The sequence below is a fragment of the Andreprevotia chitinilytica DSM 18519 genome (genome assembly GCF_000711875.1).
Lineage (GTDB): Bacteria > Pseudomonadota > Gammaproteobacteria > Burkholderiales > Chitinibacteraceae > Andreprevotia > Andreprevotia chitinilytica.
Genome location: NZ_JONM01000002.1, coordinates 4,769 through 117,398, shown reverse-complemented (window position 1 = coordinate 117,398; position 112,630 = coordinate 4,769). Strand labels below are relative to the sequence as shown.

Genomic DNA, 112,630 nt, shown 5'->3' with positions numbered 1-112,630 from the left:
ATTGCGCCACACCATTGGCATCGGGCTTGAGCATGGCGTGCAGGGTGTCGCCCTCACCGGGAATGAATGGGCGTGGCGGCTCCGTTGTGTCCGACGGAATGCCGGAGAACGACAGCACGGACGAAACCTGCTGCGTCAGTTGGTATTCGAGCGCCATATAGTCGCCCTGCATCAAGGAGCGCGGATCGACCGGCCGCAGTGGCAGCAACACCATCCGCCCGTGTGAGAGGGTGTATTCGTGCCTCCAGACAATGCCATTGAGCAACAGCAGCGTGACCAGCGCGGCCACGATAAAAGCGGGTTTGCGCCAATTCATGCTGCAGCCCTCCGATGCATCTCGTGATGCATCCCCCACCAGACCAGCAGCAACACGCCGCCACTCCCCATCAACAACAGCCCCTTGTAGAGCAGCGGCCACGTGAGGCTGTAATAGAACATGCCAAAGCCAGCGAGCGCGGTGGCAATGCCCAGCCCGGTCAGATAACCACGGCCTTCCGACAAGCCGATCCACAGCACCAGCGCAGCGGTCGCCAACACCGGCGACACCACGCACACCGGCAACAGCACCACCAGCGGCCAGACCCGCGCACCCAGACCGGGGTTGCGGCGCAAGGTATCGAACACGGCCCCGACCAAGGGCAGCAGATCGATCAGCCGGTAGGCGAACCAACCCACCGTCGGCTCGAACCAATCCGCATGCGAGATTGACGCGCCAAAATCACCCATCAAACGGGATGTCTGCCACAGTTGCACGCCCAACCAGAACCACAACAGCGCGTGGCGCAGCGGTTGAAAAACGGCAGGCCCAAGACGGCCGAGCAGGTTTTGCGGTCGCGTCCACAGCCACCACAGCGCCAGCGAAAACAGCAGATTGCGAAACACGCTCAGCTGGATCAACCACGGTGCCGGCTCATCCCCATCGAGCCACCAGTGCCGCCCCACCCAGGGCGTGAGCCAATACCACAGCACCCACAGCAGGGTGCCGGCCGCAATGAAGCGCAGCAGCTGGTGACCAGAGATGCAGAACAGGATCAGCGCCAGCGCAAAGGTCGGCATCTGCCATGCCTCCGGCTTGATCCCGACGCCGATCAGCACCGCACCGGCAATCGCCACCGGCACCGCCATCTGCGGCAGGAAGAACGATTGCCTGTTCAAACGCATGACGGCCGTTGCACCGGCGATCAGTACCATGCCGCACGCCACCCACGCGTTCTCGCTCCGGCTGGAGAACACCGATACGACAATCGCCGCGATCAGTAAGGCAGCAGCGATCCAGGCGGCAATGGTCTGCAGGATCATCACCGCCACGGGCATGGTCTGACTCTCGTCCGGCGGCACGGCATCAGCGGCCAGCGCACCGCTTTCCCGCAAACTGCCAATCACGGCGTTCCAATTCCGGGGGATGTTTGTGATCGGGCTCATGGTGCGACCTCCACAACGGCGGCTTTTGCGGCCGGGGCTTGCCATTGCCGATGCCGGTCATGCACGAACCAGCCAATCCCCCCCAAACCGCCCACCGCCAGAATCGCCACCGGGAACAGCAAAGCGCTACTATTCCCCCGGCCCAGGATGCCGGACAGCACGGCAGCCCAGACTGAAAACAGCGGCAGCGCCAGCAGGAACAGATCCCGCCGCCACAGCGAAAACCAGATCGCGGCGACCAGGCTGGCCAGCCATACGCACAGGATCAGCGCATCGGAACCCGGCGTGCGCTCGCCGTAGGCACGCGCATGCTCGCCAGCTGCGATCAGGCAAGCCGGAATGGTCAGCAGCACGCCAACGCCGAATCCCAACAAGCGCGGCAAGATGCGCTCCGACCAATGCGCTTGCGCCGCCCGCTTCCACTCGACCGCCGCCAGCGCGGCCAGCCAGAAAACGATCAAGGGCAGATTGGTATCCTCGAACGGGCTGAACGCCGAAATCGGTGCGCGCCACGGCGCATGGGGCAGCCACAGCTGCAAGCCCACCGAAACAATCACGATCCACAAACCCCACAGCGGCACGAAATGGGCGATCAAGGCCCACGGCAGCGCCAGCGCGGCCCAGACGGCAAACAGCTGCCAGACATCCGCCCCGGTCTGGTACGCCTGCCCGATCACCGCCAGCCAGATGCCGGACATCGTGCCGACGGCAAACAGCGCCCAGCGCTTGGCGAACCCTTGCGGCTTGGCGAGGTAAGCCCACGCCAGCAGCGCCAACCAACCGGCCTCGGCCACACCGACGCGAGCCAGCCGCGGCCATGCCAGCCAGTTCGAGGCAAACAACATCAGCGTGCCGGCCAGCAGGCAGAGCACACCGCCCACCAGCAGCAAGCGTTCAGCCAATATCCGCCAACGGCCGGCATCGGGGGCCAAGCCCAGATCGAGCAAGGCTTGCCGGTAGCCGGCGTCGTTCAGCTCGCCGCTATCGCGCCAATGATCAAGCACACTGCGTGGGTTCATGATGGGGTCCATCTGACAAGAAACCGACACACCTTAAGGTAAGTCACATGTTTCTGTCATTTTTTGTCAATGTGGCCGGTTCTCGCCGGCGACTGAAAATAGCGCCTTCCCCACCCACCCTGCTGCCGGTAAAATCCGCAGCCCACAACGCAACAAAGCCCCGCCGCCATGCTCTGGTTCCGCAATCTCCAGCTTTACCGCCTCGCCCCCGATCACACCCTCACCGAAAAAACCATTGCCGACGCACTCGCCAAGCGGCCGTGGATGCCCTGCGGCACGCACGATCTGAACTCGCAAGGCTGGGTGCCGCCCACCCGTTTCGCGCCGGACCTGATGACCTGGGCCCGCGATGAGATGGTGCTGGTCACGCTCAAGACCGAGGAAAAAATCCTGCCGGGCGCGGTGATCAAGGAAGAAGCCGAAGAACGCATCGGCAAGATCGAAGCTGAAGAAAACCGCCGCGTCGGCCGCAAAGAGGCCAAGGACATCCGCGAGCGCGTGACCGAGGAGCTGATCCCCAAGGCCTTCACCAAGAGCCGCAGCCAGCGTGCACTGATCGACCTGAAAGCCGGCCTGATCCTGGTTGAGAGCGCCAGCGCCGCCAAGGCAGAGCAACTGCTGTCGCTGCTGCGCGAAACCATCGGCAGCCTGCCCACCCGCCTGATCCAGACCCAAACCACGCCGCAAACCGCGATGACACTGTGGCTGGAAAACCCGGAAGCCACCGACTTCGATCTCGGCCAGGATGCCGAGCTGCGCGAGCCGGGCGATGGCGGCGCGGTAGCACGCCTGACCCGCCAGACGCTGGATACGCCAGAAGTGAAGCAGCATCTGGAAACCGGCAAGCTCGTCGCCAAGCTGGCGCTGTCGTGGCAAGACAAGATGGCGTTCCAGCTGACCGAGAAGCTGGAAATCAAACGGCTGACGATGCTGGATGTATTGCAGGACGAGCTGAAGAACGCCGATGCCGGCGATCAGCAAGGGCTGTTCGAATCGAGCTTTGCGCTCACGGTTGGGGAATTACGCCAGTTTGTGCCGGCGTTGATTGAGGCCTTGGGCAGCGAGATGGCTGCCTGAAAATCCATCAATTGCTGCGAAATGGCTGCCTGACTCCGTAGCCCGGACGGCTTCGCCGGCCGGGAACTCCACGGAAATGACTCCCGACAGGGCGTCACTTGATGCGACGCAACCCCGGCCGGCAAGCCGTCCGGGCTACAGCGGCGGCATCAAACACTTGTAGGAGCGAGCTTGCTCGCGATTGCATCGTGTCATTCACCGTCGCCATCGCGAGCAAGCTCGCTCCTACAGGATTCGCGGCATTTTGTGAGTTGGCGAAGCACAGAAAAAGCCCGGTGGGCGGTATTTCACCGCCAAACCGGGCTTTTTTCATGCGGAAAATCCGCTAGCGTCGACTGGATCGCTACTTGATCGTCAGCCGGTGAATCGGCGTAGCGGTCACGCGTTTCGGCAGTTCCAGTTCAAGCACGCCATCTTCGAACTTCGCTTTCGCGCTCGCATCGTCGACATCGTTCGCCAACTGGAACGTGCGCGAAATCCGGCCGTATTGGCGTTCGCGGAGCAGGACGCGATCACCTTCACGCTCTTCCTTGAAACGACGCATCTCCGCCGAGATCGAGATATTGCTGCCATCGATCTCGACATCGATGTCTTCTTTTTTCACGCCGGGGAGACCAGCGTGGATGACATAGTTCTTGTCATCCTCGGATACGTCGATCTTGAACTGCGTGCTGCCTAGCTCGACCGGGCGCAGGAAAAACCCGCGCAGCAAGTCGTCAGCGCTGCGGAACGGCTCATCGAGCCAGTTCTGGATGTTTTTGGTTGCAAGACGGGTCATGGCACACCTCCGTCGTCGGGTCTATGAATTGCCGGTCGTACCGGCCGACACCTGACGCCTTTTTTGCTCACCCCTTCCCCATTCATTTACTTCAACAGCGACAGCGCCAGCTGCGGGTTCGAATTCGCCTGAGTCAACGATGCCAAGCCAGCCTGGCTCCTGATCTGCTGCAAGATATTCTGCGACGTCGCCGCCGCGTAATCGGTATCTGCAATCCGGCTGCGGGCGGCGGAAAGATTGGTCGAACTCGTCGCCAGATTCGACGCCGCTGCGCTGAAACGCGAAATCGTCGCGCCATAGGTGCCGCGCAAACCCGTGACCGTGGTCAGATCGGTATCGAGATTGCCCAGACTGGTCGATGCGGCGGCGGGCGATGACAAGTCGACCGAGCTGGTCGAATACAAGCCGCCATTGGCTGGTGAGGCTTGCAGATTGCTCGGCCCAACCGAGATCGTCTCGTTCGCGTTCGGCCCGGCCTGGAAGGTCTGCGCTGCACCGCCCTGCAGCAAGGGCTGGCCGTTGAACTGCGCGTTTTTCACGATGTCCTGGTTCGACTGCGACAACGCATCGGCCTGTGCCTGAATGGCAGCGCGGTCGCTGGCGTTCAGCGTGCCGTTGCCGGCAGCCACCGCCAGCGTGCGGATGTCCTGCGTGTTGGATTGAATCTGGTTCAGCGCGCCATCCGCCGTCTGGGCGAGCGACACCCCGTCATTGAGATTGCGGATACCTTGATCGCTGCCCGTGATCTGGGACGACAGCGCGGCGGCAATCGCCACGCCGGCTGCGTCTACCGCTGCGCTCGTCAGCCGATTCCCGCTGGAGAGTTGCGCCAGCGTCGTCTCGCGATCTTTCTGTGTTTTGTTCAGTTGATTCTGACCAAAGAGCGATGGCGTATTGGTATTGATCGAGAGCGACATGGCGGGCACCTGCACAGGTAAATATCGGGATAGACATCACAAGCGGGTCTGAAGACTTCGACCTCAACGCCCAAACCAAGTTTGGCGCATGTGTTCATTCTGCCGCCAAGCGGTAGTACGCTGTCATGATCGCCGTCACACTTGCCGACGAACGTCGTTCGTCGCAGCTGAACTCACCATGCCGCTTTGCTGCATATATTGATTGGACCAAGCATGATTCGCTGTCGGCAACGCGCGGATGCAACGCAAGCCAGATGCATTCGGCGTATCCCTCTTCACGTAAAAGCATCAACGACATGCTTCTAAGACATCGACTTTGCAAGCGCTTTTGCGACTATCTGCCAACCGTGATGTTCGTGGCCTGTAGCGGGCTGGCCGCTGCCCTGCCGCAAGGGGAGGCGAGCTGCAAGCGGGTGGTGATTTCCGGCGATCCGGAATACCCGCCACTGTCCTGGTTCGATGGCAAAGGGCTGCACGGCGCCAGTCTCAACATTGTAACCGCCGCGCTGGATCGCATTCATCTGCCGTATGAAATCCGCTACCAGGGTCCGTTTCTGCGTGTGTTGAGTGCGGCCAAATCCGGTGCGGTCGACATCGTTTCGGAACTCAAGAACACCCCCGAACGCAATGCGTTCCTGGCCTTTCCGAAGACACCGATCTTCGTCAACCCGATTGCCGTATTCATCCATCGGGATCAAAAACTGGCCTACAAGAACTGGCGCGACCTGATCGGCTTGCACGGCGGCATTACGCTCGGCAACAAGTTCGGTGGCGGCTTCGATGAATTCCTCACCAGCCAGCTCATGGTCGAGCCCGCCCCCAAGATCGAGATGAGTTTTGCCAAGCTGGCACTCAAGCGGATCGATTATTTCGTCACCGGCTATTACCCCGGCTTGTCTTACCTGATCGAAACGCATCAGGAAAACAACTTCGTCGCGCTGCAACCCTTCGTGACCGCGACCGACAACTACCCTGGCTGGTCCAAGGCCAGCCCGTGCCTCAACCGCCTGCCGGAGTTCGACGCCGCGCTGGCAGAGCTGGTCCGCTCCGGCAAGACCCGGCAGATTCTGGATGAGAGCCTTGGTCTGCTGCGACAGTATCCGGTGCAGTCGACGGCAGAGCGGAGCGGGATCTGAGAGGCCAGTTTGTAGGATGGGTTGAGCCATCGGCGATACCCATCGCACTACGGCTACGGGTGCACGGCATGGGTATCGCCGATGGCTCAACCCATCCTACAAATCCCCTTAAGCGGCCACTGTTTCCGCCGTCCGCGCCGAATTCTCATTCGCCGCACTCGGGTTGCGTACCACCTTGCTGCGCGTCTGGCTACGACGACCATCGACGGCGACCGGTACGGTGCCATCGACCGTCACACGGCGCACCACGCGATGCGCGTCGCCATAATCGTCCACGGCGTAATGCTGGGTCGCACGGTTATCCCACACCGCCACATCGCCCGGCTGCCAGCGCCAGCGCACTGTGTTTTCCAGCCGGGTCACATGGTTCTGCAGCAGGTTGAACAGATGCTGACCATCGCCGGTGGGCAAGCCCACGATGCGCTTGACGAAATGCCCCAGCAGCAAGTTGCGCTCGCCGGTTTCCGGGTGCACGTGCACCACCGGATGCTCGGTTTCGTACACCGTGGAGGTGAACACTTCGTGGTAACGCTTGAGGGCTTCTTGCGAGGCTTCCGGCTTGCGCGAAGCGTAGTCGTATTCGTTGGAATGCACTGCCCAAAGCTTGTCGGCCAGCTCGCGCAGCTCCGGCGAGAGGTCGTTATAAGCCGCGCTGGTATTGGCCCAGACGGTATCGCCGCCGGCTTCCGGAATCGTTACCGCTCGCAGGATCGAGGCTTGCGGATAGGCATCGACGAAGGTCACGTCGGTATGCCAGCTGTTGGCGCGGCCACCGTACTGCGAATCCAGCTCCAGCACGTATTGGCTGCCTTCCTTGAGGTGCGCGGTCGGATGCGGCACGGCTTTTTCGCCGAACAGCGTCACCAGGGTTTCTTGCGTGGCATCGTCCAGATGGGTCTGGCCGCGGAAGAACACCACTTTGTATTTGAGCCAGGCGGCTCGGATCACCGCACGCACCGATTCCGGCAGATCAGCCGCCAGTGGAATACCACGGATTTCCGCACCGATGCGGCCGGCCACCGGATGAATCGAGATGCCTTCGGGCAGATTGCTCAGGATGTTTGCAGTCATGCTGTTGCTCCTTGCGGGGTTCGATGAGTCGGAGCCGGCTGATACCGGCGCGCAATCACATAGAAGCAAGTCGCATGCCAAAGCAGTTTTTAAGCACTATTGGCGATAAATGGGGTTTGGCGTGGCGATGGCTGGTGGTTTTTGTGCTGGGTGGGCAGCAGGGTGTTGAGAATGCAGCGCAGGTGCTTTGCCCTAAACGCCATTCGCAGATCGGTCGGCAATCATTTGCGCAATGAAGAGGGCCGCGTAGTTGTTCCCCCCTTCGCGGAAGGGGGGAACAGAACAGAGCCGCTAGACTAAGCGCCCCATCACTTGCACACCCCAAGATCCTTCCACGGCCCGTACAAGCCGGACTGGCTCGGGATATCGCCCTTGGTCCACCACTTGGACTGGTAGTTATGCCCGCTGTACGAGACGTTCAGCCCGGCCGTCGCATAGGGCGCGGCGGCATCCCACGCGGCGTAGCAGCTGCCAGCTGGCGTTGCGGTCGGCGCGGGGGTCGGGGTTGGCGTTGCTACCGGGGCCGGCGTTGGCGTGGCGGTCGGTTTCGGTGTCGGAACCGGTGTCGGAACCGGTGTCGGCGCTGGGGTGGGTGTCGCGGTCGGCTTGGGCGTCGGCGTCGTGGTTGGTGCTGGCGTCGGCGTAGCCGTTGGCTTCGGAGTCGGTACCGGCGTGGCCGTTGGAGCCGGGGTCGGTGCAGGAGTTGGCGTTGCCGAAGTGCTACCGCCAATCAGCCAGACCTTACCGCTGCCCGCGGCACCGGAGTTGGTAGCCGGATCGTCGCCCTTGGTCCACCACTGCGCGGTGTAGGTGATGCCGTTTTCGGTGGCGCAATTGCCGGCGTTGTAGGTGGCGGTGGCACTCCAGGCTTGGCAGCTGCTTGGGCTTGGTGTCGGTGCGGGGGCCGGCGTCGGTAGCGGTGCACTGCTGCCGTTGCCGTTGTTCAGGCCGAGCGCCTTGATGCGGCCAAACAGCCAGCCATTGTCATCCAGCGCCGACGACAGACCGGCGACCGAAGTGGTCGAACCGCCGCCCCACAGCACCGAGAACACGTTGGCAGCTTTCAGATCGGCCATATGGCCGGACTGCCAGCACTGCGGCTGCGTGGCCGGGCATTGCAGGTAGCTCTTCACCGTAGTGGCGGTGGATTGATAGATGTTGCTGGTCGGCATGGCGGTATTGCCGATATACCCCTGCAGCGACGACAGATAGATATCGTCGGTCGAGTTGCCGAGGAAGTAATCCGGCTCGGTCGAACCGTGGTTGCCGCGCGTATCGATATCGCCCGTCACCTGCAAATGGCCGCCCGGAATCTGCCACAGCATCACCGGGATATTGCCGAAGGCGTTGGAGATGCCCTTCACGTAATTCACATACACGCCCAGATCGGCGGCGTTGTAGAGGTAACCATTGTTGACGCCCGCGCCGGCCATGCCGGCATCGAAGACATCGCGCTCCCATTTATCGAAAGCGATGAAATCCGGGTTGAGCGCGGTATTGCTGTTGCCGTAGACGTTCATCGCCTTCAGGAAGGCCGCCTCAGACTGCACGTGTGTTGCGACCTGGGTCGCGTCCTTGTTGGCGGCGACGTGAATCCAGCCGTGGCCGGTCGTATCGCCCGCCCAGACGTTGTCTTGCCAGCCGAACGGCACGCTCGGGGCGTATTGGCGCACCAGCCAGTTGATCGAGCGCACATAGTCCGGAATGCCGGTGCCAGTGGCTTTCAGATCAGCCGGAATGATGGCGGGATCAAGACCGAGTTGCGCGAAGGCCTGGCTGAGGCCATCACCGACCGGCACGGGCAAGGTCAGCGGCACCGGGCAGTAGTATTGCTGGCACTGCTTGTGCAACTCGCCCAGGAAATCGGGATTGAGCAGCAGGGTGGCCGGTACCGGGTGCTTGGCATCCTTGTAGCCTTCCAGTTGCTTCAACAGGCTGATCAGGTTGATGTAGTGGGTTTTCAGGTAGGTGGTGCCGGCATCGTTGGTCAGATCCATCTTCAACGCGTCGTCGCCATCGCTGCCATCCACCGAATAGAACACCACCGTCAGCATCAGGTTGGCGTTCATATTGGTTTCGATAGCGCGCACTTCTTGCATGATCTGGTCGATCTTGCTGTCGCGCAGGATGAGGGTGTGACGATCGCCAGCGCCATCCAGCCCGGCATAGGTAAACACGGCATCGACCGGGCGCTGTTGCAGCGTGGTGGCTTCGCTGCCGCCGTTGATCACGCCCCCCATGGAAATCTTGCTGCCGGACCAGCCCGGCACGGCCGGCATGGCGGTGGCGTTACAGGTGATGACGCCGGTCAGAAACGCCAGACGCACCCATTCAGACATCTTCTTCTTGCGCATTGCTTGCTCCCTCAATTCATTGATCGATTCCACGTGGCACGCCAATCTGCGCCCGTGCATCGCCTTCTCGGTTTGAATGATTTTTTATTTTGTGTCCGCAAGGACCCGTCGCGCCTGCTTGACGGTGTTTGAGAACTGCAGCGGCCGGTTTATCACCAAACAATTACATTCAACGTAATGGCTTGTTTCGATTCGAATTATTGTCCCGGCATACCGCGCTGAATGTTGCCACAGCCTGGGTTGGCCCGCGGAGAATCCGTCTGCCAGACGCGGTGTGCTGTTGCATTAACGCCGATTCAAAGCCTGATAAAATCCAACGTATCCATTTCAAGGCCAGCGTATAGCGCTGGCCTTCTCCATTCCGTCGCCATTCCGGGGTTTGCCATGCTCAGTTACCGCCACGCCTTTCACGCCGGCAACCACGCCGATGTGCTCAAGCACTTCCTGCTGGTCGAGCTGCTGTCCTACCTCAACCTGAAAGACAAACCGTATTGGTATATCGATAGCCACGCCGGCGCGGGCGCCTACAGCCTGACCGAGGGCTATGCCACCAAGAACGCCGAGTTCGAGACCGGCATCGCCCGCCTGTGGCGGCGTAGCGATCTACCACCGGTGCTGAACCGCTACATGGATGTTGTGCGCTCGTTCAATGTCGACGGCCAGTTGCGCCACTACCCCGGCTCGCCGCTCGTGGCCCAGCTCTGTATGCGGGCGGACGACCGTTTGCGCCTGTTCGAGCTGCACCCGAGCGACAGCGAATTGCTGCTGGATAACGTGGAAGACTTCCGCAAACAGGTCGTGGTGCAGGTGGGCGATGGCTTCGCTGGGCTCAAGTCCGTACTGCCCCCCGCCCCCCGCCGCGCGCTGACCCTGATCGACCCGCCCTTTGAAGACAAACGCGATTACCGCCGCGTGATCGATGCGCTGGAAGACAGCCTGCGCCGCTTCGCCCCCGGCACCTACGCCGTGTGGTATCCCTGTCTGCAACGGCACGAAAGCAACGAGCTGCCGGAGCAATTGAAGCATCTGCCGGCCAAGAGCTGGCTGCGGGTGGAATTGCACGTGCAGACGCCATCCCGCGAGGGCTTCGGCATGCACGGCAGCGGCATGTTCATCCTCAACCCGCCGTATACCTTGCACGACACGCTGCAAGGTGTGCTGCCCTATCTGGTGAAGCATCTGGGTGTGGATGACGGCGCGCGTTTCGTGCTGGAGCAGCAGGCGGCGTAGTCAAAAGCACTGCACGACGGGAGAACCAAAGTGCTTTTGTCCCCGCCCCCACAAATGGGCGAGGGGACACAGCATCGACTCGATCAGGCAACGCTTGCGGCGCGATGCTCAGGCCACCGCGTAGACACGCACCTCTGGCGCACTCTGCAGCAGCGGCTTCAGGGCGGTGACGACGTCCCGATTGAACAGCTCGCTGCCGAGGTAGGTCTTGGCGTTTTCGACCGAATCGAAACCGTGCAGCACTTGTACGTCTTCGTCCCTGATCAACAGGTCTTTGGATCGGGCCCCTTTTGTCTGCGCCAGGAACGCCTCTTTGAAGCGGGTATAGACCGCAGCAGCTGCCGGACGGTCATTGGCCGCGACATTCAAACTGATTTGCAAATAGACCATCGAGATTCTCCAGATAAGGTGAGCTGCATGATTGGCGCCAGCAGGTTGCTGGCGTGCATGAACGTTATGCGCCTTCTGACTTATCCGGAAATTGTCTTTTCGCATGCGATTCATTCACCGATGTTATAAATCGGAAATGAATCTGAACCAGCTACGTTTTGCCAATGCGGTTGCGGCCACCGGATCGTTCACGGCCGCCGCCGCGCAGTGCTGCGTGACCCAGCCCACGCTATCAAACGGCATCGGCCAACTTGAAGACGAATTAGGCCAACGCTTGTTTGTGCGAACGACGCGCAAGGTCGGGTTGACGCCTTTCGGCGCCCACATCCTTCCTTATATCGCGGCGGTACTCAGCGCGCAGGCCACCTTGCTGCTCCAGACCCAAACGTTCCTGAAGCCGCACAAGCGCTTGATCCGCATCGGCACATCCCCGCTGATCAACGCGAACTTGCTCGGGCTGATGCTTGAGCCATTCCGCCAACAAAACCCCGGTGTTGACGTGGTGCTGCGCGAAATGAACATGACCGACCTCTACCGGATGCTCGACGAAGGTCTTCTTGATTTTGTATTTGGCGTCGCGGACGTCCACAAAGGGTCGTGGATTTCCACCCATCTGTACGAAGAACCATTGCTCTTCATTCCACGCGGGGCGATCTGGCCGAACCGGCCACGCGCACAGACAGTGCAACTCAAAGACATCGCGGACGAGACCTTTGTCATGGTCCCCGATGCCTGCGGGCTTGCCCGTGCCACCCGCGCGCTGTTTCGCAGCGAGCGCCGCACGCTCCACGAATACTCTGGCGAAGCCATGAGTTATCAGGTGTTGGCGCAGTGGGCAAAGCTGGGGATCGGCGCCGCGATACTGCCGCAGTCGAAGCTGCCTTCAGACGGGAGCCCGGCGTTTCCCGTCTGCGGCAAGTCGGGGCAGGCAGAGATGCTCGGGTTTGCAGCGAGCTGGTCGCGCACAGGCCTGCAAGCGCCACACCTGCATGACTTTGCCGACCATCTTTGCAAAGTCGTGCCAGCCATTGTTGGCGGACTGGAGCCAGGTTCAACGCAATAACGCGGGTGCCCCGGCCGGGGATTGTGGCATTGCGGCCCCGGCCGGCAAGCCGTCCGGGCTACATGAGCATCCCCTGTAGGAGCGAGCTTGCTCGCGATGGCGACATTTCAAACATCGCTATCGCGAGCAAGCTCGCTCCTGCAAGGTTCACAGGACGCCGCCACCTCACCCCTCACCCCTCACCAATAATTTCCCCCGCTGCACCCCCTCGCCAAATCCTGCTCCCCTACGTCAAAAGTACATTTTTGTGACGTTGTAGATTCCATTGTCCTAACGCGGCCGATCGCTTCATCAGGCCAGACGGGGCCCGGCAACGGTCGGCGCGCAAGCACCCCGCCCACCGGCCGGCAACGACAAGAACCAGTGGAACCAAGGAGTCATGCATGCAACGCACCCACCTATCCCTGATCGCATCCGCGCTCCTTTCGGCCGGGCTGGCCGGCTGTGGCGGTAGTTCAGACAGCACCCCGACCACGACCACCGTCGCCGTGGTCGATGCCGATACGGTCGCAGACCAGAACGCCGCCGCCCTGCTCTCGCAGATGACGCTCGATGAAAAAATACAGCTCGTGCACGGCGCGGGCTTCGGGTCTTCGCCCATCGGCGGCGCGGGCTTCGTCGCCGGCATACCGCGGCTGGGCATTCCGGACATCATCAGCGCGGATTCATCCGGCGGCGTGAATGTCGACAAGACCGGCGCGACCTCATTGCCCTCGCCGCTCGCGCTAGCGGCCAGCTGGGATACCAGCCTCGCCAACCAGTACGGCGCGCTGATCGGCAAGGAGCTGCGCACGCTGGGCTTTACCGAAGGCTTGGGTGGCGGGGTGAATCTGGCGCGTGAGCCGCGCAACGGCCGCACGTTTGAATACCTGGGCGAAGACCCGCTGCTGGCCGGCAACATGATTACGCAGCGGATCATCGGCACGCAGGCACAAAACGTCATCGCCACCATCAAGCACTTCGCCGTCAACGATCAGGAAACCAACCGCTTCACCTCGAACGCCATCGTGGATGAGCGGACGCTGCGGGAGCTGTCGCTGCTACCGTTCGAAATCGGCGTGAAGAACGGCGCGCCGGGCAACGTCATGTGCTCGTACAACCTCGTCAACGGCGTCAAGGCATGCCAGAACAGCTATCTGCTGACGGATACGCTGAAGAACGAGTGGGGCTTCAAAGGTGTGGTGCAGTCGGACTGGTTCATGGCGGTTACCGATACTGTGCCTGCCGCGATTGCCGGGCTGGATGAAGAACAACCCGGCTCGCTCGATGATTCAGTGCCGGGCTTCGGCGGCCTGAAAAGTCACTTCAACCAATCGCTGAAAGCGGCGATCCAGAGCGGCCAGGTGCCGCAAAGCCGGCTGGACGACATGGTGCTGCGCAAACTGCGCACGCTCTACAAGCTCGGCATCATGGCCTCGCCGCCCAAGGCCGGCGGCACCATCGACCGCACCGCTGGCAATGCGCTGGCGCAGCAAGTCGCCGAGCAATCCATGGTGCTGCTCAAGAATGCTGCCCCGGCGGGCACCAGCACCACGGCGCTACCGCTGAACGCAGCCAGCATCAAATCCATCGCGGTCATCGGCGGCCATGCCGATGTGGCCGTGCTGGCGGGCGGCGGCTCGGGCGGATCACCCGCGCAGGATGGCAACCCGGTCACTTGTCTGGATACCTCAATCCTGGTCGAAGGCATCTTCTCGGCCTGCGCCACCTGGTATAAGTCGTCGCCATTGGCCGCCATTCAGGCTAAAGCCCCGAATGCCACCGTGACTTATCTGGATGGCACCGACGCCACTGCCGCCGCGACTGCCGCCGCCACCGCGGACGTCACCATCGTCTTCGCCACCCAATGGGAAAGCGAAGGCATGGACCTCGCCAGCCTGAGCCTGCCGAACCACACCACCGACCCATCCAACCAGGCCTACGACCAAGACGCCTTGATCAGTGCCGTGGCCGCCAAAGCCAAACGCACCGTCGTGGTATTGGAAACCGGCACCGCCGTGACCATGCCGTGGCTCGCCAACGTGCATGCGGTACTGGAATCCTGGTATCCCGGCATTCAGGGCGGGCCGGCGATTGCCAACCTGCTGTTCGGCACGGTCAACCCGTCCGGCAAGCTGCCCTTGAGCTTCCCGGTTGCGGATAGCGATCTACCGCAAAAAACCATCGCCCCGACCGACGTCAACGTGGTCTACAACGAGGGCCTGATGATGGGCTACCGCTGGTACGACGCACACCAGATCGCCCCGCTGTTCCCGTTCGGGCACGGCCTGTCGTACACCACCTTCGCCTACTCCGGCATGAGCAGCGCGACGGATGCAGCGGGCAACGTGACCGTCTCGTTCACCCTCACCAACAACGGCAGCCGCGCCGGGGCGGAAGTGGCGCAGGTCTACGCGCAACTGCCATCCGGCATCGGCGAGCCGCCGAAGCGCCTGGTCGGCTGGCAAAAGGTGCAACTCGCCGCGGGCCAGAGCACCAAGGTTTCGGTGACTGTCCCGCCGCAGCAATTGGCGATCTGGAACATCAACAAGCATCAGTGGAAAGTACCGGCCGGGAGTTACACCTTCTACGCAGGCGGCTCATCGCGCGATGCGAATGCGGTGTCCAGCGGCAGCACGATTGCCGGGCAGGTGATTGCCAGGAAGCTTTGAGCTGGGTTGGATGATTGGTTGAGAAGGACAAACGGCAGGGAACCCTGCCGTTTGTTTTTTGGGGTCAGGTGACACAATGGATACTTTATCTAGTGTTAATTGCATAAACATTAGATAAAATATGTCATTACCTAATGAAAATTCATTATCTACGCGAGGTAACCAGCATGGGCACGCACACTATCGACACCGCCATGGCGAAATGCATGGTTGAAGCCGCCGCGATCGGTGGCGCGTCGATCATCGGCCAGCCCGGTGGCTGGTCCGTGATGTTGAAAATCGGCACGCAGGAAACACCGCTTGGCGCTCAGCGTACCGACAAGCCGCGCCTGTGGCGCAGTCTGGATCGTTGCGTTGAATACCTGAGAAACGAGCTGCACATCGCCCGCTTTGAGTTGCTGGACGCGACCAATTACAGCGCCGTTGCCTTGATCGGCAAGTCTCGCGAGGACGCCTCTGAACGGCTACGCCAAGCCCACGAAGCGGCCGCGCACGATAAATGGTTTCGCGCCCAAGTCGAGCAGGGCATCCGTGAGGCCGACGATCCGAACGCAGAATGGATCTCGAATGAGGACGCGAACGCGAGCTGGGCCGCCAAGCGCGCCAAGCTGGCCAAACGCACTGAAGGCGGCGCGGTTTGATGCGGGTGGTCTGGCTGCGCCGGGCGATCAATGACCGCGATGCGCAGCTGGATTACATCGCCAATGACAACGCCAAAGCCGCTATCGAGCAGGGCGACCGCATTGCCGATCAGATTGGTTTGCTGGCGCAACACCCGGAAATGGGGCGGGCGGGTCGGAAGCAAGGCACGCGCGAGCTGGTCATCAACCGCACCCCTTTTATCCTGGTCTACCGGCTCAAGGGTGACCGCATCGAACTGCTGCGCTTACTACACGGCGCGCAGCAATGGCCGTCACTGACAACGGAAAAAGAGATTCCCCATGACCGGACTTGAGGAATGAGTAAAACAAACGGCAAGGAAACCCGCCGTTTGTTTGGCATCTGCGGATTTAAAGGCTGTAAGTACTCACAATTCGTTTCATGTTGTCCGAAATTTCCTCCAGCCGTCCCGCCAGCGACGCGGCCTGCGTCGAGGCACTGCTATTCGCTTCCGCCATCTGCGCCACTTTCTCCACCTGCTGCGCAATGGTGGTGGTCGCCATGCCTTGCTCGCGAATCGCGACGGAGATTTCGTTGGCGACTTGTACGCTCTGGCCGGATGCCGCATGAATATCCGTCATCGACTGTTGGGCAGTGCTCGCGCCCGTCACCCCCTGCTCGACCTGCGCCACCGCATCGGCCATCCGCCGCACGGCATTGCCGGAGACGGCTTGAATCGCCCCAATGATGGTGCCGATTTCCACCGTGGCCGAGGCCGTCCGTTCAGCCAGCTTGCGCACTTCATCCGCCACCACCGCGAAGCCCCGGCCGGTTTCGCCGGCACGAGCGGCTTCGATGGCAGCGTTGAGGGCGAGCAGGTTGGTTTGATCGGCGACGTCCTTGATCACGTGCACCACTGACGCTATCTCTTTGCTCTTGATATCGAGCTGGCCGATCTCGCTGGCGACGGTTTCCACCGCTGCGGCAATGGCGTGGATGTCGCTGCTGGTCTGGCCGATCACCTGCTGGCCGTTTTCGGCTTTTTGCCCGACCGAGCCGGACAGCTGACTGGCTTCCCCGGCGCGTTCTGCCACGTGGTTGATGCTGACGGTGATCTGCTCCACCGAAGCCGCCATGTGGGACGACGACTCGCTCTGGGCAGTGGAGCTACGCGCCACTTGTTGCGAAGCGCCCAGCAACTCGGAGGAGGTCTGGGCGACATCCAGCGCCCCCTCGCGCAACGAGCGCAGGTTGGACTGTATGGTGCCGATCAGCTGGTTGAACGCCTGCAAGGTCTGGGCGATTTCGTCGTTGCCGGAGACGGTAGCGCGGCGGGTGAAGTCCAGCGTGGATTCGACACCGGCGATGGTTTCCTGGGCATTGCGCAGGCCGCCGCTGATCTTGCGGTAGGTGAGCACGCCCAGCGTGATGACCACCAGCAACGTCGCCAGCGAGATGCTGACCGCCAGCATGACCGCGTTCTTGCGGGTGGCTTGGGCATCCTGATCACCCTGGTTGCCGAGGTCGATGTTGTACTGGATGTGCGCCGTCAGCGCCTCCTTCAACTTGCCGGCGGCCGCAGAACCCGGCCCCACCAACTGTTCCCGCGCTTCCTCCACATGGTTGTCCCGCAGCAAGGCCATTGCTTTCTCGCGTGGCTGATCGTGTTCGTGCAAGGCCGCCCAGTCTGCGGCCAGCAGGGCGCGGTCCTTGTCGTTGGCGAGGTCATTCTTCTCATAGGTTTTCAATGCTTCTTCCAGCTTGGCCCGGCCGGCAAGGATCAATTCTTCTACCTTGGCCCGCTTGACCGGATCAACCATGCCGGCCATTCGATAAAGTTGCGTGCTGACGTCGCCAAAGGCCCCCCTGGCGGAATCCAGATCCTTGAGGCTCGGCACGGTGTTCACGGTGCTGAAATTGGCCGCCGTATAGACCTTACCCATCTGATAAATGCCTAGGCCGGCCACCAGCAACAACCCCAGTACGGCCACGGACAGGAGCAGTACCAATCGTTTAGCAATTGTCATGACCTCATTTCCTCTCGACGTGACACCTGCTTGCATACAGCGATCTCTTTACCCGGCAAGCAAATTCACTATGGACCCGCGACAAAGGGACGGGCGAGCGTTTTCAAACCTTACGTCGGCTCAACGGCGACCAGCAGCTTGGGCGGATTGAACGAGGATTGAATGAAATAAAGCCCACCCATTTCACCGTTCGCATGTTGGGCATCGCTACGCCATCGGGTTTGACGGGAGAAGGCCAGCGCTTGCAAAAGGGCTGGCCTTTTTGCTGACAACGCGCTGGTTCACGCCAAGGGGGACAAACTACACTGATCAATCATGCAGTCGAATCATGTAGTCGCCAGTTCACGGAAAGGAACATGACGCAACCCGATGCAGCCACGCTCGCTCGCCACCAGCGCATTCGCATGCGTCGGTTCTCGATGGCAGTGGCGACCTATGCCGTTTTTCTGGTGATCCTGCTGGCCTTCGTGCGGATGGGCCTGGGTGAATTTGAATGGGAGCGCTGGATCTGGCTGCTGGCGAGCTGCGCCTTGATGAATTTCGGGTTCTGGATCGCATTCAAAACCGGCTTCAATTTACGCTTCGCCGATCCCTCGCTCACCTCACAGCAAATCGTCGCGAGCGCCTGGTGGGGGCTGACCCTGGTTGATGCACTGCCCGAACAATATCGGCCGCTCCCGCTCATGTTCTTTCTGGGAGGGTTCACGTTTGGCATCCTCCAACTCGACACCCGCCAATTCCTGAAAGTCGTCGCCTTGCTCATGCTCGGCTACGCGGTGCTGCTGATCTACGAAATGCTCAGCGCGCGAGCGGACTTCAATGTCGGTTATGAGCTATTCCTGTTTACGGTCTATGGTCTGCTGCTCGTCTGGTTCTCGCTCTTTGGCGGCTTCATCAGCAAGCTGAAACGCGAACTCTCCAACCGCAAGAAGGCATTGGAAGCCGCCAATGAACAGATCAAGCGTTTGGCGATCACGGATGAGCTGACCCAGTTATCCAACCGCCGGTATGCGATGGAGGCGCTAACTCGCATGACCGCATTGGCCACGCGTTACCGCTTGCCGTTATCGGTGGCGATCATCGACATCGATCACTTCAAATTGATCAACGACCGGTTCGGTCATGCCGCAGGCGATACCGTGCTGCGCGAGTTCTCTCACTGGTTGCGCGAGAGTCTGCGCGAGTCCGACGAAATCCTGCCGGCATCCCCGTGTATGGTGCCGAGCGAGCCCGAAATCCCGCTGGTCGCACGCATTGGCGGCGAGGAATTCGTGATCCTGCTCCCCGGCACGACGGCGGCAGACGCCGGCCGTTGCCTGGAGCGCTTGCGCAGCCGCTCAACGCTGTCGGTGGAATCGGAACCCGTCAGATTCTCCGCCGGAGTGACGAGCTATCAGGCCGGGGAAACGGGCGAAACCCTGCTCGCCCGCGCCGACCGCGCGCTCTACGATGCCAAGCACGCCGGCCGCGACCAGATACGGGTGGTCGAGGTGGCCGGCGAACAAGCGAGCCATCCCTAGCCACGTTGCTGCCCCACCAAGCTAACGGCACAGACAGCAACAAAGGCGGCGCATGGCATGCAGAAACGCTGGCAAATCGCGCATATCGTGGGTGTAACCGGATCTACCTATACTGCCGAAAAGGCCGACATTTCACGGCTGCGAACGACTTGGCGGGTGCGCAGGATTGATTCACGCCTGTTCACCAGCGGGAGGAATCCGGATCAAACTGCCCATCCCATTCGTGCTGGCCATGCTCATTGGCGTTGCGCCCGCCCAAGCGGCGCAGCATGTCGTGCTTTATGGCGACGATAACTATGCGCCGTATTCCTATGTCGAAAACGGCCAGTTCAAGGGCATCGACGTTGATTTCCTGCAACAGGCAGCCGCGTTGTTAAAGCCTGGGTATGAAGTCGAGTTGCGCCCGCTCCCCTGGAAACGCGGCTTGGCCAGCTTGGCGAATGGCAGCATTTTTGGCCTGTTTCCACCCGGTTTGAAACCGGAACGGACCTGGGTGTCGCCTTACTCGGTGCCGCTTTATCGCGAGACCGATGTGCTGTTCTGCAACAAAGAAGTGATGAAGCGCAAACGCACGCGTTTCCCTGAGGATTTTGTTGGCGTGGTGATTGGCATCAACTCGGGCTTTCTATTATCCGCACGGCTCATGGATGCGGCGCGGGCGGGCAAAGTAAAGCTCGAAGAAACCAAAGGCAATGAATCCAACCTCAAGAAACTCGCGCTCAAGCATATCGACTGTTATGCCAGCGACCGCGGCGCGGCTTATTACACCGCCGCCAAATTGCGTACCGACCCAGAGGCTGCAAAACTGAAATTGAAGCTGATCGAGGCGGTGGAACTTTCCGGCGAAGAGACCTACATCGGTTACAGCATCAACAACAATCCGCCGTATAAAAACGACTTCGTCAAAAAGATGAATGCCGCCATCGAACAGCTCAAGCGCAATGGCAACATGAAAGCCATTGTGACGTCGTATTACAAATAGCCCCTCCCCAGCTACCGCAATTGCGCCCGGTAATGCGAAGGCGAAATGCCCCATTGCTCACGGAAGAAACGCGAGAGCGAGCTTTGCGAAATGAAGCCGACCTGATCGCTGATTTCGCGCACGGGCAAATCGGTTTCGGCCAGCATGCGCCGGGCCTCTTCGCCCCGCACCCGCATCAGCAGGGATTGGAAGGTACAGTTCTCCCGCTTCAGCCGCCGCGACAGGGTCCAGCGCGAAATATGAAAGTGCTCGCACAGGCGTTCCAGCGCCAGCTCGGAGTCATCCAGGCCGGCATCGCGCATCCAGCTGTGCAGCATGGTTTCGATTTGCGGCAGGAACTGGCCGTGGGCGAGGATTTGCTGGCGGCGCACGTCGAGCTTTTGCGCCACATAGTCATGGGGCACCACGTTGAACAGGGGGAATGGCCTATCCAGTGCGCGGGAGGTGTAGATCAGCCGATTGCGCTCCTGGCTGTAGCGGATACGGGCATTGAGCGCGCGTTCGATCAGGTGCGGCGGTATGGGCAGTTTGCCTTGCAGATCGATGATGACGTCGTCGGTGCTGTCCGGCGACAGGTAGCGGGCAATCGCCAGGATGACATTGAAGTTGCCCAGCGCGCTCACCGGCACCGGATGCCATGCCCCTTCATTTACATAATCGAGCTGCAGCCGATCCGGGGTCTGGGCGAAATGGACAAAATCAAGTTCGCCAATCACGCAACGGTATTTGAGATACGCCGCGATGCCCTCGCGGGGGGTACGGCAATTGGCCCATAGCGCGGCCAGATCGGGGAAGGCGTGACTCAGATCAGGCAGCGACAGATGGAAATCCGCCAGCTGGAGCGGCAAGTGTTCGGCCAGCGCCAACATGCGCAGATGCTTATCGCCGCTGATCCGGCCATCCAGCGCGAACAGCTCGCCCGCCGTAATGCCGGTGCGGGCACAAAACCCGGCCTGATCCAGCCCGATCTCCCCCGCCCGCCGCGCAAACAGCTGGGCGATGACATTGGAAACGGTTTTGGTACTCACTCCTGCAGACATTCCCGCTATCGACATGCAATACCTCCATGCGATGGAACGCAGGCATAACCGGGGAAGTGTCGACTGTTTTTGCACCAATAAGGCGCAAATGAATGTCCAATCCGGTGCGTGCGGTTCGCATACCGAGACTACGGGCGGACGGGGGCTTATCAAATACCGCGAATGATTTAGTGGGAAGTACTTAGGGGTGGCTCACGGTTGTTGCGGGTGAGCGTAAATCCCGTCAGAAACCAGTGCGGCGCAATGCCCTTCGGGGATTGCGCCCTACGAATAGCAGCCATTTGCACACAGCGGTCGCAGTTTTTCTCGCGATGGTTGAACTGCGGGCTTTTCCTCCCCTTTCGCTCAGCGCCGAGGGAGTGTCGCGAGACCTTAGGGGGTTGGTCTCACAAAAGCGGACCGACCGAGGGTAGCCCGTGGCGTGCGAAGCTTTGCTTCGTTCAGCCAGAGCGTAAGGCGCAGGGTCGCCTTTGGGGTGGAGGGGGCCCAAAGAAAGTGTACAGCCCGAGACAAGTCCCTTCCCCGGCCGCGGGACGGATTCCCGCTGTAATGCTTTTAGACCGCGCCGTAGGCGCATAACTAGGCTTCAAAGGCTTTGTGAACAGCTAACAGCAGTTACTCCCCCTCACCGCAACCCATACTTCGCCCGAATCTTCGCCAGATCGCCGCGCTTTTCCAGCTTGGTAATCGCCGCATTCAGCGCATCGACATCCGCCTGCGTGGTGCTTTTCTTGCTCAGCATCAGGTGCACCGGATCGCGGTTCGGCACGAGGGTGAGCTGCACCAGATTCAGCTTGAGCTTGCCCGATGCATACACCACCGCGCCGACGTCGCCCATCATCAGATCGGCCCGATTGGCCTGCAGCATGCGCACGCCCTGCTCGAAGTTCTCGAAGTGCTGGATCAGCCCGGCCGCCTGCAAATTGCCGAGGTTCTTGGCGTAATCGTCGCCATACCAGCCGGCATTCGGGGCGAGCACGCTGGCGCGCGCGGCGGAGACATCGGCAAAGCTGGCGACCTTGCTCAAGCTGGCCGCGTTGTCCTGCCGGGCGAACAAGCCGGTGACTTCGTCACGATACGGCAAGGTAAACCAGCTGAATTGCTTGCGCTCCTCGGTGACGGAAGCAGCGAACAACACATCGAGCTGCCCTTCCTTGTGCATGTAATGGCGGCGCAGGCGCGGGATGTTTTCCTCGAACACCAGAGAGCACCCAGCCTCTTTGAAGATGGCGCGCATCAGTTCGATATCGAGGCCGGTGAATTGCGCGCCCTCCTTGTAGCTGTAAGGCGGCCAGTCTTCCGGCACGACCGAAAGCGGTTTGCTGCAGCCGGCCCAGACAACCGAAGACAGGCTCAGAACAGCAAGCCCGACGAGCAATTTTTTCAAGGCTGACATGGTGTCCCCTCCATGTGGGTTCTTGTCTTTTTTTCACTATACCCGTGTCATTTCCGGGTTCCACGTCAAGCTTACGGCCGGCATGTTGCGGTGCGATTCCAGCGACTTTCTTCGCGATGCTTTGACGTCGAACAACTAAAACACAAATACGTGTTGCACATTTATATTGTGCACAATATTATTGATCACATGAACGCGATTCAGTGCGTGTTCACAGCCCCCTCACCCGATCAAGGAACCTGCATCATGACGACGCTCTATCGCACCAAAGCCATTGCCAACGGCGGCCGTAACGGTCGTGTCCGCACCGAAGATGGCGTGTTCGCCGCTGAGCTCGCACTGCCGAAAGAGCTCGGCGGCAGCGGCAAAGTGGCGACCAACCCGGAGCAACTGTTCGCCGCCGGTTACGCCGCTTGCTTTGAAAATGCCGTGCTGCATGTGGCGCGGCTGCAGAAAGTTGCCATTGGCGATACGGAAGTCGCCGCATCGGTCGGCATCGGCCCGAACGACAACGGCGGCTTCGCGCTGACCGTGGCGCTGGATGTGACCATTACCGGCATCGAGCAAGCCGCCGCCGAGGCACTGGTCGCCACCGCGCATCAGGTCTGCCCGTATTCGAACGCCACACGCGGCAACATCGATGTGCAGCTGACCACCAGCGTGCGCTGATCACTCGGGCCGTCAAGCCAATACGATCCGCAGCACCTTTGGCCCCGCCGCGTTATCCGCGCTGCGGGGCCGTGCTATCTTGATAGGTCGCTTTGTTGCCCATCCTGTCCCGCCCCGCCATGACTGATTACCTTCGCCTCGACCAGCAACTGTGTTTTCCGCTATATGCCGCCAGCAATCTGTTCACCCGGCTGTACCGGCCGCTGCTGGACGAGCTTGGCCTCACCTATCCGCAATACCTGGTGATGATGGCGCTATGGGAAGCCACGCCGCGCGCCGTGGGTGAACTCGGGCGGGCGCTGTACCTAGATAGCGGCACGCTCACACCGCTGCTCAAGCGCCTGGAACAGCAAGGTCTGGTACGCCGCCAACGGGCGCAAGACGACGAACGCCGCGTCGACATCACCCTCACCGATGCCGGGTTGGCGCTACGCGAACGCGCCGAAGCCGTGCCCGGTGCGTTGCTGTGCCAATTGCCGATGGATGCAAGCGAATTGCCGGCGCTGCGGGATCAGCTGCAGAAGTTGCTGGGGATGCTGGCGAGCGCTGATCCGCGGAAGAAAGGTTGAGGAGTAAGTCTCCTCGCAAGCAATCCTTCTCCCCTCTCACATCCCGTGCAAGGCTTTTAGCCTTGTTCAGGGAAAATGGAAGAGAGGAGTGAACCGGGCGCTGCATGCAGCGCGGCCCTCACCCCCGGCCCCTCTCCCACCAATAGCTGAGCAAGGCTGAAGCCTTGCACGCGAGGGCGAGGGGAGAAAATCGGTGAGCCCCCTCACCCCTCACCCCTCCAAAAACACCAACACCTCCCGCGCAAACGCCTGCCCGTACTGGAACAAGAACCCATGCCCGGCATCGGGGTATAGCACCAACTTCGCCTGTGGCAGCGCCTGCGCCATCACGTAGGACTTGAACGCCGGGATCATCACGTCGTTGATGCCATTGGCCACCAGCACTGGCAGCTTCAACTGGCCTAAGCGTGGCAATAGTGAACCTGCCGGATGACCGCTGGCCTGAATGGCTGCAACCTGCGCACCGATAGAGGCCGGCTTCACCGGGGCCTCAAAGGCATCCGTCCGGTGTTTGAGCCGCGCCAGATGCGCCACGCCAGCGGCACGGCTGGCGGGGGTTTCGTTGAAGAACAGGTAGAGAAAATCCTCGTCGTCGTTCACCGCTTTGCCGGCCACCTGCCAGACCTTGTCGGGCACAGCCGGCGCATCGGCCACGTAGCCGGGGCCCGAACCGGCGATGACGAGCTTGTCGACCAGATCGGGCCGATCCAGCGCCAATTGCTGCGCGACCGTACCGCCCAGCGACCAGCCCAGGATGTCCACACTGCCCAAGCCCAGCGCCTCGATAAAGCTAGCGGCAGCTTCGGCGATGCCCTGAATGGTCGGCGGGGTTTGCCCGGTCGAGCGGCCGATGCCGGCGCTATCGAACAGCAGGATGGTGCGCTCGGCGGCCAGCGCATCGAGCAAGTCGGGGTCCCAGTCATCCATCGTGCCGCGAAAGCGCTGCAGGAAAACCAGCGGTTTGGTGCCGGGGCGGCCGAATTTGCGGTAGGCAAACCGGGCCACGGGCGAATCGACGTAGCGGTTGGGCGCGATGCTCGCCAGATGAAGGGCGCTGGTCGGAGTTGGATTGGTGGTCATGCGGTGTTCCTCTTGGGTTGCAATCAAAGGGCTTCCAGAATCGTGGCGATGCCTTGGCCACCGCCGACGCACTGCGTCGCCAGCCCATAGCGGCCTTTCTCACGCGCCAGCAATGCAGCGGCCTTGCCGGTGATGCGGGCACCGGTTGCGCCGAGCGGATGACCGATCGCCAAACCGCCGCCGTCCAGATTGATGGTGGCCGGATCCAGCCCGAGCTCGTGAATGCATGCCAATGCTTGGGAGGCAAAGGCTTCGTTGATCTCGACCACTTCCAGATCGGCTGCGGTCAGGCCGGCGCGGGTCAAGGCTTTGCGCGTGGCGGCAATCGGGCCGATGCCCATCAAACCCGGATCGCACCCGATCGTGGCCATGGCCTTGATACGGGCCAGCGGCTGCAGCTGATGCCGGGCCGCGAACTCATCGCTGGTGACGAGTACGGCAGCGGCGCCATCAGTCAGCGGTGAGGAAGTGCCGGCCGTCACCACGCCTGCCTCGTCGAATACCGGGCGCAAAGCAGCCAGCGCTTCGAGCGAAGTACCGGGGCGGATGCAGCCGTCGGCGGTAATCGCCTCACCGGCCACCGGCAGGATCGGGACGATTTCATCGCGCAGCCGCCCACCCTCACGCGCCGCGGCCGCTTTCTGATGCGACTGCACCGCCAGTTGCTCCTGATCCGCCCGCGTCACGCCATAACGCCGTGCGACGTTCTCTGCCGTTTGGCCCATCGAGATGTAGGCATCGGAGTGTTCATACAGCGTCGGCTCGGGCGAAAAATTGAAGCCGCCTTGCGGCACCATCGTCATCGACTCCACACCCACACACAGGAACGCATCGCCCACGCCCGCTTCGATCTGCGCCGCCGCGATATGGATGGCAGACATGGACGAGCCGCAAAAACGGTTGATGGTCATACCGCCCACCTGCAGCGGCAGGCCCGCCATCAGGCCAATGATGCGGGCGAGATTGTTGCCCTGCGATGCCTCGGGGTAGGCGCAGCCGAGAATGATGTCTTCCAGCAACGCCGGATCAAGCCCGGTGCGTTGCAGCAGACCGACCACCACCTGCGCGGCCAGCGTATCGGGGCGCACTGCGGCCAGCGCGCCTTTCTTGGCAAAGTGGAACGGGGAGCGGGCATAGCCCGATATGACGGCTTTCATGACTGACCTCTCGTGTGTGCCCGCTGGTTGGCGTGCGTGGTTAAAACCTACCATCCAATCGGTAGGCAATGAGATCGAAAAACAAGCACGTCGTAACGTGCCTGGATGACCGCTGCTTAACGTGCCAACAGCGTTTTCAGCTGCGCGATGGTGATGTCGAACTCCGCGACGTTTTCTGTCATGCGCGCCGAGGTCAGCGCCCCTTGGCAAACCGCGAACACAAAGACCGCCAGCTGATCGAGCGATCCGGCCGGCTGTTTCAAATCCATGCCGCCAAGCACCTCGGTCAGCCACTGAATCTGCGTATTGCGCAATTCGGATGCGGCAGCGCGCAAATCATCGTTGGCACAATCCCAGCCCGGTGCGAACGCCCCCGCCGGACAGACCGCCTGCCCGGCGCGCAGCTCTTTCCGGTACAGGCTGAAATAGGCATCCAGCTTTTTCTGCGGTGACTTGGGCGTGGTCGCTGTCCAGTCGTTGAAGCCTTGCATCGCCGTCTGCAGCACCTCGACCCCCAGCGATTCCTTGGACGCGAAATGGTGATACAGGCTGGCTTTGCGAATGCCGACCCGATCCGCGATGTCCTGAAAGCTGAAGCCCAGGTATGAGCGGGTCTGGATCAGATCCATCGCGACGCGGACGATCTGCTCGCGAGTGCTTGATTCGGTTTCTTTCAACATCATTGATCTCCCTACCAGTAGGTAGATTGCATGAAGGGAGGGATATTGGCAAGGATCGATGCCCATCCCCCCCTTTTATAAAGGGGGAAGTTAAAGCCGGCGACACTTGCCCACGTCACCGCCGAAATTCACCAACCCCATCCCCTCCGGCAATCCTCCCGTCGTCCCGCGCAAGTCCGACTCGGCCATTTCCAGTATCCTGTCGCGTTTTCCCGGAGACCCTGATGACCATTACCGTAAACGGCGTCGAAATCACCGACGCAGCCATTACCGCCGCTGAACCGCAATTCGGCCAGACGGCCGACCCGCGCGCCGCCGCGACCGAAACCCTGATCCTGCGCCAGGTGCTGCTGCAAACCGCCGAAGCCCAAGGCGTGGAAGGTGCAGATGAAGACCAGCGCATCGACAACCTGCTGCAATCCAGCGTTGAAGCGCCGGAAGTCACCGAAGCCGAATGCCGCGCCTTCTACGAAGCCAATCCGCAAAGCTTCGTGCGTGGTGAAGAAGCCGAAGCCAGCCATATCCTGTTCAGCAGCGATCCTTCCGTACCGGCTGGCCTGCTGCGCGCCAAAGCCGAAGGCATCCTGAACGAACTGAAGGCCGAGCCGTTCAAGTTCACCGCCTACGCCAAGGAACACTCGGGCTGCCCGTCCGGTAAGCAAGGTGGCGACCTGGGTTCGTTCGGTCGCGGCCAGATGGTGCCGGAATTCGATGCCGCCGTTTTCAATTCGCCAGAAAACGCCCTCTACCCGGAACTGGTCGAAACCCAGTTCGGCCTGCACATCATCAAGGTCGGCAAGAAGCAAGGCGGTAGCGCCGTGGCCTTCGAAGAAGTGCAAGAACGTCTGGCGCAATACCTGGGCGAAATGGGCATGCGTCGTGCCATGAATGAATACCTGCAAAAAGTCGTCGCCACCGCCAAGATCGATGGCTACACGATGAGCGCCCACTAAGGACCAGCGCGATGAATGCACGCACCCCCTCGCTCGATCTGACAGAGTTGCAGGCCCGGTTGCGCGCTTTCTCCGCCGAGCGGGACTGGGATCAGTTCCACAGCCCGAAGAACCTCGCCTGCGCCTTATCGGTAGAGGCTTCGGAGCTGCTGGAGCTGTTCCAGTGGCTGTCGGATGATCAAGCCCGCAGCGCGCCCGCCGATCCCGCCTTTGCCGAGCGGCTGGGCGAGGAAGTATCGGATGTACTGCTCTATCTGCTGCGGCTGGCCGACGTGACCGGGCTGGATTTATCTGCCGTGGTCGAGCGCAAGCTGGCGCTCAATGCGCAGAAATATCCGGTCGAACAATCACGCGGTAGCTCGCGCAAGTATGACGAGCTTTGATGGGCTCGCGCTGATGCAGGCGCAGTAGCAGCAACGCATCTTCGGTACGGCAATGGCAAGGGGCGCAGCGATGCGCCCCTTTGCTTTATCTGCCGCCAGCGCTGCCGCGCGAATTCGTCCCCTTGTAGCCCGGACGGCTTGCCGGCCGGGGTGGCACTGTTCACTGCTCCCCGAGGTGTCCGGGCTACCGCTTTGGCACACCAACCCCACCAATCCCGATCAACGGTCTTGACCATCCCTTCGCTCAAATATATCTTAAGACATGTTTTTAGATCTGTTTTAAGACAACAGTGAGAGGTGTACACCATGCATTGCCATGAAAAAGGTCATTTCTATCAGCATCTTATTGATCATCTGACGGCGCCGCTGCGGCGGCATGCAATGGGCCGGCATCACCATCGGCATGGCGGCGGCGGGTTCTTCGGCGGCCCCGGTGGTTTCGACGGCGAAGGCGGCGGCATGCCGCGTAGCCGCAAGGTCAGCTCGGATGATTTGCAACTGCTGTTGCTGGCGCTGCTGGAAGAACAACCCCGCCACGGCTACGAGCTGATCAAGGCGCTGGAAGTCCGCTCCAACGGCTTCTACAGCCCCAGCCCCGGCATGGTTTACCCGGCGCTCACCTATCTGGAAGAAGTCGGCCACGCCACGGTCGAAGTAACCGGCAACCGCAAGTGCTACTCCCTGGCCGAGCAGGGCCGCACGCATCTGGCGGCGCATCGCGAGCAAGTAGACCTGATGCTCGCCAAGCTCACCCACATCGGCCGCAAGATGGATTCGGTACGCCGGGCGTTTTCGGGCGAGCCGGCCGAGGCCAGCGATGACACCGGCGCTTGGGTGCCCGAACTGATGCAAGCGCGCCGGGCATTGAAATACGCGCTGGTGATGCGTACCGACGCAACAGCCGACGAACAACGCCGGATCGCCGCCATCCTCGCCCGTGCCACGGCAGAGATCGAAGCCGGCCCGAAAGCGCCGACCGGGTCCGACGTGTAAGAGCCTGTTCAAAATCTCGCAAACAGCCAACTTGAAGCGCGGCGGGGTGTTACTTCCCCCTTTTTGAAGGGGGATTGAGGGGGATTTCGACGCTAGTGGATATTGAGATGTCGCAGAAATCCCCCTAGCCCCCCTTCAAAAAGGGGGGAATGGCAATGCAAGCCGTTGCCGAAAAAACTTTGAACAGCCTGTTAATCGCCCGGCCGCTAAACACACTCACCTGAGAGCCGCTCAATGACCACTAATAACTCCCTCGCCGTGCAACGCGTGCGGCATACCCTCAAACTGCGGCACTTGCAGGTGCGCCGCGTGCAACAACTCAGCCCGCATCTGGTCCGCATCACCTTTACCGGCGACGATCTGGCTGATTTCGTATCCGCCTCATTCGACGATCACATCAAGGTGTTCTTTCCGGCACCGGGTGAAGTCGCGCCGCGCATGCCGGAACTCGGCCCGAACGGCCCGACCTTCGTCGAAGGCGCAGCCCGGCCGATCGCGCGGGACTACACGCCACGCCGGTTCGACCCGGCCAGCGGCGAGCTGGATATCGAATTCGTGCTGCATGGCGAAGGCCCGGCCACTACCTGGGCCGCGCAAGCCAAACCAGGCCAACAGCTCGGCATCGGCGGGCCACGTGGTTCCTTCGTCATCCCGACGGGTTTCCACTGGCATCTGCTGATCGGTGATGACAGCGCCCTGCCCGCCATCGCGCGCCGCCTGGAAGAACTTCCCGCGGAGGCAAACGCCTTGGTCGTGCTGGAAGTCGCCGATGAAACGGCGCAGATTCCCTTGCACTCCGCCGCCCACCTGACCGTGCAGTGGCTGCACCGTGATCCGGCCGATACCGCCGGCCTAAACTTGACCGAAGCGGTACGCCAGCTCTCGTTACCTGTTGGCGAAGGCTATGTGTGGGCGGCAGGCGAACTGGCGGCCATCCAGTCGGTACGCAAGCATCTGGTGGGCGAGCGCGGCATCGATAAATCCCGCATCCGGGCGGCGAGCTATTGGAAGCGCGGCGCGATTGCCAGTCATGAGAATCTGGATGATTGAGTGGCTGACGATGAAGCGGCGTCACCCCGGCCGCGAAGCGTCCGGGCTACAGTGAGCGTTCCTATTGCTGGAACCCAATGTAGGAGCGAGCTTGCTCGCGATGGCAATGGTGCCATATTCAACGTCGCCATCGCGAGCAAGCTCGCTCCTACAGATTGATCAAAGATTTGACATGCATTCTGACTGTATTGAATGGGCCTCTTCGATAGCCATCAATGACAACCAGTCAATTGGCTGCAATTGCAAACCATCCGCCAATCAATTGTAAAAACAGCCAGAAACATTCTTCAACCAACCCCAAGGCTTTATTTAAGCACCGGCAATCCCAGCGCTTTCCGCGTTTCAATCGTGGCACGCGCCAAATCAGCGCGGAACGCAGCGTTTTCCAGCATGGCCGCGGCGACAATCGTACCGGTCAATTTACCGGCCTCGATATCGCTTGGGTAATGCACGCCGCCAATGACCCGGCCTTGGGCAAAGACATCGGCGCGGGCAAAGATCTCAGTCCGCTTTTCCGGAACGATATTCGCCAATACCACCGCAGTCAGATAAGCAAAGGTCGCGTGGCCGCTCGGATAGCTGGGTGATGTCCCTTCGGTGACGATGCCGGGGTGCACTTCCGGGCTGCTGTTATAAGGGCGCGGACGCATCCAGTATTGCTTGGCGGCCTTCATCGGCCCGGCGCCTTCATGCGCCAGCCGCTCGAAGAAAGCCGCAGTGACCGTCAGTTTCTCCGCATTGAATGATTCGCCCAGCACATCGGCAAAGCGGAACACGCTTTTGTGCGTGTCGGCATCCGCCACGGCCAATTGCGCAGCAGTGCGTGTTTTCTGGGCATCGAGCACCAACTGCAAATCCTTGAGGCCGGCCGGGGAGTTTAATGCCGGCGGCGGTGCGATCAATGTAGCGATGTCGAGCTTGTTGCTGCCCAGATAAGTGCTGTCGGCCGCCCAGGCCGGGGACAACAAGGCCAACACCAGCAGCATTGTCAAAGATTGAAACCGTCGATCCCCAAACCATTGCCGCATGATTGATTGCCTAGTCTGTCTGTCCGATAAAGCGGCAGACCTTACGCGCCATTCATGACTGATTCATGACCCATTCGTGACAGGCCAGCAATTTGTCCAATTTCACGCCAATTCAAACAATTAGAAAACGCTTAAATACATAAGCAGCAATCAGCCAATTCAATTACATATCTTTACATACAATGGCATTTGTTATCCATACGTCTAGATGACTTATGTTTTCCATTTAAAACACGGCAATTTCAGCAGCACAATCACTCATTACAAAACGAATTCAAACCGAAATGTTTCCGTCAATGTTTCGTAATAAACCCGCCCCATACTCCGCGTTTTGATTTTCCAGCATCAGCAGTCGGTTCTTCCCGTTTTATCTCTACTACATATCGCTAATTAAATATCGGCCAATTGCCTTGCAATCGGCTCAAGGGGAGTGTTTGTCATGAAATCGCGTGGTCACCACAAATCAATGCACCGTTTTGTCTTGTCCGTTATCGCTTGCTCGGTCATGTCGGCCTATGCGGCGGACGCTCCGACCGACATCGGCAGCGTCTCTGCGGAAGGCGGCACCGGCGGTGGTACAGCCGCAACCACCAAGCGCAAGGCAGTCACGCCGGCTGCTGGTGCAGCGCTGACCCAGGCGCCGCTGGAAGCTCGTTCGCCACAAACCTTGATCAGCGGCGACTACATCGACAATCAAGTGCTGCCCTACGCCGATTACGGCGCGCTGATCCGACTGGCACCGAGCTACACCAGCTCGTCCCCCAACGGCGTGGGCATGTCGGAAGCCAAGGGCCAGACCCTGCGCGGCTTCCCGGATGGCCAGTTCAACGTCACTTATGACGGCGTGCCGTTTGGCGATACCAACGATTTCAGCCACCACACCACGTCTTACTTCCCGGCGGCAACCATCGGCAGCGTGAACATCGACCGCAGCCCGGGCTCTGCCAGCACCATCGGTTATGCCACCTTCGGCGGCTCGATCAATCTGTATTCGCCAACGCTGGATGCGCAATCCAACCTGCGCCCCTACCTCACCGTCGGCTCGCACGATACCCAGCTGTACGGCATTGGCTACAACTCCGGCATCACGCCGGGCCTGCTCGACAACAATCTGTTCATCAATGTCGAATCGCTGCGCTCGGATGGCGCGCTCACCAATGGTGGCCTGCGCAACAAGAACGCCTTCATCAAGGATCAGCTGCCGCTGGATGAAAACACCACGCTGACCGCGCTCTACACGGTGGACAAGATCCATTTCAACAATCCGTCCGGCGCGACGCTGAACCAGGTGGCGCAATACGGCTACAACTACGGTCTGAATAACGACCCGACCAGCCCGAACTACTGGGGTTATGACTATCAGGACAAGCACACCGACTTCGGCTACCTCGATCTGAAGCACGACTTCAACAACGGCTGGAACGTCAGCAACAAGCTGTACACCTATTACTACTACAACATGAGCCACGAGCTGAACGGGGATGTGACCTCGTCGCCGCTGTCCGCTGTCAAGGCCGCCACGCCATTCGCCCCCGGTCAAGCCGGCACCGACATCGCCGGCGCGCTCAAGCTGAACGAATACCGCACCACCGGCGACGTGTTCCAGATCGAGAACACCAGCCATTACGGCACCTTGCGCACCGGCCTGTGGGTCGAGCACACCTTCAACAAGCGCAACCGCTACGCCGTCGATTTCACGACCAACACGCCGTACAAGCAAAACGCCACCTACGGCAACACCTATTACGACATGGTGGATTACGTCGACAACCGGCAGGTGTTCGGCGAATTCGAATGGAAGGCGACCGACACCCTCACCGTCACGCCGGGCCTGCGTTATCAGAACTTCCAGCGCACGCTCAACGCCAACATCAATCAGAACAATCTGGCCGGCACCGGTGGCAACGTGAGCAAGACCTGGAACAGCTTCCTGCCGAGCCTGGACGTGCACTACCAGTTCACCCCGCTGTGGACCGGCTACGCCCAAGTCGGCAAGGGCGTGCTCGCACCGAACCTGAATACGCTGTACTCGGGCAATGCGCTCGCCAACAACTCGGTGGAGCCGCAAACCTCGACGGCCTACCAGCTCGGCACCGTGTACAAGGCCGACAGCTTCACGCTGAATGCCGACGTCTACCTGGTCGATTTCACCAACTACATCGCCAAGAGTGGCGGCGGTGCCAATGCAACCTACTTCAATGCCGGCGGCGTGCGTTACTCCGGTATCGAAGCGGAAGGCAACGTGCTGGTGGGCTACGGCTTCTCGATCTATGCCAACGGCTCGCTGAACAAGGCCGTGTTCAAGGAAGACGGTCTGGCTTCGGCCGGCCAGGGCTGGAAGTCCGGCCAGACGATCTCCGGCGTGCCGCAATACACGGCGGCGCTGGGCCTGAACTACGCGATGAGCCAGTGGAAAGCCGGCCTGATCACCAAGTTCGTCGGCTCGATGTACCAAGGCAAGAACGGCGAGGCGGATGGCGATATCTATCGCGTCGGCTCGTACAGCGTCAGCGATTTCTCGTTGTCGCGTGAGTTCAGCAACCTGTTGCCGCACACCAAGAACGTGCGCATCAGCTTCACCATCAACAACCTGTTCAACACCCACGCCATCACCGACAACAACGGCCCGGCCGCCAACGACACCAGCGGTGGCAAGGATCCGAACCAGTTCCTGTACTACTTCGTGCCGGAGCGCAGCTACTTCCTGAGCTTGCGCGCGGATATCTAAAAAACCACTGCCTTGCTCCCCTCTCACACTTGTGGGAGAGGGGCCGGGGGAGAGGGTCGTGCAAAGTGCAACTTCCTTTTCAAGCACCCTCTCCCTAACCCTCTCCCACTAATAGCTGGGCAAGGCTAAAGCCTTGCACGCGAGGGCGAGGGGACCAGCGAACGCTTCAACCCATACCCGGAATTCACCATGGATCTCACCCACATCAACGACCTCGCCCGCTCCTCTGGCGGCACGCTTTATCTCATGGCCCTGCTGCTGTTCGTCGGCCTGACGGTCATCATCGACCGCGGTCTGCGCATCCGCCGCATCGTGCGCAAAGGCGCCAAGGTCATCACCCTCGTCAACGAGCTGCGTGTGGTCGGCCACAATGATCTGGATGCCCTGCAACAAGCTGCAGAAGGCTTGCCGCATGCCCGGCTGATCGAAGCCTATGCCGCGCAGTTCCGCACGCCGAACCACGACAAGCTCGAAGAGCGGCTGGAAGAAAGCATCTATCTGGAAGTGCCGCACATCGACCGCAGTCTGTGGCTGCTCGATACCGTCATCACCGTCGCCCCGCTGCTGGGCCTGTTCGGCACCATCGTCGGCATGTTCAACGCCTTCGACGTGCTGGGCAAAAGCGGCGGCGATGCCACGCAAGTGACCTCCGGCGTGGCCGAAGCACTGATCGCCACTGCCTGCGGCCTGTTCATCGCCATGAGCCACCTGTGGTTCTTCAACGGCATGAACGACGCCGTGCGCCAGAGCGTGCACCAGCTGGAAACGCTCAAGCGCCTGCTGCTCAACCGCCATCCGGCCACGCTGACCGTGGTGGAGCCGAACGGCAACGCGGTGCACAAAAACCTCGTCGTCGCCTAAGCCGGGAAGAACAGCAATGCGTTATTTCGAAACCCGCAAAGCCCGCATCGAAGTCGTGCCGATGATCGACATCATGTTTTTCCTGTTGGTGTTCTTCATCATGGCCGCGCTGAAAATGATTCCGGCAAGCGGCCTGCCCGGCAAGCTGCCGGGCAGCTCCACCGCGCAAAGCCTGCCCCACCCCAAGGTGGTGGTCACGCTGTACAAGGATGGCTCGATCGAGACCCAGCACCAGAAGCTGACGCTGGATGCCTTCACCGCCCAGCTGCGCAAGAATGACCCGGCCAATACCGTCGTCACCATCGCCAGCGAGAAAGACGCCAACGTACAGCAGCTCACCAGCCTGATGGACGCCTGCCGCAAGGCCGGCGTGGGCCAGATCGGCATCGCCGCACGGGATGCCGGACAGCAATGACGACGCTCGCCCTTCCCATGTCCGCCCCCACACAGAGCAATCCCTTCCAAACCCGCCCGCCGTTCAAAGCCATGTCGGCGGCGCTGGCGGCGGAGATCGGGTTGGTGATCATCGCCGGTCTGGTGCTGACCCAGCACCTGCAAACCACGGGCGAGAAACCGGCCCAGGTCATCAGCCTGGTCACCGCCGAAGCCCCGCCGGAGCCGAAGCCGGAAGCGCCTGCCGCGCCCAAGCCACCGGCCCCCAAGGTGCAGCCGCCCAAACCAGCACCGCACCCGCCGCAAGCGAAGCCGAGGCCTGCTGCGGCAGCAGCAGCGCCAACGCATAGCGAACCCGCACCGGCCGCGACTGACCCGCTGGAGAACAAGGCGGCCACCAGCACCCCGGCCGAGCCAGCACCGCCCCCACCGCCACCTCCCTCGTCCAGCAGCAAAGGGCCGAGCCCGAGCGACATCTTCATCGGCAAATTGCGTGCGGCCGTGCAGGCGGCGGTGATCTATCCGGCATCGCTACGCCAGCTTGGCTTGGCGGGGCAAGCCGAAGTCGCGTTCATGTACCAGGACGGCGCGGTGCGGGATGTACGCATTTCGCGCAGTAGCGGCGTCGGAGCCATGGATCGCGCCGCCATCGCCGCCGTCACCGCCGCGACCATGCCGCCGCCTCCGGCCGAGCTGCAGGGGCGTGAGCATGCGTATGTGGTGACGGTGCATTTCCGCTTGAACTGACCTGTAAAGTCTTGTTCACGATCTTTTAGCTATGCGCCTGTGGCGCGGTGTTAAAAGCGTTACAGCGGGAGTCCGTCCCGCGGCCGGGGAAGGGACTTTGTCTCGCCAAAGCCCCCTCCACCCCAAAGGCGACCCTGCGCCTTACGGTCCTCCGGACTACCCTCAGTCGGTCGCGAGCCTAAGGTCTCGCTCCACTCCCTCGGCGCTTAGCGAAAGGGGAGGAAAGGCACTCGTGCCACCATTGCGGTGTGATTTGAATAGTTTGATGTTGGGCAGTTGGTTAACCATAGGAGTGGATAGGTGAATTATCGGTGACGGTCTTTATCGACTGTCCAAACAGCAATTCGATTGAACAAGGCAGAAATGATGGCATTGGCGGTTTTCTCCCCCTTACGCTCAGCGCCAAAGGAGTGGAGCGAGACCTTAGGCTCGCGACCGACTGAGGGTAGTCCGGAGGACCGCCAAGCGGGGGTCGCCTTTCTTGGCTTACTTTCTTTGGCGAGACAAAGAAAGTGAGTCGGCATGCGGGACGAACTCCCGCTGTAACGCCTTTACCCGCGCCGCAGGCGCATAGCTAAAAATCGTTAAACAAGTGCCAAGACACGCGCTTACCTCGCACAACGTTCCGTAACCTCCTACCAGCCCTCCGCCGTAAACGGTCTGCAGGCCCGCACCGTTTTTACCTCCAGCGGCGACACTCGCCGTCACTCAACGAACAACACTTCTGGAGAATTGAACAATGAATCGCTTCCTGCGCACGCTGCTCCCCGCCGCCGCCCTGCTCGCCAGTTTTGCCGCCCACGCAGATACCCCCGGCGATCATCCCTACTACCTGCACGCGCTGACCGATCTGCGCGATGCGCGTGCCCACCTTGAACACCTGAGCAGCGACAAGGTCGACCACGCCGAAGAACATGCTATTCGCGAAATCGACGCCGCCATCGGCGAGATCAAGAAAGCCGCCATCGATGACGGCAAGGACATCCATGATCACAAGCCGGTCGATGCCAACCTGAAGCGCACCGACCGCTTCCACAAAGCGCTGGAACTGCTCGAGAAGGCCCGCCAGGACGCGTCGCACGAAGAAGACCAGGCCAATACCCGTGGCCTGCAGAAGCGTGCGGTCAAGCACATCGAAGAAGCGCAACACGCGGTCAAGCATGTGATCGAGACGGTGTTGGCGGGCCAGTAAACGGCCGACGCTCCCTCCTCCCGATTGACGGGAGAAAGCCAGATAGCCGCACGGCGAACAGGACGTTCTGTTCGCCGTGCGGCTTTTGCACGCCCGTATCCGGTTTTTGAACAAGGTGTGTCGCCTTGCCTCACGAATGACAAGTCATGCCACTATGATTACGTCATACCCCGACTTGCCAACACCCGGACTCCCCGCATGACCAGCAAGGGCCGTCCGTAATGCTTTTCCGACTGTTGATTGTTAGTTTGCTGCGCGCCGCTACCGCCCAAGCCGCGCGCAGGCTGCCAAATGCAATTCAGGGAGCCACCCCTATCGCCCCGCCCACAACGGAGAACGCAACAATGAAATACAAACTGCTTGGTTTGACCGTGGCGCTGGCTGCCTCTGCACTGCTCCCCGCCGCCTACGCCGAAGAGCGCGCGCTGGTCGTGGGGGTGGGCAAATACCAGATGAAGGGCAACGACCTGCCCGGCATCGATCTCGATGTGGCAATGGCGAAGAAAATCCTCAAGCTGCAGGGCTTCCGCGATGACCAGATTCGCGTGCTGCAGGACGAGCAAGCGACCGCGGCCAATATCAAGGCCGGCATCAAGGACTGGCTGGGCGGCGCGAGCAGCAATGAACGCGCGGTGTTTTATTTCAGCGGCCACGGCTCGCGGATTCCCTCGGCCAATGGTGAAGAATCGGTGCTGGTCGCCAACGACGCGCATGGCGCGGTGGTCGATGGGCGCGCCTCGCTGGCTGGCGTGGTGAGCTCGGCCGACTTCATGGCGCAATTGAAGGGGCTGAAAAGCCAGCACGTGTATGCCATCGTCGACGCCTGCCACAGCGGCGGCATGAGCACCGACAAGGCGGTCAAGCTTGGCACGCGCAATATCGGTGGCGAGGTCGACGCGGTCGCGAAATTCCTCGTCTACCCCGGTATGCCGGCCCCGGCGCTGGAAACCGAGCACAAAGGCACATTGCGCGGCGTGATCGTCACGCAAGACGATGTGCCCGGCGGTGCCCACCTCAATTACGTAGCCATGCTGGCGGCGGGGGCCAAGGAATATGCGCTGGCCACCAGCCAGGGCAGCGCCTTCACACTGGCCGTCTCCAACGCGCTGGATGCCGCTGTGCAAGACAAGAAGGCCGCCTCGCCCAAAGACCTGACCCAGGCGGCCGGTACGTTCATCCACAACAACTTCGCCGTGAATCAGGTACACACACCGGAGCTGCATGGCGATACCACGCTGAAAGCCGCCTCGCTGATGTTCACCGCCCCGGCGGCCGATGGCGAAAACTGGCACACGCTGGCCGAACTGGCCCGCCGCCTGCAACCGCTGGCATTAACCGCGACCCAATCGAGCTACGCCATCGGCGAGCGGGTGAAATACGAGCTGAACCTGCCGCGTGAGGGCTATCTGAACATCGTCACCATCGATGCCAACGACCAGGCTACCGTGCTGTTCCCCAACCCGTTCTACAAGGGCAGCAATTTCGTGAAGGCCGGCAAACTCAACCTGCCAGTGGACATCGGCGGCTTCCGCTTTGAAGCGGCCGACCCGAAAGGCAAGACGCTGACCGTCGCCTTCCTCAGCAGCCAGAAACTGAACCTGCTGGATTACTCGATCGGCCAGCGCGACCGGGATGGCAAGTGGATCGCCAACCAGCTGGGCGCCCTCTCGGCCGCAGGCGTCGGCCGCGCCGTACGGGTGGTCGGCGAGGGCAATGCCGACTTGGCCGGCGTGGTGCAGTTCACGGTGAAGTAGCAACCGTAGACGTCGACCTGTATTGGAGCATGTGCCTGTGTGGAATCTGCCATTAGCGGTTGTGGGTACAGTCATCCCCCCCTTCGCGAAGGGGGGAATGACTGCCCAATTTCTCAGAAGTAGCCGGAACTCCCTCACAGCCGGCCTCATCGCCTCGTGCGCCCTCCTCGGTTTAAGCGCCTGCGGCTCCCCTGCTCCGCTGCAGCATGCCGGCCCGCCGTCCCAGACACAGGCGTTTTACCTGTTCCAGCTGGACAACCACGATTGCGTGCTCACGCGTGTTTCCGCCGGGCTGGCGGTCACCGCGAACGTTTGCATCGTCGGGCCTGCGTGGTCCGGCCAGCTGGAAAAAGGCACCGTGCAATGGCAGGCGTTCGATCTGAGCGATAACCCGTTGGCAGTCGTGCAGTTGCAGGACCAGCATGCCGGTCCGCCGCAAGCATTGGCGGTGGCGCAACGGCCCTATCCAGACCATGCATGGCTGCTGGCGGTGGGCGGGCCGCGTTTGCAGTTCGTACGCGTCGAGTTGCAAACCGATGGCCCGCAGCTGCTGAAATACCCGCCCCCGGCGCAACGCATCCCGCAGGGTGCACCGCTGCTAGATGACGATGGTGCGTTGATCGGCGTTCAGACTGACTCCGGTCAAGCCTATAGCGCGGGGGTGGCGGCGGATTTTGTCACCGCCGAGGCCAATTCGAATTGCACCGGGCGAGTGGGGGAGAAATGCGCGGAATGGCTCAATTTCTTCAGGCACAAAGGGCGATAGCACCCATGACCCTTCAATGGCGCTGGCTACTTGTATTGGCCGCCCTGCTGGCTGCCACGCTCGCCCATGCCGAATCCCGCGCCGTCTTGATCGGCGTGGGCCAATACGCCACCAAGCGCATCGAGCGGCTGGAAGGCCCGGCCGAGGATGTACGCGCCGTGCGTGAGCGTTTGATCGGCAAGCTTGGCTTCGCGCCGTCCGCCGTCACCACCTTGCTGGATGCGCAGGCCACCCGCGCCGGCATTCTGGCGGCGTTAGGGCAGTTGGAAGGCCAGACCAAGGCGGGCGACTTCATCCTGATCTACTTCAGCGGCCACGGTAGCAGCTACAAGGATGCCGGCGGCTTTGGCGCGGTGGCGCATCTACCCTATGCCAGCGGCGCGTGGCTGCCGTACGACACCGAACTGGATATCAAGAAGGACGTTGCCGGCTCCATCATCATCGGCCGGCGTGATCTGCGGCCGATTCTGGAGGCACTGGATCGCGGCGGGCGGCGGGTACTGGTGATTTCCGATAGCTGCTTTTCCGGGCAGTTGGTGCGTGGTACCAGCCGCAAGAGCGGGCTGAAATTCGTCGCCTTGCCAGGTGCGGTCGATCCGCTGGAAGCAGCATCCGAACTCGGCAACCGGCACGATCCGCCGCCGTATCCATATCACCACGTCAGCATGCTTTCCGCCTCGAACGAGAACGAGCCGGCGCACGATATCAATACCGAAACGCTGGCATCGTGGCCAACCATCGATAACAAACCACACGGCGCGCTGACCGATGCGCTGTTGCGGGTGTTCGATGGCCAGTTGGGTGCGAGCGTGGATAGCGATGGTCATGCCAGCCTGGCCGCGCTGCACCGCGCCATCGACAACTTCATGAACTCGCGCAACTACGGCCAGGCGCCGCAAATGCTGCCATCGATCCGTGAGGACAAAGACGGCTTGCTGACCTCGCCGCTGCCGGGCTTGAAGGCCGCCCCGATCCGCCAAACCGGTGGCGCGGATGTATCGATCGAGCTGGCATCCAACAACGCCGCGCTGCGCGATCAGCTCACCGGTCTGGGCGGCGTGAAGCTGACGCGCCGGGCCGCCGATTTCACCGTGAGCGGCGATCTGAGCCATTTGCGGCTGGTCGATAAGGCCGGCGACACCGTCAACGAAACCGGCGACGTCAACGCGCTGCTCACCCGCATCCGCGCCGAGAGCTGGTTGCGCGGCAAGCTGCCCGTGGCAGGTGGACGATTCGATCTGCTGGCGGAACTCGATCCCAACACGCGGGGCGGCAATTACCTGCGCTGCGAAACGCTGGCGGTGAATGTGCGTGCAGGCGCACCGGTCTGGCTGCTGGTGCTGGATGTCGACTCATCCGGCACATTCACCACGCTCTACCCGAACAACCGCGCCGAAATCCGCCAGCTCGCCGCCAACGAAGTGACGGTGATTCCCGGCCTGCGCCCGCAAGACCGCATTCAGGTCACGCCGCCGTTCGGCATCGACCATCTGTACGTGTTTGCCTTCAATCGCAAACCCGATTTCCTCGATGCCTTGGCCGGTCAACGCTTCGGTGCCGGGCAACCGCTGGCAGAACAATTTGCCGCCGGCCTGAATAAGGAAACCGCGAACCTGCAATATCAAAAACTGGTGTTGCGCACCTCCGCCAACCCGGCGCTCGGAGACGGGCCATGCCCCAAAAATCCCTGATTGCCGGGTTGCTGTGGCTGGCCGCTACCGCGAGTTGGGGCGCTACGGATTGCCCCGATGCGCAAGGACTGGAGGCAGCCATACGCACTGCGACCACGTCCTCGGCGCAGCAAACCGCGCTGGAACAAGCCGCCCTCGCCTGCCCCGGCAACTTCAATTTCCAATACCGACTGGCGCTCAATTACCAACGCGCCGACAAGCTGGACGCCGCCAAGGCGCGTTATCTGCAGGCGATGTCGGTCAACGATGGCAGCCTGCTGGCGATGGGCAGCGTGTACGGCCGGCTGGCGGAAGTGGCACTCGGGCAACGCGAGAAAATCAACGCCGAATCCTATGTGGACGTCGCCCGGTTGCTGTTCGATCTGCGCGCCAGGAATGAGCGGCAGGCCGCGCCGGAATGGTTCAACGCAGTGGTACGCGTAGTGGCGGAACAGGACTGGGCCAATGCCTCGCCGCAGGACTTGGCCGCCGTGCTGTCGAAGAAACGTTCACTGGCGAACAAGGTGGCAGAGCGTGGTGTGAAGGTGTTGCCAAGCGTAGACCTGCGCATCCAGTTCGGCACCGACAGTGCAGCCCTGAACGGGCAAGGCGCAGACCAAAGCGCGCGCCTGGCGGAAGCCCTCAGGCTGGTCAAACCGACCGGCACGGTCACCATCGTCGGCCACACCGACCAGACCGGCAGCGATGCCTTCAATCAAAAGCTATCGGAAAAACGCGCCGAGGCGGTCGTGGCGGAGCTGAAGAAACGCCTGCCGGAGATGGCCAGCCAGTTCCGCACCGAAGGGCACGGCAAGAACGAACCACTCGTGCCGGGAACCGACCCGGCATCGCTCGCCTTGAACCGGCGCGTGGAAATCCGCCTGGGGGACTGAGCACCAGACTGCAAGCCGCAGTCATCGGCAAGATAACTCATCAATGCAAAGGAACCGCGACCATGCACCGACTCACGACATTACTGCTGGCCATGCTGCTGACCAGCCCGTTGGCCCTTGCTGAAATGACCGAAGCCAAAACGGAAAGCGCGCAATTGGCCTTTCTCGATTCGCGGCTATTCGACGGCGAATTCGCCAATTTGCTCAAGGCCGGCAAGAGCCGCATCACCGTCGACTTCCCCGGCAAGATCTCGCTCTCCAAGATCCCGGAACGCCTCGACCGCTGGATTACCGCAGTGGGTACGAGCGGCAAGCTTGAACTGCAACCGGAAGCAGAGAACCGCCCCAAGGATTTTCTGGGCGTGATCCCGACGATTTTTTCGCTGATCAAAGAAGCCGGCGACGCCATCGAGCTAGGGCGCGTGAAGCACTACAACGCAGTGCTGACCTATCGCAAGGATGCATCGGGCGATGCAATCATCGATCAGATCATTTTTACGCGGAAGCCGAATGAGTGATTGGGTAGGGTGAGTGCTGAAGGCCTCACTTGGCGAGACAGGCCGAAATGAGGACTCAATGGTGCTGAAGTTTTTCCAGCGCGGCTTCGGCCAACCAACCACTACGGTTGGTTGTGAGCGCGTCGATACGGCGAATCAGGCGGCCGGGAAGCGTCACATTGATTTTCTCGGCTTTGCCGAGATAGCGCGAGATATCAATCTCGACCACGCCCCACACGTAGCCAGCGAACTCCGGCTTGGCATAGTGGCTGGCGATGGTGCCGGCCTGCGGGATAGTCGCCTCGTCCTCGGCCAGACCCTCCAGATGCAGGTCAATGGCTTCGCGGGCATTGGCAATGGCTTCATCCAGGGTATCGCCGGCCGAGAAACAACCCGGCAAATCCGGGACAGTGACACCAAAGGCGTGTGTTTCGTCACCCGGTTCAATGGCAATGGGGTAATGCATAGTGGTCTCCTTTCAAGCGACTGGAAACGCCGATTGCCTCGGCAATCACGCCCCCATCAAGGATGGTCTGAAAAGTCGAACCTTATTTGAGGCCAGCTTGTTTCAAGATGCTGTTGAAGGTGCCAGCTGGTAAGTCTTTCTTGGGGTGGGTAATGGTGACTCGCCCCGGTTTGCTAGGGTGCTTGAACTGATGGTGGCTCCCCTTGACCGCGACTTCGTACCAGCCATCGGCCTTGATCAGCTTGATGGCTTCCTGACTTGTCATCTCTGACCTTGCTTTATTGCCAACGGGGTTATTATAACCCCACCAACGCAAAAAATAACCCCGGGGTTATTTTTATGACAGATATTCTTGTTGGCGCAGAAAAACAAAAGGCCCCGTACGAGACGGGGCCTTTTGTTTACTACTGGTGCCGACGGCAGGAATCGAACTCGCGACCCCCTGATTACAAGTCAGGTGCTCTACCAACTGAGCTACATCGGCGAAGGCCCGGATTATTACACATCTCGCTTTGCGCTTGCAAAGAGGATTTTGCGGAGACCGCGCCAGTATGCAGAAGCCCCCACCTGACGCGGGAGCATTTGACCGATTGGGGCGATTAAGGGGGTGAACTGGTGAGCCCCTGATTACAAGTCAGGGGCTCAACCCCATCAGAACCACTGCCCGAAGCAGCGGATATTTCGGCAGCCTTGGCCGAGCGTTACTCCTGCGAGAAACGCAGCGGACCGCTGATGGATACCAACAACAGCATGCTGTTGGCAGCAGCTCTCCTGCGTCGGCTGAACAGGCGTATTGCGTTGTTCGATCAATCCCGCTCCTGGGGATCGGTTTGAAGCAGCAAGCTTATTTGCACAGTCATAACCAAGCCCACAATTCACCTCAAATAATATACGGCAAACGCCCTACTCCATTCGTCGACCATTTAATCGTTAACCGCTGCATTGCATTTACCTATATGGATTTGCCTGCAGCAAACGCCTATCAACACGCACGGGGTATGCGATTACTGCACAATCGTTGCAAGCTTTTATAAATAACCTTACCTATTGAGCTACTTGGTTGTTTATTACTACATTCAATCGAATCCGGCCCGGATGGTGTGTCGGCAAGGCACAAACACCCCGGCTAAACCACACCGTCAATCCCTGCCCAGCCCCATCACCCATTGAAGTTGCGGCGTCGAATCGTCAAAACCCGCAACCCTTTTCATTCATCGACGAGATTAAAAGATGAACGTATCGCACCGCTTGATTCTGCTGGTCATTACCGCTTTTCTCGGGCTATCCGCAGTATTTGGCTGCGCCTGGCTGCAAATGGAGTCAATGAAGAAACATTTGTTTGATATTTCGCAACAGCGCATTCCAGCCATTATTGCGGTCGACAATGCCACTCAATCCAATCAGGAAATGCGAGTCGATCTGGCAAAATATCTCGGCACGGCAGACGACCTTGATCGGGCGGCATTTGGCGATGCATATAGCAATGACCGCAATGGCATGAGACGCCAATTGCAGCAATATGGAAAACTCAGCGGCGAGCAAGACGAAAAGCTGAAGAATGTGACGGTGCTGCTGGATCAATTCGAGGCGCAAGTCCAGCGCATCTTCAAGACCGCCGAAGCCGGCAAGCTGGATGAGGCAAAGCAAATCCGCGATCAGGAATTGACGCCGGTCGAACAGCGCCTGAAAAACGCACTATTCGAGCTCGCTGGTTACAACGTCGCGCTGAGCCGACAAAGTGAAGAGGCGGCGACTCATGCCTTCACGATCGCGGTTCGCACGACTTTGATCATCACCGCCGTCGCCTCATTGATCCTGTTGCTGCTGGCGATCATGACCTTGCGCTCGGTAGTGGGCGGTGTCACCCAAGGCCGCAATGTGGTCACTGAAATAGAATCCACGCTCAATCTGACGTTGCGCGCGCCGATCAAACGCAATGATGAAATCGGTGTGCTGCTGGGCGCCTTCAACCGCTTGCTGGACCGGCTGCACGACAATTTCCAGAAGCTGTTTGACGACTTCGCCCGCGTTTCCAGCACCGCCAACCAATTGCTGGAGGCGTCATCATCCGTTGCATCGAGCGCTTCGGCGCAAAACGAAGCATCGACCAGCATGGCCGCCACGGTGGAGCAAATCACGGTCAGCATCAGCCATGTCGCGGACCGCGCCAGCCAGGCGGCAACCCTGGCGCGTGACGCGGGTGAACTGGCCAACGGCAGCTCGGCCGTGATCGGTCAGAACGTTGCATCCATGGAAAACATGGTACGCGTGGTCGAGGGCGCGGTTTCTGATATTGCCGAACTCGAATCCCAGACCACCAGCATCACCTCCATCATCACGGTTATCCGGGAAGTGGCGGACCAGACCAATCTGCTGGCGCTGAATGCAGCCATCGAAGCCGCCCGTGCCGGCGAACAGGGGCGCGGCTTTGCGGTCGTCGCGGACGAAGTGCGCAAGCTGGCCGAGCGCACCGCTCAAGCAACGGGCGACATCGGCAGCATGATCGAGCGGGTACGCACGAGCTGCCAGCAAACCGTGGCGCGCATGCACCAGACCCAAGGCATCGTGGTGGAGGGCGTGGCGAGTGCGTCACAAGCCCGGCACACCATCGAGCAGGTGGTCGAAGCAACCCAGCAGGCGCGGATGCTGACCAACGAGATTTCCGATGCGATCCGCGAGCAAAGCGCGGCGTGCATCACCATGGCGCAGCAGGTAGAGAGAATCGCGCAAATGTCGGAAGACAACCGCAGCACCGCCAGTGGCGCGCGCAGCATGGCGGGGGATTTGAATGTACTGGCAAATGGGATGCAGGGGGTTGTGGCGGCGTATCGGTTGTGAGGGACGACGAGGGCTTGTCCCCTCTCCCTTGCCTGCAAGGCTTCAGCCTTGTTCAGCGATTAGTGGGCGAGGGTTAGGGAGAGGGTGCTAAAAAGGACATTGCCCTTGGCACGACCCTTTCCCCCAGCCCCTCTCCCGCAAATGGGCGAGGGGAGCAAGGCTGCCGGCAAGAGATCAAGAACAGTCTCTAACTAAGGGTTGCCGTTGCAGCCAAATTCGCGAAAACCGGCACGCTCGCTGAGTCGTTGGTAGTAGCGATTGACCGCCGGAAAAACCGGCTGCTCACCAGGCATCGACAACCAACGATGCACCGAGAGCCCGACCACGATGTCCGCCAGAGAGAAATTATCACCGGCGACATAGGCGCCGGTTTTGGCCAGATGCGTATCCAGCAGGCCGATGAGCTTGGCCCAATCATCGATGCTCTTTTGCAACAACGCCGCATCCTGATAATCCGGATGCTTCCGGATCAGCCCCATGAACGCGTATCGCCAGGCGTTGTTAAGTTCGGTGGCTTGCCAATCCATCCACTTTTCGACGAGTGCGCGTTCGCGCGGATTGACTGGCAAGAGGCGCTCGCCGCCATAGGCATTCGCAAGGTAGCGGCAAATCGAGTTCGATTCGGTGAGCACGAAGTCGCCATCGATCAGCACCGGCACCAGCCCCATCGGGTTCAGCGCCAGATATTCGGGCGTATTCGTCGCACGGTAGCCCGCGCCCCATTGCTCTTGCTCGAAAGGCAAACCCAGCTCCCGGCAAGTCCAGAGCACTTTGCGGACGTTGATCGAGATGTCCTTGCCGAGAATTTTCAACATGAATTGCCGTTCCTTTGGTTCTGGCGTATTGCACGCCGAAGTGGGCGATGGCGTCGAGCCAGCGCAGCGGAGCCTCTCAAACTGCACTCATCCCGTCAAACCGTTCTCGACCGCATATACCGCCACTTGCACCCGGCTCGTCAGGTTGAGTTTCTTCAGGATGTTCTGCACGTGGATCTTCACCGTGCTTTCTGCCACATCCAGATGGCGGGCGATTTCCTTGTTGCTCTCGCCGCGAGCGAGGCAGGCCATGATCTCGCGCTCGCGCGGGGTGAGTTTTTCATGCTCGGCGTGGGCTGGCGCAGCAGCCACGCCTTGCGCGCGGAACTGGGCGACCAGCTTGGCGGTCATGTTGTCGGCGATGACCGGTTCACCGCTGGCGGCGCGGCGGATGCTGCTCACCAGCGTTTCCACCTCGATATTCTTCACCAGATAGCCCCGTGCGCCTTGGCGCAGCGCCTCGGCCAGTTCTTCGGCTTCTTCCGAAACGGTGAGGATGACCACGGCGGCCTCGGGCACTTCTTCGACCAGCAACTGCAACGTTTCCAGACCGGACAAGCCGGGCATGTTGAGATCGAGCAAGATCACATCCGGCCGATGCACCTTGGCGCGCTTGACCCCTTCCAGCCCGTCGGCCGCCTCGGCCACGATCTCGAAATCGCTCTGCCGTTGCAGCAATTGCCGCAAACCGGAGCGGAACAGCGTGTGATCGTCGATCAACAAAATGCGGATGGTCATGGCTATTGGTTTCCTTGGCGGATTCAGCGCTTGGCTCAGGCGGGCTGGCGCTGCGCCGCCGGCAAGTTCAGCGTGACCGTCACCCCTTGTCCCGGCGACGTGGCGAACGTCAGTACCCCACCGATGCGTTCGGCCCGTTCTTGCATGATGGCGAGCCCGATATGTCCTTGGCGTTGCGCGACCTCTGCCGGATCATAGCCGTCGCCATCATCGCGTACGACCAATGCGAAGTCCCGCTGGTTATACACCTGCACGACGACATGGCGGGCGTTGGCGTGCTTGCGGATGTTGGATAGCGCCTCTTGCAGCACGAACAGCACTTGCAATTGGGTTTCCGGCGTGAGCGGCGCACCTTCGTCGCGTAAATCCAGTGCCACCGCTACGCCGCTCTGGTGTTCGAAACGCGCCACCGTTTCCCTGATGCCGGTCATCAGCTCGCCTTGCTCCAGCTTGGTGCGGAAATTGGCCAGCAGTTCGCGTACATCCTGATAGCTTTCCTGCACGCCGGTACGCAGCAGGGGCACGATGGCGGTGATGTCGTCGCTTGCGCTGCGGGCCACGGCATCTTCCAGCATCTGCACCTGGAAGTTCAGGAAATTGAGGCCTTGCGCCAAGCTATCGTGCAGGCCCTGCGCCACCAGATTGCGCTCCTGAACCATGGCCAATTGACGCGCCTTCGCAGCCAGTCGCCGGTTTTCCAACGCGACGCCCAGGTGCTGGCCCAAGGTTTCAAGCAGGTGGGTTTCTGCGATGGAAAGCGCGTGTTGTTCGCGATAGTGCAGCGAGAACGAGCCCAGTATCTCGTTACCGGAGACGATCTGGAACACGGCGAGGCTGGCGAAGCCCTCTCGGGTGCATTGATATGATTCCGGCTGCGGCAACTGACGAAAATCGCGGACCACGACCACACCGTGCCGGGCAGCCCGGCCGCAGAAACAATCGTCCACCTTCATGCAGTGTTCGGCATTTTCCAGTGACGGCGGAAGGCCGTCGGCCACGACCAACAACAGCTTCTCACCCTCCGGGTCTACCGCGCGGATGCTGCCACCATCCGCACCGAACTGCGCGCGAACCCGCTGCAGAAAGCCGCGACACATGGCATCAATCTCGATGGGCTGGTTGAGAAAGGCCGCCATGTCGCAGAGCGTTTCCAGCTCGCGATTTTGTGCAGCCAATCTCGCGGTCTTCGCGGCAACCCGCTCTTCCAGATCGTGATAAAGGCCGGCCAGCTCTTCGGCCATGCGGTTGAACCCGACTGCGAGCACGCCGAATTCGTCCCGCGTTTCCACCGGCAGGCGTACACCAAACTCGTGCGCAGCCATGCGTGCCAGACCATCCTGCAGGCGCTGCACCGGCACGATGATCCACAGGTACAGCAGATAGATCATGGTCAGCGTGCCAACACAGGCAATGACGATGAGTATCCCTTGTGACAGACGCAGCAGTGTCGTCTTGCCGGTATTGTCGGCCTCGATCATGCGCACCAAGTGGTCGGCTTCCTGCACGAAATCTGGTAGCGCCGCGAGGTAGGCATGGCTGGATTGGCCAGCGAGCGCTGCTTCGGCCATCGGTTGCAGGTGTTGGCGCCACAGGAGTGTGACGCGGGCAAATTGAGCGCGGATAGCCGGGTCTTCCGGCAGTAGCAACGGGCGAGCCGGCACGCCTTGATCCAGACGAGTGAGCGTGGCCTGTTGCTCTTTCAGCGTGATTACTGCTTGCGGCCCGGCCGCGCCATCGGTTTTGAGCAACTCGATCCCCAGCAGGTTGGCCCGCATGCGCAGGCTGCCGGTGTCGTTGATGGCCGCCGCCGCGCCTTCCAGCTTCCAGGACAGCCACAGCGTCCAGCCGATCATGGTCAGGACGACCAGCAGCGCAGCGACGCTGATCGCGACGATGCGGGTGGAAAGCCGGTGACGCGGAGCCGGCTCGGTGGCCGGAGGGATGGCGCTCATGATTCAACCTTGTCGAGTACTTGGGCAGTGCTGCAACCGCAGCGCTACCCACGGCGTACTTAAGCTTGCCAGCGCGCCAGTGCGGCTTCGTCAGTCGCCTTGGCCTGTACCCAGCAACGGGCTGCAGCGTGTTCTTCGCACTTCCAGAACGGGGCGACCGACTTGAGGTAATCCATCAGAAATTCGACGGCCTGCAGCGCGGCCTGCCGATGGGGCGCAGCGGTCAGGACGAGGACAATCTGCTCGCCGGGAACAAGCCGGCCTACCCGATGCACCACGCTCACCGCCAGCAAGCCAAAACGGGCGACGGCACGCTCCGCCAATTCTGCTAGCACTCGCTCGGTCATGCCAGGGTAATGCTCCAATGTCATGGCGCTGAGTGGCATGGCGGCGGCTGGATCATTGCGCACGCGGCCGATGAAACTGGCTTGCGCGCCGCAGGCGTGAACCGCATCGGGCTGCCGGGCAAGTTCGGTGGTCAGATCGAAATCGCCTTGCTGTACGGCGATATGGATAAAGGCCATGCTCAGCCCCCGGTAACGGGCGGGAAGATCGCCACCTCGCTCCCTTCGGCCAGTCTGGCATCCGCGTCGGCAAGCATCTGATCCACCGCGATACGGAAGGATTTGCCCACGGCGAGTTCAGCCGCCCAGTCGCCACCGCGAGCGCGGAGTACTTCAAGCAGATCAGCCACGGTAACGCAGCCGTCTGGCAACGGGAGTTCTTCCGCAGTGCGGCCGAAGGTCTCGCGCAGGCGTGCAAAGAAAAGCAGCTGAATAGTCATGGTGTGTTCCTCGATGGTCACTTGCACTGGGGGCTGGCGTCACGTCACCCACCGGTCTGCGCCATGAAACGAATGATTTTATCGGGGCGAGTATTGAACTCGTGCCGTTCCGGCTTGGCGGCAATGCCGCGCCGGATCGCGGCGATCAGTTCGGCATCGCTCGCGCCGGCGCGCAGCAGGGTGCCGAGCGGCACCTGATCATCCTGACCGAGGCAAAGATGCAGCGTGCCATCCACCGTCAGCCGTACCCGGTTGCACGCGGCGCAGAAATGTTGCGACAGCGGCGTGATCACGCCCAGACTCATGCTGCCATCGCGGCTGATCCAATACCGGGCCGGGCCGGCATCGCGGCCTTTGATTGCCGGCAGCAAGTTGTAGCGTTGCGCCAGCGACTGGCCCAGCGTGGTTACGTCCACAAAGCGGCTGCCACGCCCGGCATCACCCATGGGCATGATTTCGATCAGCCGCAGCACAAAACCCTGCGCGAGCGCGAAAGCGACCATCTCGTCTACGTCCGCCTCGTTGACGCCGGCTTGTACCACCATATTGAGCTTGATCGGCGCGAAGCCGACCTGCTTGGCAACGCCCAGCCCTGCCAGTACTGCCGCAAGCCGATCGCTGCCGGCGATGCTGGCGTAACAGCGCGCATCCAGCGTATCGAGGCTGACATTCAATCGGGATACGCCGACGGCTTTGAGCGCTGCCGCGTGGCGGGCAAGTTGGGTGGCATTGGTCGAGAGGGAAAGATCGGTCAGGCCATCCAGCGCCGCGATGCCACGAGCCAGATCGACCACGCCGCGCCGCAACAGCGGTTCACCACCTGTCAACCGGACCTTGCTCACCCCGAGCCCGGTAAACAGCCCCACCAGCCGCAGCATCTCGGCATGCGTGAGCCAATGGGCTGGCTCGGCAAAATCCTTGAATCCCTTGGGCAGACAATAGCTGCAGCGCAGATCGCAACGATCGGTGACCGAAACGCGCAGGTAGTCGATGCGGCGACCGAAGCGGTCGATGAGCGAGGGGCTTGGGGGGTGGGAAACCGCAGAACACGACATGGTGGCAGCCGGGGGAAGTCTTGCCCCCATTGTGTTCAAGATGAGCCACGGCGACCATTCGCAGGGTGAACTAGTCCTTTTGGCTAGCCCTTCGCCGCCCCCTTCCGCAGAAGGGGGACGTGCGACCAGCTCAGCGGGGACGCACCAGTTGCCATGCCCGGCCCAGATAGGTGACGGAGGCAAAGCCGCTCCATGCATGCACCATCCGCGTGAACGGGAAAATGACGAACAGCGTGATGCCCATGAACAGGTGCGCCTTGTAGATCCAGGGCACTTCAGCGATCAGTCCAGCCGCTCCGCCCCGGAAAGTCACGATGTGCTGTGCCCAGCTCATCAGCAGCCCCATGACGTGCCCATCCATGTGATCGGTCGAGACGACGATGGAGGCGAGCCCGAGGCCCAGCGTGACCAGAATCCACACCAGCAACAACTTGTCACCCGGACGAGTCACGGCGCGAATGCGCGGGTCGGTCAGGCGGCGATGCAGCAGGATCAGGAGACCAGCGAGGCACATCAACCCGAACGCGCCCCCGGCAACCATCGCCACCATCTGCTTGAGTTCATGGGTTACGCCCAGCGCTTGCCACACCGCGAACGGGGTCAGCAGGCCCACGGCATGACCAAAGAACAGGCCGAGAATGCCGACGTGGAACAGGATGTTGCCCAACGGCAGCTGGCCGCGATGCAGCACCTGAGAGCTATCGGTTTTCCAGGTGTATTGCTCGCGCTCGAAGCGCACCAGACTCCCCAGCAGGAAGATCGCGAGGGCGATATAGGGGTAGATGCCGAACAGAAATTGATTCAGGTAATTCAGGTAAAACATGACGATCTCCTCAACGTCGGCACTACGCCGGCACCCGTGGATAAAACTGCACGGTCTGCACCGGCTTGGCATGAAGGGCGGGCTTGAGCAGCGGCTCGGTGCCATCCGGGCTGGGGCCGAAGGTTTCCAGCAGCTCGTCCATGTCCCGCACCGGCGGTTCGACCAGCGGCAATGGCGCAACATCGGTCAGGCCGCGCAGCACGTCGAAGATCGCCGCATAAGGGCTGCCATTGCGCGCCAGCCGCTCGCCGATGGCCGCGATCACATGGATGGCATCGTCGAGAAACGGCTGGGCTTCGTCATCCGGCAACTGGCCGAGAAACTCAAGGAACAGCGGCAAGTAGTCCGGCAATTCGCCCCCGCAAGGCTCGAAACCGCGCTGCTGATATTCGCGCAGCAGATCGACCATGGCCGAACCCCGATCACGGCCTTCGCCGTGGATGTGCTCGAACAAGTGCAGCGCATGCCCCGGCGAGCGATCAAAGGTGGCGACGTAGTTTTCCTGCAGCGCGATCAGGTCGTGCTGCGCCAGCCAGGTGGTCAGCGGCGCCAGTTGCAGCGACGCCGACCGGGTGGCTGGCGACTCAAGCAATAGCGGGTCGATCTCGCCCAAGGCATCCAGCAGCGGCTGTTCGGGATAACTCAGCAGCGCACTGGTCACGCGATAGAGCCGGTTCATACGCCCTCCTTGTGCTTGCGCGATTTGGGCATGTTCACGTAGATCACGCTGCCTGCTTTCTTCTTGCCGAACAGCGAGCCTTCCGAGTGACCGCCCGAGCAGCCATTGCCGAAACTGAAGCCGCACGCGCCTTTCTCGTTGAAGCTGTCTTCCGCCATTTCCTTGTGGCTGGACGGGATCACGAAGCGGTCTTCGTAGTTGGCGATGGCCATGGTCTGGTACATGTCCTCGACCGTTTCGGCGGTGAGGCCGACTTGCCGGAGCAGCTCGGTATCACCTTGGCCATGCACCACTTCGCCGCGCTTGAATGCACGCATCGCAAGCAGGCGCTCCAGCGCCGTGACGACCGGTTTTTCCTTGCCGGCGGTGAGCAGGTTGGCCAGATAACGCACCGGAATCCGCAGGCTCTTCACGTCCGGAATGATGGTATTGCCGACAGTCTGATGCGGCATCTGGCCGGACTCGGCCGCGCCCTGGATCGGCGATAGCGGCAGCACATACCAGACCATCGGCAAGGTGCGGTACTCCGGGTGCAGCGGAAAGGCCACCTTCCATTCACAGGCCATCTTGTACACGGGGGATAAGGCGCACGAATGCACGCGCCCATTCATCGGGAGAAGGGGGTCGGCAGCTGCAAAGGAACTAGGCCGGTTGGTGGAGCACGGCGCGATCTACACGCGGATGGAGGCCGCCAAAAAATCAAAAAGCCCGAGCTGTCTTGCTCGGGCTTTTGAAATGGGATACGCCGCCGCTGGCGATGCCAGCCTAAACCTTGCCCAGATCCTTGGCGGTAAAGAAGGCATCCGAGAAGAACTCGTCTTCCGGCAGGTTGCGGGAGACAAAGTGCTTATAGGCTGCTTCGACCATCACCGGCGCGCCGCAAGCGTAGACCTGCCAGCCGGACATATTGGCAAAATCGTCGAGTACCGCTTCGTGCACGAAGCCGGTGCGACCTTGCCAGTTGTCTTCCGCCAACGGTTCGGAAAGCACGGGGATGAAGGTGAAGTTGGGCATGTCCTGCTGCCACTGGCCAGCGAGCTGCGGCATATACAGTTCGGACAAGGTACGCGCGCCCCAGTACAGGATCATTTCGCGCTGGATACCCTTGTTGATGGCGTGCTCGATGATGCCCTTGATCGGCGCGAAGCCGGTGCCGGTGGCGATGAAGATGATCGGCTTGTCGCTGTCTTCACGCAGGAAGAAGGAACCAAGCGGGCCGGTGAAGCGGAAGATTTCCCGTTCCTTCATCTGGCTCCAGATGTATTCGGAGAACGCACCGCCCGGCACGTGACGGATGTGCAGCTGGATATGCTCGCTATCGTGCGGGGCGTTGGCGATGGAGAAGCTGCGCTTCTTGCCATCCTTGGTGTGGATATCGATGTACTGGCCGGCGAGGAATTGCAGCCGCTCGGTGGCGGGCAGCTTGAGCGAGAGCACCGCGACGTCATGCGAGACCTTGTCGATTTTCTCGACCCGGCACGGCAGCGTCTTGATCTGGATGTCCTTGGTGGCTGCCACTTCGCGGCATTCGATCACGATGTCGCTGAGCGGTTTGGCGCAGCAGAACAAGGCCATGCCGCGTTCCATTTCGGTTTTGGACAGCGCCGAATCGGCATGCGAGCCGTGTTCGATTTCGCCGGAAATCACCCGCCCCTTGCAGGCACCGCAGGCACCGTTCTTGCAGCCATACGGCATACTGAAGCCACTGCGAATGGCGGCATCGAGGATGAATTCCTGTTCATCCATGACGATTTGCTGACCGGAAGGCTGGATGGTAAGTTGTTTGGACATCGTTTTACTGTTCGTTCGCTATTCAAATCAGATTCAAATCAAGTTCAGATCAATTGCAACACAACACACATTTACTGCCAAAACCTGCTCTACGACGCAAACCACGTCTCTTGATCGTTGGCTGCGGCGATGTACTGGCCCGCGCCTTGCCGTGGCTATCGCAACGCTTTCGCATCTATGCCACTGCCCGCAGCACCGAAGCCGCTGCCCGGTTACGCAGCTTGGGCGTGGTGCCGGTTGCGGTCGATCTGGATCAACGTATCAGCCTGAAACGACTCGCCTGTTTGGCGGACTGGCTGATTCACAGTGCCCCCCCGGCTAACGCGGGCAAGACTGACCAACGTACCCGGCGGCTGGTCGCTGGCCTGCATGCAAATCGCCAGCGGAAAAACGAGATTTTATCACACCCCTCCGCCCCGACCCGGCGGCGTGCCGTTTACATCAGCACGAGCGGGGTTTACGGCAATGGCGACGGCGCATGGCTGGATGAAACCCACCCGATTGCACCCGACACCGACCGCGCCCAGCGCCGCGCCTCGGCAGAACACACTTTGCGTGGCTGGGCACGCCATCAAAACGTGCAACTGGCCTTGCTACGCGCACCGGGCATCTACGCCGCCGACCGCTTGCCACGCACGCGGATCGAGCGCGGCGAGCCGGCCATCCAGTCAACAGAAGATAGCTTCACCAATCACATCCATGCCGACGATCTGGCCCATGCGATCTGTCTTGCCTTGTTTCGTGGCAAGCCGCTGCGGGTCTACAACGCTTGCGACGATGCACCGCACAAGATGGGTGACTGGTTTGATACCGTCGCCGACCATCTCGGCTTGCCGCCCCCGCCACGCGTGAGCCGCGCCGAAGCGCAACGCGTGTTGTCGCCCGCCATGTTGAGTTATCTGAATGAATCACGCCGGCTGAAAAACCGGCGTTTGAAGGAAGAACTGCGGGTACGTTTGCAGCACCCGACCGCAAAACTTAACTAGGTCTATTCCAGTCGGCGAGCGAGCCAAAGCAGGTTGATGCCGTCCGGGGCGCAGGAACCGGAATGTACTTACATGTACATGAGGATTTCGAGCACAGGACGGTGCCAACCTGCACAGGCGCAGCCGCCGAATGGGATAGACCTCAGCCGGTCAGCGCCTTGCGTTCCCGCTCCAGCTGCGCCATCAGCCGCTGTAGATTGGCCTCGGCACTACGCGACAGATTGACGAACTGGCAGCCCACCTGGAACTGCAGCCCCATATGCGTGGCGATTGCTCGCTTGGAGCGGATTTGCAAATCAGCCGCCAGCACACCGCCAGCACCGAGATCGAGATGAACTTGTAGCAGCACCATGCCGATTTCGAGCTTGGCTGCATCCTGTTGCGTGGCACGCAAGCCAACGCCGCCGAGCGAGAGATCATGCAGATTGATTTCGAACTTGCTGCCTTCCAGCGAAAACGCCGCTTTGTAGGGTCGCCCGAATGGGGTTTCCAGCCGGAAGAATTCGCGCCGCTGCAGTTTGATCAGGTCATCCGGAAAGTCGGCATAGAACGCCGGCTTGCCCTCGAATTGCGCTTGCGACACGTCATGCAAGGCAAACTGCACCTTCACCCCGTCCGGGGATGCGACAAACAATTTACGGTCTGCCAACAGTAGCGCTTTGTTGGTGTGTTCGCTGCCACCCCAATCGAAGCTGAATGTCCGCTCGCGGATATCGACTTCAAGGATTCGCGTGAGCAGGAACTGGCGGCCTTCGTTGAAATAGACGGTCACGAAATCGCCGCGGTTGGCGAGCTGGCGCAACACGGCACCGATCTCCAGCGGGTTGGTCAGCCGGTACTGGGCAATATCGTCGCCCTCCACAATCGGGCTACTCGCCGATGGTGCCTGTCCGTCTGAATTTTGCGCTTGGTCGCTCATGATGCCTTCAACAACTCACCCAAATCGTGCGCAAGCACTTTCGGGCCTGCACCGTAATTGACTAATACACGCAATTTACCATCGCGATCCAGCAAATACGTCCCTGCGCTGTGGTCCATCGTGTAATTGGCACCTTCGCCCTGCTTCTGCGCAATGACCTTGTATTGCCCCTCGACCTTTTCCACATCGGCTGGCGAGCCAGTCAGACCAATGAAACGCTTGTCGAACGCCGGCACATATTGCGACAACACGGCCGTGGTATCGCGCGCCGGATCGACCGTCACGAACAGCACCTGAACCTGATCGCTCTGTATGCCGAGCTGTTGCAGTGCGACCTTCATTTCGCTCATCGTGGTCGGGCAGACATCGGGGCACTGGGTGTAGCCAAAGAACAAGGCGACGACCTTGCCTTTGAAATCCGACAACTTACGTACCTGGCCAGTATGGGCGGTAAGCTGGAAATCGCCGCCGAAATCGACCCCGGTCAGATCGGTGCCGTCAAAACTGGGGCGTGAGCATGCGGCCAGCAAAGCCAGCATTAGCAACACACCCCATTTTCGCAATAAACGTCGCATCGTTAATCCGTGCCAGCTCAGAACCGGCAATGTGTCAGTTTGGAACCGCGGATGATTCACCGCAAGCGCCATCATCAATAAAGCTGACATTACGCCAGCATAAAGCCCGTTGCAATGCGTCAGGAGCAAACGGGATTTCGGCCAACAGGGGCGCACCGAGGTGAGCCGTCAAATAGCCAAGGTTTTCTGCATAACGACTCATTGCCGGATCGATCTGATTGGCAATCCAGCCGACCAACGGCAACCCGCTCGCCCGGATCGCATGCGTGCTCAGCAGAGCATGATTGATGCATCCCAACCGCATACCGACCACCAGGATCACCGGCGCGGCGAGCTTCACCGCCAGATCGGCCATGCTTGCTTCATCCGATAGCGGGGCCAGCCAGCCTCCCGCCCCTTCGACCAACAATATATCGGCCAACGGTGACAGCTGATCGGCGCAGCGCGCCAGGTGGTCGAGCGAAATCGTCACGCCGGCTTCGCGTGCAGCCAGATGCGGCGATATGGCTGGCTCGAAACGATAGGGATTGGTCAGCTCGACCGGGGCATCGACATTGCTTGCGGCGCGGTGCGCGGCGACGTCGGCATTCCACAATGTACCGTCACGCCACTCACAACCAGAAGCCACTGGCTTCATCGCGACCACCTGCTTGCCCGCCGCCGCAAAAGCACGCAGTAATTGGCTGGTGGCAACGGTCTTGCCAATATCGGTATCAGTGCCGGTAATGAAGTAGCGCCCTGCGTCCATGATGGTCATGACGAAGAGGAGCGCGGTCGGAATTCGATGATTTGCCGGCCATCCGGCAGCGTTGTCGCGGGCTTGGCCTCAGGTTTCCACGCATGGCCGTAGACGACCTCGTAACTGCATGGCAACACGCCATCGCGCCGGAATGCCTCGTACTGCGCCAAGACCTTTTGCCAAGCGGTCTTGCCCATCATGCCTTGCCGACGACCATGCGTGAGGTTGTGCGCGCCAATGCCTTTCAGGTCATCCATCACGCCGCGTACGTCGGCATAGGTCATGGTGAGCATTTCCATATCCATCACGGGCGTGGAAAGGCCGCCATGCACCAGAGCATCACCGAGGTCGTGCATATCGATGAACTGGTTCACGTGGCTGTTGCCGTCGATACCGGCAAAGGCGGCGCGCAGCTCTTTGAGCGTATCCGGCCCGAGCGTCGAGAACATCAACAGCCCACCCGGCTTGAGCACGCGGGTGAATTCGCGAAAGGCGGCATCCGGTGTATTGCACCATTGCAGGGTCAGGCTCGACCAGATCAGATCGACCGAGGCATCGGCCAGTGGCAGCGCTTCGATATCGCCACAGATCTGCACGGGCTGGCGGCCGCGCAAACGGTTGAAGAGTTGCTTGAAACCACCAGCGTGCTTGGCACGCGCCACCTTAAGCATGGCTGGTGCGAGATCCAGCTCGATCAGCTGGGCATCCGGGTAGCGGGCCTGCAAGGTTTTACCCATGTAGCCGGTGCCGCAGCCGGCATCGAGCACCATCAGCGGCTGAACCTTGATGTAGTCAAGCCGCTCGGCCATGCGATCGGCGACTTCGCGTTGCAGCACGGCAGCGGCATCGTAGCTGTGCGCGGCGGCGTCAAAGCTGGCGCGGATCGCGGCTTTGTCGGTGTAGAACGATTCGTTGCTGGCCTGACTCATGCTGGTTTCTTGCCGAACTTCTCACGCATGGCGCCGGTGACGACCGGAATGAACGAAATGACGACGATGGCAATCACTAGCACCGACAAATTCTTGCGGATGAATTCAACGTTGCCGAAGAAGTAACCCAGCGTGACCAGCCCGCCCACCCACAGCGTCGTGCCGAAGACCGAGAAAGCCAGGAATCGCAGGTAGGGCATCTCACCCACGCCAGCCACGAAAGGCGCGAAGGTGCGGATGATCGGCAGGAAACGCGCCAGCGTCACGGTTTTGCCGCCGTGGCGTTCGTAGAAGGCATGCGTGCGGTCGAGGTAGTCGCGGCGGAACAGTTTTGAATCGGGGTTGGCGAACAGCTTCTCGCCCAAGGTACGGCCGATCAGATAGTTGGTGCTGTCACCGAGAATGGCCGCGGCCATCATGGAAGCCACTACGATAAACGGGTCCATCTTGCCCAGCGCGGCGACGAGGCCAGCCACGAACAGCAGCGAATCGCCCGGCAGGAATGGCATCACGACCAAGCCGGTTTCGCAAAAGATCACCGCGAACAGCAGCAGGTAGACCAGCGTGCCGTACTGGGTGGCCCAGTCCGCGAGATGAACATCAAGGTGCAGAAATATATCGATCAGGTTGAAAGCCATGACGTGACCCTGTTAATGAGAAAACGCCGACGAGTGAGTCGTCGGCGTATCGATCCATGCGAACAATCTAACGATCAAACAACAGCTTCTTCTTTGACCTTCACCGGCTTGAGCATGTTCTCGCGCGAGACATCGAGCATCAGCAGCAGCGGCGATGCCACCAGTACCGAAGAATAGATACCGAACAAGATGCCGATGGTCAGTGCGGTGGCAAAGCCATGCAGCGCTGGGCCGCCGAACACGAGCATGGACAGCACCATCAGTTCGGTCGAGCCGTGGGTGATGATGGTTCGGCTCATGGTGGCGGTAATCGCGTTATCGATGATCTCCGGCACGCTCTTGCCACGCATTTGCGGCTTGCGGAAGTTCTCGCGAATCCGGTCGAACACGACCACCGACTCGTTGACCGAGTAACCCAGCACCGCCAGCACTGCAGCCAGCACCGTCAGCGTGAATTCCCATTGGAAGAACGCGAAGAAACCAAGAATGATCACCACGTCATGCATGTTGGCGATGATGGCCGACACGGCGAAGCGCCATTCGAAGCGGATGGCGAGATAAACGATGATGCCGAGACACACCAATGCCAATGCAGTCAGACCGTGGCTCACCAGCTCGTCACCCACCGATGGGCCGATGAACTCGACCTTGCGCAATTCGACATCGGCGCGGTCCTTTTTCAGCGTATCGAGCACTTCGTTGGAGAGCTGTGCGCTGGTCTTGGCTTTGATGTTGGGCAGCCGAACCATCACGTCCGTGGTGGTGCCCAGCGATTGCACTTGCGCCTCGCCATACTTGAGCGCATCGACCTTGGTGCGAACCTGCCCCAATTCGATAGCCTGCGCATAGCGCAGCTCCATCACCGTGCCACCGGTGAACTCCACGCCGAAGTTCAGTCCCTTGAAGATCAGGAAGAACACGGCAACGATGAACGTCACCAGCGAGATGGCCGTCGTGAGCCGGCCATAGCTCATGAACGGGATGTCGTGTTTGATGCGGAACAATTCCATGATTCGGTCCCTTATGCCTTTTTGCTGTCCGGCACCCAGATCTGACCGATCGAGAGCGAGGTCAGGCGGCGGCGGTAGCCATAGATCAGGTTGACCAGACCGCGCGAGATGAACACGGCGCTGATGAAGGAGGTGACGATGCCCATGCAGTGCACCCAGGCAAAGCCGCGCACAGCGCCGGAGCCGAAGATCAGCAGCGCAAGACCGGCGATCAGGGTGGTCACGTTCGAATCCAGAATCGTATCCAGCGCGTGCTTGTAGCCGTTGACGATGGCCATATTGGCGGTCATGCCGTTGCGCAGTTCTTCACGCACCCGTTCGTTGATCAGCACGTTCGAGTCAATGGCCATACCCAGTGTGAGCGCGATGGCCGCGATACCCGGCAAGGTCAGCGTGACCCCGAGGATCGACAACCCACCGATCAGCAGCAACAGGTTGGCGGCCAGCGAGAGCGTCGAGACGATGCCGAACACGCGGTAGTAAATCACCATGAAGATGGAGACCGCCAGGAAGCCCCACAGCGTCGAGTGGAAGCCCTTGGAGATATTCTCCTTACCCAGACTCGGGCCGATGGTGCGTTCTTCAACGATGTTCATTGGCGCGGCCAGTGAGCCGGCACGCAGCAGCAGCGCGGTGTCGTTGGCATCCGCCACGGTCATGGCACCGGTGATCTGAACGCGGCCACCGCCAATTTCCGAGTTGATCGTCGGTGCAGTGACGACTTCGCCCTTGCCCTTCTCAACCAGGATCATTGCCATGCGCTTGTGCACGTTGTCGTGCGTGAGCTGGCGGAAGATTTCCGCGCCGGTGCTGTCCAGATCAATGTGAACTGCCGGCTGGTTGTGATCATCGAAACCCGCCTGCGCGCCATTGATATTGTCGCCAGTCAGCTCGACTTCCTTGCGCACCAGAATGGGACGGTTCTGACCGTCATGACCACGGTCGTTCATCAGCTCGAAGCCATCCGGCACGTTGCCGTTCAGTGCGTCGGTCAGCTTGGACTGATCATCTTCGACCATGCGCACTTCCAGCGTGGCGGTACGGCCGAGAATATCCTTGGCCTTGGCTGTGTCCTGAATCCCCGGCAACTCGACGACGATACGGCCTTCGCCCTGCTGCTGGATGATCGGCTCGGCCACGCCCAATTCATTCACGCGGTTATGCAGTGTGGTGATGTTCTGTTTGACGGCATCGGACTTCAGTTGCTGCAGCGCGGGTTGGGTGAAGCTGATGACGATCTTGTTGTCATTGGCTTCTTTCACGTCCAGCACTTGCAGCTGCGGGAGCAGTTTACGCACGATAGGGCTGGCAACGTCCACGGTTTCCGCGTCGCGCATTTGCACTTCGACGGTATCCCGCACGCGCTCGACCTTGCCGTAGCGGATTTTCTTGTCCTTGAGATCGCGGCGGATGTCGCCGGCGGTCTTTTCCAGCGACTTGTCGACGGCAGCCTTCATGTCCACTTCCAGCAGGAAGTGCACGCCACCGCGCAAGTCGAGACCGAGGAACATCGGCTTGCCGCCGAGCTTGGTCAGCCAGGACGGGGTTTGTGGCAGCAGATTGAGCGCCACGACGAAATCATCGCCAACAGCGGCCTGGATCGCGTCCTTGGCCTTCAGCTGCGCATCGGTATCCTTGAAGCGCAATTTGACCGAATTGCCATCGAACAGCACGTCTTCCGGCGTCAGGCCGACGGTCTTCACCGCAGCCAATGCGCGGTCTTGCAGCGCCTGGTCCACCTTGGCAGTGGTGCGTGCGCTTGAGACTTGCACGGCCGGGCTTTCGCCAAAGAGGTTCGGCAGCGTATAGAGGAGCGCCGCGAAAAGCATCGCGGCGATCAGCAGGTATTTCCACAAGGGGTAGCGATTCATGAGGCGCCGTCCAGCGAAAAAGGCGGCAACCCAGGGGTTCCGCCTTCTCGTCGTTAATTTACTTATTGTTTTTCAGCGTGCCTTTTTCCAGGCGCTGCGCTACGGCGGCACGCTGGATCAGGATTTCAACGCCATCGGAGAGTTCCAGCGTCAGGTATTGCTCGCTCACCTTGCTGATCTTGCCGATCAGGCCACCGGTGGTCGAAATCTCGTCGCCCTTGGCCAGGGCGTCCAGCATGGCCTTCTGTTCCTTGGCGCGTTTTTGTTGCGGACGGATCAGCATGAAGTAGAACAACACGAAGATCACGACCATCGGCGCGAACTGCATGAAACCGGCTGCAACGCCCGGAGCGGCCGCGTCGGCGGCGAAGGCGGTATTGATGAACATCGGTATGGCCCTTTACAGGTCTAAAAACAAAGCCGCCCATTCTAGCCCGCGAACCTGGCGAAATCCACAACGGGCCGACGGCAAGCGCAATGATTACGCCGCGAGTTGCCAAGGAGCAACCGCAGCGCGAGAAAAAGCCGGCATCGCTGCCGGCTTTATGAAGGCAATGCCCGCTAGCGCCGTCGCATCAAACACCCGGCAACAGCATGGTGTGTTCCTTCTGCACTGCTTGCAGCGCTTCCGGCTTTAAGCCCAAGACCTTGAGCAGCGTCGGTGCAACCTGGGTGGTGCTTACCGGCGCATCGATCGCGGCTTGTTGCAGGCCCGGCTTGGACAGCAGCAGCGCGACATGACGATCTTCCTCACCGAAGCCGCCGTGCTCGGCGATCTTCTTGCCGCTGGTGTAGATCACACCCGGCTTCACCTGGATGACCAGGTCCGGCGCACGCGAATCATGCGCGGCGCTGGCAAAACCGGCCGGCAGATCCATGCCCGAATACACCTTCTGCACACCGAGTTCATCGGCCTTGGCTTGAATGGCCTCGGCAACGGCAGCAGCCTTGGATTGGTCTTTCAGCCAGATCAGGCCGACGTCATCCAGCGTTTCCTTGGCGATACCACCCGGCACCACGCTTTCGATCCGGGCCAACAGTTGTTTGCCGGCGATCTTGCTCAGCTTGGTCTTGTCGATCGGTGCTTGGCCATGTTTAGCAGTCAGCACGATCAAGGTGCTGCTGTAGAGATTGCGCGCCTTCAGCGCCGAAACGATGCGGCCAAGCGATTGGTCGATGGCAGAGAGCGATTCGGCAATCGCCATGCCCGGCGTGCCGTTGGCGTCCTTGTAGCCATCGCCGCTCTTCTGGGCCACGCTCAGGTTCTGGTAATTGAGGCCAAACAGCACCGGCGTGCCGAACGGACGGGTGCCGCTGCTATCGAAACCGTTGATCTGGTTGATGACGGCTTGCGCCTTCAGATCGTCGTAGCCGGGGAAGATCGACAGGGTTTCGCCCATGGCCGAGATTTCGAGGTTGTACGGATCATCCACGCCATTGCCGCTCGGGCCTTTGACGAAGTCATACGCCAGATGCTTGTCCGACCAGGCAGTCAGGCCACCGGCATCCTTCACCACTTCGAACACGGTATTCACGCGCAGGAAATCGTGCGGGTAGACCGGCTTGCAGCCCTTGGCGGGATTGCGCGGCAGCTTGGCTTCATCCAGACCGCCACCGCCATCAAGCGCCTTTTCATCGCGATTGATCGAGCCATCGAACACCACTTCCGCGCCACGCTGGCTGCAGTCGGAACCGGCCGGAGACAGGTTGCGGTCGTAGCTGTCGTCGTAATAGACGCCGGTGCTGGCCGGCGTGCCACCCGCGATCAGTGCGAGCAGGCCGGGAAAGGAGTCGGACGGAGTCGGCGTATTCGCGCCGTTATAGGTGATGCCAGAGCGGCTCAGTGCGGCCATGGTCGAAGTCGGATGATCGGCGACGAAGCGGGCCAGGTCTTGCTGGTGCATGCCATCGACGCTGATCAGCAATACGCGCTCGGCACGCACTGCGCTGGTTGCCGTGACTGGCGCGGTGGTCGTCGAAGCAGTCTTGTGTTCTGTGGCACAGCCGGCCAGCGCAACGGCCAGCAAGCCTGCGATCAAGGTGGTCTTGTAATGCATGTTGCCGATCTCCCGATATTTTTAAATGGCTGGAAACCGGCGAGCATGCATACGTTAAGTGACAGGCATATATAAGTAGTGTGACAAGGCGGTCGCCCGTAGGCCAACCCAGGGATGCATAGCAGCAAAGAACCGCGCGGGATCAAGCTAAGTCACCCTCTCCTTCAAGGAGAGGGCCGGGGCGAGGATGGACTACCCCTCCCTTGCATCAGCGCCGAGCAACAAAGGTTGGCGCGGGGGTTTCGGGGATCGAGTGTCTGAGGGCCTTGGCCCGAGTTTTCGATTCCCGCCCGCGACAACCTTTGTTGCTCGGGAACCCTGAGCTTGCGAAGGGCGGTGATGAGGGTCGCCTTTCTTGGCTTACTTTCTTTGGCGAGACAAAGAAAGTGAGTCGGCCCGCGGGACGAACTCCCGCTTGTAATGCTTTTATCCGCGCCAAAGGCGCATAAACACCAGTGGAGCGAGCTTGCTCTCGATACTAACGGCTGAACGACGCGATGCAATCGCGAGCAAGCTCGCTCCTACATAAAACGTATCAATCCACCCCGCGTGCCCGCTCCTGATGGAACTGCGCCACATGCGCCGTAAAGCGGTCAGCTTCAATCGCCTCGCGCATCTCGCGCATGATCACCTGGTAGTAGTGCAGGTTGTGGATGGTATTGAGCTGCGAGCCAAGAATCTCGCCAGCGCGGAACAGGTGATGCAGATAGGCGCGGCTGAAGTTGCGGCAGGTATAGCAGTCGCACGACTCATCCAGCGGACGCGTATCGAGCCGGTGCTTGGCGTTCTTGATCTTGATGTCACCGTAGCGTGTGAACAGCATGCCGTTACGCGCGTTGCGGGTCGGCATCACGCAATCGAACATGTCGATGCCCTGGCTCACGCCGAACACCAAGTCTTCCGGCGTGCCGACACCCATCAGGTAACGCGGCTTGTTCACCGGCAATCTCGGCGCGGTATGCGCCAGGATGCGCGCCATGTCTTCTTTCGGCTCGCCCACGCTCAGGCCACCGATGGCCATGCCGTGGAAACCAATGTCATCCAGCCCGGCGAGCGATTCGTCGCGCAGGTCTTCATACATGCCGCCCTGCACGATGCCGAACAAGGCATTCGGGTTCTCGCGGGCGGTGAATTCATCCTTGGAGCGCTTGGCCCAGCGGTAGGACATGCGCATCGAATCGGCCGCCTGCTTGCGGTCGGCCGGATACGGCGTGCATTCGTCGAAGATCATCACGATGTCGGAATTGAGCACCGTCTGGATCCGCATCGATTCTTCCGGCGTCAGCAACAACTTGTCGCCGTTGATCGGGCTCTGGAATTTCACACCGTGCTCGGTGATCTTGCGCATCGCGCCCAAGCTGAACACCTGGAAGCCGCCGGAGTCGGTGAGGATGGGTTTGTCCCAGCCCATGAAGGCATGCAAGCCGCCGAATTTCTCGATCACGTCGAGACCGGGACGCAGCCACAGGTGGAAGGTGTTGCCGAGGCAGATCTGCGCGTTAATCTCGGTCAGATCGCGCGGCGTCATCGCCTTGACGGTGCCGTAGGTGCCGACCGGCATGAAGACTGGTGTTTCCACCACGCCATGATTGAGCGTCAACGTACCGCGACGCGCATCGCCGCTGGTGGTTTTGAGTTGGAATTGCATGAGAGTTGATCGTCCTGTTCTGCAAACCGGAGGACAGTCCGGCGCGGCCGCAAGGGTAGCAGAAAGGACGTGGAATCGGGCGGAGGCACGCCGGGCGGTGGCCCCGATATATTGAACAACCGTACCGCAGCACCGTAGGGCGGGTTAGCCTTCGCGTGCGAAGCTTGCTTCGCTCAGCTACAGGCGTAACCCGCCGCATGCGTGTGATTCGCCGTAGAGGTTCGGCGGGTTACGCAGCAAGCTGCTAACCCGCCCTACACGACTACGATGCGACCCGCACCACGATCTTGCCGAAGCCGCCGCGATCCAGATGCGCCAAAGCCTTGGGCAGATCGGCGAACGCATATTCGGCATCGATCACCGGCTTGATGCCGATGCGATCAACCGCCTGCACCAGGTCCTCGAGCGCGCGCCGATGGCCGACGCTGATACCCTGCAAAGTCAGCCGCTTGGCCAGGATCGGCCGATAGACCGGGTTCTCGATCTTGCTTTCATCCAACACCCCGACTGCGGAGATTCGGCCACCCGGCGCGGTCGCCCGCACCGATTGCGCGAGGTTGTCGCCGCCCGCCATTTCCAGCACATGATCCGCGCCGCGACCGTCGGTAAGCCGCAAGACTTGTTCGGCCCAATCCGGGTGGGTTCGCCGGTTGATGCCATGCACCGCGCCCAGCGCCTTGGCGCGAGCCAGTTTTTCATCGCTGCTGGACGTCACGATCACCCGTGCGCCGTGCGCCACCGCCAGTTGCACGGCAAACAATGCGAAGCCGCCCGTCCCCTGGACCACGATCGTCTGGCCGGCATGCAGCCTGCCGGTCTCGACCAGCGCGAACCATGCCGTCAAGCCCGCACAAGTCAAGGTGCTCGCCTCGGTGTCGTTCAGCGTCTGCGGCGCACGCACTACATCCTCCTGTGGCAGTACGACGTACTCGGCCAGCACGCCCTGCAACGTACTGCCCAAGGCCTCCACGCCGAACGGAGCCGCGCCATCAAACCATTGGCTCCAGAAGGTGCTGATTACCCGCTCGCCCACATTGACGCGACTCACGCCAGGACCAGTCCCGACCACCTCGCCCGCCATATCGGATCCGGGCGTATGGGGCCATTTCAACGGCATGCCCATGCCACTGGCAACGATCAGCTTGTCGCGAAAGTTAATCGACACCGCCGACACTTTCACCAGCACTTCGCCCGGGCCGGGCTGCGGAATCGGCGCGTCATCCAGCGCAAGGTACTGCGCGCCATAGTCCTTCATCACCCACCGTTGCATCGTCTTGCTCATGATTGTTGTCCTCTCTGGTTGATCCGCCCGTTGCCGGGCTAGTAACAACAGCATAAAGACGAAATTTACTCTCCAGTTACGGCAATTTTTCTTATATAAGTAGAATTTATTTCACCAATACCAAGAGACGCAACATGACAGACCGTCTTAGCGGCATTTCCGCCTTCGTCGAAGCGGTGGAGGCCGGCAGCTTTGCGCTGGCAGCGCAACGACTGAACCTGTCGCGCTCGGCGGTGGGCAAGACCATCGCCCGGCTGGAGGCACGCCTGGGGGTGCGGCTGTTTCACCGCACCACCCGCAGCCAGCGGCTGACCGATGACGGGCAGGCGTATTACGAACGCTGTTTGCGTGCATTGGGCGAACTGGAAGCGGCAGAGGCCGCGCTGGATGACGGCCGGCGCGAGCCGACCGGCCGGTTGCGCATCACCATGCCGGTGCTGTTCGGGCGGCGCTGCATCACGCCTATCCTGCTGGAGCTGGCGCAGCGCTATCCGCAACTGGCGCTGGAAGTGCTGTACAGCGATCAGCGCGCCAATCTGATCGAGGAAGGGATCGATCTCGCCATCCGCGGCGGCGATTTGGCCGATAACAGCGGCTTGACGGCGCGGCGGCTTGGCACACAACACATGGTCGTCTGCGCCTCGCCGGCGTATCTGGCGCAACATGGCCGGCCCCACACGCTGGCCGACCTCGATCAGCACACCGGCATCACCTATGTCCGGGCCGGGCTGCCGGTGCCGTGGCGATTTCGCACCGCCGATGGCGGCATCGAAGAAGTGAAGATCCGCAGCCGGCTTGGTCTCAACGATATAGAGGCGATCTGCGATGCGGCCACTGCCGGGATCGGCCTGGTCTGGATGCCGGGTTGGCTGGTTGCCGAGCGGATACGCAATGGTTTGCTCGTGCCGCTGCTGGAAGACGTACCCGGTTACGGCATCGCCTTGCACGTCGTCTGGCCGCAAAACCGCCACTTGCCGTCACGGGTGCGGGTGGCGATTGATGCGTTGGTGGAGCAGGTTCCGGCGATGTTGAGCCGGGGTGCGGGTTGAGTTGAATTGGGTTGCTAGTGGTATCTAGTAGCCCGGACGACATAGTCGGCGGATGCCGCCCTGCGAGTTGCAACCGGCGGGGGTAGCATCGCTTCAAGGATCACCCGGCCGAAACCAAGTCACATTGCAACCCCGGCCGGCAAAGCCGTCCGGGCTACGAAGCCGCCGGTTCCAGCAACATCGCATCACCGTAGCTGAAGAAGCGGTATTCATTCGCCACCGCATGCGCATAAGCTGCGCGCATCGTCTCGAATCCGGCGAAGGCCGACACCAGCATCAGCAATGTCGACTTGGGCAGGTGGAAGTTGGTGATCAGCCGATCGACCACACGGAATTGATAGCCCGGCGTGATGAAGATATCGGTATCGCCTTCCGGCTCCGCCAGCACGCCCTGTTGCGAGGCCGCCTCCAGCGCACGCAACGAGGTGGTGCCAACCGCAATCACCCGTCCGCCGCTGGCCTTGGCGGCTTGCACTGCTGCAACGGTCGCGGCCGGAATCGAATAACGCTCGTGGTGCATCACGTGCTCAGCGATGCTGTCCACGCGCACCGGCTGGAACGTCCCCGCGCCGACATGCAGCGTGAGAAACGCCGTGTTCACGCCCATATTGCGCAATTGCGCCAGCAACTCGTCGGTGAAATGCAGGCCGGCGGTTGGTGCCGCCACCGCGCCGGGGTCACGGGCGTAGACGGTTTGGTAGCGCTTGGCGTCTTCCTCATCGGGCGTGTGAGTGATGTAGGGCGGCAGCGGCAACTGGCCGGCGGCATCCAGAATATCCAGCACGCTTTGTTCTGCAGCGAACTGCAGCAAAAACAGGTCGCCCTGCCGCTCGACCATCTCCGCCTCGAAACCGCCGTTGAAAATCAGCTTCATGCCCGGCTTGGGCGCCTTGCTCGCCCGTATGTGCGCGAGCGCGCGGTGTTGATCGAGTACACGTTCGACCAGCGCCTCGATCTTGCCACCGCTGGCTTTTTCGCCAAACAACCGCGCCTTGATCACCTTGGTGTCGTTGAACACCAGCAAATCGCCGGCCCGCAGAAAACGCGGCAAATCGCGGAAAAAGCCGTCTTCCAGCTTGGCGCCATCAACGTGCAGCAAACGGCTCGCGCCGCGCACGTCGGGTGGAAACTGGGCAATCAGATGATCGGGCAGAAAATAGTCGAAATCGGAAACTTGCATGGGATTCGTGTAAGGAAGCGGCGTAAAAAATCAACGCAAAAAGTGGTAAATCATCGGCGTTTAAAACAGCTCGAAGTATACCCTTTGGGTATAGCGCGAACGCCCGGAATGCTTGGCGAAGCTCATTTTTAAAACAGCTGTTTTAGCTGAATTTTGCCGGGAATTTCGTCGAAATTGCTGGACAACCCCGACAATGCGGCGGCAAACTCCGGCCGATTACAGGAGACGACAACGAGAGGTGAGCAATGTCCGGCACCCGCAAGATCCTGGTATTGCACGGCCCGAACCTGAACCTGCTGGGGCTGCGCGAACCGCAGCATTATGGCGCAGATACGCTCGATGCAATCAACAACAGGCTCGTCGCCCAAGGCAATTCCGCCGGGGCCGTGGTCGAGACATTCCAGTCCAACCGCGAGTATGAGTTGATCGAACGCATTCACGCCACGTTCACCGATCAAACCGACTTCATCATCATCAACCCGGCCGCGTTCACCCATACCAGCGTGGCGTTGCGTGATGCCTTGGCAGCCGTCAAGAAGCCGTTCATTGAAGTCCATCTCTCCAATGTGCATGCACGGGAAACGTTCCGGCATCACTCGTTCTTTTCCGATCTCGCCATCGGCGTGATCTGCGGTCTGGGTGCCAAGGGCTATGAATACGCCCTCTCCCACGCCATCGCCTTCAAGACGTCCTAGGTCGACGTCGTTCCCCCAAAAATTCGCTTCAAGCAAATACCCAAGAGGATTGCCGTATGGATCTGCGTAAACTCAAGAAACTGATCGATCTGGTCGAAGAGTCCGGTATCGCCGAACTGGAAGTGACCGAGGGCGAAGAGAAAGTCCGCATCACCCGTGTCAATCAGCAAGCTGCACCCACCTATTTCCAGCAAGCGCCGATGCAATATGCCGCGCCTGCCGCTGCCGCCCCTGTAGCTGCCGCCGCTGCCGAAGCCCCCGCTGCCAACGCACTGCCGGAAGGCTTTGTCGTCAAATCGCCGATGGTCGGCACCTTCTACCGCGCACCGAGCCCGGGCGCGAAGAACTTCCTTGAGATGGGTCAATCGGTCAATGTCGGCGATACGCTGTGCATCATCGAAGCGATGAAGCTCCTGAACGAAATCGAATGCGACCACGCTGGCACCATCAAGGCAATCCTGGTCGAGAACGGCCAGCCGGTCGAATACGGCGAACCGTTGTTTGTGATTGGGTGAGGAGTCAGGAGTGAGGCGTGAGGGGTTCAACCCCACGCCGCATTTTCACCTCACACCTAACCCCTCACTCCTCACGGGCAAAGCCATGTTTGAAAAAATCCTTATCGCCAATCGCGGCGAAATCGCCCTTAGGGTGCTGCGTGCCTGCCGCGAAATGGGCATCAAGACCGTGGTCGTCCACTCCGAGATCGACCGCGAAGCCAAGTATGTAAAGCTCGCCGACGAATCGGTCTGCATCGGCCCGAACCCGTCGCCGCAGAGCTACCTGAACATGGCCGCGCTGATCTCGGCGGCCGAAGTCACCAACGCCAATGCCATCCACCCCGGCTATGGTTTCCTGTCTGAAAACGCTGACTTCGCCCAACGCGTCGAAGAGTCCGGCTTCGCCTTCATCGGCCCGCGCCCGGAATCGATCCGCCTGATGGGTGACAAAGTCTCGGCCAAGGACGCCATGAGGAAGGCTGGCGTGCCGTGCGTGCCGGGTTCGGATGGTGCCTTGCCGGAAGACCCGAAGGAAATCCTCGCGACTGGTAAGCGCGTTGGCTACCCGGTCATCATCAAGGCTGCCGGCGGCGGCGGTGGCCGCGGCATGCGCGTGGTGCATAACGAGGAAGAGCTGCTGCGCTCGGTCGAAATGACCCAGTCCGAAGCCGGCGCCGCGTTCGGCAACCCGACCGTGTACATGGAGAAATTCCTCCAGAACCCGCGTCACATCGAAATCCAGATTCTGGCTGATGAACACGGCAACGCCATCTATCTAGGCGAGCGCGATTGCTCGATGCAGCGCCGCCACCAGAAAGTGATCGAAGAAGCGCCGGCACCGGGTATTACCGATGCCCAGCGCAAGAAGATCGGCGAAAGCTGCGCCAAGGCCTGCCGCGACATCGGCTACCGTGGCGCGGGTACGTTCGAGTTCCTGTTCGAGAACGGCGAGTTCTATTTCATCGAAATGAACACCCGCGTGCAGGTTGAACACCCGGTCACCGAACTGATCACCGGCATCGACATCGTGCAAGAGCAGATCCGCGTCGCTGCTGGCCTGCCACTGCGCTACACGCAAAAAGACGTGAAGCTCAAAGGCCACGCGATCGAGTGCCGGATCAACGCCGAAGACCCGCTCAAGTTCGTGCCGAGCCCCGGCCGGATCACCACGTATCACGCACCGGGCGGCCCGGGTGTACGCGTTGATTCGCACGTCTACCAAGGCTATTTCGTCCCGCCCAACTACGACAGCATGATCGGCAAGATCATCACCTACGGCGATACCCGTGATCAGGCGCTGGCCCGGATGCGGATTGCGCTGTCGGAGATGGTGGTGCAAGGCATTCACACCAACATCCCGCTGCACCAGCAGTTGTTGCTCGATGCCGAGTTCGTCAAGGGCGGCACCAGCATCCATTATCTGGAACACAAGATGCCGGAGATTCGTGCCGTACTCGAAGGTCTGACTTGATCGGACCAGCTTGAGATACAGCAATGAAACAAGGGGCGGCAACGCCCCTTGTTTCATTTCAGCGCCCACCCTTTTCCGCGTGGACTGCCACCATGCGACAATCCGCCCCATTCACCGTTTTCGAGAATTCCCATGTCCTGGACTGAACTGCGCATCACCACCGACTCCAAACACGCCGAAGCCCTCTCCGACGCGCTGTTCGATCTGGGCGCACTCTCGGTCAGCATCGAAGATGCGGCAGCTGGCACCTCCGCCGAAAAACCGATCTTCGGCGAACCGGGCGAGCCGGTGGATCAGATGTGGGATCACAGCATCGTGGTGGCGCATCTGGGTGACGATATGGACGCTGCGCTCACCGTCGCAGCCGCCGCCAATGCCGCCGGTATCGATCACCCCGCCTTTGAAACCGTCACCGTCGAAGAGCAGGACTGGGTCCGCCTGACCCAATCGCAATTCGATCCAATCCCGATTTCCGCCCGCTTGTGGATCACGCCAACCTGGCACGAATCGCCCGACCCGGCCGCCATCAATATCGCCCTCGATCCGGGCCTGGCCTTTGGCACCGGCAGCCACCCGACCACCAAGCTGTGCCTGCAATGGCTCGATGCCAATATCCGCAGTGGCGAAACGGTGCTCGACTATGGCTGTGGTTCCGGCATCCTCGCCATTGCGGCGAAGAAGGTCGGCGCGGGCGAAACGCATGGTGTCGATATCGATCCGCAAGCGATGGTCGCCAGCCGCCAGAATGCCGAGCAGAACGGCGTGGACATCGCCTTCTTCCTGCCAGATGCCGCACCGACTGGCGAATATGATGTCGTTGTCGCCAACATCCTCACCAACCCGCTCAAGGCCCTCGCGCCGATGCTCGCCAGCCGCGTCAAACTGGGCGGACGGATTGCACTGTCCGGCATCTTGTCCGAGCAGGCCGATGACATCATCGCGATCTACGGCCAATGGTTCGATTTCGTCCCGAAAGCGGAAGAAGATGGCTGGGTTTGCCTGTCTGGCACCAAGCGGATCTAAGCAATTTGCGCACTGCCTGTAAGCAGCGCGGCGAAATCCGTTAGAAATCGTCTAGAATCGGCGCCATGGCCCTCGTCACCCGCTGCCCCAACTGCCAGACCGCCTTCAAGGTCAACGATGCGCAACTCGCTGCGCATCGGGGCAAGGTGCGCTGTGGCAAATGCGCTTTCGTCTTCAATGCGCTCGATTGCATTGAGCGTGAGCGACCGGTTGCACCGGTCGACGAACCAACGCCACAGCCGGCTCAGTCGCAAGCTCCCCAGCATGCATTGGCACCGCAAGCGCCACCAGCCCCCGTTGTTACGCCAGTGGCGGCGCCCGTTCCGGCCGCACCGACCCCCTCCGTATTTGCAGCGCCCGCGCCCAAGCCGGAACGGCCAGCGCCCCCACCCGAAACACCTGCCCCGGCCCCAACGCCTGTGGCAACGCCAATTGTTGCTGTGCCGCCACCCGCTGAACCTGAAGCAGAACATCCCGCCACGCCAGCCCCGGCACTCCCCGCACACGAGCCAGAAATAGCGGCCGAAGCGGTTATGCCAGACGAAGTCGAAGTCGCCCATCCAATCGAACTGGAAGCGCCAGTAGCACTTGCCTCAGTAGCAATGGAAGAACCGGCCGCTGAACCAACAGCCAGCCCGGTCGCTACTGAATCGGAGCCTGTCGCCGCAATCGCCGAAGACAATGCCGACGAAATCATCGAGCTCAATGCCAATACGGAAAATTGGGGTAACAACGACGCCCAACACGCCCGCCATGAGCCGATCTACCAACCGATCCGCACGGCGGAAGACGATGCCTTGCTGGAGTTGCCCAAGCCTCGCTCGCCTTGGCGCTGGGCGTGGCTGCCACTGATCGCGCTGGCCCTGTTCGCGCTGCTTGTTCAGGTGGGTTACACCTACCGCACCATGCTCTCGACCGAGCTGCCTTGGCTGCGTCCCCATTACCAGCGCATTTGCGCACGCCTTGGCTGCGATCTGCCCTTGCCGCGCAATGCCGACTTGCTGCGCCCGGACTACTCCGAGCTGACCTTCGTGCCCGGCCACGGTGATCTGATCCAGGTGACCGCCAGTGTGCGTAATCTGGCGGAATATGAGCAGGCGTTGCCGATGCTGGAGCTGACCCTGACCGATGACCACGATCAGGTCGTCGCCAAAAAGGTCTTCTCGGCCCGCGACTATCTCGTTCCCACTGAGGCCCACCGCACGCAATTCCCGGCCGGGGATGAGGTGCACGCCTACTTGCAGCTCGACGTGGGCGAGCTCAAATCCACCGGGTACTCGCTGTATTGGTTCTATCCGTAAGAGCCTGTTTACGATCTTTCAGTTATGCGCCTGCGGCGCGGTTTTAAAAGCATTACAGCGCGTTCCGCCGCGCGGCCGGGGAAAGGACTTTGTCTCGGGCTGTACATTTCCCTTGGGCCCTCTCCACTCCAAAGGCGACCCCCGCTGGGCGCCTCTGGCTGAACGAAGCAAAGCTTCGCACGCCACGGGCTACCCTCGGTCGGTCCGCTCTGATGTGAGTAACTCCTAAGGTCTCGCGACACTCCCTCGGCGCTGAGCGAAAGGGGGAGAAAAGCGCGCAGTGCAACCATAGTAGAAACGAAAGCGGCACCATGTTTGCGAAGTCTGTTGTTTTGTAGGGCGCAATCCCCGCAGGGCATTGCGCCGCATCTGCTCACTGAACCGACCTCTCAAAAGATCGTAATCAGCCTCTGAGCTACTGCACCCATCTGCCGCGTAAGTGGTCGCACGACAATGGCATGTCCGCTTGTTTTCGGAACATCGCCATCCATACTGAAACATCCCGTACAGAACATGAGGTTGGTTCCATGGCTACCGTCACGCTCAATGGCACGCCGGTCAATGTCGGCGGGCATTTCCCGCGCGTCGGCGAACCCGCACACAGCTTCCTGCTGGTCGATGCACAGCTACAAGACGTGCCACTGTCACGCTTTGTCGGCCGGCGCAAAGTGCTCGCTGTCATCCCCAGCATCGACGCCGCCATCGGCCTCACCATTGCCCGGCGGCTGGAAGGCATGGCGGAGTTGTTCGACAACACCGTCGTGCTGGTCATCTCGGTCGATACCCCGTATGCACTGGCCCGCACGCTCTCGCTGGAAAACCTGCGTCGGGTTCAACTGCTGTGCACTTTACGTGGCCGTGACTTCCACAAGGATTACGGCGTGATGATCACCGATGTGCCGCTATCCGGACTGATGGCCACCGCGCTGATCGTGCTGGATGTGGACGACACCGTGCTGCACGCCGAACTCGTCAACGACATCAACAGCGAACCCGATTTCGACGAAGCCGCCAAACTGCTGTTGCCACCACCAATGCCGAAGACCGAGGTCGAGTAAGTCCCCGAGCGAATCAACCTCCCCACCGCGTTCCCCTTGCGGCGCCAGCCATCAGCGCCGACAATCTGCGCGGTTTCTCTTTGCATGTATCCGTGCAATTCCCTTTCATCTCGATCAAGGAGCAAGTCATGGCGCAAGTCACTCTCGGCGGCAATCCGGTTCAAATCAATGGCGCATTCCCGGCCGTGGGCAGCCAGGGCAAACCGTTCTCCCTCGTCGGCGGCGATCTGGCCGACGTGACCCTCGCCAGCTTCGCCGGCAAGCGCAAGGTGCTGAACATTTTCCCGAGCATCGATACCCCCACCTGCGCCATGTCGGTGCGCCACTTCAATGCCGATGCCTCCAAGCTCGCCAACACTGTCGTGCTGTGTATCTCCGCTGATCTGCCGTTCGCGCAAAAGCGTTTCTGCGGTGCGGAAGGCCTCTCCAACGTCGTCACCCTGTCGACCATGCGCGGTCGTGACTTCCTGGCTGACTACGGTGTCGACATCACCGGTGGTCCGCTTGCTGGCGTCGCAGCGCGCGCCGTCGTCGTACTCGACGAAAACGACAAGGTGATCCACGCTGAACTGGTTGCCGAAATCAAGAACGAACCCAACTACGATGCCGCCCTCACGGCACTGGCCTGATTCCCTTCGTGCTGGCTTCGCACAGTCCGCATTGAACGGGAACAAGCCGTAACGCCGGTGTTACACCGGCCACGCTCTACCGACGGGCAAAGCCGCTACAATCGAACCATTGCGGCCTTGCCCGTTTTCCGCTTTCTGGCGCCATGAAACCCATTCTGCAGTCCGCTCTACTTTCCACGCTGCTGTCCGCGCTGCTCGTTACCGGCACCGCCAATGCCGAAGATGTCCGCATCACCGTGCGCTTTGCCAATCCCGCCTGGAACGGACTGGTCATTCCGCCGGGCCAGCAATGCAGCAAGCTGGGCGGCCAAGGCGCGACCCCGGCGCTGAACGTCTATGACCTGCCGACCGGAACGGCGGCCTTGCTGCTGGAGTTTTCCGAACGCGGCGGCCCGCTGGATGAAGGCGGCCAAGGCGTGCTGCTGTTCAACGTAATGCGCGGCGTCACCAATGCCCAGCTGCCCAGCGTGCCCGGCCAGCAGCCGCTGCCCGCCGGCTTCCAGCTCGCTTCATCACACCGCGGCGAGGGCGCCGCCGGCTACCTGCCCCCCTGCAACAAGGGCAGCCGCTATGTGGTCATCGTGAAAGCACTGGATACGGCCAGCAAGGTGCTCGGCAAGGGGCGGCTCGACCTCGGCAAGCTTTGATGCCGGAGACCTGGCCGGAATGGCCGCTCGACTACTTCCGGCAGCATCCGGCCTACGCCCCCTTGCTGCCGCTGCTGGAACAGTTCCCGCACTTCCCCGCCCTGGATGATCTGGCGCGCTTGCCTGCACCACGAAATACCGCCGGATTACCCATCCGCTTCGTCGATCCCGATTCGCTCACCCACTATTACGAAACCGAAATCGCCGAGCTGGGTCGGGTCGCAACCCGTGCCAACTGGCACGACCTCTTCAACGCCTTGGTTTGGCTCACCTTCCCACGCAGTAAATCCGCGCTCAACAGCCTGCATCGGCGTGTCATGGCTACTGCCACCGACAACGCCCGCGGCCCGGTGCGCGATGCGGCAACCCTGTTCGACGAATGCGGCTTGATCGTCGCCAGTAGCGAGCCGGCGTTATTCACCCGGCAACGCGATCACGCCTGGGACGAACTCTTTATCCAGCATCGGCAAGACTGGGGCACGCGCATCGAAGCAGTCTCGTTCGGCCACGCCAACTACGAAGCATTGCTTGATCCTTTTGCCGGCCTCACCGGCAAGAGCTGGCAAATCCCGGTTTCGCCCGACTATTTCGACTTGCCGCAGGCCGAGCGCATTGCCCATCTGGATGCCCGTATCGCCACGCTCATCGATGGTGGCGAACTCACCACGCCACGCCAATTGCCACCGCTGCCCTACCTCGGCATTCCCGGTTGGTGGCCACAGCAGGATGCGGCGTTTTACGCCAATACGCGTTACTTCCGCCCCCAAAGAAAGCCAGCCTGAACCGGCACGTCACGCTCAGCCGGCAGTTATAATCAGCCGTCATTTTCCTGGCTGCCCGCATGCTTCGGCTTCGCCCCCTTGCCGTCCTTTACCTCGTTCTGATGCTCGCACTGACCGTGCAGGGCTGGGCGCGGTTGTGGCATCAGCAAGGCATGCCGACGGGCAATGCGCTCGCAATGTCGTTTTGCAGCGCGACCGCCAACGCCAGCCTGACCCGGCAACTCCCTGCCCTGCCTAGCGCCCATGAACAATGCCCGGACTGCACCGTTGCCGTGGCGTTCGGCGACGCGCCCCCGGTCTGGCCGTGGATCACGCCGCGCCAGTACCAAGCGGCCTATGCCCTTGCGCTCCTCATCCCCATCGCCCCGCCGCAGAGCCTGCCACGTGATCGGCTCGCGCCACCTCGTGCCCCGCCAGCTCTGGTTTGAACAGCTGATTCCGCTCCCCTCGTCCATCACGAGGCCCGGCCGATCCGCACTGGATACGGCCTGTTCAAACTGGAAACTCTCATGGCTCAAACGCAACCGCGTTTCTATACGCTCGCCTGGCGCTGGCACTTCTACGCCGGGCTGTTCGTCGTTCCCGTTCTGTTGATGCTGGCGCTCACCGGCATCGTCTACCTGTTCAAATCGCAGCTCGACGTGCTGATGTACCGGCAACAGTTGATCGTCGCCGCGCAAGGCAAGACCGTCAGCGCCGACGCCCAACTCGCCACTGTCAAAACCGCCTACCCCGGCTTGCCGGTGAAGAAGTTCGTACCGCCCCCTGCCGCCGACCGCAGTAGTGCCTTCACGCTGGCTCGCGCTGATGGCGGCACGCAAACCATCTATGTCGACCCCTATCGCAACACAGTGCTGGGCGAGATGGACGACAGCAACAATCTGCAAGCCATCGCCAGAAAACTGCACGGCAAACTGCTGCTCGGCAAGGCCGGCGATTTCGTCGTTGAAATGGCCGCGAGCTGGGCGTTGGTGCTGCTCGTCTCCGGCCTCTATCTGTGGTGGCCACGTGGTGGCGGCATCTGGGGGACGTTGCTGCCACGCCTGCGCGCATCCAAACGGATCTTCTGGCGTGACCTGCATGCAGTCGCCGGCTTCTGGGGTGCGCTGCTCCTTGCCTTCATGCTGCTCAGCGGGTTGCCGTGGAGCGGCATCTGGGGCGCGCAATATGCCAAGGTCTGGAGCCGTTTTCCGGCGCAAATGTGGGATGACGTACCGAAGTCGAACCAGCTTGCCGCCAGTCTCAACACCGATGCCGACAAGTCCGTGCCGTGGGCGGTGGAGAACACGCCGTTGCCGCAATCGCATGCCGAGCACAGCGGCGAGCATCACCATGACGGAGCGTCGAGTGCTACGCCAATCACCAGCAACGTCACCTTGGCGCAACTGCAAGCGCTCGGCGAACGCGCCGGTTTACCGGGCGGCTATAGCATCAGCCTGCCCGGCAGCGCAGATGGCGTGTACACCCTCTCGGTCTTTCCGGACGACCCGCGCCAGGAGCAAACCATCCACGTCGATCAATACAGCGGCAAGGTGCTGGCGCAGACCGGCTGGCGCGATTACGGCCTCGTTCCCCGCGCCGTCGAAATGGGCGTGGCGCTGCACGAAGGCAAATTCTTCGGCCTTGCCAACCAGCTACTGATGCTGTGCGCCTGCCTGTTCGTGATCCTGATGTGCGTGACCGGTAGCGTGATGTGGTGGCAACGCCGCCCAACCGGCCGCCTCGGCGCGCCGACCACACCCAGGCAATTGCCGCGCTGGAAAACCGGCACGGCGATTTTTGTGGCGCTGGCGGTGTTGTTCCCGACGGTCGGGATTTCCATCATGGTCATTCTGCTGGCCGATCTGCTGGTGCTACGCCGGCTGGTGCCGCTCAAACGGGCCATCAGTTAGATCAGCTCGCCAGGAACGCCCAACCCCGCATCAGCTCAGGCTGTGTGGGTTTTTATTGGACTTGTCGTGGCATAGCAGCGACCTGACTGAATCACGCTTTCATCCAGTTGCCCACCACCACGCCGCAAATCACATCGTCGTCCTCCAGCACCTGGAATTTTGGTCCCGGCCAATCCGGATTCAGCGGCGTCAGGTAGCAAGCACCGTTTTCATCTCGCTGCAGCTGCTTGAAGGTGAAATCTCCCGCACGCCAGGCAATCACCATGCTCTCGTGCGCCGGCACCTCATCCGGGTCGACAAAAATGGTGTCGCCATCCAGATAACGCGGCCCCATCGAGCCACCACGCACCCGCAGCGCAAAGGCCCTGGCCCCGACCTGCTCTGGGCAGGATAACCACTCCTCGACCTCGATACCGCTCACCGGCACAGCGGATTTGCACCATTCCATGACCTGCGCCCAGGCAATCAACGGCACTGGGTTGCGGATGAGCAGGCTGGATTCACCATCGGAAGCCAGCACCACGTTGTAGGTCGCGGCCGGCTCTTGCGTCGAATGGCCACCCCCGTTGGAAAGCCATTCAGGGCTCACCTGCAGATGGCGGGCGATCTCGGTCGTGTACTTGCTGCCACGGGCATGTTTCGAGAGATCGCACAGATATTGAATCGATTGCTGCTTGATGCCGACGGCCCGCGCCAGCTCACTCTGCGAGACATTTGCATTTTTCATCGCCTGGAGCAGGCGCTCTGTGTACGTCGTGTTCATAGCCGGAATACTACAAACCGTTTTGTTGCCACGTTGACAGTAGTATCTGTATTAATCTACAAATTAATCTGTCGACATTGCAGAAACAGGCCATGAACCACACCAATGCCATGAACAACGCGCGGACACCGATCAGCGTGACCGCAACGTGCCCCGCAACACCACAACCCGCCCGGGCCAATACCGAGTTTTCCAGCGGCTACCTGCACGGCCTGACCGCTGCCCGCGACCTGCTGCTGATCGACCCGACGGGCAACACTTTGAAGAACGCCATCGAAGGCGCGGGGGTGAAGTACTGCGAAGCGTGCCGGGGGATGGCCAGGAATACCTAGATAGCGGGGAGACGCGGCTTTAAGCCGCGTCTCTATTCGTTTGCAGCGCAGTGCTCAAGCCACCACCTTCAGCACCCCACTCATGTCTTCATGGCCGCTGCCGCAAAACACATCGCAATAAAACACCATCTCGCGTGGCTTTTGCGGCGGGATGGTCACCCGCGCCACCATGCCGGGGACGACATCCGTCCGCAATTTCAGATCGGGCAGATTGAAGCCCATCGGCACGTCCGCTGAAATCAGTTCCAGAATCACCGACTCGCCCGCCTTGATCTGGACCACGGATGGCATGTATTCGAAACGCTTGGCCGTGATACGGATGATCCGCTCCGTTGCACCTTGCGCCATTTGCTCCAGCACGACACTACCGGCCAGGGCAGCCGATAGCGTCGCCACTTGCGATAAGAACCCGCGTCGATTCAGCTTAAACATGCGTAGCGCCTCCGGTCACGGCCATCTCGGTCAGCAGGTAGTTCTTCTGCGAATGCGCTTTGGCGACCTCGCGCCAGCCCAAGCCGCGGTACGGCGCGGCAGCATCCCACGGCACCGGCAGGCGCTTGGGCTGAGAGCCCGGTGCGGGCAGTGCAAAGATCAGCGACTTCGCCGCATGGTGTTCGATATGGGCGGTGCGGAAATGATGTTCCTGATGGATATGGCCGTAGAACACGGTGACGTTCTGGTACGGCATCAGCAGCGCCAAGGCAGCATCGCCATCCCGCGTGGCCCAATCCCACTGCGGATAAAGATCGAACAAGGGGCGATGTGTGAACACCACGATACGTGCGTTCTTGTCCTGCTTGGCCAGATCCGCCGCGAGCCACTGCAGCTGTGCTTCGCCAATCCGGGCACTGGGATCGCTCACGTTGTCGAGCACGATGAAGTGCACGCCCTTGTGATCGAAGGTGTAGTGCGTCGCGCCGAAGAACTCGCTGAACGCCTTGCCATTATCGAGCGCGGCGTCGTGCTCACCCGGCATGAAGTGCACCACCGGCACCTTGAGTTGGCTCACGATCTCCTTGAACTGCGCCAGACGGCGGCGGCGCTCTCTGGGGTCATCGGTGGTGTGGGTCAGATCGCCGGTGAAGATCAGGAAATCGGGGACTTGCTCCAGCGCGTTGACCGCCGCCACGGCCTTGGGCAAGGTGCCAGCCGCATCCGGATTGGCCACCGCCCCTTCAAAACCCCAATGGGTATCCGAGAGCTGCACAAAGAAAAAATCCTCTGCCGCCGCCTGCCCGCCGCCTTGCAACGATTGGCCTAAACTGGTGCAGCCCGATACCAAAACCACCCCGCCCATCCCGACCAGCGTGAGGAAATCGCGGCGACTCCATGATTTGTCCATGTTCTTCTCCTTGATTGAGTGAGTGCTCAATCGGGAGAACAGAGGCAACGCGCAATTTATTCCCGGCGACGTGGAATAAAAGCATTGTGATCACGGTTCAAGCTAATGAACGCACTGATAACGGCCCCTATGAATCGATTTGAACAGTTGATCACGCCGCATCTTGGCGTGGCATGGCGCGTTGCCCGTGGCCTGACCCGCAACGATGCTGATGCCCAAGACATATTGCAGGAAGCCTGCATGCGGGCGTTCCGCTATTTCGAGCGTTTTCAGGGCGACGATGCGCGAGCGTGGTTGCTGACCATCGTGCGGCACAGTTTCTACGACAGCCTGCCAGTCGGCCAACCGCTGCAGCCGCTGGACGAAGACGATGAACCGATGGCCGACTGGTCATACAACCCGGAACGACTCGCCGAACGCGCCGAACTGCGTGATGCCGTGAACACCGCCCTGCAAACACTGCCGCCGGCCTATCGCGAAGCCATCGTCCTGCGCGAAATGGCGGATTGCTCCTACCGCGAGATCGCCCATATCTCCGGCACGCCCATCGGCACGGTAATGTCGCGGCTGGCACGCGGGCGGGAGCTGTTATTGCGCGCTTTGACGGCGCAGGAGAATTAGATGATGGATACCCAACATATTGTCGATATGCAGCTCGCCGGCTACATCGATGACGAACTGGGCGCGACCGAACGCGCCACCGTCGACCAACACCTGGCTGAATGCGCGCAATGCCGCCAAGCCCTGGCAAGGCAGGAAACGGCCCATGCACTGTTACGCCAACACGCAGCAGAAACCACTATGCCAGATGGCTTGGCCGCGCGACTCCTGACAGGGCTGCCAGACCGCCCCGCACCTGCACGCACCACCCCAACCTTGGCGTGGTGGCGCAAGCCGTGGGTCGGGCTGAGTTTGGCCGGCGCTGGTGGCACATTGGCAAGCGCGATGCTCGCCGTCTTGCTGGTCTTGCCTGCGATCCACGATCAGACCGCATTGATTGGCGATGACATCCTCACTTCACACGTGCGCTCACTGCAGCCAGGTCACTTGATGGACGTCATCAGCACCGACCAGCACACGGTCAAACCGTGGTTTGCCGGCAAGGTGAGCTTCTCGCCCCCCGTGCTGGAACTGGCCGATGCCGGCTTTCCGCTGGCCGGAGGACGGATGGACTACCTGGCGCGACAGGAAGTCGCCGCACTGGTGTATCGCTACAAGCTGCATGTAATCAATCTGTATATCTGGCCAGCAGACGGCCACCCGGATACGCCTGTTACCCAGCAATCACAACGCGGCTATCAACTCGTGCACTGGCAACAGAACGGCATGGTCTTCTGGGCGGTATCAGATGCGAATGCAGCCGTGTTAACGACATTTGCCAAGCAGATCAGGGAGCGGGCGAGCGTAAAGACCGCGTCCTAGCGCGCTTGAGCGAAACGATGCAAAAAGGGCTTGAAGCGATTCAAGCCCTTTTTAATGGCATATCGGCCCACGGCCGTTCAGCACACAAATTGACACCACGTGTCAGCCGGCGATTTAATGACGGGGACTAACCCGTATACTGCGGCACAAATATGAATACCTATTCCCCAGAGATCAGGTGCATGGACAACAATATCGATTTCGATGCGTTTTTTGAGCAATTCGCAGCCGCCTATTCCCGGCTTGAGGTGGACGGCGTAATGCGCTTTTATGCCTTGCCTTTCAGCACACAAATCACCGGCGAACATAACACCTGGACCGAACAGAACGAGCTGCGCGACACCTTGACCGCGCTCTATGGCTGGTTTGGCGAGCAAGGTTTCCACAATGCGCGTTACACCATCGTCGATCAAAACCAGATCAATGACAAATTAGCCTCTGCCAAACTCAATTGGCACGTAACCAGGAATAACGGCGATGAGGTGCGGTATTTCAATACATACCAAATTGAATTAATTGACGGTGAATGGAAAATCACCTGCATTCATCAATCAGAAGAAGACATGCCTGAACAGTGAATTAGCAGTCGATTTGCCAGAGCGATCCAAGTCAGTGGCTTGTCAGGGGATTGTACGTACCGATGGGTCTGGCACCTTGCAGATCGATCTTGCTGCTAGCGACTGACGGCTGAGGCGAGACCAAAGGGAGCCGCAGTATGGTGTCCACTTCCCCCTGATCGGCCCCTGATCCAGCTTTTTGAACGACAAACGGTTTTCATCTACGAGCCCTCCTGTGTCAGTATTTCTCGCCTGTATGTGTTTTATGTTTGAAAACACATCCTTTCTTACAAAGCAGACGGAAGAAATATGAAAAAAGGTCGGGGGTTTACGCTTATTGAACTCATGATTGTGGTTGCGATCATCGGCATCCTTGCTGCGATCGCTATTCCGCAGTTTTCGCAATACCAGAAAAAGGGGCGCGACAAGGCAGCGCAATCTGATACTCGCAACCTGGTCACTGCTGTGACTGCGAACTCCACGCGATAGCCAAGAACTGTCCATCCGATGCGCCCGGCGCAACTCATACCGCCATGGGTCCCATCAGTGCGTAATTCATGTTTGCAGATGGCGTCTGGCCATTGATAGGTGAGCATGCTGCCCGGCACATTCCCATCGCTGTTGGTCGAACGGCGATACGTATCGCTTGAATTGCACGCAACGGCTGATCTGCGAGAAGACATAACAAAGCCGCCTTCATGGCGGCTTTGTTATGTACGCCACACGACCACGTGGATCAAAGTGCGGTCGGGAATTCCGGCAGCGCCAAGTTTTTGGCATCGCCGTTCAGATTGTCCTTCAAGCGCTGCACAACCTCGTTCAACCACACGTTTGCCTTGGTCAGATAGGCTTTTTGCTTGTCGCTCAGGTGGTCAGGATCCCACGAATCCTCCTTGCTAAAGCCAAGCTGCTCGGGAGCAAAATAGAAGTCGATGGCGAATTTGCTTTGCCGCTCAGCTTTCCGATAAGCGAGCACGACGAACGATGCAGGCGCATTGTCATTCGTGGCTTGAACATCAGACCAAATCTTCCCCAACTTAGTCCCATCTCGCATCACGCCAGACGAAAGATCGATGTAGCTGCATTTCGGGAAGGCACTCGTGGTGCCGTATTGAGCGACAGCGTAGTGCTTGGTGTCTCTGTCGCAATCAGAAAAACCGGATGCATCGACGGAGTTATACAGCCGAGGCGCACCGTAGATGTTAACCATGCCGGTCAACTTGTTTTTATCGGTCCGTGCCAAATAAACATCATGAAACGGGCCATTGTTCCTCACATCTGATTCGCCAAGATCAATCTTCATCTGGCTCGATTTGGCATAGGCAACGGTCCACTCGCCAGCGGGCAACGGCACGATATTCTTACCGAAAAGAATCTGGTTATTAGAGACAACGTCATCTTCTTTCAACTCGCTGATATCGCTTGCAGCGAAACAGACACAAGACACCAACATCAATAGGGACGGCAAAAACGCGCGCATGATTTCTCACGAATAATTAATAAAAATGACAGCAAACAACACGAAGCTCTTCGCAACATTCTTTCAAGAACAAAAAGAAGTGAAGTTTACCGCAACGAACATCCGTTGCGCATGCCCCGCCTGAATCAAACCGGGGGCCTGGAGTGGTTACATGCGGAGAAGCCATATGGACTTCATACGCCTCACCGCAAAGCCAAATTCGCCCCCCAAAGCGCACGAAAATCAGGCAACAAAAAACCCCGCAACACCTATTGTTTGCGGGGTTCTTTGGACTCCACCAGGAAACCCCTGGGAAGTGAGTTTGGTGCCCGAGCCGGGATCGAAGATGACACCTCAAAGCCACATATTTACTACACTTCCTCATTTATATTTTTGAATGTTACCCCCAAAGCTACCCCCACATCTCACTCGTTACCCCTCGCCCTCTCCAACCGTGCGGTTGGCCCTTTCCCTCCTAACCCCGGCATGATGGCGCTAGCCACCGCATAAACAGGCTCTAGGCTCTGTGTTACCCCTGCACCGCTTAAAAACGTCAAAAGCTGACAATGGTCGGTTTCTGCACCCTCCCAGCTTTAGCCCCCCCTATTCCTAAAACCCTCCCCGATAAAGCGTGACTGACCACGCGTTCTGGGGTCGTTAAGCTGGGAAGATTTGATCCCCCCTCCCCCCGACCGAGGTCAGCCCATCGTGACCGTCGCCCCGTGGAAGAGATCGGCGCTCGGGTGATCAGCTGGCAAGGCGATGAAGCAGGCATGCGTCGGTGTGACGATGCGCAGGATGTATTGGCCGGGGTAGGCCAATTGCCAGAACTCGAAACGGTCGGTGATGGGGAGTACATGGTGTCGCACTTGCTGCAGTAGTGCCCGCATCAAGCTGGCATCCTGTTCTGCCAAGCGGCGCATCAGCCATGATCGATCCGCCGTGCTGTAGTCGTCATGTTCGGCCACCTGCAGGGCAATCTCTCGCCACAGCGCCCATGCTTCCGCCGTCAAATCTGCAGCGCGGGGGATTTCCTGCGGGCTAGCCGCCAGCGTGGTGAGGTTCGGGGGTAGCGTATTTGGGGTGTCACTGGTGTTACGGGTGTCACAGCTTTGATTGTTAAAGGTTTTTTTCGTGACACAGACCATTGCGGTCGTGTCACTGGTGTCACGGTTTTCTTGACTGGCAGCCGGTGCACCGGCTGGGGTCAGATCGTTGATCCAGCTCAGGAAGTCGACTTCGTTATGCATCGTCATCGCTTCCCAACTGCCACAACGCCGGCAGCACCACGTAGACGCGATCCGATCCCATGCCGGGCAGGCGTTCGGTTTTGGAGGCTTTACCATCCTTGCCCGGTAGCAATACCCCCAGATCGAGCAGCAGGCGGTTGGCCCGCTTCAAGTCGCAGCCCTTGAGCACTTCGCTGGCCCATGACTGCCGGAACACGTAGTAGGTGGTTTGTGCGGCCTTGTTGCCGCTGGCGGTGCCGTCCTCGCAGAACACTTCGGTTTTGCGGAAACCGCAACGGGCCAATGTCTTGGGGCCGTGCTCATCGACAACGGCATCGCTCCGGTCCCAGCGGGTAAAGCGGGCTTCGCCGTGCTGTTCAAAGAACAGCCGTACTTGTCGCAGGACTTGCCGGTCTTCTTCATTACCCGCGCCACCGCGATACTTGAGCCAGTCGGCATAGAGCACCGCTGCCGCTTGCCATGCGGTTTCGGGCGGCCAGCCGGTCAGGCCGGCCGCCGTCGCGGTTTCACCGGCAAAGGCTGCCAAGGCAAAGTAGTTGGCGGCATGCCGGGCTTGCCCGGATGCGCCAGCGGGAACGCAAGCGGCAGCGAACTTGGTCAGCCCCTTATCGAGTTGCCGCCGCAACGCGTCGGCATCGACGCTGGCGAGTTTTTCCAGCCACGCCATACCGACAACGCCATGCTGCCGGTCGGCGGCTTTAGCGATGGCCTCGCACAGTGCGGGATGATCGGCGAAGCCGTGTAGCGCATCGAATGCACCATACCGCCGCTCGGCGCTCACGTGCAGCAGCCGGGCCAGTTGGCCGGCGTTGACCGGCACCCCGTGCATGCTCAGATAGTTGGCGACCGAGTGCTCGCCGTTGCTGAGTACAAAGCAGCGCCAGCGGGTCATGGCCCGCAATCCGCCTTCGGCCCGTCCTCGGCTTTTGCCTTGGCCTTGGCTGAGCATGTACACCACGGCGGCCACGTCGGTCGCCTTGGCGCGGCCGATTTCATCCAGAATCAGCGGCAAGTCGTTATGCGCTTCCAGCTGCGCCTCGGCCCCTGTCGCGGTGGTTTGCCATGACTTTTCATAACGGCTGGGGCTGCCGAAGACCGATGCCGCCACCCGGCAGGCCACGCTTTTGCCGTTCTTCGATGGCCCGGCCAGATGGAAGCCGCCCGAATCCATACCAAAGAACGCCATCAGCGGCCCGGCCAGTGCGGCGCTCAGGGTGAGCGTCAGCAGTGGATTGCCCACCGCATACTGCGCCACGCCATCGCGCCAGCCGTCCAGCGAGCCAGCCGTTGCCAGCTCGGCGGCTGCGCCGCCGTGATAGACCATCAGTTCGTCACTCGATCCGATGACTTGCTCAGGGAGAACAAAGGCCGAACCATGCCAGCCGGTGCGGGGCACCAGCCGCGCACGCGGCACACCGATATTCGTTTGCAAATATTGCACCGCCCGCTTTTTAAGATCGGCGGCATGGGAGAACCACAACCCTTTATCGGCCAGTTCTTCCAGTGCTCGCAAGGATTGATCCGACAGCAGCTTGGCGCGGGGAATCACGTGATCCTTGGCTTTGCCATCCAGATCGCGCAGACGCACCAGCACCGACCAGTTCCCGCCATCCAGATCGCGCACTTGGGCAATGATGTGCAACGGCCCGCATACCTGACGCTCTTCGCTGTCCGCGTCAGCGCGGTAATACACGCCATCGTCTTTGCACTGGAAGCGTTCTGCACTGCTGCCAGCAGACGGCTTGGCGGATGTGCCGCGCTTGCGGGCAGCGGGCTTGGTCGAATCGTTTGCCGCCGCCGTGGGCACGGCAGCCGGCTTGGTCACGGGTTTCATTGGCGGTACGGCGGCGGGGTCGAAGAGTTGCTGCAGATCGTCATATTGCGGATTCATGCCCCAGCCTCCTTGGTGGTCATGACATCCAACCAATCCCGCCCGGCGCTCCCCGGCAGCAGCACGCGCACGGTGCGGCCTTCGGCCAGCAAGCGCGTAGCCAGCGCGTCGGCGGCCTGCTGCCCCGCGCCGCCTGCGTCATGGTCGGCAAAAATGAACACTTCGGCCGCCTCAGGCGGCAACACAGCATGGGCCACGCCATGCGCGGACAAACCCGCCCAGACCGGCAAACCGTTGGCGCAATGCACCGCCAGTGCCGTTTCTATCCCTTCCGTGATCGCCAGCTTGGGGCCAACCGCACACAGGCGCACCACCGCACCCTTGCTCGGGCCGCTGGGGCTGCCCCATTTCTTCACGCTGGGGACGTCGGCCTTGTGGCCGTCTTCGGTCAGGTAGGTTTTATGCAGCGCAATCGGTTCGCCTGAGGGGGCTTGTACCGCCGCCAGCATCGCCGGGAACGAGCCCAGCTTGACCGGCTGCGTCCCGTTGGCGTGCCAGTACGGCAGGGCTGGATGGAAACGCAATGCCTTGGGGTTGCTATTCAGCAGCAAACCACGGCCCGCCAAGTAACGACCCACCGGAGAACCCGCGCTCACCGGCTTGGCGGCCTGCCACAGTGCGGCATTGTCGGCACGCGCCTTGGCCCACAGTCGCCGTTGTTCGGCTTGCTCGGCCGCTTGGCGGCGGGCTGTTTCGGCCGGATCGGGCGCACTGGCGAGCACAGCGGCACCGCCCAGGTAATCCGCCACAAACCGCGCTGCCCCGATGAAATCGCACCGCAACCAATCGGCCAACAGGTGGAACCCGTCGCCGCCGTCCGGGCGGTGGCTGTTGCAGACAAAGCAGCCGCGCCCGTCGCGATCCGTGAAGCGGAAGCGATCCTTGCCGCCGCACACCGGGCACGGTCCATGTCGCTTGCGCAGGTGGTTAGGTGCGATACCGGCAGCTTGCAGCAGCGCCGGCCAGCGGTCGCGGGCCGCCTCCCGCAGTTGGGTCAGATCGAGTTTCTGCGCTGCCATCATTGCACCCCGTCCCGCTCGGCGATTCGGGCCGCGATCCATGCCGCTACTTCGCTCTCAAGCCATGCCACGCTGTTGCCACCGAGACGAACCGGCTTCGGGAAGGTGCCGGCCGCCACGGCGGCATAGATCGAACTACGCGACAGCGCCACGCGCTTGCACACATACGGCAGGCGCAGCAGGTAATCGACCGTCGGTGCAGAGGGAGAGACCGCAATGGGTGACTGTTGGGCGGCCGGCATCATCGCGCCACCTCATGCTGCGTGGTGCGGGCGGCGGCAAACGCTGCCACATCAGCGTAGCGGTAGAACACCTTGCCGGAGCGCTTGAGATAGGCCGGGCCGTTGCCCCGGCAACGCCATGTCGCCAGTGTGGCTTCGGAAACACCGATGATCGCCCCGGCTTGGGCGGGAGAAAGAGAAGTGGATGGGGATGGATGGGATTGCATCGCTTCGCCTTGTCGCGTGGGTAACGGGGCGAAGCTTGCTAGGTCGTGAAATCAAAAACGACACGGATTTGGAGAACAAAAAATCCCACAAACAATGCGGGGAAATCATCTGTCGATTTCCCCGCATTGTTTGCTAGTCACGCTGGCGGTACAGCGCACTTGCCGTCGTCGGCGTGATGAGTTTGTCGGCCCATTCTTTGGCGCGTCTGATCCGGTGGCGGAAATCACCATTGCTGATCTCAGGAAACAACGCGTCATCCAGCACGCCCTCATCAATGGTCACGCCTTCCAGCGTGGCCCAGTAGTAGAGGTCGTGATACGGCAGCACCCGGTAATCGCACCATTTGGCGAAATCGGCACCGGTATAGCGTGCGCTGCGCGGCGCTTGGTCGTCCTGCAATTTGCGCTGCCCGGCCAGCCAGATGGCGAAATCGGCCATGATTTTCTCGTCGGTGGCGTACAGATCAACCTTGGCCATCGGCGCAGGGTACTCGTCAAATGATGCCCGGAAAAAGCTCCGCGATGCTTTCGGCAGCGGCGAGGGCAAGCGCTTCCGCTGGGTGCGGTCTTTAAGGATCGGGGCGAAATGATGATCGATCAGCGCCTGCTGTGGGGAATCAAGGTAAAAACCATAGGCATCGCGACGGGTCAGCCCACCGACTGACGAATAACGGTGCTGCTCCTTGGGCTCGCAGCGATATACCAGTCGCACCTCATCAGGACCCAGCGAGCGCAGCAATTCACGCTCCGCACTGAATTCACGCGCCCGGATTGCGGTAATGCGCTCCCGATCTTCCGGCGCGAGGATGGGCCAGATCGCGCCTCGTTCATTCGGCAATGCAGGACCCAGTCCGCCCACACAGCGATCCCCCGGACCGCCATCCCACCACCCCTTCTCGCCCACCTGAGGCAGAAAAGCCCGGAGCCATTCCGTATATCCCGTCTTTCGCCATCCGACTTCCCAGCGCGGCCCGTGGGCATGGTCTTGAAGCCACTCATGTGCGCCGCTTTCGGAGTCGTGTTTATTGCCATACTGCCTGCGCCACTCCAGACGGCTTGCAACCATCCACGCCCAATCCTGCACCGTATAGCTAGACAGCAGTTTGTAACGCTCGATGGAAAACCAGTTAGGAAGGTCACGTACGCTGCGAATGCGGGACCGATTTTTGTTTACTGCCATGTGTCGCCCTTCAACAAACACCCTCACAAATTGGCCGGCCTAGGCCGATCCCGGGGGCAATTTTAACCGGGCGGATTCGCCCTATGCTGCCGGTCATATACACACTTGCTATTTGCTTGCATCCAAGCAGCCATAGTCTGCGGAGAATTTATGCAAGGCATAGCCGGGGAAACTACAAATCGGAACGAGGCAGACAACAATGAGAAACGGCCTCAAAGGGCCGTTATATCGTCTTGTTCGGAATATTCGCCGTGCTTCATGGTCTGAAAAGCGGAGATTAGATTAACCGGCCAGGCGTGCAGCCTGCATGGCAGGCTTATTTACTCAGTCCAACTTGGGAGTTATGCCAGTCCATACCCAGTCAGCGGGCAACTGATCCCACGGTTGATTTGGAGATCTTCTAGCCCTTTCTTCCCTTACATAGCGTTCTCGCCAGATTGGGCCGCCAACAAACCATTCTGCTGCCGCAGGATCAAAATCAGCCTTAAGCCGCCCAGGCAGATGATAGATCGCATCCCATCCAGCTATAATTTCCAAATTTTGAATTGCAGGGTCTTCAACTCGTGTCTCATACGCTGGCTCCGCACCTAACCAGACCGTGACAGTTAATGTGCCTACAGGCCACTGCACTGTTTGCGGTGGAGTCAATAGGTCGTTATGAATTGAGTGACGCCCCATTAATTTCCAATGGCCTTTGCGTAATGCTTCCCCAACGGACGAATAAATCACACCAATGCGAGAGATGATCGGTTGACTAAGGACATCGGCTGGCGCTGCAAGTTGCTCATGCCGAACATGAAAAAAACCAATTGATTTTTCCAAATCCACTTGGCCATAGTAAATCCAACCATCCTCTCCGGTGATGGCATATAACGTACCGGGGACAAAACTGGCTCTTGCCTTGGGAATAGGTTCAAACATTCAATTTTCCATCCAATGAACCCTATAACGCAATTTAGCCCCAAGCTAAAGTCCAGAGGTCCAATGAGCTAATCTAGCTAATCGCAGAAATTTTGAGCAGACACGACCTGACAAGAAGGGCAAATCCAATAGACGACTTGCACAAAATCATTACCAGAAAATCCCTCGTTGTCGCTGTAACTCTCGTTGCTTATAGACGCAATCAGGTGCATTTCATTTTTGCACAACACGCAATTTTTCTGATGATCATTTCCAGCAGCTAAATACGGAACCCCACCAAATTGGTGTGCGGGCATAGACAGAAAGTCTGCTCTCGGGTTGCTAAATATAAAGCCTGAATCGCAATCAGGGGAGTTAAGCTTCAGAATGATGTCTTGATCATCTGTCCCTACCGCCTCCAGATCGAAAACTTTGGGATCAAAGATCAGCGGGTAGTTGTCATATGGAAAACCATCATAACTACCATTGCTGCGACTGTATTCGACAACTTCAATATCGCCATTCAAATATCGGTAGCTAAAATCACCTTCATGAATCCCACATGTCCAACTATACAAAAAATGAATTTGTGAAGAACCCCACCCCTTAATCCATACATAGTCAGGATCAAGATCAAGGCATGCCATTTGAGTTAGTCGCAAACCAGTGTTGGGAGAAAGGGCTCCTGGCAGCGGGCAAACTCCCCCAGCTGTAAGCGGCCCTCGTAATGAAGGAGCACCTACGAAATATCCATTAGTAGAAAGGAATTTCATAATTAAAGCCATGTAGCATGGATTGGCCGCAGGGCGTAACCCGTCAATTCAGCACACAATTCACACCTCGCCCGCACGGGTCAAATGACCCGGCCTACATGGCTTAAATAATGACAGCCCTTAGGCCAAACCAAACGCGCGAAGATTTTTCTCCCGCACTTGATCCAGAAGCGTTCGCGCTGCCTCAGGTCCTTGCCGAAGACTTTCCCGAAGCAGGTGGCAGTGTGGAACGTCGCTTGGATGCAAGATAGGCGGGAGTTCGTCCAGCATATCCGCAGTACGCAATTCCTGACCAAGCAGAATTAATGCGGCGGCGTGAATGAGGCGCGCATGCGGGTTTAGCAGGGCGTTGGACTGGAGAAGATGCTGGACAAATTCGTCTAAGCTCATCGGCGAGCCCGTCCCGAATGCGTTTTGCACCTCGGGAGAGGCCATGACGTAATCGACGATGGCCTCCTCTGACATCTCCCCCTTCCCGATAAAAGCGCTCCCAGGTAACCGATCACTATACATAAGGTTGGGACCGAAAAAATCGAACAAGGGAAACCGGAAGTCCCAAATGTAGACACCTCGCGGTACATACTCGAGGACAGCGCCACTCAGTACGTGCTCGAAATCGCCACGGAAGAAATACACCCCTGAGCTTCGAAGTCCACTCACTCGCTCATGCATCAGGCGGGATATCAAACGCTTGTTCATTGATTCAACGGCCTTCCGGACGAATGATTGAAATGGGTGTCAAAGGCGGCAAATTAGCACCGTAGGCATTGGCCTGCCCCCTACTGAGGTATGCCCAACCTGTCTTCACGGTAGGCTGGCCTAAGCACAGCTAAGCCCAACGATGCCGTCAGCTGCAATGTGCGCAGCAAATGTTGGGCTGCATTTCATTTAGCTCAACCTATGAGCTATGGGCTGGATTGTCGATCATTCAGAAATTTTCTCATCTGGCCGTTTGGGGTCTTCTAACGAGAACCCCTCTGCGACCATACGAACAATGACATTGCCGATATTGGGCTGATCGGAATCAGAAGAGGAGATTTCAAACAGAAAAAAATCACCCTGTGACGTAATGCGAACATCGGAAATATGGTCATCAGGTATTGCGCCGGGCGGAGTGATTTCAAATGAACGCACTCCGTCAAACACTAAAGCTCCGTCAACAATATCCTCAGCCGAGTAAAAGTCCCATCGACCGTTCAGGCTTCTCACTCTAGATATCGTATCCACTTGAATTTTTACGATGCGAGCCCATGAGTCCACTGAAATAGCCTTAATGGCCCTATCCCCCAAATATATCGTCTTCAAAAAGTCAATGGGGTTCAAGTGTGTTCCTCAATCGTCTTAGATGCAGCCTAGCTCCGCCATATAGTGCGGGTTAGCCGCAGGGCGTAACCGTCAATTCAGCTCACAATTCACACATCGCCCGCACGGGTCAAATGACCAGGCCTACATGGCTCTTGCCAAGTAAGTGGGTGCTCATCTTACGGGCCAGGGGATGTGGGGAAATCTAAATCTATTTTTTTTCCATCGCTTTCATACAGGTTCGAGATTCGCGAAGCCTCTGAAATTATCATGGACCAAAAATCTGGCCATTCATTTATAGGAGCTGCTGAGTTTTTTGCGCACCGATACACTTTCTCGGAATGAGTGTCTATGTAAAGCTTTGATCCATCCCAGCTATATCCACCAATAAACAGAAAATTAGCCGTAGCATCCTTGGGTCTCTCCAGTAGGTTGGGAGTATCCAATGGGTACGGATACGCATCCTTGGATCGGCGGTCATTTGACAGGCGAGCCCCGTATAAGGACAGTGCGCCAGAAAATATAATCAATCCATTTGTATTTTTTAAAAAGTCTTTAAAAACTGACGGGAATGGAATACCAGCTGATTCTTCCAAATCAACAATCTGCACGTCTGAAAGTTTGGGAAAGATGTAATGCCACCATCTGTTAATCCCAAGAAACTCATCCTTTACCCACCCAAGGAGCCTAGCACCATTTGGAGTTATTTCTTCTCCTAGTTGCTTTGCTGGCTCTAATGCATCCAATAGCGCGTCAAATTGGTACATTTGCAATCATCTCTCGATCTTCAAGTCGAGATCAGTAGTTCTGTAGCTCTGCATCAAGTGCGGCCTTCAGTTCATCTATTGAGGGAGTGAGCCCCTTGCTTGACGGCGTAAAAAAAACCCCCGGAAGCACGCCGTCCACTTTCAGCTTAGGCAACAGTACATCCATGAAATCGCCAAGGCTGATCGAGCGTGGCTCATACCCATTCCACTCATTCTCGGCACAAATCTGTGCATACTCTTTCGCAGGCCACAGAGGAAAGACGGTTGTCCCATCATCAGCCGCCGCAAGTGCCCATCCATCTTGGTATAAGCCCCATACCTCCTGCCAATCGGCGATCACTTTGATGAAGTGCTCGAAACGCTCAATACCTGGCAATGCCAGCACCGAGTCCATCTGCTTCGGGTGGATCTTCATGCTCTGTGTTCCTTATTGTGGAGGACGCTCAGCGTTTGCGCGCCCAAAGTCGTCATACTTGTGTTGCAAGCGATGTAGATCACGATCCTGCAAGTTTGAATGGCTATAGTCATAGCCCTTAGCAGCTTCGCGTCCTCGCTCGTGCGCGAGATCCTTGCCCGGTGGGTTGCGAATTGTGGCCCGTTGGCCCCGTGCGATCGAATTCAATTCTTGATTAATCCAGCCGCGATCTGCAGAGCCCAGCTTGTCTTCATTCGCAAGTTCGCGCAAACGAGCCTGTTTGCCCGCTCGCCCTGTGTTCGAAGCCCCCTTCGCCAAACTTGGAGTGCCGCCTTTCGCAGCTCCGCCACATAACAACGGGCATGGGCAAATTGGGACAATAAGCTTGTGGGCATCATGGACGATCCCTTGGATTTGGGTATGCGTTTCAACAAACCCAGGGGGTTCATGTTCGTGCTCGAGACTATTCTCGTCCAATCCCGATAATCCAAACGGGTCGATGTAGCTGAGCGGATTGCCATCCACATAGGCATACGTTGAGAACTGCCCCGCATCGAGTCCTATCGGATCACTCGATGTGTAGCCCCCGGTTATCGGATCGTAATTGCGGAAGTCATTATAAAAATTCCCGGTCTCCGCATCGTAAACCTGCCCCGCAAACCGCAGGTTATAGATGAACTGCTGACCGGTGCTGCTCGGGTCTTGGTTCGGCAAACTGTTGCCAAATGCCTCCCCTTCCCAGCGCCACACCACCGCATTGCTGGTCGGATCAGTCACCTGCCGTGGCGTGCCCAAGTGATCCGCCCACACGTAGTAGGTCTTCGGGTTCTGTGGATCAGCCGTCGGCCGGATCGTGGCAATCGGGGTGTCGCCCAGCCACACCGTTTCCTGCACCACTTTGCCGGTTGCGTCGTATTCGCCGATCAGGTGGCCCGCTTCGTCATACACAAACCGTGTCGTACCGGTCGGGCCGGACTTCTGCAGCCGCTGGCCGATGGCGTTGTAGCTGTACGTCCACGTCTGGCCGTTCACGGTCGATTGGATGACGCGGCCAGCGTTGTTGTAGGTGTTGGTGATGTTGCCGGATTGGGTCTGGTTGCCGCTGGCGTCGTACTGGTAGGTGGCGGCATTGCTGCCGGTGGTGCTCAACAGCTTGTTGCTGGCCGGGTCGTAGTGATAGTCGGTGTTGTTGCTGCCGTTGTTGGCATTCACCCGGTTGCCGTTCTGGTCGTAGCCGTAGTTGAAACCCACCCCGCCGACGTTGCCGAGCGTGAGCCGGTCCAGCACGTCGTAGCTGAAGTTCTGGTTCAGGCTGCTGTGCGCGGCGTCGTTGATGGTGCTGACATTGCCGACGTTGTCATAGCTGTTCAGCCGCACCGTGTCGCCGAGGGTTTACCAACAAGAAAAGTCCTTGTCCGTCTGCCATTTTGTACGGCTTGTCATTTGGCACAGCTTTACGGATTTGCAGGTCATTTAGCGGCACTGGGGGTAACTCCTAAATCGAATCGAGCGTTACCCCCAAAGTTACCCCCTATCGCCGTTGGATTCAACTGGAAGACATTGGACGAGACTGGAAACAAAAAACCCCGCAACGCTTATGTTTGCAGGGTTTTTTGGACTCCCCAGGAAACCCTAGGAAGTTAGTTTGGTGCCCCGAGCCGGGGTCGAACCGGCACAGCTTTCGCCGAGGGATTTTAAGTCCCTTGTGTCTACCAATTTCACCATCGGGGCGGCAGGGTGCGCATTCTAACAGCTTGTTTTGCCGCAGACTAACGGTCGCGTGCCAGCCACGGCGGTGGCAGGCCAGCGGCGGCCCAGTGGGCTTCTAGCCGTTGCCAGACTTTTTCCTTTTCCGCATCGGCCAGCATCACCCAGTTGGCGACCTCGAAAAACGTACGGCCGCAGCCCATGCAGACTTCGTCACCGAGGGCGGTGGAGCAGATGGCAACGCAGGGGGAGTCGGGACGGGCTTGGGACATGAGCGGAAATACAACAGCTTGAACAGAAAGCGGAATCGTACAGATTGGCCGTCTGGCTGGCGAGTCCGTACGGCGGACGAATTCCGCCTGGCGATTGCGCGCGCAGGCCGTAAGCCTTGTGCTGTCTAGGCTTCGCACGCGGAGTCAGCATCGCGATACCGGGTTTGGAAGTGGTGCCGATAAGTATATTCAGTGAGCCCGATCCACCGGTCAGCGCCTGTCATGCAAACGACATGACTTTGTCTCGGGAGCGTCATCTTGATCACTTAGGTTACGGCCAGTTGACCACAGTGAGACAGGCATGGCTGATGCGCCGCTGAAGTTCCGCAGTATCTGGATCTCGGACGTTCACCTGGGCACTTCCGGGTGTCAGGCGAAATATCTTCTCGATTTTCTCAAGCATGCCGATTGCGACTATCTCTATCTGGTCGGCGACATCATCGATGGCTGGGCGCTCAAACGAAACTGGTATTGGAACCAGAGCCATAACGATGTGATCCAGAAGGTGCTGCGCAAGGCGCGCAAGGGCACCCACGTTACTTATATTCCCGGCAATCACGACGAAGGCGCACGCCAGTTTCTCGGGCTGATGTTTGGCGACATCACGATCGAAGACGAGGTGATCCACACCACCGCCGACGGCCGCCGTTTCCTGGTGCTGCATGGCGACAAGTTCGATGGCGTCGTGCAGTGCGCCAAGTGGCTGGCCATCGTCGGCGACCGGTTATATGGCTTCACGCTCAAACTCAACCAGTGGTTCAACCGCGCCCGTGCCCGCATGGGGCTGGGCTACTGGTCGCTGTCGCAATATCTCAAACACAAGGTCAAGACGGCGGTCAGCTTCGTCGGCAAGTTCGAAGAAGCGGTAGCGGCCGAGGCCAAGTTGCTGGGGCTGGATGGCGTGATCTGTGGCCACATCCACAAGGCCGAGATGCGCGAGATCAACGGCATCCTGTATTGCAATGACGGCGACTGGGTAGAGAGCCTGACCGCCCTCGTCGAGACCGCCACCGGCGAACTCAAGATCGTGACCTGGCAAAAATTCTATGCCGAGCAAGCCGCGCAAATTCCGGCGTGGACGTCCCCCGAATCCAACCCGACCTCTGATCCCCTGCCAATCCCGACTGGAATGACCGCATGAATATCTTGATCGTTACCGATGCCTGGGAACCACAGGTGAACGGCGTGGTGCGCACGCTGAAGCAGACCCGGCATGAACTGGAAAAACTCGGTCATCAGGTCGAGTTGATCACGCCGCTGGAATTCAAGACCTTCCCCTGCCCGACCTACCCGGAGATTCGCCTGTCGTGGCGGCCGGGCAAGAAGATCGCCGCCCGCATCGACGCCTTCAAGCCGGATGCGATCCATATCGCTACCGAAGGCCCGCTTGGCCTGGCGGCGCGCAAGTTCTGCATCCGCAACAAGCTGCCGTTCACCACCGCGTATCACTCGCGTTTCCCGGAATATGTACAACTGCGCTTCGGCATTCCGGTGAGCTGGACCTATAAGTGGCTGGCCGGTTTTCACAACGCGGCGGCGGCTGTCATGGCCCCGACCAAGGTGGTCGTGCGCGATCTGGAAGCACGCGGCTTCACCAAGGTGGTGATGTGGTCACGCGGTGTCGATCTCGATCTGTTCAAGCCGGGTTCGCGGGAGAAGCTGCAGACGCGCCGGCCGGTGTTTGTCTATGTCGGCCGCGTGGCGGTGGAAAAGAACGTTGAAGCCTTCCTTGAGCTGGAGTTGCCCGGTTCGAAGTGGGTCTGCGGTGATGGCCCGGCCGCCCCGACCTTGCGTGCGAAGTACCCGGAAGTGAGCTGGCTGGGCGTGCTTTCGCAGACGGAGCTGGCCGAGGTCTATAACTCGGCGGACGTGTTCGTATTCCCGAGCAAGACCGACACCTTCGGCCTGGTGCTGCTGGAGGCGATGGCCTGCGGTTGCCCGGTCGCGGCCTACCCGGTGACCGGCCCGATCGACGTGATCGGCGAGGATGGCCCCGGTGCGCTCAAGCACGATCTGCAACAGGCTTGCCTGGATGCGCTCAAGCTGGATCGCAGCGAAGTGCGCCGCTTTGCCGAGCGTTATTCGTGGGCCGCGGCTAGTCAGCAATTCCTGAACCACTTGCACCCGTTTACGCCGGGCGCGCAGCAGGAGCTGCGGGAATTGCAGGAGCAACCGGCCTGGCAAGCAGGCGAATAAGCAGCTGCTACCCGTAAAGAGAAAAGCCCCATTCCTCCCAGGAAATGGGGCTTTTTGTTGGCGTTGGCATCCACTGCAGTGGTAAGAGCGAGCTTGCCCGCGATGGCTATGGCCGACCAACCGACGCTATCGCGAGCAAGCGCTCCTGCAAAACCCGACCCCGCATAACATTCCCGTCGCTTGAAACACCCGCCTACGTGCCCATCTCTTCCCGATAACGAGGAGACAAAAACATGTTCGGCTATTTCAAACGGCGCAAGCGCGAGCGCTATCTGGCAGGCAACCCGATTCCCGATTCCCTGTGGCAGCGCGTGATCAACTTGCCGCTGTTCATCGGGCTGACCGATTACGAACACAACCGGCTGCGCCAACACGCCGCATGGTTCCTGCATGAAAAAACCATCACGGCCGTCGGCGGACTGGCGCTGACCGACGAGATGCGCGTGCTGCTGGCGGCACAAGCCTCATTGCCGATCCTGCACCTGGGCTTCGATGCCTACGATGACTGGCACGAAGTCATCCTCTACCCCGGCCAGTTCGTCAGCCGCGACCGCTACACCGACCGCAGCGGCCTCGTGCACGAATACGAGCAAGTCCTCGCTGGTCAGGCGCGCTCGGACGGGCCGGTGCTGTTGTCGTGGATGGACGTGAACGAGTCGCCGTGGCTCGATGGCTGGAACGTGGTCATCCACGAATTCGCCCACAAGCTCGATATGCGCTCCGGCGAAGCCAATGGCTGCCCACCCCTGCATAAAGGCATGAGCTACGAAGCGTGGAAGCGGGCGTTTTCGCGTGCCTATGACGACTTGGTGATGCGCGCCGACCAAGACCACTACAGCCCCATCGACCTTTACGCCGCAGAAAACCCGGCCGAATGCTTCGCCGTGTTCTCCGAATATTTCTTCGAAACACCGCATGCGATTGCCGACCATTACCCGGCCGTCTACGCCCAGTTGTGTGCGTTCTACAAACAAGACCCGCTCGCCCGCCTGCCGCGTGTGCGCTACCGGCCAGCCTTCGAGCCGGTCAGCTTTGGCCCGGTCGTGCCGACACCCGCTCCGGGGGTCTGGCTGTGATCGGCGTACTCAGTCTGGGCAACGCTCCCGCGCAAGCAATCGCGACACGTTTCGGCTTGCCCTTAATAGATGCACTCCCAGCCGAGGGCCGCTATCTGCTGTGGGAGAACGACCAGCTGGAGCTGGCCACGGTGGGCGACAAGGCGCGCGTAGTGGTGGATTTTGTTGAAGGCGCACAAGCGCACCGACGCAAATTCGGCGGTGGGCTCGGCCAGCCGGTAGCGCGCGCGGTCGGCCTGAAACAGGGCGCGCCACTCACCGTGCTCGACGCCACCGCCGGCCAAGGTCGCGATGCCTTCGTCCTGGCAAGTTTGGGCGCCACCCTCACCTTGCTGGAACGCTCGCCAGTCGCCTGTGCGCTCTTGGCGGATGGCTTGGCGCGAGCATCGGAGCACCCGGATACCGCCACCATTGCCGCCCGCATGACGCTGATCCACGCGGACTCACTCACTTGGCTCAATGCCTGCGAGCAGCAATTCGACGTGGTCTTTCTCGACCCGATGTTCCCCGAGCCCGGCAAGCGCGCCAAATCCAAGAAGGACATGGCCGCGTTTCAGGATTTGATTGGCGGCGATCAGGATGCGGACGGTTTGCTCGCCCCGGCGCGACGCATCGCCGGCAAACGAATCGTCGTCAAACGCCCCCGCCACGCGCCGTGGCTGGCGGGCGTGAAACCGGATTTCGACTATCCCGGCGAGAGCACGCGGTTTGATGCGTATTTGCCGAAGGCTTAGCTAGACCGCAGCGACTTGACCCGATCTCCAGCACCTATTCTAATAACTATTGTTATTAGATATTAAATCTGCAGGAGCTTGGCATGCCGACTAGCGTCGCACTCAGCCCACATTTCGAGTCGTTCATTCAGGAGCTCGTCCAGTCCGGCCGCTACAACAATGCCAGTGAAGTCGTCCGTGCCGGGCTGCGCCTCCTGGAAGAGCAACAACAACGTTATGCCATCGAGCAACAGGAGTTGCGTTATTAAATCTGCAGGAGCTTGGCATGCCGACTAGCGTCGCACTCAGCCCACATTTCGAGTCGTTCATTCAGGAGCTCGTCCAGTCCGGCCGCTACAACAATGCCAGTGAAGTCGTCCGTGCCGGGCTGCGCCTCCTGGAAGAGCAACAACAACGTTATGCCATCGAGCAACAGGAGTTGCGTTCCGCCATTGCAGCCGGGTTGACCAGCGGGGAAGGCCGTCCGGCCAAGGAAGTCTTTGCCCGTCTGGAGGCAAAATATCGCGATCAGGGCCAAGACCAGAAAAAGTAATGCGGCTGGTCATTACCCCGCTGGCGGAACGCGATATAGAAGCAATTGGTGACTACATCGCGCAGGACAGTCCGAAGCGGGCGGCGAGTTTTGTGATCGAACTACACAGCCAGTGCCTGAAGATTGCATCAGCGCCGCACATCTATCGCTTGCGGCATGAACTGGGTGACGACATCCGTTCGTGCACTTATGGCAAGTATGTGATCTTCTTCCAGGTGGCCTCACAAGTCGTCCACATCGTTCGTGTGCTACATGGTGCACGCGACATCCGTATCCGGTTCTCCGAACCAGATAGCGGGCATTGATTCTCCGCCCCCCTCCCAGAACATCCCCTGCCCCAACGACGGACACGCTGAAAACACAGCTGTGTCCGCGCCTGCGTCATCCCGCCATTCGCTAATCATTCCCCCGCCAACGCCGCCGCGCGTGACCAATTCATACGTGAATCCTGATTTCACGCCCTGAGCAAAGTAATCACGTTTTAGCGCCTTGCTTTCCCACTAAACTGCGCGTCTTTTGCTCAGCATTCAATTTAATACCTTGCTGATTTCTTTCTTGAATAGATATATTTTTAACAATTATTTGAGCCCCAAGCGATACAGCCCATGATGGACTGAAACGCGTTCTTTTTCGTGCTGCCCGGCATCGGTCAGCCCACGCCGTTCGATCACTCACCACCGTTACGCCTGATCACCCAATGCGGATAAACACGCCATGAAGCCCCGTCACGCCCCTAGCCCTCATGCGCGATGCCATGCCACCGAACACAGAGGGGATACCTGATGGCGATGCAAAGAACACTGGAAACCTCGCAAGAGTCGCTGCAAGGCGCGTTCGTCGCGCTTGCCGCCAATTCGCGCAAGGAGCGCCGGCTGTACTACAGCATCACCTGGCTGGTGGCCGCGATGATCATCGGGTCGATCCTGCTCGGGGTATATCTGACCGCGCGCGATTACATCGACCGGCGGCACGAGCAATTGCTGCGGCACGTGGCGGAGATCGACAAGATCATCCAGCACGATGAAGTCTTCGTGCGCCGGATGCGCTTCACGCTCGACTACACCTGGCCGCGCCAGCCGCAGGAAACCAACGGCTTCGACAACGTGGTGCAAACGCTCGCCACATCGGATAGCGCCGTGGCGGATACCATGCTGCGCGACACCCAGTACACGATCCTGCTGCCGGCCGCCACGCGCGCAGCACTGGGCGAGCAATGGCCCAATCGGGCACGGGTGCTGTCGCGCATCTCCATCGCGGCCATCTCGACGCTGGAAGCCATGGGGATCGACCGACAAGCCTACGTGATCGGGCTGGATCAGGAATTCGCCGCCCTTTTCCCCAAACACCCGTACACCCTGCGCTCGCCCAAGCAGCCGCCGCTCTCGGTCAACGAGATCATCAGCACGATGCGGCGCGACACCATGCAGAGCAGCACGTTCGAAGACAAGCAGCACGGTATCCGCTGGGTCGGCCCTTATTACGACAGCGTGCGCGGCGCGATGATCTTGAGTTGCGTCGGCATCATGGACGAGGGCAACAAGCCGTCGCTGCTGTATGGCTCCGATGTACCGGTGAATGACTTCCTCACCCGGCTGGGGCTGGATACGGCGCAAGAACCCGGCGTGCTGGGGCTACTCAATTCGCAAGGCGTGCTGATCGATCAGATGGGGAGCGGCACCAAGCTACACAACATCACGCTGGCCGAACTCAAAAGCATGGCGCGGACCTGGCCGCAGTTCACCCGCAACGGCCTCGTCATCGTCGAGCCAGTGCACGGGGTCTTCGGCTATCTCGTCTCCAGCTTGCGCTACGACGCCTTCCTCGGCGCGATCGCCAAACCGTTGGGCTGGGTGCTGGGCATCGGTTGCCTGCTGCTGGTCGCGCTGTTTGGCACCGTGCGGTATTGGGACAAGCGGCTGCTGACCAAGAATCATCAGGAAGCCCAGCGCGCACTGGAAAACGAAACGCTCAATCACATCCTGATCAGCGCCACGCCGGTCGGGCTGTGCATTGTGCGCCGACAAGATTATTCGGTGATCGCCGCCAATCTGATGGCCGCATCGCTGTTCGGCGTACGTGGCCCACTGGTACTGCCACCCCATGTGATCGAGGAACTGAAAAATCGCGAGCAGAACCAGGCATCGGCGTTGGCGACCGTCTCGCAATTCAACGTGCCGCGTTTGCCGGGGGAAGCGCCCAGTCCGGATCAACCCGACCAGCCCAATTATCTGCAGATCACCTATGCACCCGCCGATTACCAAGGGCAGCCGGTGCTGTTTTGCGCGATTTCCGATGTCACCTTGCAGAAGACGGCCGAACTGGAGCTGGTCCATGCCCGGGAGGAATCCGACCGCCTGCTGCGAGCCCGCTCGAACTTCTTCGCGTCAATGAGCCATGAGATCCGCACGCCACTCAACGCCGTGCTCGGCAATCTGGAACTGTTATCTACCGCCGGCCTGCCGGAGAAAGAACAACAACGAATCGGCGCTTTGCGTTCGGCATCGGATTCGCTGCTGCAGATCATCAACGACATTCTGGACTTCTCCAAAATCGACGCCGGCGAAATGCAGCTGGCGCGCCAGACCTTCCAGCCACTGCTGCGCTTTGAGCAGCTCGCCGATGTCTACGCGCCCATTGCGGCGGCCAAGAATCTCGACTTCTACGTTGCACTGGCCCCCTCCCTCGAACAAATGAGCGTTGGCGATATCAATCGCATCGGTCAGATCGTCAACAATCTGCTCAGCAACGCCTTCAAGTTCACCCACTCCGGCAAGGTATCGCTCAACGCGCGCCTGCAGCGAACTTCGGCGGGTGCAGGGGAGTTGCAATTCGAGGTCAGCGACTCGGGCATTGGCATGGATGCCAAGCTGGTCGCCCGCCTGTTCACGCCCTTTGCGCAAGCCGAAGCCACTACGGCCCGCGAATACGGCGGCTCCGGGCTGGGGCTGTCGATCTGCGCCACCTTGTGCAAGTTGATGGGTGGCGAAATCAACGCCAACAGCATTCGCCATGTCGGCTCGGCATTCAGCGTACGGATTCCGGTCGAACTCGCGACAAGCGCTGATGCCCCCGCCCCCGCGCCACAAGGCAACGCACTGGTACTCGCACGCGCTCTGGAGCACGCCCAAACGGTTGGCGCATGGCTCGCACACTGGGGCTGGAATGTCACCACACTCCATCAGGCCAATACCAATTTGAGCGACCTACCCGCAGCAGGGATCGACGTACTGGTGTTATGCGACGACCTGACCGTACCAGATGGCAATTATCCGGCTCCCGTGGTGCACGTACGCAGAAACGGGCCGCCGTCCCCCACGCGGCAGGCGGATGGCTCGGTGATTGTCACGGCCTTCCAGGCGGCGTCACTACGCCGGGCATTGGCGATGGGCGTGACGAAGACAGACGAGGCCCACACTAGCGAGATTCAACATGGGGCAAGTTCAACAGGGACAGCCATCACCCAGCCGACCCACGCCCTCACGATTCTGGTCGCCGAAGATAACGATCTGAACCGCTCGCTGCTGGCCGATCAGATCGCCACGCTCGGCCATCGCGCCATCACTGCACGTAGCGGCAACGAAGCACTGGCGATCTCTGGCGGCATGCCCGTCGATCTGGTGCTGACCGATCTGGATATGCCCGGCATGAGTGGCTACCAATTGCTGGATGCCCTGCATGGACGCAATCCGCAGCTGCGTGTGGTCGCGATCAGCGCCAGCAGTTTCGACACGGACATCGAGCAAGGCTTGGCGTATGGCTTTTATGACTATGTCGGCAAACCCGCCAGCCGCAATCGCCTGGCCCAGCTGTTCAATCGCGTGCTGGCTGAGCGTGCATCGGATGAACGGCCTGCGAACGACAACGTACTATCGGTCGACGATGGTGACGACGCAGACGCACCCAGCCCGCACTGGCCCGCATTCGTGGCCTATACGCAAAACGAACTCCAAGCGCTCGATACGCTGATCTTGCAGCGCGATCTGGCCGAATTGAAGCGCTGGGCACACAAGATGCGCGGCAGCCTGCTGATCGTGAAGCAGCAAGCGCTGGCGGAAGATTGTCTGGAACTGGAGCAAAGCTGCGGATACGCCCATGACTGGGACGAGGATTTCGCGACGCTTGCCGCAGAACTCGGCACACGCATTCAGGAAGCCATCGCAGCATGACGCGCAGCCCGCGCTTCAAGCGCAAAGATGCGGGTTCACGACAACGACGCATGGCTGGAGATCAGCGACTATGCTTACCGAAACTGACTACGCTGTTTGGATAAACGTAGTGCGGCAAGATGGGCGAGCCGGGATGCCGGCTGCAAATGCTTCTCCGGTTTAAAACCCGGAAAAACAAAAGGGGTTGCGCAATGCGCAACCCCTTGAATTGGTTGGCTCCCCGACCTGGGCTCGAACCAGGGACACACGGATTAACAGTCCCTCAGTCTTTCGTCCCGCTAATCCGCGCCAGATAAGGAAATGCAGGGGTTCAAGTGTCTAATATTTTGTCCCTACCGCCAATCCCCCAAGCCAATGAATTCGCCACGTCTGACCAGCTAATTAGACAGGTCTTGAGCACCGAATCACGCTAAAAAAGCGGCTCCACCGCCGAGGCGTTCCTAGTTAGCGATGAACAGCTCACCGCTGATTTTCAGACTCTCGCGTGCGTTCGCAACACCGTACCGACTACCCTCTCACCGATTCAGATATGCGCAGCCTGCAAAACTCGATCACGACCGACAATGGTCGGAGTTTGCAAACCGGGCAGTGGATGCTCCCTGCTTATCCAAGTCCCAGTCTCCGCCACCTATAACCCCGAGCTTGGTGAACTTGCGTCCCCACCAAAATAACTTTCAACAATTTCCCCTGATCGAGTAAACAACGCATACCAAGAATAGTCGCCCTCACGGCTGGGCACTAAATTATTCAATCGATACGCAACTCTCTTGAAGGTCGACAACAACTCCGTTTCCGGCAAAGCATCAATTGGAATATAAATTAAGACGCACTGCCCTTCGTCATGCACTTCGAAGGTAATCGAAGCTTTTCGAAAGGACTCACCCTCAAGAAGATCCAAGATCTGGGCAAGTAACTTTTCCGTTATGATTTCTACCATGGAAGGCGCCTATCCAACCTCCTAAACACCCCAGGAGAGCCTAACTCTTTATACAAATCAGGATGCCGGCTCTTTAAAGTAAAGATCACACCAAAGCATGACGACGCATATGCAAGCACAATACAAAAGAACCAATCAAATGCCCCCTCTGCCAACTAATTGCTTAGCACATTAATTTCTCTGCGTTCAACCCGTTACCCCATCGAACTGATTTCACAAACTTTCAAGCCATTGCAGATGAAATTTTTCCTGCGCATTTACTGTCGCTGGCCGCATCCGGTCGTCACTATCAAATATATCAACAATGTCAGCACTTAGTGCCTGCCTACCGAATTGATTTCTATATGCCTGCATAGCCATCCCCATCGACTCCTGCATTGGAGAGGGATATACGTCTTCGCTCGCCCCAAAACATAATGGCAAGACGCCTTCCGTCTCCAAGATGAGACGAATTTTTTTTAAGGCATCAAAAAAGCCTCTTGAAGATGATTGTGAAACTTTGGCATCTGCATAGGAGATACACAGTACGGCAATACCATCATCCTCTTCGGAACCAACCACTTGGGCTTCTTTTTTTGTTCCATCTGGAAGCAACATCCAAATGCTCTTTCTAAATTCATTCAACATGAGATTAAGCCCTGCACGAGCACCTTTTACTCACTCCATTTTGCAAGCTCTTCTTTTAACCCAGTCAGAAGGCAACCCAAAAAGGCGCTGTCATTCACCAAATCGGACCTAGCGTCCTCGTCCATCTGCCCCTTCAATTCTTCATTACAAGAAGACAGTTTAAACTGGATAGCTTCAACTATTGCAAATAGCTCCTTATAAGACAAGGATACTTGCTTCATTTGATGTCACCTCAATAGACACGAGACCAAGCGGGAGCCGTTGACTCAAGTTGGTTCACAAAACTGTTATATGGCATAGAAACTGCCGGCTCAAGAAGCCAATGATTGCCGCGATCATTTTTCAAACAAAGCCCGGGAGGAATCGGGAAGTTTGCAGGAAGGCTCCACCATACTCCTGGACCTGAAATCGTGGAGAAACTAGACAATCCACCTGTATTTGGATGGACCAACCCCATTGGACCAACCACGATATCCTTTGGCACTCGTACATTATCCAGCCTTGGACCTGAGGCATTCCCACTACGATAGAGCGTCGGGTGATTTTTATTTCTGCACTTGCAATCATCCCGATCCCGATCTTTGCTGTTACTTTTATTGGCTACATCTACAGCTGTACTCACTGTGCTGATTATCGCAACTGCTGCAGCTATATCTGCAAAAGGATCCTCAGGACCTCCACCAACAACTTCAGCGGCAAGTGCTCTTTCTACCGCTTTTTCAAGCGTTTCCGGTGACATTGAAAACAACCCGGAAGGATCAACTGCACCAGTGGGCCTATTTCCCACATAGCTATATGTAGAATTGCTCCCAGCCGCTAACCCAATCGGATCACTTGAGTTGAAAGCACCCACGCCAGAATTGAAGGTGCGGTTGCCGTTATAAAACAGCCCCGTTTCCTTATCGCTAATCTGCCCCGCGTTACGCAAATTGTACTCAAACTGAGTACCCGTACTGGCCGGGTCTTGATTCGGCTGCGAATTGCCAAACGGCTCCCCATCCCAACGCCACACCAGCGCATTGCTCACCGGATCAGTGATCTGCCGTGGTGTCCCCAAATGATCTGCCCACACGTAATACACCTTCGGATTGGCCGGATCAGTCGTCGGCCGTACGGTGGCAATGGGCATGTCACCCAGCCACACCGTTTCCTGAATCACCTTGCCCGTTTGATCGTACTCACCCAGCAAATGCCCCTGCTCATCGTAGACGAAGCGCGTGGTGCCGGTCGGGCCGGTCTTCTGCAGCCGTTGCCCCAAGGCGTTGTAGCTGTAGCTCCACGTCTGACCATTCACCGTGGCTTGGGTGATGCGGCCGGCGTTGTTGTAGACGTTGGTCACGTTGCCGGTTTGGGTCTGATTCCCCGCCGCATCGTACTGGTATGCATTGACGGTGCTGCCGGTGGTGTTCAGCAGTTTGTTGCTGACCGGGTCGTAGTGATAGTCGGTGTTGGCGGTGCCGTGATTGTCGTTAACGCGGTTGCCGTTCTTGTCGTAGCCGTAGTTGTAACCAATCCCGCTGACGTTGCCGAGCGTGAGCCGGTCCAGCACGTCATAGCCGAAGTTCTGGTTCAGCGCGGTGTGGGTGATGTCGGCGATGCTGCTGACATTGCCGACGTTGTCATAGCCGTAGCTTCTGACCGTATCGCCGAGCGCAAGGCCGGCGATGCGGCCGGTGGCGTCGGCGGCGCGTGCCCAGTATTGGCCGTTGCTCCACGTCCAGCTTTGCGGGCCGATGTTGGCGGACCAGACGATGTTGCTGGCGAGCGCTTGGCCGTTGAGCTGGATGGCGCTGATGGCACCGTTGTTCCAAGTGGTACCGACGGTAGCGCCGGAGGGCGCAGTGAGCTGGGTCAGGCGGTGGCCGGGGCCCCAGCTGTAGCCCGTGGTTTGGGTCAAGGCACCGCTGACGCGGCTGACTTGGGTCACGTCGCCAAGATTGTCATAGCTGTAGCTGGTGGTGCCATCGGCATCGCTGAAGCTGGCGAGTCTGCCGATGCCGTTCAGGGCGGTGTCGTAAACGAAGGTCTGCGTCTGGTCGCCGTAGTTGATGCTGGTCAGGCGGTTGAGCGCGTCGTAGGCATAGTTGGCGGTCTTGCCACGGGCGTCGGTTTTGCTCAGGACTTTGCCGGCGGCGTCTTGCGTGTAGGTGGTGGTGCCGCTATCCGGGCTGACCAGCTTGAGCAGGTTGTCGAGGCCGTCGTAGCTGTAACGGGTGACGAAGCCTTCCGGGTCGGTGACGCTGACCAGATGGTCGGCGGCGTCGTAACCAAAGGTGCTGACGTTGCCGGCAGCATCGGTGAGCTGGGTCAGCCGGTTGAGCGCATCGTAGGCGTATTTCGTGACGTGGCCGCTGCCGTCGGTTTGCGTCAGCCGGTTGCCGTTGCCGTCGTAGGTGTAGGTGGTCTGGAAGCCCTTGCCGTCCATGTGGGTGAGCAGCCGGCCCAGCGGATCGAAGGTGTCGAAGCTGCTGACGAGGGCGACGTGGGTGGGGATGGTGCCGGCCGGTGTGGGGGTCGGGGTTGGTGTGGGAGTTGGAACCGGCGTGGGTGTTGGCGTCGGGACAGGGGTCGGGACAGGGGTCGGCGTGGGGGTCGGCGTGGGGACCGGTGTCGGCGTCGGGGTAGTCACCGGCACGTTGATCTGGGTCGTTAGTGCTTGCGTCGGCGGGGTGAAGTTGGCGGTGTACAGCGCCGCGCCTTTGGTAATGCGCAGGTCGTCGATGTAGCCATCAAAGCCGGAGGCCCAGGATACATCGACCCCCGGCACGTAGAGCTGCCCGACCGTGAAGCTATTGCCGGTCTGTACCCAGCCGAGGCTGGTTGGCACGGTGCTTTCCAGATTGCCGTTCAGGAACAGCCGCCAGGCGCTGCCGTCCGAGGTGAGCGCGACGTGGGTCCAGGTCTGAAGCGGTGCGGGATGGGTGGCGGCAATGCTGGCTTCGGTGCTGCGGCCCGGCAGGCTGCCCCCCTGACCGAAGACGAAGTAGCCGCCCTGGGTGTACTCGATGGTTTGGCCGGTGCGCGGACCGTAGCCAGGTTGGCCCATCAGGAACCACGCCTTGCCGCCATCGACGGCGGCCGACGGGGTGGTGGTCGGCACGCTGTTGACGTAGGCGAAGAATTCGAGCGTGAAGACGTTGCCGAGATCGCCGACGGTGGATGGCAGGGAGAGGTAATTGCCGATGCCGCCGTCGAAGCGGGCGCTGGCTCCGCCGAACATGCTCTGCGCGGTGCTGAGATGGGCATTGCCGCCGAAGGAGACGTAGTTGGCGCTGGCGCTCGCATCGGTGGTGGCGGTGCTGCCATCCGCGCCGTCGAAGTGCAGCAGCAGGTTGACGTTGCCGGTCGGGGTGGCCGCCGGTTGGTTGACCTTGATGTCGGTGATGGTTTTGCTCATGCCGATCAAGGCCAGATCGGCCACGCTTTGGGTGAGCAAGGCGCGCTTGCCGGCGAAGCCGGTATCTTGGTAGACGATGGCCTGATAGCCGCTGGCGACGGCCACTGAGGCGGCACGGTCATTCCAGCCGGCCGGCACCCCGCCGCTGTAGGCGGGGGTGCAGAACGAGGCGCCTTGATAGTTGGGCGATTCGTAGAAGCACGCCGCATTGCCGGTCGGCACGGCCGGGGCGGTCCCGGTGGCGGCGGGCAGCAAGGTATAGGCGCTGATCGCTTTGTTCAGGCCCAGCGTAGTGAGGTCGGCCACGCTTTGCGACAGCGGCAGGTTCTTGCCGGAATAGTCGGCGTATTGCGACAGCATCAGCGAGTAGCCAGGTGCCAGCAGAATGGACGCGGCCGCATTGCTCCACACGCCCGGCATGGCGCCGCTATACGGGGTGCTGCAAAAGGCCGGGCCTTGGTAGTTGGCTTGCTGGAAGAAACAGGCGCCGTAGCCAGCCGGGACAGCGGCGGGCACCAACGCGATACCGAAGCTGCTGACTGCTCGGCCGAGGTTGACGGTGGTGAGATCGGGTGCGCTTTGGGCAAGCGCGACCGCCGTGCCACCAAAGCTACTGCCGGAATACAAGGTGATCTGTGCGCCCGGATCGAGCTGGACCGAGAGCGCGCGAGCTTGCCAGGCACTCGGCAGATCGGCGCTGGTGGGACCGACGCAGTAGGCTGCGCCGTGATAGTGGGTGTAATCGAAGAAGCACGCACCGCCAGCGGGGGGCACCGGAGCCTGACCCAGCGGATAGAGGCTATAGGCGGCGACGGCCTTGCTCATGCCAACGCTGGCCAGGTCGGGAATGCTTTGGGTGAGCTGAGCGGATGTGCCGGTGAAATCGGCGTTCTGGTAGATCGCCAATTGGTTACCGTCGGCCAGCAGGATCGAGGCGGCCTGGTTTTGCCACCAGTGGGTGAACCAGGCCGGCATGTCGCCACTGTAGGTATCGGAGCAGAAAGCCGCCCCTTGGTAGTTGGGCAGCGCAAAGAAGCAGGCACGTTGCCCGGTCGGCACCTGCGGGGTACTGCTGGCCAGTAGCGTGTAGTCCGTGAGCTGGCCGGCCAGACCGACAGTGGCCAGGTCGGCGATGCTTTGGGTCAGCACGGCGTTTTTGCCGTCGAACTGGGTGTCTTGATACAGCGTGATCTGCGCACCGGCCGAGAGCTGGATTGAAGCGGTCTTGTCATTCCAGTCCGTCGGCACACCGCCGCTGTACGGGCTGGTGGTGCAGAACGAATTGCCCTGGAAGTTCGGCTGATCGAAGAAACAGGCGCTGACGGCTGTGCCGGGAACGGGCGTCGGCGTAGGAACGGGCGATGGGGCGGGCGTCGGGACTGGTGCTGGTGTCGGACTCGGTACTGGCGTCGGACTCGGGACCGGCACCGGCACCGGAACAGGCGTCGGTGTGGGCGTAGGAACCGGGGTCGGGCTGGGTACGGGTACCGGAATGGGGGTAGGCGTTGGCGTGGGAACCGGCGTTGGACTCGGTACAGGAACAGGCGTCGGAGTCGGAGTCGGAGTCGGAGTCGGAGTCGGAGTCGGAGTCGGAGTCGGAGTCGGAGTCGG

Annotated in this window: 114 protein-coding genes, 2 tRNA genes and 1 pseudogene (1 of these 117 only partly in view); 53 read left to right on the top strand and 64 right to left on the bottom strand. The window is 60.0% G+C overall.

Annotated elements, in window-relative coordinates; all coding sequences use genetic code 11:
• The 3 genes in view from BR41_RS03280 to BR41_RS22645 are tightly spaced (each overlapping or abutting the next) and all read right to left on the bottom strand, a layout consistent with a single transcriptional unit that may run on beyond the window.
• Positions 1-316: the 5' portion of a GDYXXLXY domain-containing protein gene (locus tag BR41_RS03280; protein ID WP_035052834.1), read on the bottom strand. It extends 242 nt beyond the left edge of the window; 316 of the gene's 558 nt are visible here — the first part of the coding sequence; it begins with the start codon at positions 314-316; its stop codon lies off the left edge, out of view.
• The gene (locus tag BR41_RS03275; protein WP_035052832.1) at positions 313-1,422 is read right to left on the bottom strand and encodes a DUF4401 domain-containing protein; all 1,110 of its coding nucleotides are present in this window, start codon (positions 1,420-1,422) and stop codon (positions 313-315) included. The genes BR41_RS03280 and BR41_RS03275 overlap by 4 nt, the downstream gene beginning before the upstream one ends.
• Positions 1,419-2,441, bottom strand: coding sequence for a DUF2157 domain-containing protein (locus tag BR41_RS22645; RefSeq protein WP_051709969.1), 1,023 nt, complete (start codon positions 2,439-2,441; stop codon positions 1,419-1,421). The genes BR41_RS03275 and BR41_RS22645 overlap by 4 nt, the downstream gene beginning before the upstream one ends.
• Positions 2,442-2,609: 168 nt before the next feature.
• On the opposite strand from BR41_RS22645, the gene BR41_RS03265 reads away from it, so the two are divergent.
• Positions 2,610-3,518, top strand: coding sequence for a recombination-associated protein RdgC (locus BR41_RS03265; protein ID WP_035052829.1), 909 nt, complete (start codon positions 2,610-2,612; stop codon positions 3,516-3,518).
• Between the two features lie 94 nt (positions 3,519-3,612).
• Here the strand turns inward: BR41_RS03265 and BR41_RS23940 are convergent, their stop codons facing one another.
• The 3 genes from BR41_RS23940 to BR41_RS03255 form a co-directional block, all read right to left on the bottom strand.
• Positions 3,613-3,831, bottom strand: a complete 219-nt coding sequence (locus BR41_RS23940) for a hypothetical protein (RefSeq protein ID WP_156970534.1) — start codon at positions 3,829-3,831, stop codon at positions 3,613-3,615.
• Positions 3,832-3,861: 30 nt separating this feature from the next.
• A complete protein-coding gene (locus BR41_RS03260; protein ID WP_035052826.1) occupies positions 3,862-4,296 on the bottom strand; it encodes an Hsp20/alpha crystallin family protein in 435 nt (144 codons plus the stop codon).
• Positions 4,297-4,382: 86 nt separating this feature from the next.
• The gene (locus BR41_RS03255; protein WP_035052824.1) at positions 4,383-5,213 is read right to left on the bottom strand and encodes a flagellin N-terminal helical domain-containing protein; all 831 of its coding nucleotides are present in this window, start codon (positions 5,211-5,213) and stop codon (positions 4,383-4,385) included.
• Positions 5,214-5,509: 296 nt separating this feature from the next.
• Between BR41_RS03255 and BR41_RS03250 the strand changes: the two genes are divergently transcribed.
• Positions 5,510-6,349, top strand: a complete 840-nt coding sequence (locus tag BR41_RS03250) for a substrate-binding periplasmic protein (protein ID WP_051710200.1) — start codon at positions 5,510-5,512, stop codon at positions 6,347-6,349.
• Positions 6,350-6,457: 108 nt separating this feature from the next.
• Here the strand turns inward: BR41_RS03250 and BR41_RS03245 are convergent, their stop codons facing one another.
• A complete protein-coding gene (locus BR41_RS03245; protein WP_051709966.1) occupies positions 6,458-7,420 on the bottom strand; it encodes a TauD/TfdA dioxygenase family protein in 963 nt (320 codons plus the stop codon).
• A 74-nt stretch (positions 7,421-7,494) separates the two neighbouring features.
• On the opposite strand from BR41_RS03245, the gene BR41_RS23935 reads away from it, so the two are divergent.
• Positions 7,495-7,656 (top strand): hypothetical protein, encoded by a 162-nt coding sequence (locus BR41_RS23935; protein WP_156970532.1) that lies wholly within the window; start codon positions 7,495-7,497, stop codon positions 7,654-7,656.
• A gap of 72 nt (positions 7,657-7,728) precedes the next feature.
• On the opposite strand, the gene BR41_RS25370 is transcribed toward BR41_RS23935, so the two are convergent.
• The gene (locus BR41_RS25370; RefSeq protein ID WP_035052821.1) at positions 7,729-9,774 is read right to left on the bottom strand and encodes a carbohydrate-binding protein; all 2,046 of its coding nucleotides are present in this window, start codon (positions 9,772-9,774) and stop codon (positions 7,729-7,731) included.
• 384 nt (positions 9,775-10,158) lie between these two features.
• On the opposite strand from BR41_RS25370, the gene BR41_RS03235 reads away from it, so the two are divergent.
• Complete coding sequence (locus BR41_RS03235) at positions 10,159-11,004, top strand: 23S rRNA (adenine(2030)-N(6))-methyltransferase RlmJ (protein ID WP_035052819.1); 846 nt, start codon at positions 10,159-10,161, stop codon at positions 11,002-11,004.
• 108 nt (positions 11,005-11,112) lie between these two features.
• Here the strand turns inward: BR41_RS03235 and BR41_RS03230 are convergent, their stop codons facing one another.
• A complete protein-coding gene (locus BR41_RS03230; protein ID WP_035052816.1) occupies positions 11,113-11,394 on the bottom strand; it encodes a hypothetical protein in 282 nt (93 codons plus the stop codon).
• Between the two features lie 136 nt (positions 11,395-11,530).
• On the opposite strand from BR41_RS03230, the gene BR41_RS03225 reads away from it, so the two are divergent.
• From BR41_RS03225 to BR41_RS03210, 4 genes are all read left to right on the top strand, one after another.
• On the top strand, positions 11,531-12,457 hold the full coding sequence (locus BR41_RS03225; RefSeq protein ID WP_035052814.1) for a LysR family transcriptional regulator: 927 nt from the start codon (positions 11,531-11,533) through the stop codon (positions 12,455-12,457).
• Between the two features lie 383 nt (positions 12,458-12,840).
• Positions 12,841-15,108, top strand: coding sequence for a beta-glucosidase family protein (locus BR41_RS03220; RefSeq protein ID WP_035052812.1), 2,268 nt, complete (start codon positions 12,841-12,843; stop codon positions 15,106-15,108).
• Between the two features lie 167 nt (positions 15,109-15,275).
• On the top strand, positions 15,276-15,749 hold the full coding sequence (locus BR41_RS03215) for a hypothetical protein (protein WP_035052810.1): 474 nt from the start codon (positions 15,276-15,278) through the stop codon (positions 15,747-15,749).
• Positions 15,749-16,063, top strand: a complete 315-nt coding sequence (locus BR41_RS03210; RefSeq protein WP_051709962.1) for a type II toxin-antitoxin system RelE/ParE family toxin — start codon at positions 15,749-15,751, stop codon at positions 16,061-16,063. Before BR41_RS03215 ends, BR41_RS03210 begins: the two co-directional genes overlap by 1 nt.
• 55 nt (positions 16,064-16,118) lie before the next feature.
• On the opposite strand, the gene BR41_RS03205 is transcribed toward BR41_RS03210, so the two are convergent.
• Positions 16,119-17,735, bottom strand: coding sequence for a methyl-accepting chemotaxis protein (locus BR41_RS03205; protein ID WP_035052808.1), 1,617 nt, complete (start codon positions 17,733-17,735; stop codon positions 16,119-16,121).
• Between the two features lie 356 nt (positions 17,736-18,091).
• Between BR41_RS03205 and BR41_RS03200 the strand changes: the two genes are divergently transcribed.
• Positions 18,092-19,255 (top strand): GGDEF domain-containing protein, encoded by a 1,164-nt coding sequence (locus BR41_RS03200; RefSeq protein ID WP_035052806.1) that lies wholly within the window; start codon positions 18,092-18,094, stop codon positions 19,253-19,255.
• Positions 19,256-19,487: 232 nt separating this feature from the next.
• Entirely contained in the window at positions 19,488-20,237 is a 750-nt protein-coding gene (locus BR41_RS03195) for a substrate-binding periplasmic protein (protein ID WP_051709960.1), read from the top strand.
• An 11-nt stretch (positions 20,238-20,248) separates the two neighbouring features.
• Here BR41_RS03195 and BR41_RS03190 read toward each other — a convergent pair whose 3' ends face one another.
• Both BR41_RS03190 and BR41_RS03185 read right to left on the bottom strand, forming a co-directional pair.
• Positions 20,249-21,265: a helix-turn-helix transcriptional regulator gene (locus BR41_RS03190; RefSeq protein ID WP_035052804.1), complete on the bottom strand. Its 1,017-nt coding sequence runs from the start codon at positions 21,263-21,265 to the stop codon at positions 20,249-20,251.
• A gap of 637 nt (positions 21,266-21,902) precedes the next feature.
• On the bottom strand, positions 21,903-22,673 hold the full coding sequence (locus BR41_RS03185) for a substrate-binding periplasmic protein (protein WP_035052802.1): 771 nt from the start codon (positions 22,671-22,673) through the stop codon (positions 21,903-21,905).
• A 246-nt stretch (positions 22,674-22,919) separates the two neighbouring features.
• Here BR41_RS03185 and BR41_RS03180 point away from each other — a divergent pair, with 246 nt between their 5' ends.
• Positions 22,920-23,342 (top strand): organic hydroperoxide resistance protein, encoded by a 423-nt coding sequence (locus BR41_RS03180; protein WP_035052799.1) that lies wholly within the window; start codon positions 22,920-22,922, stop codon positions 23,340-23,342.
• A 119-nt stretch (positions 23,343-23,461) separates the two neighbouring features.
• Positions 23,462-23,911 (top strand): MarR family winged helix-turn-helix transcriptional regulator, encoded by a 450-nt coding sequence (locus BR41_RS03175; protein ID WP_035053602.1) that lies wholly within the window; start codon positions 23,462-23,464, stop codon positions 23,909-23,911.
• Between the two features lie 210 nt (positions 23,912-24,121).
• Here BR41_RS03175 and BR41_RS03170 read toward each other — a convergent pair whose 3' ends face one another.
• The 3 genes from BR41_RS03170 to BR41_RS03160 form a co-directional block, all read right to left on the bottom strand.
• Positions 24,122-24,991, bottom strand: a complete 870-nt coding sequence (locus tag BR41_RS03170) for an alpha/beta fold hydrolase (protein ID WP_035053599.1) — start codon at positions 24,989-24,991, stop codon at positions 24,122-24,124.
• Positions 24,992-25,014: 23 nt separating this feature from the next.
• Complete coding sequence (locus BR41_RS03165) at positions 25,015-26,148, bottom strand: thiolase family protein (RefSeq protein WP_035052797.1); 1,134 nt, start codon at positions 26,146-26,148, stop codon at positions 25,015-25,017.
• 116 nt (positions 26,149-26,264) lie between these two features.
• Positions 26,265-26,828: a TetR/AcrR family transcriptional regulator gene (locus tag BR41_RS03160; RefSeq protein WP_035053597.1), complete on the bottom strand. Its 564-nt coding sequence runs from the start codon at positions 26,826-26,828 to the stop codon at positions 26,265-26,267.
• A gap of 224 nt (positions 26,829-27,052) precedes the next feature.
• On the opposite strand from BR41_RS03160, the gene BR41_RS03155 reads away from it, so the two are divergent.
• The 4 genes from BR41_RS03155 (at position 27,053) to BR41_RS03140 (ending at position 30,207) form a co-directional block, all read left to right on the top strand.
• The gene (locus tag BR41_RS03155; RefSeq protein WP_035052795.1) at positions 27,053-27,781 is read left to right on the top strand and encodes a peptidylprolyl isomerase; all 729 of its coding nucleotides are present in this window, start codon (positions 27,053-27,055) and stop codon (positions 27,779-27,781) included.
• Positions 27,782-27,792: 11 nt separating this feature from the next.
• A complete protein-coding gene (locus BR41_RS03150) occupies positions 27,793-28,164 on the top strand; it encodes a nucleotide pyrophosphohydrolase (protein WP_035052793.1) in 372 nt (123 codons plus the stop codon).
• A 306-nt stretch (positions 28,165-28,470) separates the two neighbouring features.
• On the top strand, positions 28,471-29,157 hold the full coding sequence (locus BR41_RS03145; RefSeq protein ID WP_084186813.1) for a PadR family transcriptional regulator: 687 nt from the start codon (positions 28,471-28,473) through the stop codon (positions 29,155-29,157).
• A 234-nt stretch (positions 29,158-29,391) separates the two neighbouring features.
• Positions 29,392-30,207 (top strand): siderophore-interacting protein, encoded by an 816-nt coding sequence (locus BR41_RS03140; RefSeq protein ID WP_035052789.1) that lies wholly within the window; start codon positions 29,392-29,394, stop codon positions 30,205-30,207.
• 305 nt (positions 30,208-30,512) lie between these two features.
• Here the strand turns inward: BR41_RS03140 and BR41_RS03135 are convergent, their stop codons facing one another.
• Complete coding sequence (locus BR41_RS03135) at positions 30,513-31,193, bottom strand: acid phosphatase (RefSeq protein WP_051709957.1); 681 nt, start codon at positions 31,191-31,193, stop codon at positions 30,513-30,515.
• A gap of 481 nt (positions 31,194-31,674) precedes the next feature.
• Between BR41_RS03135 and BR41_RS03130 the strand changes: the two genes are divergently transcribed.
• From BR41_RS03130 to BR41_RS03085, 10 genes are all read left to right on the top strand, one after another.
• Positions 31,675-33,963: a TonB-dependent receptor gene (locus BR41_RS03130; protein ID WP_084186812.1), complete on the top strand. Its 2,289-nt coding sequence runs from the start codon at positions 31,675-31,677 to the stop codon at positions 33,961-33,963.
• A 189-nt stretch (positions 33,964-34,152) separates the two neighbouring features.
• Positions 34,153-34,824, top strand: a complete 672-nt coding sequence (locus tag BR41_RS03125) for a MotA/TolQ/ExbB proton channel family protein (RefSeq protein ID WP_035052785.1) — start codon at positions 34,153-34,155, stop codon at positions 34,822-34,824.
• A 16-nt stretch (positions 34,825-34,840) separates the two neighbouring features.
• Positions 34,841-35,239, top strand: a complete 399-nt coding sequence (locus BR41_RS03120; RefSeq protein WP_035052783.1) for an ExbD/TolR family protein — start codon at positions 34,841-34,843, stop codon at positions 35,237-35,239.
• A 17-nt stretch (positions 35,240-35,256) separates the two neighbouring features.
• Positions 35,257-35,964 carry a TonB family protein gene (locus BR41_RS03115; RefSeq protein WP_156970531.1) on the top strand — a complete coding sequence of 236 codons (708 nt, stop codon included), beginning with the start codon at positions 35,257-35,259 and terminating at the stop codon, positions 35,962-35,964.
• A gap of 739 nt (positions 35,965-36,703) precedes the next feature.
• The gene (locus BR41_RS03110) at positions 36,704-37,156 is read left to right on the top strand and encodes a hypothetical protein (protein WP_035052781.1); all 453 of its coding nucleotides are present in this window, start codon (positions 36,704-36,706) and stop codon (positions 37,154-37,156) included.
• A 344-nt stretch (positions 37,157-37,500) separates the two neighbouring features.
• Positions 37,501-38,910: a caspase family protein gene (locus tag BR41_RS03105; RefSeq protein ID WP_035052779.1), complete on the top strand. Its 1,410-nt coding sequence runs from the start codon at positions 37,501-37,503 to the stop codon at positions 38,908-38,910.
• Between the two features lie 97 nt (positions 38,911-39,007).
• Positions 39,008-39,676, top strand: coding sequence for a hypothetical protein (locus BR41_RS03100; protein WP_084186810.1), 669 nt, complete (start codon positions 39,008-39,010; stop codon positions 39,674-39,676).
• A 5-nt stretch (positions 39,677-39,681) separates the two neighbouring features.
• Positions 39,682-41,367, top strand: a complete 1,686-nt coding sequence (locus tag BR41_RS03095) for a caspase family protein (RefSeq protein ID WP_035052775.1) — start codon at positions 39,682-39,684, stop codon at positions 41,365-41,367.
• Entirely contained in the window at positions 41,349-42,239 is an 891-nt protein-coding gene (locus BR41_RS22640) for an OmpA family protein (protein WP_051709949.1), read from the top strand. The genes BR41_RS03095 and BR41_RS22640 overlap by 19 nt, the downstream gene beginning before the upstream one ends.
• 62 nt (positions 42,240-42,301) lie before the next feature.
• Positions 42,302-42,757, top strand: coding sequence for a hypothetical protein (locus tag BR41_RS03085; RefSeq protein WP_035052772.1), 456 nt, complete (start codon positions 42,302-42,304; stop codon positions 42,755-42,757).
• A gap of 55 nt (positions 42,758-42,812) precedes the next feature.
• Here BR41_RS03085 and BR41_RS03080 read toward each other — a convergent pair whose 3' ends face one another.
• The 3 genes from BR41_RS03080 to BR41_RS03070 all read right to left on the bottom strand — a co-directional run bounded on the left by BR41_RS03080 (position 42,813) and on the right by BR41_RS03070 (position 43,686).
• Entirely contained in the window at positions 42,813-43,202 is a 390-nt protein-coding gene (locus BR41_RS03080) for a type II toxin-antitoxin system HicB family antitoxin (RefSeq protein WP_035052770.1), read from the bottom strand.
• An 82-nt stretch (positions 43,203-43,284) separates the two neighbouring features.
• Positions 43,285-43,467 (bottom strand): type II toxin-antitoxin system HicA family toxin, encoded by a 183-nt coding sequence (locus tag BR41_RS03075; protein ID WP_035052767.1) that lies wholly within the window; start codon positions 43,465-43,467, stop codon positions 43,285-43,287.
• A gap of 143 nt (positions 43,468-43,610) precedes the next feature.
• A tRNA-Thr gene (locus tag BR41_RS03070) sits at positions 43,611-43,686 on the bottom strand.
• A 746-nt stretch (positions 43,687-44,432) separates the two neighbouring features.
• On the opposite strand from BR41_RS03070, the gene BR41_RS03065 reads away from it, so the two are divergent.
• On the top strand, positions 44,433-46,040 hold the full coding sequence (locus BR41_RS03065; RefSeq protein ID WP_051709948.1) for a methyl-accepting chemotaxis protein: 1,608 nt from the start codon (positions 44,433-44,435) through the stop codon (positions 46,038-46,040).
• Positions 46,041-46,231: 191 nt separating this feature from the next.
• Here BR41_RS03065 and BR41_RS03060 read toward each other — a convergent pair whose 3' ends face one another.
• The 10 genes and pseudogenes from BR41_RS03060 to BR41_RS03015 form a co-directional block, all read right to left on the bottom strand.
• Positions 46,232-46,855 carry a glutathione S-transferase family protein gene (locus tag BR41_RS03060; protein ID WP_035052764.1) on the bottom strand — a complete coding sequence of 208 codons (624 nt, stop codon included), beginning with the start codon at positions 46,853-46,855 and terminating at the stop codon, positions 46,232-46,234.
• Between the two features lie 87 nt (positions 46,856-46,942).
• Positions 46,943-47,593, bottom strand: a complete 651-nt coding sequence (locus BR41_RS03055) for a response regulator (RefSeq protein ID WP_035052762.1) — start codon at positions 47,591-47,593, stop codon at positions 46,943-46,945.
• Between the two features lie 35 nt (positions 47,594-47,628).
• A complete protein-coding gene (locus tag BR41_RS03050; RefSeq protein WP_035052761.1) occupies positions 47,629-49,545 on the bottom strand; it encodes a type IV pili methyl-accepting chemotaxis transducer N-terminal domain-containing protein in 1,917 nt (638 codons plus the stop codon).
• 59 nt (positions 49,546-49,604) lie between these two features.
• Positions 49,605-50,069 (bottom strand): molybdenum cofactor biosynthesis protein MoaE, encoded by a 465-nt coding sequence (locus tag BR41_RS03045; protein WP_035052759.1) that lies wholly within the window; start codon positions 50,067-50,069, stop codon positions 49,605-49,607.
• A gap of 2 nt (positions 50,070-50,071) precedes the next feature.
• Entirely contained in the window at positions 50,072-50,329 is a 258-nt protein-coding gene (gene moaD, locus BR41_RS03040) for a molybdopterin converting factor subunit 1 (RefSeq protein ID WP_035053587.1), read from the bottom strand.
• A gap of 44 nt (positions 50,330-50,373) precedes the next feature.
• On the bottom strand, positions 50,374-51,384 hold the full coding sequence (gene moaA / locus BR41_RS03035; protein ID WP_035052757.1) for a GTP 3',8-cyclase MoaA: 1,011 nt from the start codon (positions 51,382-51,384) through the stop codon (positions 50,374-50,376).
• A 130-nt stretch (positions 51,385-51,514) separates the two neighbouring features.
• A complete protein-coding gene (gene narI, locus BR41_RS03030) occupies positions 51,515-52,198 on the bottom strand; it encodes a respiratory nitrate reductase subunit gamma (protein WP_035053584.1) in 684 nt (227 codons plus the stop codon).
• 31 nt (positions 52,199-52,229) lie between these two features.
• Entirely contained in the window at positions 52,230-52,886 is a 657-nt protein-coding gene (narJ, locus tag BR41_RS03025; RefSeq protein ID WP_035052755.1) for a nitrate reductase molybdenum cofactor assembly chaperone, read from the bottom strand.
• Positions 52,883-53,467, bottom strand: a pseudogene (narH, locus tag BR41_RS03020) (nitrate reductase subunit beta); the annotation flags it as partial. The pseudogene narH and the gene narJ, both read right to left, overlap by 4 nt.
• 184 nt (positions 53,468-53,651) lie before the next feature.
• Positions 53,652-54,677, bottom strand: a complete 1,026-nt coding sequence (locus tag BR41_RS03015; protein WP_035052753.1) for a CDP-6-deoxy-delta-3,4-glucoseen reductase — start codon at positions 54,675-54,677, stop codon at positions 53,652-53,654.
• Positions 54,678-54,787: 110 nt separating this feature from the next.
• Here BR41_RS03015 and BR41_RS03010 point away from each other — a divergent pair, with 110 nt between their 5' ends.
• Entirely contained in the window at positions 54,788-55,663 is an 876-nt protein-coding gene (locus BR41_RS03010; RefSeq protein ID WP_245615790.1) for an SDR family oxidoreductase, read from the top strand.
• 142 nt (positions 55,664-55,805) lie between these two features.
• On the opposite strand, the gene BR41_RS03005 is transcribed toward BR41_RS03010, so the two are convergent.
• The 11 genes from BR41_RS03005 to BR41_RS02955 all read right to left on the bottom strand — a co-directional run bounded on the left by BR41_RS03005 (position 55,806) and on the right by BR41_RS02955 (position 67,331).
• Positions 55,806-56,582: a flagellar brake protein gene (locus BR41_RS03005; RefSeq protein ID WP_035052751.1), complete on the bottom strand. Its 777-nt coding sequence runs from the start codon at positions 56,580-56,582 to the stop codon at positions 55,806-55,808.
• Positions 56,579-57,157 carry an SCO family protein gene (locus tag BR41_RS03000; RefSeq protein ID WP_035052749.1) on the bottom strand — a complete coding sequence of 193 codons (579 nt, stop codon included), beginning with the start codon at positions 57,155-57,157 and terminating at the stop codon, positions 56,579-56,581. Before BR41_RS03000 ends, BR41_RS03005 begins: the two co-directional genes overlap by 4 nt.
• 34 nt (positions 57,158-57,191) lie before the next feature.
• Entirely contained in the window at positions 57,192-57,914 is a 723-nt protein-coding gene (gene bioD, locus BR41_RS02995) for a dethiobiotin synthase (RefSeq protein WP_245615789.1), read from the bottom strand.
• On the bottom strand, positions 57,911-58,825 hold the full coding sequence (bioC, locus tag BR41_RS02990) for a malonyl-ACP O-methyltransferase BioC (RefSeq protein WP_035052747.1): 915 nt from the start codon (positions 58,823-58,825) through the stop codon (positions 57,911-57,913). The genes bioD and bioC overlap by 4 nt, the downstream gene beginning before the upstream one ends.
• A complete protein-coding gene (locus BR41_RS02985; RefSeq protein WP_035052745.1) occupies positions 58,822-59,463 on the bottom strand; it encodes a DedA family protein in 642 nt (213 codons plus the stop codon). Before BR41_RS02985 ends, bioC begins: the two co-directional genes overlap by 4 nt.
• Before the next feature lie 74 nt (positions 59,464-59,537).
• Positions 59,538-60,473 carry a protein translocase subunit SecF gene (secF, locus tag BR41_RS02980; protein ID WP_035052744.1) on the bottom strand — a complete coding sequence of 312 codons (936 nt, stop codon included), beginning with the start codon at positions 60,471-60,473 and terminating at the stop codon, positions 59,538-59,540.
• Between the two features lie 11 nt (positions 60,474-60,484).
• A complete protein-coding gene (gene secD, locus BR41_RS02975) occupies positions 60,485-62,344 on the bottom strand; it encodes a protein translocase subunit SecD (protein ID WP_035052741.1) in 1,860 nt (619 codons plus the stop codon).
• A 58-nt stretch (positions 62,345-62,402) separates the two neighbouring features.
• Positions 62,403-62,732 (bottom strand): preprotein translocase subunit YajC, encoded by a 330-nt coding sequence (yajC, locus tag BR41_RS02970; protein ID WP_035052738.1) that lies wholly within the window; start codon positions 62,730-62,732, stop codon positions 62,403-62,405.
• A gap of 187 nt (positions 62,733-62,919) precedes the next feature.
• Positions 62,920-64,401: an alkaline phosphatase family protein gene (locus tag BR41_RS02965; protein WP_051709946.1), complete on the bottom strand. Its 1,482-nt coding sequence runs from the start codon at positions 64,399-64,401 to the stop codon at positions 62,920-62,922.
• 535 nt (positions 64,402-64,936) lie between these two features.
• Positions 64,937-66,049, bottom strand: a complete 1,113-nt coding sequence (tgt, locus tag BR41_RS02960) for a tRNA guanosine(34) transglycosylase Tgt (protein WP_035052735.1) — start codon at positions 66,047-66,049, stop codon at positions 64,937-64,939.
• A 262-nt stretch (positions 66,050-66,311) separates the two neighbouring features.
• Positions 66,312-67,331: a zinc-dependent alcohol dehydrogenase family protein gene (locus BR41_RS02955; protein WP_035052734.1), complete on the bottom strand. Its 1,020-nt coding sequence runs from the start codon at positions 67,329-67,331 to the stop codon at positions 66,312-66,314.
• A gap of 134 nt (positions 67,332-67,465) precedes the next feature.
• Between BR41_RS02955 and BR41_RS02950 the strand changes: the two genes are divergently transcribed.
• Positions 67,466-68,380, top strand: coding sequence for a LysR family transcriptional regulator (locus BR41_RS02950; protein ID WP_035052733.1), 915 nt, complete (start codon positions 67,466-67,468; stop codon positions 68,378-68,380).
• 154 nt (positions 68,381-68,534) lie between these two features.
• Here the strand turns inward: BR41_RS02950 and queA are convergent, their stop codons facing one another.
• On the bottom strand, positions 68,535-69,560 hold the full coding sequence (queA, locus tag BR41_RS02945; protein WP_035052731.1) for a tRNA preQ1(34) S-adenosylmethionine ribosyltransferase-isomerase QueA: 1,026 nt from the start codon (positions 69,558-69,560) through the stop codon (positions 68,535-68,537).
• 245 nt (positions 69,561-69,805) lie between these two features.
• Between queA and aroQ the strand changes: the two genes are divergently transcribed.
• The 11 genes from aroQ (at position 69,806) to BR41_RS02885 (ending at position 79,555) form a co-directional block, all read left to right on the top strand.
• Positions 69,806-70,255, top strand: coding sequence for a type II 3-dehydroquinate dehydratase (gene aroQ / locus BR41_RS02940; protein WP_035052729.1), 450 nt, complete (start codon positions 69,806-69,808; stop codon positions 70,253-70,255).
• A 56-nt stretch (positions 70,256-70,311) separates the two neighbouring features.
• Complete coding sequence (gene accB, locus BR41_RS02935; RefSeq protein ID WP_035052727.1) at positions 70,312-70,770, top strand: acetyl-CoA carboxylase biotin carboxyl carrier protein; 459 nt, start codon at positions 70,312-70,314, stop codon at positions 70,768-70,770.
• Positions 70,771-70,855: 85 nt separating this feature from the next.
• On the top strand, positions 70,856-72,223 hold the full coding sequence (accC, locus tag BR41_RS02930; protein WP_035052725.1) for an acetyl-CoA carboxylase biotin carboxylase subunit: 1,368 nt from the start codon (positions 70,856-70,858) through the stop codon (positions 72,221-72,223).
• Between the two features lie 132 nt (positions 72,224-72,355).
• Complete coding sequence (gene prmA, locus BR41_RS02925) at positions 72,356-73,246, top strand: 50S ribosomal protein L11 methyltransferase (RefSeq protein WP_035052722.1); 891 nt, start codon at positions 72,356-72,358, stop codon at positions 73,244-73,246.
• A gap of 65 nt (positions 73,247-73,311) precedes the next feature.
• Positions 73,312-74,547 carry a DUF3426 domain-containing protein gene (locus tag BR41_RS23450; protein ID WP_084186808.1) on the top strand — a complete coding sequence of 412 codons (1,236 nt, stop codon included), beginning with the start codon at positions 73,312-73,314 and terminating at the stop codon, positions 74,545-74,547.
• A gap of 527 nt (positions 74,548-75,074) precedes the next feature.
• On the top strand, positions 75,075-75,605 hold the full coding sequence (tpx, locus tag BR41_RS02910) for a thiol peroxidase (RefSeq protein WP_035052716.1): 531 nt from the start codon (positions 75,075-75,077) through the stop codon (positions 75,603-75,605).
• A 128-nt stretch (positions 75,606-75,733) separates the two neighbouring features.
• The gene (gene tpx, locus BR41_RS02905; RefSeq protein ID WP_035052714.1) at positions 75,734-76,234 is read left to right on the top strand and encodes a thiol peroxidase; all 501 of its coding nucleotides are present in this window, start codon (positions 75,734-75,736) and stop codon (positions 76,232-76,234) included.
• 143 nt (positions 76,235-76,377) lie between these two features.
• Complete coding sequence (locus tag BR41_RS02900; RefSeq protein WP_035052712.1) at positions 76,378-76,881, top strand: hypothetical protein; 504 nt, start codon at positions 76,378-76,380, stop codon at positions 76,879-76,881.
• Positions 76,881-77,663, top strand: a complete 783-nt coding sequence (locus BR41_RS02895; RefSeq protein ID WP_051709943.1) for a DUF3025 domain-containing protein — start codon at positions 76,881-76,883, stop codon at positions 77,661-77,663. Before BR41_RS02900 ends, BR41_RS02895 begins: the two co-directional genes overlap by 1 nt.
• A 59-nt stretch (positions 77,664-77,722) precedes the next feature.
• Positions 77,723-78,091 carry a hypothetical protein gene (locus BR41_RS02890; protein WP_156970530.1) on the top strand — a complete coding sequence of 123 codons (369 nt, stop codon included), beginning with the start codon at positions 77,723-77,725 and terminating at the stop codon, positions 78,089-78,091.
• A gap of 81 nt (positions 78,092-78,172) precedes the next feature.
• Positions 78,173-79,555 (top strand): PepSY-associated TM helix domain-containing protein, encoded by a 1,383-nt coding sequence (locus tag BR41_RS02885; RefSeq protein ID WP_035052707.1) that lies wholly within the window; start codon positions 78,173-78,175, stop codon positions 79,553-79,555.
• Positions 79,556-79,646: 91 nt separating this feature from the next.
• Here the strand turns inward: BR41_RS02885 and BR41_RS22635 are convergent, their stop codons facing one another.
• Complete coding sequence (locus tag BR41_RS22635; protein ID WP_051709940.1) at positions 79,647-80,282, bottom strand: LexA family protein; 636 nt, start codon at positions 80,280-80,282, stop codon at positions 79,647-79,649.
• Positions 80,283-80,410: 128 nt separating this feature from the next.
• Here BR41_RS22635 and BR41_RS02875 point away from each other — a divergent pair, with 128 nt between their 5' ends.
• A complete protein-coding gene (locus BR41_RS02875) occupies positions 80,411-80,650 on the top strand; it encodes a hypothetical protein (RefSeq protein ID WP_035052705.1) in 240 nt (79 codons plus the stop codon).
• A 54-nt stretch (positions 80,651-80,704) separates the two neighbouring features.
• On the opposite strand, the gene BR41_RS02870 is transcribed toward BR41_RS02875, so the two are convergent.
• Both BR41_RS02870 and BR41_RS02865 read right to left on the bottom strand, forming a co-directional pair.
• Positions 80,705-81,082 (bottom strand): cupredoxin domain-containing protein, encoded by a 378-nt coding sequence (locus tag BR41_RS02870; protein WP_035052701.1) that lies wholly within the window; start codon positions 81,080-81,082, stop codon positions 80,705-80,707.
• Positions 81,075-81,992, bottom strand: coding sequence for a metallophosphoesterase family protein (locus BR41_RS02865; RefSeq protein WP_035052699.1), 918 nt, complete (start codon positions 81,990-81,992; stop codon positions 81,075-81,077). Before BR41_RS02865 ends, BR41_RS02870 begins: the two co-directional genes overlap by 8 nt.
• A 129-nt stretch (positions 81,993-82,121) precedes the next feature.
• On the opposite strand from BR41_RS02865, the gene BR41_RS02860 reads away from it, so the two are divergent.
• From BR41_RS02860 to BR41_RS25520, 4 genes are all read left to right on the top strand, one after another.
• A complete protein-coding gene (locus BR41_RS02860; protein WP_051709938.1) occupies positions 82,122-82,613 on the top strand; it encodes a sigma-70 family RNA polymerase sigma factor in 492 nt (163 codons plus the stop codon).
• Positions 82,614-83,414, top strand: a complete 801-nt coding sequence (locus BR41_RS02855) for an anti-sigma factor family protein (RefSeq protein WP_084186806.1) — start codon at positions 82,614-82,616, stop codon at positions 83,412-83,414.
• Between the two features lie 182 nt (positions 83,415-83,596).
• Positions 83,597-83,992, top strand: coding sequence for a DUF6841 family protein (locus BR41_RS02850; protein WP_035052695.1), 396 nt, complete (start codon positions 83,597-83,599; stop codon positions 83,990-83,992).
• 288 nt (positions 83,993-84,280) lie between these two features.
• Positions 84,281-84,460: a prepilin-type N-terminal cleavage/methylation domain-containing protein gene (locus BR41_RS25520; protein WP_035052693.1), complete on the top strand. Its 180-nt coding sequence runs from the start codon at positions 84,281-84,283 to the stop codon at positions 84,458-84,460.
• A 247-nt stretch (positions 84,461-84,707) separates the two neighbouring features.
• Here the strand turns inward: BR41_RS25520 and BR41_RS02840 are convergent, their stop codons facing one another.
• From BR41_RS02840 to BR41_RS02775, 16 genes are all read right to left on the bottom strand, one after another.
• Positions 84,708-85,451, bottom strand: coding sequence for a hypothetical protein (locus BR41_RS02840; protein ID WP_156970529.1), 744 nt, complete (start codon positions 85,449-85,451; stop codon positions 84,708-84,710).
• 677 nt (positions 85,452-86,128) lie between these two features.
• Positions 86,129-86,680: a hypothetical protein gene (locus BR41_RS02835; RefSeq protein ID WP_156970528.1), complete on the bottom strand. Its 552-nt coding sequence runs from the start codon at positions 86,678-86,680 to the stop codon at positions 86,129-86,131.
• Entirely contained in the window at positions 86,673-88,571 is a 1,899-nt protein-coding gene (locus BR41_RS02830) for a DUF927 domain-containing protein (protein WP_051709934.1), read from the bottom strand. The genes BR41_RS02835 and BR41_RS02830 overlap by 8 nt, the downstream gene beginning before the upstream one ends.
• Entirely contained in the window at positions 88,568-89,590 is a 1,023-nt protein-coding gene (locus BR41_RS02825) for a DUF7146 domain-containing protein (RefSeq protein ID WP_035053567.1), read from the bottom strand. The genes BR41_RS02830 and BR41_RS02825 overlap by 4 nt, the downstream gene beginning before the upstream one ends.
• A complete protein-coding gene (locus BR41_RS02820) occupies positions 89,590-89,835 on the bottom strand; it encodes a helix-turn-helix transcriptional regulator (RefSeq protein ID WP_211251648.1) in 246 nt (81 codons plus the stop codon). The genes BR41_RS02825 and BR41_RS02820 overlap by 1 nt, the downstream gene beginning before the upstream one ends.
• Positions 89,832-90,038 carry a helix-turn-helix domain-containing protein gene (locus BR41_RS02815; protein ID WP_035052686.1) on the bottom strand — a complete coding sequence of 69 codons (207 nt, stop codon included), beginning with the start codon at positions 90,036-90,038 and terminating at the stop codon, positions 89,832-89,834. The genes BR41_RS02820 and BR41_RS02815 overlap by 4 nt, the downstream gene beginning before the upstream one ends.
• A gap of 133 nt (positions 90,039-90,171) precedes the next feature.
• Complete coding sequence (locus tag BR41_RS02810) at positions 90,172-91,218, bottom strand: DUF6387 family protein (RefSeq protein WP_156970527.1); 1,047 nt, start codon at positions 91,216-91,218, stop codon at positions 90,172-90,174.
• Positions 91,219-91,542: 324 nt separating this feature from the next.
• The gene (locus BR41_RS23445) at positions 91,543-92,139 is read right to left on the bottom strand and encodes a hypothetical protein (protein WP_084186803.1); all 597 of its coding nucleotides are present in this window, start codon (positions 92,137-92,139) and stop codon (positions 91,543-91,545) included.
• A gap of 77 nt (positions 92,140-92,216) precedes the next feature.
• The gene (locus BR41_RS23930; protein WP_169741241.1) at positions 92,217-92,891 is read right to left on the bottom strand and encodes a hypothetical protein; all 675 of its coding nucleotides are present in this window, start codon (positions 92,889-92,891) and stop codon (positions 92,217-92,219) included.
• Positions 92,892-93,011: 120 nt separating this feature from the next.
• Positions 93,012-93,590, bottom strand: a complete 579-nt coding sequence (locus tag BR41_RS02800; RefSeq protein ID WP_156970525.1) for a hypothetical protein — start codon at positions 93,588-93,590, stop codon at positions 93,012-93,014.
• 225 nt (positions 93,591-93,815) lie between these two features.
• A complete protein-coding gene (locus BR41_RS02795; RefSeq protein WP_035052677.1) occupies positions 93,816-94,214 on the bottom strand; it encodes a DUF6258 family protein in 399 nt (132 codons plus the stop codon).
• 158 nt (positions 94,215-94,372) lie between these two features.
• Positions 94,373-94,960, bottom strand: a complete 588-nt coding sequence (locus tag BR41_RS23925; protein ID WP_156970524.1) for an SMI1/KNR4 family protein — start codon at positions 94,958-94,960, stop codon at positions 94,373-94,375.
• Between the two features lie 31 nt (positions 94,961-94,991).
• Positions 94,992-95,375 carry a DUF2750 domain-containing protein gene (locus BR41_RS02790; RefSeq protein WP_035052675.1) on the bottom strand — a complete coding sequence of 128 codons (384 nt, stop codon included), beginning with the start codon at positions 95,373-95,375 and terminating at the stop codon, positions 94,992-94,994.
• A 12-nt stretch (positions 95,376-95,387) separates the two neighbouring features.
• Complete coding sequence (locus tag BR41_RS22630; RefSeq protein ID WP_051709931.1) at positions 95,388-96,752, bottom strand: RHS repeat-associated core domain-containing protein; 1,365 nt, start codon at positions 96,750-96,752, stop codon at positions 95,388-95,390.
• A gap of 269 nt (positions 96,753-97,021) precedes the next feature.
• A tRNA-Leu gene (locus tag BR41_RS02780) sits at positions 97,022-97,106 on the bottom strand.
• 38 nt (positions 97,107-97,144) lie between these two features.
• On the bottom strand, positions 97,145-97,354 hold the full coding sequence (locus BR41_RS02775; RefSeq protein WP_035052673.1) for a DUF1289 domain-containing protein: 210 nt from the start codon (positions 97,352-97,354) through the stop codon (positions 97,145-97,147).
• A 301-nt stretch (positions 97,355-97,655) separates the two neighbouring features.
• Between BR41_RS02775 and BR41_RS02770 the strand changes: the two genes are divergently transcribed.
• The 8 genes from BR41_RS02770 (at position 97,656) to BR41_RS02735 (ending at position 106,058) form a co-directional block, all read left to right on the top strand.
• Entirely contained in the window at positions 97,656-98,495 is an 840-nt protein-coding gene (locus BR41_RS02770) for a UDP-2,3-diacylglucosamine diphosphatase (RefSeq protein WP_084186802.1), read from the top strand.
• Positions 98,492-99,550 (top strand): glycosyltransferase family 4 protein, encoded by a 1,059-nt coding sequence (locus tag BR41_RS02765; RefSeq protein ID WP_035052671.1) that lies wholly within the window; start codon positions 98,492-98,494, stop codon positions 99,548-99,550. Before BR41_RS02770 ends, BR41_RS02765 begins: the two co-directional genes overlap by 4 nt.
• 233 nt (positions 99,551-99,783) lie before the next feature.
• Entirely contained in the window at positions 99,784-100,626 is an 843-nt protein-coding gene (locus BR41_RS25035) for a M90 family metallopeptidase (protein ID WP_084186801.1), read from the top strand.
• The gene (locus BR41_RS02755) at positions 100,623-101,360 is read left to right on the top strand and encodes a class I SAM-dependent methyltransferase (protein WP_245615788.1); all 738 of its coding nucleotides are present in this window, start codon (positions 100,623-100,625) and stop codon (positions 101,358-101,360) included. The genes BR41_RS25035 and BR41_RS02755 overlap by 4 nt, the downstream gene beginning before the upstream one ends.
• An 83-nt stretch (positions 101,361-101,443) precedes the next feature.
• A complete protein-coding gene (locus tag BR41_RS02750) occupies positions 101,444-101,608 on the top strand; it encodes a type II toxin-antitoxin system ParD family antitoxin (RefSeq protein ID WP_035053553.1) in 165 nt (54 codons plus the stop codon).
• A 17-nt stretch (positions 101,609-101,625) separates the two neighbouring features.
• Positions 101,626-101,892, top strand: coding sequence for a type II toxin-antitoxin system ParD family antitoxin (locus BR41_RS02745; RefSeq protein ID WP_035052669.1), 267 nt, complete (start codon positions 101,626-101,628; stop codon positions 101,890-101,892).
• Positions 101,892-102,197, top strand: a complete 306-nt coding sequence (locus tag BR41_RS02740; protein ID WP_035052667.1) for a type II toxin-antitoxin system RelE/ParE family toxin — start codon at positions 101,892-101,894, stop codon at positions 102,195-102,197. The genes BR41_RS02745 and BR41_RS02740 overlap by 1 nt, the downstream gene beginning before the upstream one ends.
• A 477-nt stretch (positions 102,198-102,674) precedes the next feature.
• Positions 102,675-106,058, top strand: coding sequence for a hybrid sensor histidine kinase/response regulator (locus tag BR41_RS02735; protein ID WP_035052665.1), 3,384 nt, complete (start codon positions 102,675-102,677; stop codon positions 106,056-106,058).
• Between the two features lie 628 nt (positions 106,059-106,686).
• Here BR41_RS02735 and BR41_RS02730 read toward each other — a convergent pair.
• From BR41_RS02730 to BR41_RS24805, 4 genes are all read right to left on the bottom strand, one after another.
• A complete protein-coding gene (locus BR41_RS02730) occupies positions 106,687-106,995 on the bottom strand; it encodes a hypothetical protein (protein WP_035052662.1) in 309 nt (102 codons plus the stop codon).
• Positions 106,996-107,208: 213 nt separating this feature from the next.
• On the bottom strand, positions 107,209-107,622 hold the full coding sequence (locus tag BR41_RS22625) for a hypothetical protein (RefSeq protein WP_051709929.1): 414 nt from the start codon (positions 107,620-107,622) through the stop codon (positions 107,209-107,211).
• Between the two features lie 26 nt (positions 107,623-107,648).
• Positions 107,649-107,843, bottom strand: coding sequence for a hypothetical protein (locus BR41_RS02720; RefSeq protein WP_035052660.1), 195 nt, complete (start codon positions 107,841-107,843; stop codon positions 107,649-107,651).
• Positions 107,844-107,854: 11 nt separating this feature from the next.
• Positions 107,855-112,630, bottom strand: a 4,776-nt coding sequence (locus BR41_RS24805) for a peptidase inhibitor family I36 protein (RefSeq protein WP_211251646.1), incomplete at its 5' end; no start/stop codon positions are given.

Bases quoted from the DNA above. Each gene is read 5' to 3' on its own strand.
- BR41_RS03275 (WP_035052832.1), bottom strand. From the start codon at position 1,422: ATGAGCCCGATCACAAACATCCCCCGGAATTGGAACGCCGTGATTGGC.
- BR41_RS22645 (WP_051709969.1), bottom strand. From the start codon at position 2,441: ATGAACCCACGCAGTGTGCTTGATCATTGGCGCGATAGCGGCGAGCTG.
- BR41_RS03265 (WP_035052829.1), top strand. From the start codon at position 2,610: ATGCTCTGGTTCCGCAATCTCCAGCTTTACCGCCTCGCCCCCGATCAC.
- BR41_RS23940 (WP_156970534.1), bottom strand. From the start codon at position 3,831: ATGAAAAAAGCCCGGTTTGGCGGTGAAATACCGCCCACCGGGCTTTTT.
- BR41_RS03260 (WP_035052826.1), bottom strand. From the start codon at position 4,296: ATGACCCGTCTTGCAACCAAAAACATCCAGAACTGGCTCGATGAGCCG.
- BR41_RS03255 (WP_035052824.1), bottom strand. From the start codon at position 5,213: ATGTCGCTCTCGATCAATACCAATACGCCATCGCTCTTTGGTCAGAAT.
- BR41_RS03250 (WP_051710200.1), top strand. From the start codon at position 5,510: ATGCTTCTAAGACATCGACTTTGCAAGCGCTTTTGCGACTATCTGCCA.
- BR41_RS03245 (WP_051709966.1), bottom strand. From the start codon at position 7,420: ATGACTGCAAACATCCTGAGCAATCTGCCCGAAGGCATCTCGATTCAT.
- BR41_RS23935 (WP_156970532.1), top strand. From the start codon at position 7,495: ATGCCAAAGCAGTTTTTAAGCACTATTGGCGATAAATGGGGTTTGGCG.
- BR41_RS25370 (WP_035052821.1), bottom strand. From the start codon at position 9,774: ATGCGCAAGAAGAAGATGTCTGAATGGGTGCGTCTGGCGTTTCTGACC.
- BR41_RS03235 (WP_035052819.1), top strand. From the start codon at position 10,159: ATGCTCAGTTACCGCCACGCCTTTCACGCCGGCAACCACGCCGATGTG.
- BR41_RS03230 (WP_035052816.1), bottom strand. From the start codon at position 11,394: ATGGTCTATTTGCAAATCAGTTTGAATGTCGCGGCCAATGACCGTCCG.
- BR41_RS03225 (WP_035052814.1), top strand. From the start codon at position 11,531: ATGAATCTGAACCAGCTACGTTTTGCCAATGCGGTTGCGGCCACCGGA.
- BR41_RS03220 (WP_035052812.1), top strand. From the start codon at position 12,841: ATGCAACGCACCCACCTATCCCTGATCGCATCCGCGCTCCTTTCGGCC.
- BR41_RS03215 (WP_035052810.1), top strand. From the start codon at position 15,276: ATGGGCACGCACACTATCGACACCGCCATGGCGAAATGCATGGTTGAA.
- BR41_RS03210 (WP_051709962.1), top strand. From the start codon at position 15,749: ATGCGGGTGGTCTGGCTGCGCCGGGCGATCAATGACCGCGATGCGCAG.
- BR41_RS03205 (WP_035052808.1), bottom strand. From the start codon at position 17,735: ATGACAATTGCTAAACGATTGGTACTGCTCCTGTCCGTGGCCGTACTG.
- BR41_RS03200 (WP_035052806.1), top strand. From the start codon at position 18,092: ATGACGCAACCCGATGCAGCCACGCTCGCTCGCCACCAGCGCATTCGC.
- BR41_RS03195 (WP_051709960.1), top strand. From the start codon at position 19,488: ATGCTCATTGGCGTTGCGCCCGCCCAAGCGGCGCAGCATGTCGTGCTT.
- BR41_RS03185 (WP_035052802.1), bottom strand. From the start codon at position 22,673: ATGTCAGCCTTGAAAAAATTGCTCGTCGGGCTTGCTGTTCTGAGCCTG.
- BR41_RS03180 (WP_035052799.1), top strand. From the start codon at position 22,920: ATGACGACGCTCTATCGCACCAAAGCCATTGCCAACGGCGGCCGTAAC.
- BR41_RS03175 (WP_035053602.1), top strand. From the start codon at position 23,462: ATGACTGATTACCTTCGCCTCGACCAGCAACTGTGTTTTCCGCTATAT.
- BR41_RS03170 (WP_035053599.1), bottom strand. From the start codon at position 24,991: ATGACCACCAATCCAACTCCGACCAGCGCCCTTCATCTGGCGAGCATC.
- BR41_RS03165 (WP_035052797.1), bottom strand. From the start codon at position 26,148: ATGAAAGCCGTCATATCGGGCTATGCCCGCTCCCCGTTCCACTTTGCC.
- BR41_RS03160 (WP_035053597.1), bottom strand. From the start codon at position 26,828: ATGTTGAAAGAAACCGAATCAAGCACTCGCGAGCAGATCGTCCGCGTC.
- BR41_RS03155 (WP_035052795.1), top strand. From the start codon at position 27,053: ATGACCATTACCGTAAACGGCGTCGAAATCACCGACGCAGCCATTACC.
- BR41_RS03150 (WP_035052793.1), top strand. From the start codon at position 27,793: ATGAATGCACGCACCCCCTCGCTCGATCTGACAGAGTTGCAGGCCCGG.
- BR41_RS03145 (WP_084186813.1), top strand. From the start codon at position 28,471: ATGCATTGCCATGAAAAAGGTCATTTCTATCAGCATCTTATTGATCAT.
- BR41_RS03140 (WP_035052789.1), top strand. From the start codon at position 29,392: ATGACCACTAATAACTCCCTCGCCGTGCAACGCGTGCGGCATACCCTC.
- BR41_RS03135 (WP_051709957.1), bottom strand. From the start codon at position 31,193: ATGCTGCTGGTGTTGGCCTTGTTGTCCCCGGCCTGGGCGGCCGACAGC.
- BR41_RS03130 (WP_084186812.1), top strand. From the start codon at position 31,675: ATGAAATCGCGTGGTCACCACAAATCAATGCACCGTTTTGTCTTGTCC.
- BR41_RS03125 (WP_035052785.1), top strand. From the start codon at position 34,153: ATGGATCTCACCCACATCAACGACCTCGCCCGCTCCTCTGGCGGCACG.
- BR41_RS03120 (WP_035052783.1), top strand. From the start codon at position 34,841: ATGCGTTATTTCGAAACCCGCAAAGCCCGCATCGAAGTCGTGCCGATG.
- BR41_RS03115 (WP_156970531.1), top strand. From the start codon at position 35,257: ATGTCCGCCCCCACACAGAGCAATCCCTTCCAAACCCGCCCGCCGTTC.
- BR41_RS03110 (WP_035052781.1), top strand. From the start codon at position 36,704: ATGAATCGCTTCCTGCGCACGCTGCTCCCCGCCGCCGCCCTGCTCGCC.
- BR41_RS03105 (WP_035052779.1), top strand. From the start codon at position 37,501: ATGAAATACAAACTGCTTGGTTTGACCGTGGCGCTGGCTGCCTCTGCA.
- BR41_RS03100 (WP_084186810.1), top strand. From the start codon at position 39,008: ATGACTGCCCAATTTCTCAGAAGTAGCCGGAACTCCCTCACAGCCGGC.
- BR41_RS03095 (WP_035052775.1), top strand. From the start codon at position 39,682: ATGACCCTTCAATGGCGCTGGCTACTTGTATTGGCCGCCCTGCTGGCT.
- BR41_RS22640 (WP_051709949.1), top strand. From the start codon at position 41,349: ATGCCCCAAAAATCCCTGATTGCCGGGTTGCTGTGGCTGGCCGCTACC.
- BR41_RS03085 (WP_035052772.1), top strand. From the start codon at position 42,302: ATGCACCGACTCACGACATTACTGCTGGCCATGCTGCTGACCAGCCCG.
- BR41_RS03080 (WP_035052770.1), bottom strand. From the start codon at position 43,202: ATGCATTACCCCATTGCCATTGAACCGGGTGACGAAACACACGCCTTT.
- BR41_RS03075 (WP_035052767.1), bottom strand. From the start codon at position 43,467: ATGACAAGTCAGGAAGCCATCAAGCTGATCAAGGCCGATGGCTGGTAC.
- BR41_RS03065 (WP_051709948.1), top strand. From the start codon at position 44,433: ATGAACGTATCGCACCGCTTGATTCTGCTGGTCATTACCGCTTTTCTC.
- BR41_RS03060 (WP_035052764.1), bottom strand. From the start codon at position 46,855: ATGTTGAAAATTCTCGGCAAGGACATCTCGATCAACGTCCGCAAAGTG.
- BR41_RS03055 (WP_035052762.1), bottom strand. From the start codon at position 47,593: ATGACCATCCGCATTTTGTTGATCGACGATCACACGCTGTTCCGCTCC.
- BR41_RS03050 (WP_035052761.1), bottom strand. From the start codon at position 49,545: ATGAGCGCCATCCCTCCGGCCACCGAGCCGGCTCCGCGTCACCGGCTT.
- BR41_RS03045 (WP_035052759.1), bottom strand. From the start codon at position 50,069: ATGGCCTTTATCCATATCGCCGTACAGCAAGGCGATTTCGATCTGACC.
- moaD (WP_035053587.1), bottom strand. From the start codon at position 50,329: ATGACTATTCAGCTGCTTTTCTTTGCACGCCTGCGCGAGACCTTCGGC.
- moaA (WP_035052757.1), bottom strand. From the start codon at position 51,384: ATGTCGTGTTCTGCGGTTTCCCACCCCCCAAGCCCCTCGCTCATCGAC.
- narJ (WP_035052755.1), bottom strand. From the start codon at position 52,886: ATGAACCGGCTCTATCGCGTGACCAGTGCGCTGCTGAGTTATCCCGAA.
- BR41_RS03015 (WP_035052753.1), bottom strand. From the start codon at position 54,677: ATGTCCAAACAACTTACCATCCAGCCTTCCGGTCAGCAAATCGTCATG.
- BR41_RS03005 (WP_035052751.1), bottom strand. From the start codon at position 56,582: ATGAGCGACCAAGCGCAAAATTCAGACGGACAGGCACCATCGGCGAGT.
- BR41_RS03000 (WP_035052749.1), bottom strand. From the start codon at position 57,157: ATGCGACGTTTATTGCGAAAATGGGGTGTGTTGCTAATGCTGGCTTTG.
- bioD (WP_245615789.1), bottom strand. From the start codon at position 57,914: ATGACCATCATGGACGCAGGGCGCTACTTCATTACCGGCACTGATACC.
- bioC (WP_035052747.1), bottom strand. From the start codon at position 58,825: ATGAGTCAGGCCAGCAACGAATCGTTCTACACCGACAAAGCCGCGATC.
- BR41_RS02985 (WP_035052745.1), bottom strand. From the start codon at position 59,463: ATGGCTTTCAACCTGATCGATATATTTCTGCACCTTGATGTTCATCTC.
- secF (WP_035052744.1), bottom strand. From the start codon at position 60,473: ATGGAATTGTTCCGCATCAAACACGACATCCCGTTCATGAGCTATGGC.
- secD (WP_035052741.1), bottom strand. From the start codon at position 62,344: ATGAATCGCTACCCCTTGTGGAAATACCTGCTGATCGCCGCGATGCTT.
- yajC (WP_035052738.1), bottom strand. From the start codon at position 62,732: ATGTTCATCAATACCGCCTTCGCCGCCGACGCGGCCGCTCCGGGCGTT.
- BR41_RS02965 (WP_051709946.1), bottom strand. From the start codon at position 64,401: ATGCATTACAAGACCACCTTGATCGCAGGCTTGCTGGCCGTTGCGCTG.
- tgt (WP_035052735.1), bottom strand. From the start codon at position 66,049: ATGCAATTCCAACTCAAAACCACCAGCGGCGATGCGCGTCGCGGTACG.
- BR41_RS02955 (WP_035052734.1), bottom strand. From the start codon at position 67,331: ATGAGCAAGACGATGCAACGGTGGGTGATGAAGGACTATGGCGCGCAG.
- BR41_RS02950 (WP_035052733.1), top strand. From the start codon at position 67,466: ATGACAGACCGTCTTAGCGGCATTTCCGCCTTCGTCGAAGCGGTGGAG.
- queA (WP_035052731.1), bottom strand. From the start codon at position 69,560: ATGCAAGTTTCCGATTTCGACTATTTTCTGCCCGATCATCTGATTGCC.
- aroQ (WP_035052729.1), top strand. From the start codon at position 69,806: ATGTCCGGCACCCGCAAGATCCTGGTATTGCACGGCCCGAACCTGAAC.
- accB (WP_035052727.1), top strand. From the start codon at position 70,312: ATGGATCTGCGTAAACTCAAGAAACTGATCGATCTGGTCGAAGAGTCC.
- accC (WP_035052725.1), top strand. From the start codon at position 70,856: ATGTTTGAAAAAATCCTTATCGCCAATCGCGGCGAAATCGCCCTTAGG.
- prmA (WP_035052722.1), top strand. From the start codon at position 72,356: ATGTCCTGGACTGAACTGCGCATCACCACCGACTCCAAACACGCCGAA.
- BR41_RS23450 (WP_084186808.1), top strand. From the start codon at position 73,312: ATGGCCCTCGTCACCCGCTGCCCCAACTGCCAGACCGCCTTCAAGGTC.
- tpx (WP_035052716.1), top strand. From the start codon at position 75,075: ATGGCTACCGTCACGCTCAATGGCACGCCGGTCAATGTCGGCGGGCAT.
- tpx (WP_035052714.1), top strand. From the start codon at position 75,734: ATGGCGCAAGTCACTCTCGGCGGCAATCCGGTTCAAATCAATGGCGCA.
- BR41_RS02900 (WP_035052712.1), top strand. From the start codon at position 76,378: ATGAAACCCATTCTGCAGTCCGCTCTACTTTCCACGCTGCTGTCCGCG.
- BR41_RS02895 (WP_051709943.1), top strand. From the start codon at position 76,881: ATGCCGGAGACCTGGCCGGAATGGCCGCTCGACTACTTCCGGCAGCAT.
- BR41_RS02890 (WP_156970530.1), top strand. From the start codon at position 77,723: ATGCTTCGGCTTCGCCCCCTTGCCGTCCTTTACCTCGTTCTGATGCTC.
- BR41_RS02885 (WP_035052707.1), top strand. From the start codon at position 78,173: ATGGCTCAAACGCAACCGCGTTTCTATACGCTCGCCTGGCGCTGGCAC.
- BR41_RS22635 (WP_051709940.1), bottom strand. From the start codon at position 80,282: ATGAAAAATGCAAATGTCTCGCAGAGTGAGCTGGCGCGGGCCGTCGGC.
- BR41_RS02875 (WP_035052705.1), top strand. From the start codon at position 80,411: ATGAACCACACCAATGCCATGAACAACGCGCGGACACCGATCAGCGTG.
- BR41_RS02870 (WP_035052701.1), bottom strand. From the start codon at position 81,082: ATGTTTAAGCTGAATCGACGCGGGTTCTTATCGCAAGTGGCGACGCTA.
- BR41_RS02865 (WP_035052699.1), bottom strand. From the start codon at position 81,992: ATGGACAAATCATGGAGTCGCCGCGATTTCCTCACGCTGGTCGGGATG.
- BR41_RS02860 (WP_051709938.1), top strand. From the start codon at position 82,122: ATGAATCGATTTGAACAGTTGATCACGCCGCATCTTGGCGTGGCATGG.
- BR41_RS02855 (WP_084186806.1), top strand. From the start codon at position 82,614: ATGATGGATACCCAACATATTGTCGATATGCAGCTCGCCGGCTACATC.
- BR41_RS02850 (WP_035052695.1), top strand. From the start codon at position 83,597: ATGGACAACAATATCGATTTCGATGCGTTTTTTGAGCAATTCGCAGCC.
- BR41_RS25520 (WP_035052693.1), top strand. From the start codon at position 84,281: ATGAAAAAAGGTCGGGGGTTTACGCTTATTGAACTCATGATTGTGGTT.
- BR41_RS02840 (WP_156970529.1), bottom strand. From the start codon at position 85,451: ATGCGCGCGTTTTTGCCGTCCCTATTGATGTTGGTGTCTTGTGTCTGT.
- BR41_RS02835 (WP_156970528.1), bottom strand. From the start codon at position 86,680: ATGCATAACGAAGTCGACTTCCTGAGCTGGATCAACGATCTGACCCCA.
- BR41_RS02830 (WP_051709934.1), bottom strand. From the start codon at position 88,571: ATGAATCCGCAATATGACGATCTGCAGCAACTCTTCGACCCCGCCGCC.
- BR41_RS02825 (WP_035053567.1), bottom strand. From the start codon at position 89,590: ATGGCAGCGCAGAAACTCGATCTGACCCAACTGCGGGAGGCGGCCCGC.
- BR41_RS02820 (WP_211251648.1), bottom strand. From the start codon at position 89,835: ATGATGCCGGCCGCCCAACAGTCACCCATTGCGGTCTCTCCCTCTGCA.
- BR41_RS02815 (WP_035052686.1), bottom strand. From the start codon at position 90,038: ATGCAATCCCATCCATCCCCATCCACTTCTCTTTCTCCCGCCCAAGCC.
- BR41_RS02810 (WP_156970527.1), bottom strand. From the start codon at position 91,218: ATGGCAGTAAACAAAAATCGGTCCCGCATTCGCAGCGTACGTGACCTT.
- BR41_RS23445 (WP_084186803.1), bottom strand. From the start codon at position 92,139: ATGTTTGAACCTATTCCCAAGGCAAGAGCCAGTTTTGTCCCCGGTACG.
- BR41_RS23930 (WP_169741241.1), bottom strand. From the start codon at position 92,891: ATGAAATTCCTTTCTACTAATGGATATTTCGTAGGTGCTCCTTCATTA.
- BR41_RS02800 (WP_156970525.1), bottom strand. From the start codon at position 93,590: ATGAACAAGCGTTTGATATCCCGCCTGATGCATGAGCGAGTGAGTGGA.
- BR41_RS23925 (WP_156970524.1), bottom strand. From the start codon at position 94,960: ATGTACCAATTTGACGCGCTATTGGATGCATTAGAGCCAGCAAAGCAA.
- BR41_RS02790 (WP_035052675.1), bottom strand. From the start codon at position 95,375: ATGAAGATCCACCCGAAGCAGATGGACTCGGTGCTGGCATTGCCAGGT.
- BR41_RS02775 (WP_035052673.1), bottom strand. From the start codon at position 97,354: ATGTCCCAAGCCCGTCCCGACTCCCCCTGCGTTGCCATCTGCTCCACC.
- BR41_RS02770 (WP_084186802.1), top strand. From the start codon at position 97,656: ATGGCTGATGCGCCGCTGAAGTTCCGCAGTATCTGGATCTCGGACGTT.
- BR41_RS02765 (WP_035052671.1), top strand. From the start codon at position 98,492: ATGAATATCTTGATCGTTACCGATGCCTGGGAACCACAGGTGAACGGC.
- BR41_RS25035 (WP_084186801.1), top strand. From the start codon at position 99,784: ATGTTCGGCTATTTCAAACGGCGCAAGCGCGAGCGCTATCTGGCAGGC.
- BR41_RS02750 (WP_035053553.1), top strand. From the start codon at position 101,444: ATGCCGACTAGCGTCGCACTCAGCCCACATTTCGAGTCGTTCATTCAG.
- BR41_RS02745 (WP_035052669.1), top strand. From the start codon at position 101,626: ATGCCGACTAGCGTCGCACTCAGCCCACATTTCGAGTCGTTCATTCAG.
- BR41_RS02740 (WP_035052667.1), top strand. From the start codon at position 101,892: ATGCGGCTGGTCATTACCCCGCTGGCGGAACGCGATATAGAAGCAATT.
- BR41_RS02735 (WP_035052665.1), top strand. From the start codon at position 102,675: ATGGCGATGCAAAGAACACTGGAAACCTCGCAAGAGTCGCTGCAAGGC.
- BR41_RS02730 (WP_035052662.1), bottom strand. From the start codon at position 106,995: ATGGTAGAAATCATAACGGAAAAGTTACTTGCCCAGATCTTGGATCTT.
- BR41_RS22625 (WP_051709929.1), bottom strand. From the start codon at position 107,622: ATGTTGAATGAATTTAGAAAGAGCATTTGGATGTTGCTTCCAGATGGA.
- BR41_RS02720 (WP_035052660.1), bottom strand. From the start codon at position 107,843: ATGAAGCAAGTATCCTTGTCTTATAAGGAGCTATTTGCAATAGTTGAA.